Below are 115,343 nucleotides of genomic sequence, written 5' to 3'. Positions count from 1 at the left end.
CAACATCAACTGGCTGCGCCCCAGCTCCAGCGATGATGGTTTGACCGCCCGGTTACTTGCGGCGCTGGTGCACTGCGACACCAGCGGCAAGCTGGCTGATTTCATTGCGGTGCTGCCGGTCAGCACTTCTCGGATTGCGCAACTCTGCACGCATGCCGATGGCGTCGCTGCCTGGGGCGGTGAAAAGGCACTCAAGGCAATTCGTCAGCAGATTCCGAACGGGTGCCGCTGGATCGACTGGGGCCACAGGATCAGTTTTGCTTACCTGTCGCCCGACGCGGCGAGTCCATCAACGCTGGATGCGCTGGTGGATGAGGTGTGCAGCCTCGATCAGCAGGCCTGTTCCAGTCCGCAATGGCTGCTGGTGGACAGCAACGACCCGGCGGTTTTGCTGGACCTGGGCGAACGTCTGTCCGAAGCCTTCACCCGCCGCGCCCCACACTGGCCGGCGCTGGTCCCGACAGACCAGGAGGCCTCGGAGATCACCACCCGCACCGCCATGGCGCGGCTGGAACATTGCTTTGCGCAGCAGACCGGCCAGGTCTGGGCCGGCCCCGGATGGAGAGTCATCTGGGATCACCACCAGACGCTAGCGCCCTCGCCGTTGTTCCGTACGCTGCTGCTTAAACCTGTGCCACAACACATGATTGCAGAGACGCTATTGCCCTGGCGTACGGTCCTGCAAAGCTGCGCGTTGATATGCGCGCCCGAACAAACGCCTGGGCTGGTGCGCACGCTGGTCAACGCCGGCGTCACGCGAATCGCTCCGTGCGGACTGATTCATGACGGCTACCCCGGGGAACCCCATGACGGCGTCTACGCGCTGTCACGCTTCAGTCGCCGCCTCTCGGTGAGTCTGGCGCCTGAGGCCGTGCCCGGGCGCGCAACGCTCGACGCACTCCCCCCCGCTCCCGACCTGCGTCATGACCCGATCATGGACAAAAACGCGTTCATGACCCAGCCGATCAACGCCACGGCACAGTTGTATTTCCGCTCCGGGGGAAGCAGCGGCACGCCTGCCCTCGCCGGGTTCAGCTATCTCGATTTTCAACGGCAGATGCGCGCTGCAGCTGACGGCCTGTTCGCCGCCGGTCTCGAGCCGTCAACAGACCGGGTGATGAACCTGTTTTACGGCGGCAGCCTGTACGGAGGCTTCTCCAGCTTCACCAAGGTTCTGGAACAGATGGGCGTTACACATTTCCCCATGGGTGCGCCGCACCATGATGACTTCAGCGAAATTGCCCGACTGATCGTGGATCACCGTGTCACCGTACTGATCGGCATGCCGAGTACGTTGCATCGCCTGTTTTCCAACGAACAAAGCCGGCTTCGCGCGTACGCCGGCATCAGCAAAGTGTTCCTCGGCGGCGAGCATCCCGGTCAGGCCAGCCTGCGCCTGATGGAAAGCTGCGGGGTCTCGACGATTCGTTCGGCGATGTATGGCTCGGTCGACGCCGGCCCGCTGGGACATGCCTGCGCGGCGACGGCGAACGGCGTGTTTCATTTGATGTGCGAAACCCAGCATCTGGAAATCGTGGATATCGATCACGACGTGCCGGTGCAGGCCAATGAAACAGGCCGGCTGCTGTTTACCTCCAGGGCCCGACAGGGCCAGACCGTGCGCCGGTATGACGTTGGAGACACCGGGCGCTGGGTTCCGGGAATCTGCCCTTGCGGGCTCGACACGCCCCGATTCGAATTGTTGCAGCGCCACGGCAAGTTGATACGGATGGGCACGGAATTCATTTCCCCTTTGGCGCTGCAGGACAGCGTCGGTCTACCTGTTCAACTGGTCCTGGACCACGCTCCCGATGGCAGGGAGCGGCTGAAGGTTTCAGCGAACCTGAAGGCCGAGACGGTTTATGAAAAGTTAATGACCCATGAAGCACTGGCCGATGCCGTGAACGCCGCGCTGATAACGGTGGAGGTTCATGAGTGTGCCGAATCCGGATTCACAAGAAACAATCACAGCGGAAAAACACCGTTGGTTATCGACAACAGACAATAAACCTATCGCTTGTTTTTTAATCCGCAAGACGCCTGATAAAAAAGAGAACCCAGTGAACACAACTTATTCGCTTGAACATCTTGTGCCTTACATTCGGCAACACTCAAACTTCTACCGCACTCACCTGCAACACTTATCGGCAACAGCTATAACTTTGAAAAATTTGCCGTTGACCAACGTGGCCGACTATTGGGCTGACAGTAACGATCTGAATAAATGGCCAGTGCTGACGGGGCAGATCAATGATGCACTGGTATTCAAAACCGGAGGATCAACCAGCCACGGCAAACTGTCGGTTTACACCTCGGATGAATGGCAAACGCTGGTGAGCACGTTCGGGGAGAGTATTTCCACGCAATTGGAAAACGGAGATCGCATCGCCAACCTGTTCTTTTGCGGCGATCTCTACGCCAGCTTTGTGTTCATCCACGACTCCCTGGCGCACGTCAAACGTCCAATCTGCGAGTTTCCGTTTACCGGCGAAGTCAGCATGGACGTCCTGGCCGATGCGCTTGATCAGCACCGGATCAACGTGCTGGTCGGCGTACCGGCGCAGTTGTTGCGTTTTGCGGCGTACCTGACCCAGCATCGGCGAGTGATGTGCGGGGTTGAAACGTTGCTGTACGGCGGCGAAAGTCTGTTCGGTCCGCAATTGGCACTCCTCACCCAGGTTTTTCCCAACGTGCGCATCGCCTCCATCGGCTACGCCAGCGTCGATGCGGGCCTGATCGGGGCCACCAGCCGCGATTGCGCCCTGGGCGAGCATCGGGTGTTTGAACCCCAGACCTTGCTGGAAATCGTCGATGAGCTCACCGGTGAAGTCATCGACGAATGCGACCGCACCGGATTACTGGTGGTGACCAACCTGACACGCCGGCTCATGCCACTGCTGCGTTATCCGGTGGGCGACCGCGCCTGCTGGCGTGAGCCTGAAACAACCCCGAGGCGCAAATTCGCCCTCAAGGGACGCAGCGCTCATAGTCAGCGGGTTCGGGTAGGGTCGATGTCTTTGTTGATCGACGAAATACAGGAGATCGTCCAGTGCGTCGCTGATACAGACCAGTGGCAATTGCGCATCGAACATGATGGCTACAAGGACATCGTGAGTGTGAAATGGGTGCCTGACGCTGAAACCGTGGCCACTACTTCGATGTGCCAGACGCTGCATGAAGCGCTTGCCGCTCACTACCCCGCGCTCGAGCATCTGAATCGCGAAGGGCAACTGGAATTGCGCGTGCTGTCCTGCACCGTCACCGAACTGAAGCTTCACCCTCGTTCGGGCAAGCAGATGCGGGTTCTGGACTTGCGCACCTACGACGCGCCATCGCCGGAGACTGCGTGATGTCTCATCTGATTTTTCGACGCTTGCGCCCTTCCGACGCCCGCGCTGTGAGCCAGCTGTTTCGCGAGGTCTACGGCGATCACTACGTTCAGCCGGATGTTTACCTGCCGCACATGATCAGGCAGCACAATGCCGACGGTCGCTGGAAATCGATACTGGCGGTGGACGACGCAAGGGTTCTGGGGCATGCCGCGTTGTTTCATGAAGCGTCCCCGAACATTCCGGAACTCGCTCTCAGCGTGGTGCATCCTGCCGCGCAGGGGCAGAGCATCGCCACCCGTCTGGGCCGGGAGTTACTGTTGCAGTCCGGGCAGCTGGGCTTCAAAAGCGTCTTGATCAAACAAGTGACCCACCATCCCTACACGCAACGCATGGCCGCAAGCATTGGCTTCCACAGCACCGGGCTGCTTCCCGACTACGTGCCTTCACCCTTCGCCGAGCCGTATCCGGAAACTATTGTGATCGGATGCTACCTGGTCGAAGGGCACACACGTCCACTCCCCGACATTCCCTGGCCCGAGCGCTATCGGGGATTCATCCAGCACCTGTGTTCGATTTTCGGGACTCATCCAGAAACGGCAGCGCGACCTTCGTTGCCCATGCAGATCAGGCAACACCATCGCCGCTTCGATATCGTCATTCACCGCTTGAGCACTCGTCTGCTCGAACAGATCCGCCAGTTACCCGTTCACTGGATGATCTCGGCCCAGCTTGCGTTGTCGCGGCACATCGCCGAGGACCTGCGCAGCATGGCGATTCTTGGCTTTACCTTCACCGGGTTGATGCCCGCACCCGGCAGTCATGGATGGTTAGCGCTGTTTCATCGAGGGGCGCAGCCTCGGTCCCTCAACCTGCAGTGCCCGTACATGCAACAGTTGCACGACGACTTGCAGTGCAACACCGAATCACTGGACAGCGCTCGCTCAGCCGCTTGAAATTCCCTGTGAAAGTGGTCGACGCCTGGCCCACTCGACAGACTGAGTGGGCCGGCATTACCCGCGTCAAGCCTTGGAGCTGACGCCATTGTCGGTAGGTGCCACCGTTGTACCGTTGCCCTTGCCGTACGTGTGCAGGTTCTGCAGTACGTAAATCGCCGTCTTGTATTCCGGGATCAGACCAGTGGAGTACTTGTCGCCCTTGATGCTGTTGCTCTGGATGGTGTCCAGTTGCGTGGCGAAATACTCCAGCGCATTGAATTTTGCATCCGGGTCTTTCTGCACGCCGAACCGGTCAAACTTGTCGCCGGCATTCATCAGCGTCACCCACGTCAGGTCGGAAATCAGTCCATTGCCGCGCAAAAAGGAACTGAGATTGCCCAATTGTTTGGCGGAGACATTTTCCGGGTCGAAACCTTTGACGTTGCGATGGATTTTCATTGCATCCATTTTCGCCGTACTCAGCGCGTTTGGATTGGTCCCCACCAGTGACAACATCTGCTTGATCCGGGCGCTCTGCTTGATAGGCTTGCCGCCGCCCGTATCCTGGACCAATAAACCTGCCTTGGACGTCCAAGCCCCGGCATAGCCGATAGTCATGACTGAACTCCCGACTGCGTGACCATAAAAAACTCCTTGATAACCGCGATTTAGAGCGGGCAAGTATCGGCGTGGCAACTAGCCATACCAACCAGTTTTTCTCGTTTTTAACAATTTCCCTACATTTACGATACAAAGCACCAAGTGCCCTGATTCATTGGTCGACACCCACTTTCCACAATTGGCCATGCCACTGATCAACCTCATTTGTATCCACATTGACACCTTCATTACCGACCGTCCGTCACCCCGCCCCAATCTTGTACGTTCGTACCTAAAGCTCATCTGCTCCAAGCCGATAGCCCTTCGAAGCGCCGATCTTTTGATCGAAAACCACAATAAAAAAGCTGCACAAGGACCAGTCCCATGCCCGCATTCCGTACCATCCAGACTCGCTATACGCTGTTTCTGGTCCTGTTCATCCTGTTGTTGTTCGCCTTTACAGTCGTCGGCATCAGCCAACTGGTCGCTCCGAAGCTTCGCCACACCGAAGAACAAGTAGCCCTCAACCGCATCGCCGAAGTAGCCGAGCAAATCCAGGGCGAACTGAACAAGGTTCAGGCGCAACAGCGCAGCATTACCCAGACCATTCCTTTACTCGACAGCGCTGCCATCGACACGGTGTTGCCTGGCCTGGTCGATCAGTACGGTGAATTGAAAGTGTTCGGTGGCGGGATCTGGCCGTTGCCCGGCCAGCGTGAGGCAGGACGCAACAAATTCAGCACCTTCTGGCACCGCGACGCCTCGGGCAAGCTGGCGGTCAATACGTTCTGGAACAGTGACGCCGCCCCCAACTATTACGACCAGAGCTGGTACAAGGGCGGCATGCAAACCCCGCGCGGCCAATGCGCCTGGGCTGCCGCCTATAAAGATGACGCCAGCGCCGAGCCGCGGACCAACTGCGCGATGGCTATCCAGAAAAATGGCGCGGCGTACGGCGTCTCGACCATCGACGTGACCCTGGGTTTCTTCAACGACCTGATTGCACGCAAGGAAAAAGACCTCGGCGCAGAAATGCTGATCGTCGAGGCTGACGGCAAGATCATCAGCAACAGCTCGCGGATCAGCGGGCCGATCGTGCTGAAGAACATCAGTGAACTGGCCGGCAACTCGCCCTTTGCCAGCCAGGTTAAGGCCGGCTTGCAAAACCGCGATCAGTCGCAGCGGGGCGAATTCGACAACAACGGAGAAGCCAGCACCTTCTTCATGCGCCCGATCGAAGGCACGCCGTGGTTCCTCGCCACTGCCCTGCCGACCAGGCTGATCACCGCCCAGCGTGACGATGTGCTGAGCACGTTAAGCCTGCTGCAAATCCCGATGGTGATCCTGTTGGTGTTGTTGCAGATCTACGCGATTCGCCAACTGATCCAGCGGATGAAAATCCTCAAGGCCAATATCGACGCACTGTCCGCTGGCGATGCCGACCTGACCAAGCGCATCACCATCCGCGCCGAAGACGAACTGGGTGCCATCGGGCACTCGGTCAACGCCTTCATCGTCTACTTGCAGAACATGATCGGCGAAGTCACACAAGCCACCGGCGCCATGGCATCCAGCCTGGACAACCTGCAACGCACCTCCGCCCACACCAGCCAGATTCTGGTACGTCACGCGTCTGAAACAGATCAGACGGTCACGGCAATCACCGAGATGAGTTCGACCGCCGAAAGCGTCGCGCAGAACGCCGCAGAAACGGCGGCCTTCACCCAGCGCGCCAACGAAAACGCCGACCGTTCACGCGTCGTCGTCGGCGAAGCGTCCAGCAGCGTCATCGCCTTGATCGATGAAGTGGCGAGCGCCACTCATAAAGTCGAAAGCATGCAGGAGGATGCGCAACGCATCACCGAGATTCTCGGGGTGATCGGCGCGATTGCCGGCCAGACCAACTTGCTGGCACTCAACGCCGCGATCGAAGCGGCCCGGGCCGGTGAGCAAGGTCGCGGTTTCGCGGTGGTCGCCGATGAAGTCCGCGCCCTCGCCGCCCGCACGCAGGCGAGCACTTCGCAAATCAATGAAATGCTCAAGCGCCTGACCCAAGGCGTGAGTTCGTCAGTCAGCGCCATGGAAAATACCCAGGCCAGCTGCCAGTCTGCCGCCGATGCCACGGCGCGAGTCAATACTGGCCTGGATGAAATGGCCGGTTCGGTCAGCCACATCAACAGCCTGAGTACCCAGATCGCCACCGCCGCCGAGCAGCAAAGCGCGGTGACCGAAGAGATCAACCGCAGCATGGTGCAGATCCGCCACATGGTGGATGAACTGGTAAAAAGCGGTCAGGCCAGCGAGCTCAATACCCAGCAGCTGCTGCAAGCCAATGCGCGCGTCAGCGCGATCATGGGGCGGTTCAAGGTTCGTTGACCGCGGCTCGATGACACATGCTCCCTGAGGCCAGGGAGCTTGGTCTCGCTAGGATCTATTGTGGTGAGGGGGCTTTGTGGCGAGGGGATTTATCCCCGTTCGGCTGCGCAGCAGTCGTAGTTTTTGGGACTGCTTCGCAGTCCAACGGGGATAAATCCCCTCGCCACAAAAACGCCCTTCGCCACAACAGCCCTCTCACGACAAAGGTTCAGCGCTTGCTGTATTACTTCGAAACAATCTCCGGCCTCGACGTGGTCTAAAACGGTCAAAATGCATCTTTTTGGCCGCCACCCTGAGACGAGATTCCCCATGCGAACCCACCTGCGTCTGGTCGCCCTGAGCGCCCTGTTCATCTCCTCCCTGGCCCAGGCCGCCGATCTGATCCCGATCGAAGTCCACCGTGACGCCAACTGCGGCTGCTGCAAAAAATGGATCAGCCACCTCGAAGCCAATGGCTTCAAGGTTGAAGACCACGTCGAATCCAACATGAGCGAATTCAAGCAACAGCACGGCGTGCCTCCGCGCCTGGCGTCGTGTCACACCGGTCTCATCAACGGTAAATTCGTCGAAGGTCATGTGCCGGCGGATCAAGTCCTGGCCCTGAGCAAACGTGATGACTTGCTGGGTGTTGCGGCGCCTGGCATGCCGATGGGGTCGCCGGGTATGGAAATGGACGGCATGAGCGATGCCTATCAAGTGATCGGCCTGAAAAAAGACGGCACTGATGTGGTGGTGGCGGACTACCCTGCTCATTGATGGGCGGTGCGTACATCGGGCTGTTTTTCGCGGCATTCGGTGCTGCGACCTTATTGCCGTTGCAGTCCGAAGCACTGCTCGTGGGGCTGTTGCTCAGCGGGCAATATTGGCTGTGGTCGCTGCTGGCCGTGGCGACACTGGGTAATGTCCTCGGCTCAGTGGTGAATTGGTGGCTCGGCGGTCGCATTGAACGGTTTCGCGACCGGCGCTGGTTTCCGGTCAGCCCGCGTCATCTGGAGCAAGCCCGAAAACATTATCAACGCTATGGTCACTGGTCGTTGCTGCTGAGTTGGGTGCCGATCATCGGCGATCCGCTGACGCTGGTGGCCGGCGTCATGCGCGAGCCGCTGGGTCGGTTCCTGTTGATCGTGACCCTCGCCAAGGGCGCTCGCTATGGCGTGCTCGCCCTGGCTACGCTGGGCTGGGTCGGTTGAACGATCAGGTGCGGCAATTGCCTGTGTTTAATGTCGCCCTAATCATGCCGATCCAGCATCGGCGGTTTTCCAATGGAGTCCATCTATGTCCCTTGCTCTTTCGCGCTGGTTGCCCGGCCTGTTCCTGACGGCGGCACTGCCTGTTCTGGCTCACGCTGAAGGCCCGGAATACGGGCCGCAACTGCAAGGGTTCGAGTACCCGTATACGGTCAAGCACTTCGCGTTCGAGTCTCAGGGTAAATCCCTTGAAATGGGTTACATGGACGTCGCCGCCCACGGCAAGGCCAACGGCCGCAGCGTGGTCTTGATGCACGGCAAAAACTTCTGCGGCGCCACCTGGGACAGTTCGATCAAAGCCTTGAGCGAAGCCGGTTACCGGGTGATTGCGCCGGACCAGATCGGTTTCTGCACTTCCAGTAAACCCGACAACTATCAATATACGTTCCAGCAACTGGCGACCAATACCCAGCAACTGCTCAAGGCCCTTGGTATCCAGAAGGCCAGCGTGCTCGGGCACTCCACCGGCGGCATGCTCGCCACCCGGTATGCGCTGCAATACCCCGATCAGGTCGAGCAACTGGCGCTGGTCAATCCCATTGGCCTGGAAGACTGGAAAGCCCTTGGCGTACCGTATCGCACCGTCGATCAATGGTATGAACGTGAACTCAAGCTCAACGCCGACGGTATCCGCAATTACGAACGCAACACCTATTACGGGGGTCGCTGGAAGCCTGAATTCGATCGCTGGGTCGATATGCTCGCCGGCCTGAACAAAGGCCCGGGGCACACGCAAGTGGCGTGGAACTCGGCGCTGATCTACGACATGATCTTCACCCAACCGGTGTACTACGAATTCAAGGACCTGAAGATGCCGACGCTGTTGCTGATCGGTACGTCTGACACCACGGCCATCGGCAGTGACATCGCCTCCCCTGAGGTCAAGGCGAAGCTCGGTCACTACGATGTGCTGGGCAAGCAAGTGGCGAAAATGATTCCCCAGTCCACACTGGTCGAATTCCCCGGCATGGGCCATGCGCCGCAGATGGAAGAACCGGCGAAATTCCACCAGGCGTTGCTCGACTGGCTGAACAAAACCAATCCCGTGCGTTGATGAGGTAAGGCTGATGGCTGTGCAGATTGCGGTGATCGATGATTGGCAGGACGTGGCCCGTGACGTGGTCGACTGGTCCGCGCTGGACAGCATCGGTGAAGTGAGTTTTGTCCATGACTATCCCGCCGACAACGCAACCCTGGCGGAACGCCTGGGCGCGTTCGAAGTGATCTGCGTGATGCGCGAGCGCACCCGGTTCGATGAAGACCTGCTGCGCCAGTTACCAAAACTCAAGCTGCTGGTCACCGGCGGTATGCGCAACGCCGCGCTGGACCTAAAGGCCGCTGCAGCACTGGGCATCCAGGTCAGTGGCACCGACAGCTACAAACACGCCGCGCCGGAACTGACCTGGGCGCTGATCATGGCCGCTACCCGCAATCTGGTGGGCGAAGCCAATGCCTTGCGCGCCGGCAAATGGCAGCAAGGCCTGGGCGGCGACCTGCAGGGCAAGACACTGGCGATCCTCGGCCTTGGCAGTATCGGCCAGCGTGTCGCCCAGTTCGGCCAGGTGTTCGGGATGCGGGTGATCGCATGGAGCGAAAACCTCACGGCCGAACGGGCGGCTGAAGTGGGCGTGACCTATGTCAGCAAGCAGGAACTGTTCGAGCAGGCCGACGTGCTGTCGGTCCATCTGGTGCTCAGTGATCGCAGCCGGGGATTGGTCGACGCCCAGGCGCTGGACTGGATGAAGCCTTCGGCGCTGCTGGTCAACACCGCCCGCGGGCCGATTGTCGATGAGGCTGCGCTGATCAAGGCGTTGCAGAAGAATCGGTTGGCGGGCGCGGCGCTGGATGTGTTCGAGGTGGAACCGCTTCCGGTCAATCATCCGTTTAGAACGCTGGACAATGTGCTGGCAAGTCCGCATGTCGGGTACGTCAGTCGGCAGAACTACCAGATGTTCTTTTCGCAGATGATCGAGGATATTCAGGCGTGGTCGGCGGCTGAGCCGATTCGAATACTGGCCTGATACCGCGCCATCGTTCTTCGCGGGCAAGCTCGCTCCCACAGGATTTTCGCGATCCTGTGGGAGCGGGCTCGCCCGCGATGAGGCCCTAAAAGCCAACACATCTCGCACTGCAATGGTGCAATCCACTTCTCACCACGCCCATTTACGTGACTGCCCAGTCCCGTTTTGACCCACCCCCAAAAATAAACCTGCACTTCGTCGGTGCGTTTCCCCCTCAAAGCGCTGTGCCATTAACCTCTTCCCACCGATTGTCGAACAATTTCGCCACTTGACCTGCCCCGCTCTAGGATCTGGCCTAGACTCATTTTCGCGAGGTAAAACCGGTCAGTCATCTGGCGGTAAGAAACTCGAAACTTTTGGTCCTGACCGGGGGTCAGGTTAAAGGTAGGGCCACAGCGACTGGTGCATTCCTTGCAACGGCCCCTCCACCCTTATCTGCATTAGCGCATGGGGCAGCATTGCTCACCGATGCGAAGCGCGTTTGCGCCCGGCCACAGGATTTGGCCACGAACACCGTTTGTGCCGGACCTGGAATTAGATCAACAACACGGGAGATTCATATGATTAGTGCGGCTTTAGATATTCAGGGAGAGCGTGCTCATCAGCAGGTCGGCGAATCGAGCGCCGTGAATGCTCCGAGCGCTCAATCGATCAGCGTACCGGGTACCAAGACGCTGACACCGGCTGCCAGTCAGAATCCGAATAGAAAGAAAGTGTTGTTCGTCACCTCTGAGATTGCCGATCTGGTCAAGACTGGCGGCTTGGGTGATGTGTCCGCAGCGCTGCCCCGGGCAATGGCTCAACTGCACGATGTGCGGGTGCTGATCCCCGGTTACCCGCAAGTACTGCACAGCGAAAACCCGATTCACATCATCGGTGAACTGGGTGGGCACGCCGCACTGCCGCCCTGCAAGATCGGCCGCATGGACATGCCGGACGGTCTGGTCATTTACGTGTTGATCTGCCCCGAACTCTACGAGCGCGAAGGTTCGCCTTACGGCGCCAACAACGGCCGCGACTGGCCGGACAACCACATCCGCTTCGCCCGACTGGGCCTTGCCGCCGCCGACATTGCCGCCAATCTTGCACAAATTCACTGGTGCCCGGATCTGGTGCATGCCCATGACTGGCCGGCTGGTCTGGCACCTGCCTACATGCACTGGCGCGGACAGCGCACCCCGACGCTGTTCACCATTCATAACCTGGCCTACCAGGGTGTCACCAGCCTTGGCTCGTGCCCGGAACTCGGTATTCCCAATCATGCCCTGCAACAGGAAGGCATGGAGTTCTACGGCAAGATGTCGTTCCTCAAGGCCGGCATGGCCTACTCGAGTCACATCACCACCGTCAGCGCCACCTACGCTCAGGAAATCACCACGCCGGCCTTCGGCTGTGGTCTCGACGGCTTTCTGGCCGCCAAGACCCAGCAAGGTCTGCTCAGCGGGATTCCAAACGGCATTGATGAAAGCTGGGATGCCGCCACCGACACGCACCTGTTCCGCCCGTTCAGCATCGGCGACTGGGAAGGCAAAGCGGTCAACGCTGCCCATGTCCGTGAACTGTTCGGCCTGGAAGATTCCGAAGGCCCGCTTTTCGCCGTGGTCTCGCGTCTGGTCTATCAGAAAGGTCTGGACCTGACCGAAGCGGTTTCCGAATACATCGTCAACAACGGTGGCCAGATCGCAATCATCGGTCGTGGCGAGCCTGAAGAAGAACAAGCCATGCGTGAACTGGCCCTGCGTTTCCCGGGTCAGGTCGGCGTGCGCATCGGCTTCAATGAAACCGATGCCCGTCGCATGTTCGCCGGCAGTGATTTCCTGTTGATGCCTTCCCGCTACGAGCCTTGCGGCCTGAGCCAGATGTACGCCCAGCGCTTCGGTTCGTTGCCGGTGGCCCGCAATACCGGCGGTCTGGCCGACACCATTGAAAACGGCGTGACCGGTTTCCTGTTCGACGAATCCACGGTCGAGAGTTACCAGGAAGCCCTGAGCCGTGCGTTCAAGGTGTTTGCCTTCCCCGGCCTGCTCAACGCCATGCGTTGCCGCGCCATGGCCGCGCCTTTCAACTGGTGCAAGGCGGTAGAACCCTACGCCGAACTCTACGAACAACTTGTCGCCAAAGCCTTGGGTAAATCGGGCAAACAGTAAAAAGAGGTTTTCAAAGATGCCGTTACGGACCCTTGAGACCTGGCCCCACGGCGCAATTATGCTGGACGCAGAACACACGCGTTTTGCCTTGTGGGCGCCAGATGCGTTTTACGTCAGTGTCGAACTGGAAGATGGACAATCCTTGCCACTACTGCCTCAGGCAGATGGCTGGTTCGTGATCAAGACCCGCTGCCCGGCGGGTATGCGTTACCGCTACAACATTGATGGCGAGCTGGAGGTGCCGGACCCGGCCTCCCGCGCGCAGGCTGGCGATATCGGCGACCACAGCGTGGTCGTCGATCCCCTGGCCTATCAATGGCAAAACAGCACCTGGACCGGCCGCCCCTGGAACGAGGCCGTCATCTACGAATTGCACGTCGGTGCGCTCGGCGGTTTCAGTGACGTCGAACAGCACCTGGCGCGCCTCGTAGACCTGGGCATCACCGCGATCGAACTGATGCCGCTGGCGCAATTCCCCGGTGATCGCAATTGGGGCTATGACGGGGTTCTGCCCTACGCGCCCCAGGCCTCCTATGGCACTCCCGAACAACTCAAACACTTGATCGACACGGCCCACGGCCATGGCCTGGCGGTGATTCTCGACGTGGTCTACAACCACTTCGGGCCGGACGGCAATTACCTGCATCACTACGCCAAGGGCTTCTTTCGCGAAGACAAGCACACACCGTGGGGCGCGGCCATCGACTTCCGCCGGCGCGAGGTGCGCGACTTCTTCATCGACAACGCGCTGATGTGGTTGCTGGAATACCGCTTCGATGGCCTGCGCCTGGATGCCGTGCACGCCATTGAGAGCCCGGATTTTCTCCAGGAGCTGGCGCAACGGGTTCGGCAACAGACCGATCCGGCGCGGCATGTCTGGCTGACGGTCGAGAACGAACACAACCAGGCCAGCCTGCTGGAGGAAGGCTTTGATGCGCAGTGGAACGATGACGGCCACAACGCCTTGCACGTTTTGCTGACTGGCGAAACCGACGCCTATTACGCCGACTACGCCGACAAGCCCACGGAAAAACTGGCGCGCTGCCTGAGCCAGGGTTTCGTCTTCCAGGGCCATGTGACCCGCCACGGTACAACCCGGGGCGAGCCCAGCGGCCACTTGCCGCCCAGCGCTTTCGTGCTGTTCCTGCAGAACCATGACCAGATTGGCAACCGTGCCTTCGGCGAACGGCTGCACCAACTGGCGCACCTCGACGCCCTGAAAGCGGCGACGGCGCTGTTGCTGCTGTCACCGATGATCCCGCTGATGTTCATGGGCGACGAGTTTGCGGCCGAGGAACCGTTCCTGTTTTTCACCAGCCACCACGGCGAGCTGGCGGAGCTGGTGCGCGAAGGACGACGTAACGAATTTGCAGCCTTCAGCGCGTTTACTGATCCGCATAAACGCGAACAGATCCCCGATCCGAATGCGCAGCAAACCTTTGAAGCATCGCGGCCGAAACTGACCGCCACCCGGCAATCGGCCATGCAGGGCCTGTATCACCAACTGTTGCGGATTCGTCATGACCACATCATTCCGCATTTGCCGGGGGCTCAGGCCCTGGGCGCCGATGTGTTGGCCGAAGGTGCTGTGACGGCGCGCTGGCTGCTGGGCAATGGCCGACAGCTGCGTATTGACCTGAACCTCAGCGACACGCCAGTGGTCCACTCCCCACAGGCCGACGCCAGGTTGTTGTTCGAAACGCCACCTCAGTCCGCCGGCCTGTTGGAACAGGGCACCCTTGCCCCGTATTGCGCGCTAGTCAGCCTCACGGCCGCAGCCCCCTTGCTACCCCCGGATGGAGAGCGCCAATGAGTGATGCGCAACTTGAAATACTGGCCAGCCGTGCCGGTTTGGCAGTCGACTGGATCGACGCCAACGGCCGCCCGCAGAAAGTCGCCCCCTCGGTATTGCGCAATGTCCTGATCGGACTCGGCCACCCGGCCAGCACCGCACAGGAAATCGATGCCAGCCTCCTGCAATTGCAGGAGGTGCAACAGACCCGGCACCTGCCGCCGCTGATCACCGCCGATTTCGGCGTCAGCCTCGATTTGGCGCATTTCTTCGAGCCGGAAACGCCGTGCGAGATCCACCTTGAAGATGGCTCACGGCTCAACCTGAAACTCGATGCCGAGGCGATGCTGCCGGGCCTGGTTCCGGTCGGTTATCAGCACGTCAGCATCGACGGGCAATCCTTTACCCTGGCCGTGGCACCGACGCGCTGCTACAGCGTCGGCGACGCCGTCGACAGTCCGATTCCGCGTACCTGGGGCCTCAGTGTGCAGTTGTACTCGCTGCGTCGTCCCGGCGATGGCGGGTTCGGCGATACACAGGCGCTGGAAGACCTCGCCCGCGTGGCCGGGGAGCGCGGTGCCGAGGCGTTGGCGATCAGTCCGCTGCATGCGATGTTCGGCAGCGATACACAGCGCTACAGCCCGTACTCACCGTCCAGCCGTTTGTTCCTCAACAGCCTTTATGCCGCGCCGGGCGCGATTCTCGGCGAGCGCGCGTGGCGTGCCGCGATAGACGCCACCGGCCTGGCCGCCGAACTGCAACAGCTGGAAGAGCAGCCACTGATTAACTGGCCCGTGGCCGCCGAAGCCAAGCATCGCTTGCTGCAAGCCTTGTACGAAGGCTTCGTCCAGGGCGAACACCCGTTGCATGCAGACTTCAGCAGCTTCCGCCACGCAGCGGGCGAAGCCCTGGAAAACCACTGTCGTTTCGAAGCCATTCAAGAAGCCCGCGCCGCCAAGGGTGAAGCCCTCGACTGGCGCGAATGGCCGGAGCAATGGCGCGACCCGCGCAGTGCCGCCCTCGCCGAATTCGCCGAAGAAAACGCCGGCCGCATCGGCTTCTTCGCCTTCTGCCAATGGCTGATCGCTCGCTGCCTGGAACGCGCGCAAACTGCGGCTCGCAGCGCAGGGATGAGCATCGGGCTGATCGCTGATCTGGCCGTCGGTGCTGACGGCGGTGGCAGTCAGGCCTGGAGTCGCCAGGACGAGTTGCTCGCCTCGCTGACCGTGGGCGCACCGCCAGACATTCTTAACCGCACCGGCCAAGGCTGGGGCATTTCCGCGTTTTCCCCTGAAGGTTTGGTGCGTAACGGCTTTCGCGCATTCATCGAAATGCTCCGGGCCAATTTTGCCCACGCCGGCGGCTTGCGCATCGACCACGTCATGGGCCTGCAACGGCTATGGGTCATTCCCAATGGCTCGTCACCCGCCGATGGCGCCTACCTCTATTACCCGGTGGATGACCTGCTGCGTTTGCTCAGCCTTGAATCCCATCGCCATCAGGCAATCGTCCTTGGCGAAGACCTCGGGACGGTGGAGGAAGGCCTGCGGGAAAAACTTATTGCGCGTTCGATCCTCGGCATGCGGGTGATGCTGTTTGAACAGGACAACGCGCACTTCAAATCGATTCTCGATTGGCCGGACAACGCTCTCGCGACCACCAGCACCCATGACCTGCCGACGCTCAATGGCTGGTGGCATGGCCGCGATATCGACTGGAACGCCCGACTGGGCCTGGTTGACGCCACGGGTGAAATCGAATGGCGCCACCACCGGGAACGCGAGCGTGAAGGCCTGCGTCGTGTATTGACCGAGGACCCGCAGAACTTTCGCGAAGAGTCCCATGAAACCGATCAGGTGCTGGACGCGGCGGTGCGTTTCCTCGGTCATACCCGGGCACCGCTGGTGTTGCTGCCGCTGGAGGATGCCCTGGGCATCGAACAGCAGGCCAACCTGCCCGGCACCATCGACACGCACCCGAACTGGTCGCGGCGCCTGCCCGGCGTCAGCGAAGCCTTGCTCGACGACCCGGACGCCGCCCGGCGTCTGGAACTGCTCGCCTGTGCGCGACTTCAGGCTGGCGAGCGTGACCAATGAATCTCCCGTTAATCCAACCGCTGCCACTTCGCGCAACCCTGCGCCTGCAATTTCATAAAGGCTTCACCCTGGATCAAGCGGTGCCGCTGGTGCCGTACTTTGCCAGCCTCGGCATCAGCCACGTCTATGCCTCGCCACTGCTCGCCGCCCGCGCCGGTTCCATGCATGGCTACGACGTGGTGGACCCGACCACGGTCAACCCCGAACTGGGGGGCGAAACCGCCTTGCGCCGATTGGTCGGTGCCTTGCGCGAACACAAGATGGGGCTGATCCTCGACATCGTCTCCAACCACATGGCCGTCGGTGGCAGTGATAACCCGTGGTGGCTGGACTTGCTGGAATGGGGACGCCTGAGCCCTTACGGCGAGTTCTTCGACATTCAATGGCACTCGCCCGACCCGCTGATGGAAGGCCAGTTGCTGTTGCCGTTCCTCGGCAGCGACTACGGCGTCGCGTTGCAGGACGGCACCCTGCCCTTGCGCTTCGATGCACAGCGCGGCGCATTTTATGTCGAGCACTACGAGCATCATTTCCCTATCTGCCCGTCGAGCTACGGCGAACTGCTGCGAGCCGACGACGAACAGCTGAAGTTTCTCGCCGACCGCTTCACTGCCTTGAGCTACCAGACCGATGCTCACAGCCTGGCGCAACCGCTGAAGGCAGAGCTGCGTGAACTGGCCAGTGACCCAGCGCTCCTGAAGTGCATCGAGCAGAATCTCACCGCCTACGATTCCCTGACGCCTGAGGGTTTCCAACGCCTGCACCACTTGCTTGAGCGCCAGAGTTATCGCCTGGCCAGTTGGCGCACGGCGGCGGATGACATCAATTGGCGGCGGTTCTTCGACATCAACGAACTGGGCGGCTTGCGCGTCGAACGCCCGGCCGTGTTCGAAGCGACCCATGCGAAGATCTTCGAGCTGGTATCTGAAGGCCTGGTCGACGGTCTGCGCATCGACCACATCGACGGCCTCGCCGACCCGCGTGGTTACTGCCGTAAGTTGCGGCGCCGGGTCGACACGCTGTCGCCGGATCGGCACCTGCCGATTTATGTCGAGAAGATCCTCGGCGAAGGCGAAACCCTGCACCGCGACTGGTCGGTTGACGGCACTACCGGTTACGAATTCATGAACCAGCTGTCGTTGCTGCAACACGATCCCGACGGCGCGCAGACCTTGGGTGAGTTGTGGAATCGCTACAGCGAGCGGCCCGCCGACTTCCGTCAGGAAGCCCAGCTGGCGCGTCAGCAGATTCTCAACGGCTCATTGGCCGGAGATTTCGAGAGCGTCGCCAAAGCGCTGCTGCAGGTGGCGCGGGACGACTTGATGACCCGCGACCTGACCCTGGGTGCAATTCGGCGAGCTTTGCAGGAACTGATTGTGCATTTCCCGGTGTACCGCACCTACGTCAGCCCGCGTGGCCGCTCTGCCGAAGACGATGTGTTTTTCCAGCAAGCCATGGACGGTGCCCGACAAACCCTCGGCGAGGCCGATTGGCCTGTGCTCGATTGCCTGGCCGGGTGGCTCGGCGGTGAACCGTGGCGCAAACGCCCGGTGGGTCGCCAGCGCAAGATACTCAAGCACGCCTGCGTACGCTTCCAGCAACTGACCTCACCCGCCGCCGCCAAGGCTGTGGAAGACACCGCGTTCTATCGCTCGGTCGTGTTGCTGTCGCGTAATGACGTGGGGTTCAGCACCGAACAATTCAGCGCCCCCGTGGCAGACTTCCATGCCGCGTGTCTCAATCGCCTGGAACAGTTTCCGGACAACTTGCTGGCCACCGCCACTCACGACCACAAACGCGGCGAAGACACTCGCGCCCGATTGGCGGTGTTGAGCGAACGCAGTGCCTGGTACGCCGAGCAAGTGCCGCTGTGGAGAACTCTCGCCCGGCCCCTGCGAGACGACGATCAGATGCCCTCGGCAGGAGATGAGCTGATCCTGTATCAGGCGCTGCTCGGCAGTTGGCCGCTCGAGCTGGACAGCAACGATCAATCGGCGCTGGAGAACTACACTCAACGTATGTGGCAATGGCAACAAAAAGCCTTGCGTGAAGCCAAGTTGCAGAGCAGCTGGAGTGCGCCGAACGAGGCTTACGAACACGCCGTCCAGCAATTCCTCCAACGTCTGCTGCTCAGCCCCGAAGGTGAGCTGCTGCGCGCTGCCCTGGGCAAAGCCGCCAAGACCATTGCCATCCCCGGCGCCCTCAATGGGTTGGCGCAAACCTTGCTGCGCATGACCGTACCGGGGATCCCGGACCTCTACCAGGGCAACGAGTACTGGGACTTCTCGCTGGTGGACCCGGACAACCGCCGGCCGGTGGATTACGCCAGCCGCCAACAGGCGATGCAGGTGTCGTTGAACCTGCCTGACCTGTTGGCCCACTGGCATGACGGACGCATCAAGCAAACCCTGATCAGGCAGGTGTTGAACCTGCGGGCCGAGCATGCGGATCTGTTTCGGCAAGGGACTTATCAAGCCCTCGAAGTCGTTGGCAGCCAGGCACACCGGGTGCTGGCCTTTGCTCGCGAACATGAGGGAACACGGGCCATCGTGATCGTCCCGATACGTTGCGCCCCACTGCTGGAAAACAGTGCCGAACCCCGAATTGACGCGCTGCGGTGGGGCGATACACGGGTCAAATTACCGTTCACCGCCTCTGAGGAAAATCTGAAGGGACTTTTTTCAAGCACCGCAGTCACACACCACAGGGAGCTGAACATCAGCGCCGCGCTGGGGGATTTCCCGGTCAATCTCTTTATTCAAACGTTTACCCAAGCTTGAGTTCAGTTCAGGAGTAATGCGATGAGTACCGACGACAAACGCGTTCGCGAATTTGCCTATCAAATCTGGGAGTCGGAAGGGAAGCCCGAAGGCCAGGAAGAGCGTCACTGGGAGATGGCTCGCAAGCTGGCTGAAGCGGAAGCCCTGGCGCCCAGCAAATCGCCAAAGGCCACTGGCAGCAAAACGGCGGGCACCAAATCCCCCGCCGCCAAAGCTGGCAATGGCAAGGTTGCGGAGGCAAAAGCCAAGGCCAAGCCTGCTGCGGCTTCCAAGGTGATTCCGCCAGGCGAAAAAGCGGCGGAGAAGAAGCCTAAAGCAGCGCGAAAACCGCCTGCGATCTGACGCTTCACTATCGCTTCCTGATTGACCTCGTGGCCAGCCCCCTGGCCACTGTGGGTGCGTTCGCCCGAAATAAAGAGCCATTGTGGGAGCGAACTGTGGCGAGCGGATTTATCCCCGTTCGGCTGCGAAGCAGTCGCCAATCCGTACAACTCAGCTGTTTGAACGGACGCTGGGGGCCGCTTCGCAGCCCAACGGGGATAAATCCCCTCACCACAGGTCGCTCCCACAGGGTTTTGTGGTGTTGCCATCATTTGTTACCCCTTTTTTGCAGGAGCATCTATGACCAGTCCAAAGAAAGCCGCGCCAGAACCTAACGCCGAGGCGTCGCGAATCCGTGAAGGCCTGCCCTTCCCGCTGGGCGCGACATGGGACGGTCTGGGGGTCAACTTTGCCTTGTTTTCCGCCAACGCCACCAAGGTCGAACTGTGCATCTTCGACGATGCCGGCGAGGTTGAACTCGAGCGGATCGAACTGCCGGAATACACCGACGAGATCTACCACGGCTACTTGCCCGACGCCCATCCGGGGCTGATCTACGGCTACCGTGTCTACGGTGCGTACGACCCGGCCAACGGCCATCGCTTCAACCACAACAAACTGCTGATCGACCCCTATGCCAAGCAATTGGTCGGCGAGTTGAAATGGTCTGAAGCGCTGTTCGGCTACACCATCGGCCACCCGGACGCCGACCTGAGTTTCGATGAACGCGACAGCGCGCCTTTCGTGCCCAAGTGCAAAGTCATCGACCCGGCTCACACCTGGGGCCACGATCACCGGGTCAGCGTGCCGTGGGACAAGACGATCATTTATGAGACTCATGTACGCGGCATCAGCATGCGTCACCCTTCCGTTCCCGAGAATCTGCGTGGCACCTTCGGCGGGTTGATGGTCGATGACGTGCTGGAACACATTCGCAAACTCGGCGTGTCGTCGGTGGAGTTGCTGCCGATCCACGCCTTCGTCAACGACCAGCACCTGCTGCACAAGGGCATGACCAATTACTGGGGCTACAACAGCATCGCGTTCTTCGCCCCGGACCCGCGCTACCTGGCCAGCGGCAAGATCGCCGAGTTCAAGGAGATGGTCGCGCACCTGCACGAAGCCAATCTGGAAGTGATCCTCGACGTGGTCTACAACCACACCGCCGAGGGCAACGAGCAAGGCCCGACCCTGTCCATGCGCGGCATCGACAACGCCTCGTATTACCGCTTGATGCCCGATGACAAGCGCTACTACATCAACGATTCCGGCACCGGCAACACCCTCGACCTGAGTCACCCGTGCGTGCTGCAAATGGTCACCGACTCCTTGCGCTACTGGGCCACGGAAATGCATGTGGACGGTTTCCGTTTCGACCTGGCGACGATTCTCGGCCGCTACCACGAGGGCTTCGACGAACGTCACAGCTTCCTCGTCGCCTGTCGTCAGGACCCTGTGCTGCGCCAGGTGAAAATGATCGCCGAGCCATGGGATTGCGGCCCTGGTGGTTATCAGGTCGGTGGTTTCCCGCCGGGCTGGGTCGAGTGGAACGACAAATTCCGCGACACCGTGCGTGCGTTCTGGAAAGGCGATGACGGCCAACTGGCGGACTTCGCCAGCCGCATGACTGCGTCCGGCGAGATGTTCAATCAGCGCGGCCGACGTCCGTATGCCTCGTTGAATTTCATCACGGCGCATGACGGATTCACCCTCAATGACCTGGTGTCGTACAACGACAAGCACAACGAAGCCAACGACGAGAACAATCAGGACGGCAGTAACAACAACCTGTCCTGGAACCACGGCGTCGAAGGCCCGACCGACGATCCGGAAATCAATGAACTGCGTCAGCGGCAAATGCGCAACTTCTTCGCCACGCTCCTGCTGTCCCAGGGCACACCAATGCTGGTGGCCGGCGACGAGTTCGCCCGTACCCAGGACGGCAATAACAACGCCTATTGCCAGGACAGCGAGATCGGCTGGGTCAACTGGGACCTGAGCGAAGACGGCAAGGCGCTGCTCAAGTTCGTCAAACGCCTGATCAAGTTGCGCCTGGCTTATCCGATCCTGCGTCGCGGACGCTTCCTGGTGGGCAATTACAACGAAGACATCGGCGTCAAGGACGTGACCTGGCTCGCCCCGGACGGCAGCGAAATGTCCACCGAACAATGGGAAGAGGCCCATGGCCGCTGCCTTGGCATGCTGCTCGATGGTCGCGCCCAGGAAACCGGTATCCGCCGCAAGGGTGGTGACGCGACCCTGTTGCTGGTGGTCAACGCGCACCATGACATCGTCAACTTCACCTTGCCGGAAGTGCCTGATGGCTTTCACTGGACGTGCATGATCGACACCAATCAGCCGAAGATTCGCGGGCAGGAGCTTTTCGAGTTCGGTCACGAATATTCCGTCACCGGGCGCTCCCTGCTGCTGTTCGAATTGCAGCATGAGGAAGAAGAGTGAAATGGACCTTCAGGCGTTTCTCTCCCGCCAGTCACCGGACTACGCCGACACTCAGGCGCTAGGCCGGTGCCTGCGGGCGCTGGTGGAGGCTGGACTCGATCAGCTTCCGCTGCCGGGCAGCGGCCAGACGCTGGAGCGATTCCAGCGGCTGGCCGAGGTCGGTGGCCATGACCTCGGGTTATGCAAGTTATACGAAGGCCATACCGATGCGCTGGCGATCATCCAGCAACTCGGTGGCTCGCCAACCCCGGGCAGCACGTGGGGCATGTGGGCGGCCGAACCGCCACAAGCGCGGGTGCGCGTGCGTGCGCAGGGGCATATGGTCGCGCTGGACGGACGCAAAGCCTGGTGCTCGGGCGCGGCGGTGTTGAGTCATGCGTTGCTGACGGCATGGGATGATCACGACCGCCAGCAATTGGTCGCGGTGGCCCTGGATCAACCCGGCGTGACCGTTACCGATCAGGGTTGGCAAGCGGTCGGCATGGGTGCCACCGGTAGCGTCGAGGTGCTGTTCGAAGGCGCCGAAGCACAAGCCATCGGCCACCCCGGCGACTACCTGCAACGCCCCGGTTTCTGGCAAGGCGGCATCGGCATTGCCGCCTGCTGGTACGGCGCGGCACAGAGCATCGCCGAACGCTTGCGCGCCCATTGCGCCCAACGTGAAGAACCCCATGCCCTCGCCCATCTGGGCGCCGTCGACAGTGCGCTGCACGCCGCTGCCGATGTGTTGCGGGTCAGCGCATTGATGATCGACACCGCACCGCTGGACGACGCCGAACTGCTGGCCCGGCGCGCCCGGGCGGTGGTGGAACACGCCGCTGAACAGGTTATGTTGCACGTCGGTCACGCCCTCGGCGCGGGTCCCTATTGCAAGGATCGCCAGTTCGCCCGACTGATCGCCGACCTGCCGGTTTTCCTGCGCCAAAGCCACGCTGAGCGGGATCTTGCCGCGCTCGGCAAACACGTCATCAACGGAACATGGATGTTATGAAAACCAACCCCATCGTCGGTCAGGGCACGCCCCTCCATGTGTGGCAGACCTCCAGTCACCTGGCGCAACTGCCGGCAATCGACATTCTTGACCTGGTACCACAAGGCGCCCGCGCGGTGATCATTGCCCCGCACCCGGACGACGAAGTGCTGGGCTGCGGCGGTTTTCTGCAATTGCTCGCCGCCGCCGGCCGCCCCTTGCAACTGATCTCCGTCACCGATGGCAGCGCCAGCCACCCCGGCTCCGAGCGCTGGCCCGTGGAGCGCTTGAGCGCAGTCCGGCCTCAGGAATCGGTCGAAGCCTTGCGTCGTCTCGGCCTGCCGCTGCACAGCCTGAAGTGGCTGCGCGGCGGTTTTCAGGACAGCCAGGTCGCGGATCGAGAAATCGAATTGAGCGAATTCATCGAGCGTCATTTGCGCCCAACCGACGTGGTGTTCACCACGTGGCGCGAAGACGGCCATTGCGATCACGAAGCCGTGGGCCGGGCCAGCGCCGCCGCCGCGAAACGCGCGGGTGCGACCGTGCATGAACTGCCCGTGTGGACCTGGCACTGGGCAGCGCCCGAAGACAGTCTGGTTCCGTGGCACCGCGCACGAAAGATCCTCCTGACCCCGCCTCTGGTGGCGCGCAAACGCCACGCGATCCACGCCTTTGCCAGTCAGTTGGAAGGTGATCCGCACATCGGCTTGCCGCCGGTGCTGGCACCCTATGTGCTGGAACGACTGCTGCAACCGTTCGAAGTGGTGTTTCTATGAGCGTCGAGGACCGCTATTTCGACGGCATGTTTGCCGGTAATGATGATCCCTGGTCCTTTCGCCAGCGTTGGTATGAACAGCGCAAACGCGCGATCACCCTCGCCGCTCTGCCCCGCCCGCATTACCGGTCGATCTTCGAGCCCGGCTGTGCCAACGGCGAGTTGAGCTTTGAGCTGGCCAGCCGTTGCGATCGCCTCCTGTGTTGCGACACCGCTGCCGCTGCCGTCACGCTGGCCCGCACCCGTCTCGGTCCGTTCGACCACGCCGAAGTCCGCCAGAGCCGCTTGCCTGCCGATTGGCCGGAGGAAAAATTCGACCTGATCGTGCTCAGCGAGATCGGCTATTACCTCGACGCCGACGACTTGAAACGCCTGATCGAACAGGCCGGACAATCGCTGACCGCCGACGGCCAGCTCCTGGCCTGCCACTGGCGACCACCCATCGACGGTTGCCCGTTGAATGCCCGGCAAGTCCATGACTCGCTCCACGAACATTTGCATTTGCCGCGCCTGGTCCTGCATCAGGAAGCGGATTTCCTGCTGGAACTCTGGAGTCGTGAGCCACGCTCCGTGGCGGCTCTGGAGGGCTTGCGATGATTGGCATTCTGATCCCCGCGCATAACGAAGAAGACTTGCTCGCAGATTGCCTTGAGGCAGCCCTGCTCGCCGCGCAACACGAAATGCTGGGTGGTGAAACCGTCGAGGTACTGGTGGTGCTCGACAGTTGCACCGACCGGTCCCTGGAGATCGTCAGCACCTACCCGGTCCACAGTTTGCAGATCGAGGCGCGTAACGTCGGCCAGGCCCGCGCCGCCGGTGCACGGTTTCTGCTGGATCGCGGGGTGCGCTGGATTTCCTGTTCCGATGCCGACAGCCGGGTGGCGCAGGATTGGCTGGTGGCGCAACTGGCTCTCGACGTAGACGCCGTGTGCGGCACGGTCACGGTGGATGCGTGGCACGAGTCGTTCGATGAATCGGCACAGATTCGCTATCACCAGCATTATCAGGCCCGCGACGGCCATCGGCACATTCATGGTGCCAATCTGGGCATCAGTGCCGACGCTTATCAACGGGCCGGAGGTTTTGAACCGCTGGCCTGTGACGAGGATGTGCAACTGGTGCGACAACTTGAACGTTGTGGCGCAAACATCGCCTGGAGTCATCGCCCGCAAGTGCTGACCAGTGCTCGGCTGGACAGTCGGGCGCGTGGTGGTTTCGGCGATTATTTGCGAGACCTGACACAGGTTGGGTAAAAAAAACCGTCGCAGATGACACGATCACGCGACGAATAGTCAGACTTGAGCAATACTCTGCTCGCGGCAATCCAGGGTACGGAGCGCTGCACATTGCTATCAAACTAAACAAGGACGTAGCCCGATGAAATCCGTTTCCATCATCGAAGGCAGCCCATCCGCGCAGATCTGGAACAGCGCCCGGCAGCTGGACAACATCCCCGTCATCAACACCGAGACCCTGGTCCCCGCCGGCGCACGCGCCGTGGTGATCGCGCCGCATCCCGGCGATGAAGTGGTCACCTGCGGCGGTTTGCTGCAGCTGCTGTCCACCCTCGGTCATCCCCTGCAAATCATCTCGATCACCGATGGCAGCGCCAGCCATCCGGGCTCGCAACAATGGTCAGAGAAGCGTCTGAGTGTGTTTCGCGGCCAGGAAAGCGTCGAAGCCTTGCGCCGGCTAGGATTGCCGATGCACAGCCTGAAGTGGATTCGCGGCGGCTTCACCGACAACGCCCTGGTCGAGCGTGAGGCGCAACTGACCCAATTCATCGCCCGTTATCTGCGCCCCGGCGACGTGGTGTTCAGCACCTGGCGCGAAGACGGCACCAGCGATCATGATGCCGTCGGCCGCGCCAGCGCCAATGCGGCAAGCATGGTCGGGGCAACGTTCAACGAATCACCGGTCTGGGCCTGGCACTGGCCGACACGGGATCAAGGACTGTTTCCCTGGCATCGTGCACGCAAATTGCGCCTCGACACCTGGACCGTCGCCCGTAAAAGCCACGCCACCCACGCCTACGCCAGCCAGCTCGACGGCGAACCGGCCATCGGCATCGCACCGCTGCTGCCCCGGGTGATTCTGGAGCGTATGCGGTTGCCGTACGAAGTCGTTTTCGTCTGACTGCCCACTCCCTGTAGCAGCTGTGGAGCCTGCCTTGTGGCGAGGGGATTTAGCGAAACGTCGCACCGCCCCGTTGGGCTGCGAAGCGGCCCCCAGCATTCCGCCCTTCATACCGCACTTGCAGAATTCACGACTGCTTCGCAGCCGAACGGGGCGGTGTGACGTTTCGCTAAATCCCCTCGCCACAAGGCAAGCTCGACAGCTGCTACATTTTATGTGGGAAGGCTACTGGCGACGAATCACTCTGAACTGCCCGCCGCTGAATCAGTCGCATAACTAAGCAGCCCAGATTCAGAGGAGTGAACGTGACCAGCGATTCCGAGCAGCGAGCCGTCGAATCAGTGCCGTTGAACGCGCCCACGGCGATTCATCGATTGCGGGTGCTGACGGTCAACACCCACAAGGGGTTTACCGCCCTCAACCGGCGTTTCATCCTTCCGGAGCTGCGTGAAGCGGTACGCAGTACCTCGGCCGATCTCGTCTTCCTGCAAGAAGTGGTCGGTGAGCACGATCGGCACTCTTCCCGTTACAACGATTGGCCACAGACCTCGCAATACGAGTTCCTGGCCGACAGTATGTGGAGCGATTTCGCCTACGGTCGCAACGCCGTTTACCCCGACGGCCACCACGGCAACGCCCTGTTGTCGAAATACCCGATTCGCGAACACCGCAATCTCGACGTCTCCATCACCGGCCCCGAACGGCGTGGTTTGCTGCATTGCATACTGGACGTGCCGGGGCACGCAGAAGTCCACGCGATCTGCGTGCATCTAAGCCTGCTGGAAAGTCATCGCCAGTTGCAGCTGCAGCTGCTCTGCCAACTGCTCGAATCCCTGCCCGACGATGCGCCGGTGATCATCGCGGGGGACTTCAACGACTGGCAGCTGCAGGGCAACGCCGCTCTCGCCCGTCGCGATTACCTGCACGAAGCTTTCGAGCGCCACAACGGCCGCCCGGCGAAAACCTACCCGGCGCGCTTCCCGCTGCTGCGCCTGGACCGGGTCTACCTGCGCAACGCCAGCAGCCACAACCCGCGCATTCTCGGCAACAAACCCTGGACGCATCTGTCGGACCATTTACCGTTGGCCGTCGAAGTGCATCTCTAAGCGGTCAGCGACCGTGGCGATAACGGCTGGCGCCGGGACTGTCGGGTCATTTTGCGTTCATTTCCGTGCCGCAATACTGACAGAATCGAGACCCCGCTTGCGCTCGACACTCTGCCTTGACCTTCGCCTTAGCTGACCGTTAGCCCGCTATCCAAAGGCTCTGGCACGTGGGGTTTTTGACGATTTTTCGAACAAACAAGAACTTAGATGCGCGGCAAAAATCAGTCACTTGCGAGCACTGAAATAACGATACCACTTATCGGCCATTTTCTTGACGCGATGTCAAGGGTCTTCTTAGCTACACGTTACTACCCCCGGAAATATCACCAGGGGCAAACCCCCAAGACACCCGCGAAATCGGGCGGCCAGCGGCTTGCCTCAATCCATTCGGTCGCCCCTCATTCGGGGTAGGAGAGACGCCAAAGCGAGATACGGCATGCGATTGCAAGGTAGACCCCCATGAAAACTTCATTCACCCAACAAGAGATCAAAGTTACCTTTTGCACTGTCTCGAGTTCGCTGTTGCTGTGTTCGTCCATGGAGGTGCAGGCAGGCCCCGCAGAGGATGAAACCGCCCCCTGGTATCGCCAGGATATTCCGGCAATGACCTTGCCCACGATCAACATCACCGCCCCCTACCCCGGCTACTTCAGCGCTGCTTCCGATACACGAAGTTCACGCCTGACCATCGAAGACGCCGCGCCTTCGACCTGGGATCAACTGTACGGGCAGGCTTCGCGACAAGCGCAGACCGATGTGATGACGCAGGGTTATGCCAGCCCTGGCAATTCCGAATTCAAAGGCCCGGCGATCCTGACCCTGCAAAGCGGTAGCGGCCATACCCAGCGGGTTGGACTGATCGGCGGGACGACTCAGATACAAGGCAACAGCACCGGGCTGCTGACCAGTCGCGCCCTCGCCGATCCGGCCACTGACACCCTCAACCTTCAAGGCGAGAGCCTCGGCGCCTACTGGAGCCTGACCGGGCCCCAAGGCTGGCACGTGGATTTGTCGGCCAGCGGCGGCCGGGTCAACGGTTTCAGCCGTAACGACCAGGGCGCGCGGATGGCGACCGAAGGCAGTGCGGTGACGTTGTCGGTGGAAGGTGGTTTTCCGATTGGCGTGAGCGAGAACTGGGTGGTTGAACCGCAAGCGCAGTTGATTAATCAACGCATCACCCTGGATACGCCTTATGCCGGTTCAGGCAATGCGTCGTCCAGCGACCTGACGTCCTGGAGCGGTCGCGTCGGCGCACGGTTGAAAGGTAGTTACGACATCAATGGCCTGGGGGTCGAACCCTATGTGCGGACCAACTTGTGGCACACCGTGTACACCGGCAATACCGTGACCCTCGATCAGGTCGACAAGATCAGCAGCAGTCGTAATTCATCGACGGTCGAAGTGGGGTTGGGGCTGGTGGCCAGAGTCACGCCCGCGGTGAGTTTCTACGTCAGTGCCGATTACAGCAGTGATGTGGATGACAATGATTTGAACGGGTTGATCGGGAGCCTAGGTGTGCGGATGCGGTGGTGAGGGCAAAATTCAAGAAATGCATTGTTTGAGCTGACACCATCGCGAGCAGGCTCGCTCCCACATTGGTTTTGTGTACGACATAAATCCAATGTGGGAGCGAGCCTGCTCGCGATGGGAGCGACTCGGTTCTAAATCAACCCTCAGGACTCAGGATCAACACCGCCAGCGGTGGCAGGTTCAACACCAGCGAAAGCGCCTGCCCATGGCTCGGCTCTTCTTCGGTAAACGCCCCGCCACTGTTGCCGTAGTTGGACCCGGCATACATCGCGGCGTCGCTGTTGATCGTCTCGCTCCAGCGCCCGGCGAACGGTACGCCAATGCGATAGGCCTCACGGGGCACCGGCGTGAAGTTCGCCACCACCAACACCGGCCGCCCTTCCTTGCTCCAGCGCAAGAACGCGTAGACGCTGTTGATCGCATCATCGCCGATCAACCACTGGAAGCCTTGCGGCGCGTCGTCCTGGTCATGCATCGCCGGCTCTTCGCGGTACAGCCGGTTGAGGTCGCCAACCAGTTTCTGCACACCCTTGTGTTCCGAGTATTGCAGCAGGTACCAGTCCAGTTGCTGATCGTGATTCCACTCGCGCCACTGGCCGAATTCGCAGCCCATGAACAACAGTTTTTTGCCCGGATGCGCCCACATGAAGCTCAAATAGGCCCGCAGGTTGGCAAATTTCTGCCAACGATCGCCCGGCATCTTGTCGATCAGCGAGTGCTTGCCGTGCACCACTTCATCATGGGAAATCGGCAGGATGAATCGCTCGGACCAGGCATACACCAGGCCGAAACTCAGCTCGTTGTGGTGATGCGCGCGGTACACCGGGTCCTGCTGAATGTAATGCAGCGAATCGTGCATCCAGCCCATGTTCCACTTGTAGTCGAAACCCAGTCCGCCCTGTTGCGTGCCTTGGCTGACCCCCGGCCACGCCGTGGATTCCTCGGCAATCACCAGCGCACCCGGCGCCTCCAAGTCAACCACGTCGTTGAGGTGGCGCAGGAAGTCGATGGCTTCCAGGTTCTCGCGTCCGCCGTGGCGGTTTGGCACCCATTCGCCGGCCTTGCGCGAGTAATCGCGATAAAGCATCGACGCCACGGCATCGACCCGCAGGCCATCGACGTGGAAATGCTTGAGCCAGTGCAGCGCTGAAGCGAGCATGTAGCCGTGCACCTCGGTGCGGCCCAGGTTGTAGATCAGCGTGTCCCAGTCCTGATGAAACCCTTCCTGCGGATTGCCGTATTCGTACAACGCAGTGCCATCGAATTGCGCTAGGCCGTGGGTATCGGTAGGGAAATGCGCTGGCACCCAATCGAGGATCACGCCGATTTCCGCCTGGTGACAGGCGTTGACGAAGGCTGCGAAATCTTCCGGCGAACCGTAACGGGCGCTCGGGGCGAATTGCGACAGCAGCTGATAACCCCAGGAACCGCCGAACGGGTGCTCCATGATCGGCATCAGTTCGATGTGGGTGAACCCCAGCTCTTTGACATACGGAATCAACCGCTCGGCCAGTTCGTGCCAGGTGTACTGGCGCGCCACTTCACCCAGATCGTCCAGCTCACACTGCCACGAACCGGCGTGCAATTCATAGATCGACAGCGGCGCGCTGCGCAGATGCCGGTCGGCACGGGATTCCATCCAGCCCTGATCCTGCCAATCGATGTTCAGCGGTGCAGCGACTTTGGATGCAGTGTCCGGCGGCAACGAGGTGGCCAGGGCCATCGGGTCGGCCTTGAGCGGCAGAATGCCGTGGGCGCCAAGGATTTCGTATTTATAGGTTTCGCCTGCCTGCAGGCGCGGGATGAATACTTCCCAGACACCGGTCGGATGGCGCAAGCGCATCGGGTGCCGACGACCGTCCCAATTGTTGAAGTCGCCCACGACCGACACCCGTTTGGCGTTCGGCGCCCACACAGCGAACCGCACGCCGTCGACACCGTCGACCGACTTCAGCTGCGCACCGAGGCAGGCGCTGAGGTCGCGATGATTGCCCTCGGCGAACAGGTACAAGTCCATTTCGCCGAGCAACGGGCCAAAGCTGTAAGGGTCTTCAGACACCTGTTCGCCGCCGGCCCAGCGGGTGCGCAGCAGATAGGGCTGCGCCCGATCAAAATGGCCGACAAACAGCCCCGGCGTCTGGGTCGCCTCAAGATTGCCGAGCTCTTCCCCGGAGTCCCTGGCCAGCACCTGCACGCTCAATGCGTCCGGCAGATAAGCCCGAATGAATTGCCCACCGGCACCATCGCCGTGGGGGCCGAGGATTGCAAAAGGGTCGTGGTGTTCGGCGCGAACCAGCGCGTCGATGTCCCGCGATCCGGGCAGCAACGCCTCTTTAGCGTGACCCTGTTCCTTGTTCGAGAAACTCATGACTACTCTCCACCAAGATCGGAAAAGGGTTTAAGCCCACTCAATAATCCATACAAACCATGCAACGGCACCGGCAACCACGTGGGGCGATTTTCAGCCTCATACGCCACCTCGTAGGCCGCTTTCTCCAGACCGAACAACGCCAGCGCGGCGTCCTCGCCTTCCGGATCTTGCCACGCATGAGCAAGACTAGCTGCCGCCAGCCGATAAGCGTCGACAAATGCCCTTTTTGCTTCATTCAGATAACGGTCGGCTACCCGTTGCCGTGCCGCTTGGGCATCGGCGGTGTTGTCTACGTTGTGTACGTTGATCGCCATCGCCGCGGCGTAATCGAAGGAACGCAACACGCCGCTGACATCTTTGTACGGGCTGTGCTTGCCGCGTCGCTCACTCAGCGGACGTGCCGGCTCACCTTCGAAGTCGATCAGGTAAGCATCACCCTTGATCACCAGCACCTGCCCCAGGTGCAAGTCGCCGTGTACGCGAATGCGCAAACCACCGACGGCTTTTTTGCCCAAGTCCTGGACGTGGCTGAGGATCGCTTTTTTGTTGTCCAGTAAACGAGTGACCAGCGCTTTGTCTGCCGGGTTCAGTTCGTTTTGATGCTGTTTGAGCAGCTTGAGTGCGTGCTCCAGTTGCGCAGCGACGTCCTTGGCCGAGGCCAGTGCGTCTTTCTGAGTGGTGACCTGCGGGGCGAAGTCCGGGTCATCGGTCGAGGCCGCCAGCACCTGGTGCATTTCACCCAGCCGCTGGCCGAGCATGCCGGCAAAGTCTTTCAGTTCACCCAGCGCGTTGTAGTGCTGTTCCTGCTCGGACATGGCGTCAGCCAATTCGTCGCGCAGTGCCCGTTCGAGGTTGTTCTGGGTCCATTCCCAGGCGTCGCCCTGATTGCTCAAATAGCCTTGAGCGATCATCAACAGATTGTCTTCGCCTTTTGCGTCGCGGCGAACCACCGAACCCAGCAGCGGCGATATGTTGCTGAAACCGGCGTTGGTCAGGTACGCGCTCATTTCCAGTTCCGGGTGCACGCCAGACGCAACCTTGCGGATCAGCTTCAGCACCAGGCTGCTGCCGATCACCACCGAACTGTTGGACTGTTCGGCGGACAGGTAGCGCACTTCCGATTCGGCCGTCAGGCCCAGTTTGACCAGCTCGGCGGTCGGCTCGAAACGAATTTCGCCACCGTCCGACGGCAACACAATGTTTTCCTGCATGCCTTGCAGCACCGTGCGGATGAAGTTTTCCAGGCTGAAGGCATCGGTGATCAAACCAACCTGTGGGCCACGTCGCACCCGGGACAGCGCCAGTTGCTGCGGCAGTGCCGGCCCGACATGATCATCGGCAATGAAGCCGAACGGCAGCTGGTAACGGCTGGTCTGGCCGCCGCTGGTGACTTCGATTTCACTCAAAAGCACCGGATGCTGCGCATCACCGAAGCGCACGCCGTACGCCAGGTTGACCTTTTCGATGGCCGCATCCTTGCCGGCAAACCAGCGGCGGTTTTGCAACCAGTTCGGCAGGATGCCCTGCTCCAGCGTCTCGCGGGACGGCGCTTCAAGCAGTTCTTCCATGCGTTTTTTCAACACCAGAGTGGTGAAGTCCGGCAGGCTTTGCGCCGGTTCTACGTGCCAGCTAGGCATTTGATTCTCCGCAGCGAGTCCGAACCAATAGAAGCCGTACGGCGCCAGTGTCAGAAGGAAATTCAACTGGCCGATGGGTGGGAAGGCGTTACCGCCGAGCATCTCCACCGGCACCATGCCGACGTAAGCGGACAAGTCCAGTTCCGCCGCTTGCGCACTGCGCGAAACGTTGGCGACACACAGGATGGTTTCGTATTTGCCATCCGGCCCGGTGTATTCGCGGGTGTAGGCCAGAATCCGCCGATTGCTCGGCGACAGCATTTTCAGCGTGCCACGACCGAAGGCCTTGGATTGCTTGCGCACGGCGAGCATGCGGCGGGTCCAGTTCAGCAGCGAATGAGGATCACCGGCCTGGGTTTCGACGTTGACCGACAGGTAACCGTATTGCGGGTCCATGATCGGTGGCAGCACCAGGCTCGCCGGGTCGGCGCGTGAGAAACCGCCGTTACGGTCGATTGACCACTGCATCGGCGTGCGCACGCCGTCGCGGTCGCCGAGGTAAATGTTGTCGCCCATGCCGATTTCATCGCCGTAATACATCGTCGGTGTGCCGGGCATCGACAGCAGCAAGCTGTTGAGCAGCTCCACGCGACGACGATCGCGCTCCATCAAGGGTGCGAGGCGGCGGCGAATGCCCAGGTTGATCCGCGCCCGACGGTCGGCCGCGTAGTAATTCCACAGGTAATCGCGCTCCTTGTCGGTGACCATTTCCAGGGTCAGCTCATCGTGGTTGCGCAGGAAAATCGCCCACTGACAGTTGGCCGGGATCTCCGGGGTCTGACGCAGGATGTCGGTGATCGGGAAGCGATCTTCCTGGGCTAGCGCCATGTACATGCGCGGCATCAACGGGAAGTGAAAAGCCATGTGGCATTCGTCGCCGTTGAGGCCTTTCTTGTCGGTGTCACCGAAATACAGCTGCGTGTCTTCCGGCCATTGATTGGCCTCGGCCAGCAGCATGCGGTCCGGGTAGTTGGCGTCGATCTCGGCACGGATCTGCTTGAGGACGTCGTGGGTCTCGGGCAGGTTTTCGTTGTTGGTGCCGTCACGCTCGATCAGGTACGGAATTGCGTCCAGCCGCAGGCCGTCGATGCCCATGTCGAGCCAGTAGCGCATCACCGACAGCACCGCTTTCATGACTTGCGGGTTGTCGAAGTTGAGGTCCGGCTGGTGCGAATAGAACCGGTGCCAGAAGTACTGGCCGGCGACCGGGTCCCAGGTCCAGTTGGACTTCTCGGTGTCGAGAAAGATGATGCGGGTGCCGTCGTATTTGTGGTCGTCATCGGACCATACGTAGAAGTCCCGCGCCGCTGAACCAGGCTTGGCTTTGCGCGCGCGCTGGAACCAGGCGTGCTGGTCGGAGGTGTGGTTGATGACCAGCTCGGTAATCACCCGCAGGCCGCGTTTGTGGGCCTCGGAGATAAAACGCTTGGCGTCGGCCATGGTGCCGTAATCGGGGTGGACGCCACGGTACTCGGCAATGTCGTAACCATCGTCGCGCCGGGGCGACGGATAGAAGGGCAAGAGCCAGATGGTGTTGACGCCGAGGTCGGCAATGTAATCGAGTTTGGCGATAAGACCGGGAAAGTCGCCGATCCCGTCATTGTTGGAGTCGAAAAAAGATTTGACGTGAACCTGGTAGATCACCGCGTCCTTGTACCAGAGCGGGTCCTTGATAAAGGTGGCTGCCTTGGGTTTCTTCGCCATTTGAAACTCCTGTTGAATTCGAAATAGCCACCACCGAGCCAGTCGCTTTGGAATGAGGCTTTGTGGCGAGGGGATTTATCCCCGTTCGGCTGCGAAGCAGTCGCATACTTTTGATCTGGCTGATGCGGTGTCTGGGCGGATTGGGGGCTGCTTCGCAGCCCAACGGGGCGGTGCGACGTTTCGCTAAATCCCCTCGCCACAAAAGCCCCCTCTCACCACTGTCAGGAGGTTGTGATTCGCCAGATGCCGAACGGTTGATGCGCCGGGTCGATCCGCATGAACTGGTACTTGCCGTGCCAGGTCCAGCGATGGCCGCTCATCAAGTCTTCGCCCTGGGTGCTGGCGTCGTCGGGCAAGCCCATTTCCCACAGCGGCAATTCGAAGTTGGCTTCCTGGACGTTATGCGGATCGAGGCTGACAGCCACCAGAATAAAGTTGCTGCCATCCGCGCTGCGCTTGCCGAAATACAGAATGTTGTCGTTCCACGCGTTGTAGACCTTCAAGCCCAGGTGCGTGTGCAGCGCCGGGTTCTGTCGACGGATGCGGTTGAGCTGGGCGATCTCGGCAATGATGTTGCCCGGCGCGTTGAAGTCCCGCGGACGGATCTCGTACTTCTCGGAGTTGAGGTATTCCTCCTTGCCCGGCACCGGCGCGGCTTCACACAGTTCGAAGCCCGAATACATGCCCCACAGACCGGAGCCCATGGTCGCCAGCGCGGCACGGATCAGAAAACCGGCGCGGCCGGATTCATGCAGGAACGCCGGATTGATGTCCGGTGTGTTGACGAAGAAATTCGGCCGGTAGCATTCGCGCCACGGAGACTCGTTGAGCTCGGTGAAATAGGTCGCCAGTTCCGTTTTGGTATTGCGCCAGGTGAAGTAGGTGTAGCTCTGGGTGTAACCGACCTTGCCCAGCCGCGCCATCATGGCCGGCGTGGTGAAGGCTTCCGCGAGGAAGATCACCTCGGGGTACAACGCCCGCACATCGGCGATCAGCCATTGCCAGAACGGCAGCGGCTTGGTGTGGGGATTATCGACGCGAAAGATCTTCACGCCCTCTTCGACCCAACCCACCACGATGTCCCTTAGCTCGACCCACAGACTCGGAATCGCATCGCTGGCATAGAAATCGACGTTGACGATGTCCTGGTATTTTTTCGGCGGGTTCTCGGCGTATTTGATCGTGCCGTCGGGGCGCCAGTTGAACCAGCCCGGATGCTGTTTGAGCCACGGGTGATCCTGGGAACACTGGATCGCGAAATCGAGGGCAATTTCCAGCCCGTGATCTGCCGCGGCTGCAACCAGGCGGCGGAAGTCTTCACGGGTACCGAGTTCGGAATGAATCGCCTCGTGCCCGCCCTCTTCACTGCCGATGGCATATGGGCTGCCCGGATCGTCGGGACCGGCCGTCAATGAGTTATTCGGGCCTTTGCGGAAGCTGCGGCCGATCGGATGGATCGGCGGGAAGTACAGCACATCGAAACCCATGTCCTGAATCATCGCCAGTCGCGAGTGCACATCGTTAAACGTGCCGTGACGGGCCGGATCGTCGGTGATCGAGCGCGGAAACAACTCGTACCAACTGGCGAACTGGGACAGCTCCCGTTCGACGTCCAGCGGAAATTCGGGGCTGAGGCTCAAATAAGCGCGGTGATCGGCCTGGGCCATCAGCTCGGCACTACGTTGGTGCAAAAACAGCGCGACCTGCTCGGCTTCGAGCAGGCCGGACAGTTCATGATGCAACGCGGCCAGTTCTTCGCTCAGTGGCCCTTCTGCTCGTTCGGCCGCCTGTTGCACCTGGTTGCGCCCTTCCTGCAACTCCAGGCTGATGGGCACGCCGGCGACGTGTTTTTTCTCGATCTCATACAGAAAGCTCGCGTATTGATCGATCCAGGCTTCGATACAAAAGACGTAGCGGCCCTGCTCCTCAACACGGAACTGGCCTTGCCAGCCGTTATTGCCGAGTTCAGCCATGGACTGGCTCTGCCAGGCCTCGTCACCGTCGGCACGCCAGCGGATGCGCACGGCCAGTTTGTCGTGACCGTCGGCGAAAACCTTGGCGGTCACCACCACGTCTTGCCCCACCACGGCTTTGACGGCGAACTGCCCGCCATCCAGGGTCGGCATGACGTTTTCAATAGCGATGCGCGGCAGCAGCAGTGCCTGCGACAGCGGCATATGAGGGTTGTAGTTCAACTCAGTCGGTTTTTCAGCAGTCATCGAGCATCTCTCCTTAACGCCCCATGGACGCTCATGTGTCTGGTCGTCGTTCACGCAGAACCGTCGGTCCCGAAATGAACTCACTTAGGTTCCGAGCGACAAGCGCGTGGAAAAGTTCACGCCCATTTGCCGGGAATCAAATCCCTCGCGCGACGGTCAACCAACTTAAGCACGAGTTACGCCATGTGCCACTGGAGGCTTCAACGATGAGTATTCCAATCCCGGCTGAAACACCTGATCCGAACATCGACCAACCGACCATTCCGCCGACCGAGCCGCCACCTGTGCCTGAGCAAGAACCGCCCGGCACCACACCGCCTCCCAGAGAAGATCCACCGGACACCATGCCGCCGGTGATCGTTGCGCCTGAGTAAGATCGTTCCTGCGCTCTGCGTGGGAATGCATCCCGGGGACGCTCTGCGTCCCTTCATTCTCTACGGTCGCTCCTGCTCGTCTTTATCCCGGTCGAGCATCTTCACGACCCTCGGCATCACACTGAGAATCCCCAACGCCAACAACGTACTCAGCACCGCCGTCGCCTCTCGACCCAACCCGGCCGAAACACCGATGGCGGCGGTCATCCACAACCCGGCGGCGGTGGTCAGGCCTTTTACATGGCCTTCATCGCCTTCCTGGTTTTTGAGGATGGTGCCGGCGCCCAGGAAACCGATCCCGGCTATCACGCCTTGCACCACCCGGCTCATGGCATCGGCCTGGGAGCCGGACATCTGCGGCACCAGCACAAACAGCGCCGCACCGAGGGCCACCAGCATGTGCGTGCGAACCCCGGCAGCCTTGCCCTTTTGCTCGCGCTCGAAACCGAGAATGCCGCCCAGAATCGCGGCCATCAGCAATCTCACGGTGATCCGCGTCAGTTGTGACGCATCGCCGATGTCGGCGAACTCCGCTTGCAGCGTTACCCAGACCTCATGCCACCAGGCGTTCATGGTGCAATCCTTGTGATTGATTGTTATTGGAGGATGGACCGCGCCGACCATTAATCAGTTGCACAGAACGATGACCGCTGGATGCGCCCTAAGAGTTTAGAACCCGCTCAAAAAAGGACACTGCCATGACTGTGCGCATCGAAAACCAGACCTGCTTTTTCCTCACCGAGAATGGCGAAGAAATTCGCCTGTGCCCTGATGTCACGATCATCACCGATTCGGAAAAGGCCATGTCGGCGGTGGAGCTCAACGGCCAGCGCGTCTACATCACCGAAGCAGAAGCCGACGCATTGACCGTAGCAGGCGCAGTGGACGGTCGTAAGCATTTGAAGGCCACCGACAGTGATTCGGTGATTTGAATGATGCGGATCAACAACCTCCGCAAGCGCCTGATATAGGCGCTTGTGCCCCGCTGTGACAGGGTGCATCAAGTTGTCGCAGGTAGCGGATCAGCCCCCATCTGATCCGCTTTTTATTGCAATACCTGAGTCTGTTATGCAAACAGATCGCTGGTCATAGTGCTCATGCCTGATGGAGGCTGATGAGCGAAAGACCATGAGCGAAAAAATCCCCGTCCGAATCGTAGAAAGCGTCCCTTTAGTACAGAGCTATGAGCCTTCGCGTCCGAAGACGAAGGCCAAGTCCAGCGACAATCTGATCCACACCCGAAGCTTTACCGGCCTGTTCCGCAATTTGCGCCTGAGCGGTGCCGGATTTCTGTTTTTGCTGTTCTTCGGCACCGTGTGGCTGAACTGGGGCGACCGTCAGGCGGTGCTCTGGGACCTTTCCGAAAGCAAATTCCACATCTTCGGCGCGACCTTCTGGCCTCAGGACTTCATCTTGCTCTCGGCGCTGCTGATCATCGCCGCGTTCGGGTTGTTCGCGATCACCGTCTTCGCCGGCCGGGTCTGGTGCGGTTACACCTGCCCGCAGAGTTCCTGGACCTGGATCTTCATGTGGTGCGAGAAGATCACCGAAGGTGAACGCAACCAGCGGATCAAACTGCAAGCTGCGCCATGGGGGCTGAACAAACTGATCCGCCGCTCGGCCAAGCACACCCTGTGGCTGGCCATCAGCCTGCTCACCGGGCTGACGTTCGTTGGCTACTTCACGCCGATCCGGCCGCTGGCCGAAGAGCTGCTGACCCTGCAAATGGGCGGTGTCAGCCTGTTCTGGGTGCTGTTCTTCACCGGCGCGACTTACATCAATGCCGGCTGGCTGCGTGAGGCGGTGTGCATGCACATGTGTCCGTATGCGCGGTTCCAGAGCGTGATGTTCGACAAAGACACCCTGACCATTTCCTACGATGCGGCCCGTGGTGAAAACCGTGGCCCGCGTAAACGTGAGGTGAAACCGGCTGAAGTGGGTCTGGGGGATTGCATCGATTGTCAGGTGTGCGTGCAGGTGTGCCCGACCGGGATCGACATTCGCGACGGTTTGCAAATGGAATGCATCGGCTGCGCAGCCTGTATCGATGCCTGCGATTCGATCATGGACAAAATGGGTTATGCCCGTGGCCTTATCAGCTATACCTCGGAGCATGAGTTGCAAGGTGGCAAGACTCACCTGCTGCGGCCGCGACTGATCGGTTACACCGCAGTGCTGCTGGTGATGATCGGCGCCCTCGCCCTCGCCCTGGTCGAACGGCCGATGGTGTCGCTGGACGTGAGCAAGGACCGTGGCCTGTTCCGCGAGAACAGTCAGGGGCAGATCGAAAACATCTACAGCCTGAAGGTCATCAACAAGACCCAGCTGCGTCAGGATTACCAACTGAGCCTGGTGGATGGCGAAGGCTTCCAGCTGCAAGGCAAGACCGAACTGAGCCTGGCGCCGGGTGAAATTGTGGATGTGCCGGTGTCGGTGGCGATGCTGGCGGACAGGCCGAGCAGCAGCTCGCAGACGATCAGTTTCAAGATTGTCGACAGTGATGAGCCGGACATCTACAGCGTGGCCAACAGCCGGTTTGTTGCACCGATGAACCGTTGAGTCTTTAAGATGGCAAGCGGTCAGAAAGCCACCCCTCACCCTGACCCTCTCCCCAGAGGGGCGAGGGGACTGGTTGGGGGATATTCAAGGCTTACGGCGACCTGAAAAATCTGCGTTGAATCCATAATCGACTGGGTGTTTCAGGTCGCCGTAATTCGCTGGACTCCTCGGTCAGTCCCCTCGCCCCTCTGGGGAGAGGGCTAGGGTGAGGGTTCGATCCCCCTGACACATCACACAACAACCTGGCGACAAGGCCCCCCGATGAAACGCTACGAAAAATTCGCCGACGACATCGCTGAACTGATCCGCTCCGGCGTCCTCGGCCCCGGCCAGCGCGTACCGTCGGTGCGCTACGCCAGCCAGACCTACGGGGTCAGCCCGTCCACCGTGTTCCAGGCCTATTACCTGCTCGAACGCCGTGGCCTGATCCGCGCCCGGCCGCGCTCCGGCTACTTCGTCAACACGCACGCACCGAGCCCGTTCTCGGAGCCGGTGATCAGTAGTCAGGTCAACGAGTCCACCGAAGTCGACGTCAGCGAACTGGTGTTCTCGGTCCTCGACTCGATCAAGGACCCGACCACCGTCCCTTTCGGCTCGGCCTTCCCCAGCCCGACCCTGTTCCCGTTGCAGCGCCTGTCCCGCTCCCTGGCCAGCGCCGCCCGGGACATGGACCCGCGCATGGTCGTCACCGACATGTCGCCGGGCAACCCGCAACTGCGTCGGCAGATTGCCCTGCGTTACATGGTCGGCGGGCTGATGCTGCCGATGGAAGAACTGCTGATCACCAACGGCGCGCTGGAAGCTCTGAACCTGTGCCTGCAAGCGGTCACCGAACCCGGCGACCTGGTGGCCATTGAAGCGCCGGCATTCTATGCCTGCCTGCAAATCCTGGAGCGGCTGAAGCTCAAGGCCGTCGAGATCCCGGTGCACCCGCGTGACGGCATCGACTTGGGCGTGCTCGCGCAAACCCTGGAACGTCACCCGATCAAGGCATGCTGGTGCATGACCAGTTTCCAGAACCCGATGGGCGCCACCATGCCCGAGGCGAAGAAGCAGGAGCTGGTCGAGTTGTTACGCAGCCATCAGGTGCCGCTGATCGAGGACGACGTCTACGCCGAACTCTATTACGGCCAACAGGCACCGAAACCGGCCAAGGCCTTTGATACCGAAGGGCTGGTGATGCATTGCGGTTCCTTCGCCAAAAGCCTGGCACCGGGCTACCGCATCGGCTGGGTCGCCGCCGGGCGTTACGCACAGAAAATAGAGCGCCTGAAACTCATGACCTCGCTGTGTGCCTCGATGCCGGCCCAGGCCGCCATCGCCGACTACCTGCAACACGGCGGCTACGACCGGCACCTGCGCAAACTGCGCTACGCCCTGGAAGAACAACAAAGCGCCATGCTTGCTGCCATCGCCCGCTACTTCCCGGCACAGACACGCGTCAGCCAACCGGCCGGGGGCTACTTTTTATGGCTGGAACTGCCGCCGCAGATGGATTCGTTGAAGCTGTTTCAGATGGCCTTGGCGCAAGGCATCAGCATCGCGCCGGGGCCGATCTTTTCACCGACGCAGCGGTTCAGGAATTGTATTCGGCTGAATTACGGCAGCCCGTGGACCGAGGATTCGGAAAAGGCGATGGAGACGTTGGGGCGGATAGTGCGGTCGTTCTGACGATTCTGTGTTGTTTGATAGATTGCTATCGCGAGCAGGCTCGCCCCCACAGTGGATTGATGTGAACACATTATTTCTGAACACCACCACACCCTGTGGGAGCGAGCCTGCTCGCGATGAGACCAGATCCGCCAACAAGAATCTTTGGGCTTAGCGCCCACCACCCAGATCAACAAAAGTCCCGGTCGCATAAGAAGCCTTGTCCGACAGCAACCAGATAATCGCCTCAGCCACTTCATCCGGTCGCCCGCCCCGGGCCATCGGAATGGCCGATTCGAGCTTGCTGACCCGATCCGGATCACCGCTCAGTGCATGGAAGTCGGTGTAGATAAACCCCGGCCGCACCGCGTTGACCCGAATCCCTTCGCCCGCCACTTCCTTGGACAGGCCGATGGTGAAGCTGTCCAACGCGCCTTTTGATGCGGCGTAATCCACGTATTCGTTGGGTGAGCCCAGGCGCGAGGCCACCGACGATACGTTGACGATACTGCCGCCCTGCCCGCCATGTTTGGGCGACATGCGCAGGATCGCGTGCTTGGCGCAGAGGATCGGCGCGAGCACGTTGGTCTTGAGGATTTTGAGAATGCGGAATTCGGACATTTCGTCGACGCGGGATTTATGTCCGACGGTGCCAGCGTTGTTCACCAGCGCCGTGACCCGGCCCAGTTCGGTGTCTACCCGGTGGAACAGACTGATCACTTCGTCTTCAATGCTGACGTCGGCGCGCACCGCAATGGCTTGAGCACCCAATGCGCGCACTTGCTCAAGCACGCTTTGCGCGGCCGATTCGTCGGACTGATAGTTGATACAGATCCGATAGCCAAGCCCTGCAGCCAACAGCGCGGTTGCCGCGCCGATGCCACGGCCGCCGCCGGTGATGACGATGACTTTGTCCATGCTGGATTTCCCCCTTCACGCGTAAGCAGTCGGGGCCAAGAATAACCGCCATTGCCGGGTTTTGCATGGACTCACATCAACTGATCCCGCAAACCCGGTAGGCAATGGAGACTCTGTAGTAGCTGTTGAGCCTGCGAGGCTGCGTTCGGCGACGCAGTCGTTGTAAAACCTGCGCATGAGGTCTTACTGAAACACCGCACCGCCTGATTTCACGACAGCTTCGCTGCCGGACGCAGCCTCGCAGGCTCGACAGCTGCTACAGGCATAACGTCGACTGTCACTCGTTCCCCACGAACAATGTCCGCCATGAAACGTTCCGCCGGCAGCGGGTGCCCGAGCAGGTAGCCCTGCAATGAATCGCACCCCAGTTTGGTCAGGAAGTCTTGCTGGACCCCGGTCTCCACACCTTCGGCCACAATACGCAAGCCCAATGCCTGACCCAGGGCGACGATGGCCGAAACGATGGCGGCGTCGTCGCTGTCGTGTTCCAGATCGCGGACGAAACCGCGGTCGATCTTCAGTTCGTTGGCCGGCAGGCGCTTGAGGTACATCAAGCTTGAATAGCCGGTGCCGAAGTCATCGATGGACAGGTCAACGCCCATTTCCGACAGTTCCTGAAGCACCGTCATGCTCGCATCGGCATCGCTCATGGCGGTGGTTTCGGTGATTTCCAGGGTCAGGCTATTGGCCGGCAGCTTATGCGTGGCCAGGGCTTTGGACACGCTCTTGACCAGGCCCGCATGGCAGAACTGCAACGCCGAGAGATTCACCGCAATGCGCCAGTCGGTGTAACCGAGCACGTACCACTCGCGCATCTGGCGGCAAGCTTCGTTCAGCACCCATTCACCAATGGGAATGATCAGCCCGGTCCGTTCCGCCAGGTCGATAAACTTGTCTGGCAGCAGCATGCCCTGGGTCGGATGCTCCCAACGCAGCAGCGCCTCGGCACCCACCGGGCGGCCATTGCTGGCGTCGAACTTGGGCTGGTAATAGAGACTGAACTGCTGCTGTTCGAGGGCGTTGCGCAAATCCTGCAACAGTTGCAGCTGTTTGCGCGCGTTGCTGTTCATCGAGGCGTCGAAGAAGCTGTAGCCGTTTTTCCCGGCGCCCTTGGCGTGGTACATCGCTGCGTCGGCGTTCATCAGCAATTCCTGGGCGGTCTGGCCGTTACCCGGGTACAGCGCGATGCCGAGGCTGGCGGAAATCTGCAGGTCTTGTTCGGCGACCCGGAACGAACTGCCGATCAACCCGACCTGACGCGACGCGACGTTCAACGCGTCATTTGGCTCGCTGAGCCGCACCAGCAACACGAACTCATCGCCGCCGATTCGCGCCAGGGTGTCCTGACTGCGCATGTCCTCGCGCAGCCGCAAACCGACCTCGCGCAACAATTGATCGCCCATGTGATGGCCGAAAGCATCATTGACCGGTTTGAAACCGTCCAGGTCGATGAACATCAACGCGAAACAACCGCCCTGCTCCTGAACCTTGGACATGGCCTGCTCGATGCGGTCGGCCAGCAACATGCGATTGGGCAAACCGGTCAGGGTGTCGTGCAGCGCCAGTTGAGTCAGTTCGCGGTTGGCTTCCGTCAGCGAGCGCGCCAGGTCGGCGGTGCGGGCCTCAAGACGCGCATCGAGCACCGAGGTCAACAAAGCGATGCTCAATACCGCGAGCGTGGTGATCAGCACCAGGTTGTCGAGACCCTTGCCGTTCAAGCCGCTGATGGCGGCGCCACAGAAACTGCCGTCCGGGAAGCGCGCCGCAGCCATGGCCGTGTAGTGCATGCCGACGATGGCGAGGCCCATGATTACCGCAGCACCGGCGCGAAACAGGCCCACATACGGCGTGTGCTGACGCAGGCGGAAGGCAATCCACAATGCTGCGCCCGAGGCGCCGACGGCTATGAGCAGCGACGCACCAAACAGCGTCGGGTCGTAATCGATGCCCGGCTGCATGCGCATGGCGGCCATGCCGGTGTAATGCATGGCACTGATCCCGGCCCCCATGATCAACGCGCCGAATCCCAGTTGCCAGGACGGCAGCCGGGGTTGGCTGACCAGCCACAGGGCAAAGCCGCAGGACAGGATCGCGGTCAGCAGCGAGAGCGACGTGAGAGTGAAGTCGTAACCCAGGTCGATGGGCAATGTGAACGCGAGCATGCCGATAAAGTGCATCGACCAGACGCCGACACCCATGGCAAAGGCGCCGCCCGCTGTCCATAGAAACACGGCACGGCCTTTGGCGGTCGCGATGCGCTCGGTCAGGTCGAGCGCGGTATAGGAGGCGAGAATCGCTACGCAGAGCGAAATGATGACCAGCGTGGGTGAATAGCTACCGATGAGCATGTGACTTCTCGCGATCGCTCTCCCGTACTGCTTCCGTTCTCGGGAGGGCAAATTCGGCGATTGTACTGATTGCGCAAAAGAACGCACTGACAAAAGTAATCAGATGGCCATCAAACCGATGAAACGCTTGTTTGATCACTGCAAAGACTCAAGTTGGCGCCCCTGTGGCGAGGGAGCTTGCTCCCGCTGGATGGCGAAGCCGTCCCAAATAGGCGAAGACGTGTTCAGTCAGTAAGAATGCGTCAGCCGGTTTGCGTCTGCTGCGCAGCCGAACGGGAGCAAGCTCCCTCGCCACAAGGTTGCGCTATTTGTTTTCGCTCACTTGAAGTGCGCCGTCCCAGCCACCGCCCAGTGCCGCAATCAGCTGCACACTGGCAATCAACCGGCTCTGCAACAGGCTCAACACGCTGCGTTCGTTATTCAACGCGGTGGCCTGGACCACCACCACACCCAGGTAAGCAATCACCCCGGCCTTGTATTGGTTTTGCGTCAACCGAAGGGATTCGCGTGCCGCATCCAGTGCTTCCTGGCGCACGCCGGCTTCGTCTTCCAGCACTTTGAGCTGCACCAGATAGTTTTCCACCTCGCGGAAACCATCGAGCACGGTCTGGCGGTACTTGGCCACGGTTTCGTCGTAGGCCGCTTCACTGCGATCAACCTCGGCAGAACGCTGCCCGCCATCGAACAGGGTCATGGCCAGTTGCGGCCCAACCGACCAGAAGCGGTTCGGCACGCTGATCCAGTTGGCATAGGTGCTGCTGCTGTAACCACCGTTCAGGCTCAGGGTCAGGTCTGGATAATACGCTGCCTTGGCCACGCCGATGTTGGCGTTGGCCGCCATCACCGAACGCTCGGCGGAAGCGATGTCCGGGCGACGTTCAAGCAACTGCGACGGCAGACCCAGCGGTATTTCGGGCAACGCCGGAATGTCCTTGGTTTCAGCCAGGCTGAATTCGGCGGGCGGCAGCCCGATCAGCACGGCGATGGCGTTCTCGAACTGGGCGCGCTGCCAGATCAGGTCGACCATGTCCGCCTGGGTGCTTTTGAGCTGCGTCTGGGCCTGGGCCACCGCGTCCTTGCCCGAGACCCCGGCGCGGTACTGGTTTTCGGTCATTTTAAGCGAGCGCTGATAGGCCTCGACGGTCGCTTCCAGCAGGCGCTTCTGTTCGTCGATCACCCGCAATTGCAGGTAGTTCTGCACCAGTTCTGATTGTTGGCTCAAGCGCATCGCCGCCAGATCGGCATAACTGGCCTCGGCGTTGGCGGTGTCGGCTTCCAGGCCTCGGCGCAACTTGCCCCAAATGTCCGCTTCCCAACTGACACCGGCCTGCGCAGTGTAGGTGTCGCGAATGCCGCTGGAGGAACTGGTCAGGCTCGAACTGCTGCTGCCGGTGCCTTGGCTGGAGCGGTTTTTCCCGACGGTCAGATCCACCGTCGGAAAAAACGCGCCCCGGGCGCTGCGTACCAAGGCTTGGGCTTGGCGGTACTGGGCTTCGGACTGGGCGACGGTCTGGTTGGAACTGTTGAGTTTCTCGATCAGGCCATTGAGCTGCTGATCGCCATACAACTCCCACCAGGCGCCACGGGCCAGGGAATCGCTCGGGCTGGCCTGACGCCAACCGGCGGCTTCCTTGTATTGCACCGGCGCGGCGGCTGGCGGGCGCTGGTAGTCCGGGCCGACAGCGCAAGCGCTGAGCATCGCCACGCACAGCGCCAGGCTCAGCAAACGCGAGCCCCGGGCCGCAGCCAGCGGAGTGGCCAGATTGATAAGCGAACGGTCAGTCATAGCGGAGTTTCCAGAGCAGCATCGGTACGCACTCCACGCCATTTGTTGAAGCGATGGCGCAGTTTGTCGAGATAGAGGTAAACCACCGGGGTGGTGTAAAGGGTCAGCACCTGGCTGAAGATCAATCCGCCGATGATGGTCAGGCCCAGCGGCTGACGCATTTCCGCACCTTCGGCGCGGCTCAGCAACAACGGCAACGCGCCCAGGATGGCCGCCAGGGTGGTCATCAGAATCGGCCGCAGACGTTGCAGGCAGGCGCTGCGAATCGACTCCAGCGGTTCCAGGCCCTGATGGCGCTCCAGTTGCAGCGCCAGGTCGATCATCAGAATGGCGTTTTTCTTCACCACGCCGATCAGCAGGAATAACCCGAGCAAGGAAATCAGGCTGAACTCACCGCCCAGCGCATAGATCGACAGCAGCGCACCAACGCCGGCCGACGGCAACGTCGAGAGAATGGTCAACGGATGGATGTAGCTTTCATACAGCACACCCAACACCAGATACACCGCCACCAGCGCGCCGAGAATCATCCACGGCTGGCTCTTCTGCGTGGCGGCGAAGGCATCGGCGGTGCCGGCCATTTTCGCAATCACGCTTTCCGGCAGTCCGACCTTGGCGATGGCCCGCTCGATCGCCGCCGTGCCCTGCTCCACCGTGACCCCGTCGGCCATGTCGAAAGACAGGCTCTCGGAGGCGAACTGGCCCTCATGGCTGACCCGGTCGTCTTCCAGACTGTTTTCGTAATGCGCAATGGTCGACAGCGGAATTCGCGCGCCGTCTGCGGTAATCACCTGCACCTGCTTGAGGGTGATCGGGTCCTGGGCGTATTTCGGGTTGACCTCCATCACCACTTGATACTGGTTGAGACTGTCGTAAATCGTCGAAATCTGCCGCTGGCTGTAGGCGTTGTTCAGCACCGAGGTCACCATGTCCATGTCGACCCCCAGGCGCTTGGCCTGATCGCGATCGACGATCAGGGTCACCTGTTGTGCGCCCCGACCTTCACGGGCATCGATAGCCGTCAGCTCCGGCAAGGCTTTCAACGCGGTGACGACTTTGGGGTACCACTCGCGCAAATCACCGAGGTCGCCGCTTTGCAGGATGTAGGAATACTGCGACGTGGTCTGTTCGCGGCCGCCGCCGAATTGCAGGTCCTGATCCGCCATCAGCATCAACTGCGCGCCAGCGACCTTGGGCATCTCCTTGCGCAGGCGCTCGATGACTTTCTGTGCGGATATATTGCGTTCCTTGATCGGCTTCAAGCGCACCAGCATGAAGGCGTTGTTGGTACCGTTTGTGCCACCAATGAAACCGGCGACGCTTTCCACGGCTTCATCCTTGAGCACTGCGCGGCGGAAGATTTCCATTTTCGGCTGCATGACACTGAACGACAGACCGTCGTCGCCCCGCACAAAACCGATCAGTTGACCGGTGTCCTGCTGCGGCATAAATGTTTTAGGAACAACAACATACAGCGCAATGTTAACGCCGACCGTCACGATCAAGCTGAGCAAGGTCAATCGGCGGTGACGTAATACCCAATCCAGGCTGGTGGCGTATTTGCCGACCATCCACTCATTGGCCCGCTGGCTCCAGCGCTGCAAGCGGTTCTCCTGGCCCGGCGTATGCGGCTTCAGCCAGCGGGCGCAGAGCATCGGTGTCAGCGTCAGCGAGACCACCAGCGACACCACGATGGACGCCGCCAAGGTGATGGAAAACTCGCGGAACAGGCTTTCGACAATCCCGCCCATGAACAGGATCGACAGGAACACCGCCACCAGCGAGACGTTCATTGACAGCAAGGTAAAGCCGACTTCCTCAGCCCCCAGGTAGGCGGCCTTCATCGGCGGCACGCCCTCATCGATGTGCCGGGAAATGTTCTCCAGCACCACGATGGCGTCGTCCACCACCAGCCCGGTGGCCAGGATCAGCGCCATCAGCGACAGATTGTTGAGGGAGAACCCGTAGAGGTACATCACCGCAAACGTGCCGACCAGCGACACCGGCACCGCCAGCGTCGGAATCAGCGAGGCGCGGAAGTTACCGAGAAACAGGAACACCACCAGAATCACCAGCGCCACGGCGATCAGCAGGGTCATCTCCGCTTCATGCAGCGTGGCCTTGATCACCGGAGAACGGTCCATCGCCAGGTTCAGCTTGACGCTGGCCGGCAGCACCGCCTGCAACGCCGGCAGCTGCGCCTTGATTTCGTTGACCGTCTCGATAATGTTGGCACCGGCCTGGCGGTTGATCACCAGCAGCACCGCCGCATCATTGTTGAAGAAGCCGCTGTTGTAGCGGTCCTCGACGCCATCGCTGACCTTGGCCACATCCTTCAGGCGCAACGCAGCGCCGTCCGCGTAGTGGATGATCAGCGACTCGTAATCCTTGGCTTTTTCCAGTTGATCGTTGGCCTGGACCTGCCACAGCCGCTGACCGTCTTCGACCGAGCCTTTTGGCCGGCGCACGTTGGCGTTGGCGATGGTGTTGCGCACATCGTCCAGGGCCACGCCGTACTGGTTGAGCGCCTGGGGCTCGAGCTCGATGCGCACCGCCGGCAAGGAGCTGCCGCCGATCTGCACTTCGCCGACGCCCTGCACCTGGGACAGGCTCTGGGACAGGATCGTTGAGGCCAAGTCGTAGAGCTGGCCTTTTTCCAGCACGTCGGAGGTCAGCGACAGCACCATGATCGGCGCCTGGGACGGGTTGACCTTCTTGTAGGTCGGCATGCTGCGCATCCCGCTCGGCAGCAGGTTGCGCGAGGCGTTGATCGCCGCTTGCACTTCCCGGGCAGCGCCGTTGATGTCGCGGTCCAGGTCGAACTGCAAAATCACCCGGGTCGAGCCCTGGCTGGAACGGCTGCTCATGGTGTTGACGCCGGCGATGGCGCCGAACGAGCGCTCCAGCGGCGTGGCCACGGTCGAGGCCATCACTTCAGGGCTGGCGCCGGGCAGACTGGCCTGGACCACAATCACCGGGAAATCCATCTGCGGCAACGGCGACACCGGCAGCAGGCCGAAGCTCACGCCGCCCAGCAGCATGATCGCCAGGCTCAGCAGCATCGTTGCGACCGGGCGCTTGATGAAAGGTCCGGACAGGTTCATGGCTGCTCGACCGCTTCCGCGGCTTCAGACTTGCGGCCCCAGCGCCGACCGAGACGGTCGAAATACAGGTAAATCACCGGCGTGGTGAACAGCGTCAGCACCTGGCTCACCAGCAAACCGCCGACCATCACCAGGCCCAGTGGCTGGCGCAATTCCGCACCGGAGCCGGTGGCCAGCATCAACGGCACTGCACCAAACAAGGCGGCCAGCGTGGTCATCAGAATCGGTCTGAAGCGTAGCAACGCCGCCTGATAGATCGCTGTTTCCGGGTCCATGCCCTGGTTGCGTTCAGCGTCGAGGGCGAAGTCGATCATCATGATCGCGTTCTTTTTCACGATGCCGATCAGCAAAATGATGCCGATGATCGCGATCATCCCCAGGTCATTGCCGCTCAACAGCAAGGCAAGCAAGGCGCCGACCGCTGCCGAGGGCAAGGTCGAGAGAATGGTGATCGGATGGATGTAACTCTCGTAGAGCACGCCAAGCACGATGTACATGGTCACCACCGCCGCCAGAATCAGCAGCAAGGTGCTCGACAACGAGGCCTGGAACGCTTCGGCGGCGCCCTGGAACTGGGTCTGCACGCCGATCGGCATGCCGATGTCTTTCTGCACCTGATCGATGATTTCCACCGCATGCCCCAGCGCCACGCCGGGCGCCAGGTTGAACGACATCATCACCGCCGGGAACTGGCCGATGTGGGTGATCGCCAGTTGTGCCTGACGCTCCTCGATGTGCGCCAGGCTGGACAGGCGCACTTGCCCGCCGTCGGTGGTCTTGACGTGAATCTGGTTCAACGCATCCGGACCGATCTTCTCCCCGGACTGCGATTGCAACACCACGCGGTACTGGCTGGCCTGGGTGTAAATGGTCGAAATCTGCCGCTGGCCGAAAGCGTCGTATAGCGCATCGGTGATGTTCGACACAGACACGCCAACCCGCGACGCGGCATCGCGGTCGATCACCAGATAAACCTGTAAGCCCTTGTCCTGCAGATCGCTGGCGACGTCGGTCAATTCCGGACGTTGCACCAGTGCGTCTACCAGACGACCGCTCCACAGGCTGAGCAACTCGGAATCCGGCGACGACATGCTGAACTGGTATTGCGTGCGGCTGACGCGATCTTCGATGGTCAGGTCCTGCACCGGCTGCATGAACAGGCGAATGCCCACCAGCTTGTCCAGTTCCGGTTGCAGACGGGCGATCACCTCGGTGGCGCTCAGGTCGCGGTTGCTGTGGGACTTAAGGTTGATCAGCAGGCGACCGCTGTTCAGTGTCGAGTTGTCACCGTCGACACCGATATAGGACGACAGGCTTTCCACCGCCGGATCGGCCAGGATCACCTTGGCCAGTTCCTGCTGACGCTCGCTCATCGCCGCAAAGGAAATCGACTGCGGCGCCTCGGAAATGCCCTGGATAACCCCCGTGTCCTGCACCGGAAAAAAGCCCTTGGGCACGACCATGTACAGGAACACCGTCAACGCCAAGGTGCCGATGGCCACGAGCAATGTCAGCGGTTGATGCTTGAGAACCCACGTTAACTTGCGTCCGTAAGCCGCGATCATCCAATCAATTGTTGCGCCACTGGCGCGATAGAACCGGCCCTGTTCTTCTTCCTTGGGTTCACGCTTGAGCAACCGTGCGCACATCATCGGCGTCAGGGTCAGCGATACGACCAGGGAAATCAGGATCGCCACCGCCAGGGTGATGGCGAATTCGCGGAACAAGCGCCCCACCACGTCGGCCATGAACAGCAGCGGAATCAGTACTGCGATCAACGACAGGGTCAGGGAAATCAGGGTGAAGCCGATCTGCTTGGCGCCCTTGAGCGCGGCATTGAGGGGACTGTCCCCTTCTTCGATAAACCGGGAAATGTTCTCCAGCATCACGATCGCATCGTCCACCACGAAACCGGTGGCGATGGTCAGGGCCATCAGGGTCAGGTTGTTGACCGAGAACCCGGCGAGGTACATCACGCCAAAGGTGCCGATCAGCGACAACGGCACAGCCACCGACGGAATGATCGTGGCACTGGCGCGACGCAGGAACAGGAACGTGACCATCACCACCAGCGCAATGGCGATCAGCAATTCGTGTTGCACGTCGGTAACGGAGGCGCGGATGGTCTGGGTGCGGTCGGTGAGGACCGTGACGTCGAGGCCGGCCGGCAGGTTGTCGGTGATGCTCGGCAGCAAGGCCTTGATCCGGTCGACCACTTCGATGACGTTGGCCCCGGGCTGACGCTGAATATTCAGCAGCACCGCCTGGTTTTCATTGGCCCACGCTGCCAGGCGTTCGTTCTCGGCGCCGTCGACAATCTCCGCCACATCCTTGAGGCGCAATGGTGCGCCGTTGGCGTAGGCCAGGATCAGGTTGGCGTAGTCTTTGGGCGAGGTCAGTTGATCGTTGGCATCGAGCATCGACACCCGGGTCGGGCCGTCGAAGTTGCCTTTCGGCTGGTTGACGTTTGATGCGCCGATCAGGGTGCGCACATCCGACAGGTTCAAGCCATTGGCCGCCAGGGCTTCGGGATTGACCTTGATCCGCACCGCCTGACGCTGGCCGCCGGCGATGCTGACCATGCCGACGCCGCTGATCTGGGCGATTTTCTGCGCCATGCGTGTGTCGACCAGGTCATTGAGCTTGGGCAACAGCATGGTTTTGGAGGTGATGGCCAGGGTCAACACCGGGGTGTCCGCCGGGTTGACCTTGTTGTACACCGGCGGCGCCGGCAGGTCCTTGGGCAGCAGATTGGTCGCGGCATTGATCGCGGCCTGAACCTGCTGCTCGGCGACGTCCATGTTGATGTCGAGGCTGAAACGCAGGGTCAGCACCGAAGCGCCGCCGGAGCTGGTCGACGCCATCTGGGTCAGGCCGGGCATCTGCCCGAACTGACGCTCCAGCGGCGCAGTCACGGCACTGGTCATGACATCAGGGCTGGCGCCGGGATACAGCGTCATGACGCGAATGGTCGGGTAATCGACCTGAGGCAATGCTGACACCGGCAGCAACCGATAGGCGATCACGCCGGCCAGGATAATGGCCAGCATGCTCAGCGTGGTGGCGACCGGGCGAAGGATGAACAGCCGCGAGATGTTCATGCGCCGCCCTTTTTCGCCTTGTCGGCGGTGGCCGGCTCAGTCGAGCTGGCCGCCGATTTGCCTTGCAGGTGGCCGGTCGGGGTGGTCGGTACGTCCTTGGTGTCGTTGACCACTTCCACTTCGCTGCCTTCCTTCAGGCGGTCGGTGCCCTCCAGGACCACACGATCCCCGGGGGCCAGGCCTTCGGTGACCACGGTGTTTTCACCGTCGCTGGCGCCGACTTTCAACTGACGGATCTTGACTTTCTTGTCGCCGTCCAGGGCGTAGACGAAGGTGCCATTGGTGCCGAACTGAATCGCCGCCGAAGGTGCGAGCACCACGTCTTTGAGGGTGTCGGCCAGCAGGTGCACGTTGACGAACTGGTTGGGGAACAGCGATTGATCACGGTTCTCGTACCGCGCCTTGAATTTCAGGGTGCCGGTGGTGACGTCGATCTGGTTGTCCAGGCTCTGCAATACGCCGGTAGCCTGCAACTTGGTGTCACCACGGTCCCAGGCTTCGGCGGGCAGTTTGGCGCCGGTCCGGTAGCGCGCCAGCACGACGTCGAGACTGTTTTCCGGCAAGGTAAAGGCCACGCTGATCGGCTGGGTCTGGGTGATGATCGCCAACGCCGTGGTGTCGTTGGCCGCCACCAGGTTGCCGACGTCCAGCTGCCGCAGGCCCACACGGCCGGCAATCGGCGCGCGGATCCTGGTGAATTCGAGATTGAGCTTGGCGTCGTTGACCGCCGCCTGATTGGTCTTGACCGTGCCCTGGTACTGCCCGACCAGCGCTTCGGCGGTGTCCAGGGTTTGCTTGGCGATGCTGTCTTCCTTGAACAGACCGCGATAACGCTCGACATCGACCTGAGCGTTTTTCAACTGTGCCTGGTTCTGCAGCAGCGTGCCTTCGGCCTGGAGCAAGGCGTTCTGGTAAGGACGCGGGTCGATTTCAGCCAGCAGGTCGCCGGCCTTGACCATCTGCCCTTCTTCGAAAGAGATCTTCATCAGTTCGCCGCCAACCCGGCTGCGCACATTGATGGTGTTCAGAGCGGTGACAGTGCCCAGCGCCTTGTAGTACAGCGGGAAATCACCCTTGACCGCCGGCGCTACGCGCACCGGGATCGGCCCGGTCGCCCCGCCGAAGCCCGGACGCATTCCGCCCGACTTGCCGGTGTGCCCGGCCACGGCTTTCGGCGCAGCGCCGTCCTTCTGGGCAGTGCCGGCGGGCCAGAATTTCCAGCACAGGCCAGCGATGACCAACAGGACAAGCAGGCCGAACAGCCAGCGACGAGGATGACGGGAAGTGGAGGATTGCATGGAATGATCAACCATTGGGCGCGTGAACTTCTTTCTACAGGAGGCTGAACGATAAGCACTGGTGGGTATTAAGCAAAGCGCCTTTACCGGCAATTTACCTTCGGCTTACGTAACAGGAGGTTTGTCTAAGACACTGAAGCACAAATGAAAACGGCCTGGACAGAGGGGGCGTTCTCAGTTAATTACCCCGCCGCGCCGGGTCTGCTGTTGTGCAGGGCAAGGCGCGAGAAGCGTGGTTTGGTCATTCCAAATAACCTTCGAGCAACGCAGCCCTGCACAACAGCAGGCCCGGCCCTTCGGGTTGTGCCTTAAAGCGGGCCAGCCTGCGTTGCAGGCCTTGGAAAGGGAACAACCATTCCCAGCGGCCTGCGCCTTGCCTGGCCCGCTTTAAGGCGACAACGCGGCGGGGAAATTAACTGAGAACGCCCCCTCAGGCCGTTAACAATTGTAATGCTTTACTTATTTCAGAACGGCAAGTGCCGCTTCGTAGTTCGGCTCTTCAGCGATTTCCTTGACCAGTTCGCTGTGCAGAACGTTGTCGTTTTCGTCCAGTACCACGACGGCACGGGCAGTCAGGCCTTTAAGTGGGCCGTCAGCGATGGCGACGCCGTAGTTCTCGATGAACTCGGCACCGCGCAGGGTCGACAGGTTCTGTACGTTGTCCAGGCCTTCGGCGCCGCAGAAGCGTGCTTGAGCAAACGGCAGGTCAGCGGAGATGCACAGCACCACGGTGTTGGCGATGTCGTTGGCCTGGGCGTTGAACTTGCGTACCGAAGTCGCGCAGGTCGGGGTGTCGACGCTTGGGAAGATGTTCAGCACTTTGCGCTTGCCGGCGAAGTTCGCCAGGGTCACGTCGGACAGATTGCCGGCAACCAGGGAAAAGGCTGGCGCCTTGGAACCGGCTTGTGGCAGTTGGCCGTTGACTTGAACCGGGGAGCCTTTAAGAGTGACTTGAGCCATGAACGGAGTCCTTCTGACGTTGTTGTGGAGAATTTTGAAGAGGCCGAAGTTAACCACGAAATGGTCCGACGACCTATGCCCGGATACAAATTGTGAAGTGTCGCCCCCCTGAATTGGATACAACTCTCCCAAACGACACAAAAACCTGTGGGAGTGAGCCTGCTCCCACAGGGTCCGATGGGTGCAGAAGATATACAGCGTACCGCCCTCCCCAGCCTCCACCCGGCGTTCATGACGAAAGGCAGCCATCGTCGCTACATTTCACCCATCGCCTGTCGATTCATGACTCGGCCATTCGACTAACACTCGAATCACCCACAATCCAGCGGAGACAAGACCATGCGATTGATGATCATTGTGAAAGCCAGCCCGGACTCCGAGGCCGGTGTGATGCCCACCGAGGAACTGATGACCGCGATGGGCAATTACAACGAACAACTGACCAAGGCCGGCATCCTCATCGACTGCGACGGGCTGCAACCGAGCAGCAAAGGTGCGCGGGTGCGTTTCTCGGGCGAAAAACGCACGGTCATCGACGGCCCGTTCGCTGAAACCAAAGAGCTGATCGCCGGTTACTGGATTTGGGAGGTCAAGTCGAAAGAGGAAGCGATCGAGTGGGTCAAGCGCTGCCCCAATCCGATGCCGGGTACCGACGCGGAGATTGAGATTCGCCCTATATATGGGGCGGAAGATTTCGGCGAGGAGTTCACCCCGCAACTGCGCGAGCAGGAAGAGCGGATACGTGAGCAGATGAAAAATCGCTGAATATGTTCATAAGGTCAAAAGTCGCAGCCTCGTTTCACTCGATAGCTCCTACAGGAATCGCGTTCCAACTGTAGGAGCTGTCGAGTGAAACGAGGCTGCGATCTTTTGATCTTCACGCCTTTCGTCCCAAACCCCTGATTCGTATTAACTTTTTAGTACACACATAAACACCGAAAACTTGTACAAAAACCCACTGATCCCCTCCTTCGACTGGCGAACCCGACGTTAGCTGCTAACTTCAACAGACGTGTCCTACAGGCTTGATAGGAAAGAGCTTACGCAGTAACGGCCGCCAAGTGCCGAGTCGTCCAATGAGCCACGAAGGAACGGGGGAGTCATGTCGATAAAAGCAGGAACACGCGCCGTGTTGTTGGCGGCATGGTTTGCGCCTGTCGTTTGTGCCCAGGCGGACAACGCCGATACGGCGAACAAAAGTAACAACCCGCTGAACCTGGCACCCGGTGCCAACCTTCAGGACTACTACACGCCCAGGCTTTACGACACCAATGCACACACCAACGATCTGCTGATGCGCGGCACGCTGCCGATTGCCCCCGGCGACTTCATCGGTGTGCCGCAATTGCTGCGCGCCACCGCGCCTATCAGCACCCGCCCGGACCCGAACGGCGGCTACAGCACCGGTGAAGGTGATCTGAACGTCTTCGATATCTTCTTGCTCAAGACCGACGGAGTACAGCTGGGCATCGGCCCGCTAATCACCGCCCCCACCGCCGATCAGGACGAACTGGGGACCGGTAAATGGCAAGCCGGCCTCGCCGCCGTGGCGATTGATGCTTCGCCACGCGGTCTGCTCGGTGCACTGGTGCAGTATCAAAGCTCCTTTGCCGGCGACCATGACCGAGACCATGTCGAAACCGCGACGCTGCAGCCCTTCATCATTCATAACCTGGACAAGGGCTGGTACCTGCGCTCGACCGCTATCTGGACCTTCGACCTGAAGAACGACACCCATTACATCCCGCTCGGCCTGGGTGGCGGCAAGGTCTGGAAATCCGGGAGCAATATCCTCAACGCCTTCATCGAACCGCAGTGGACCGTAGAGCGCAAAGGCGATGGCCTGCCGCAGTTCACGCTGTTCGCCGGGCTCAATGTCACGTTCGGTAAATAAGGATTTTCGTATGCACGGTGTACTGCGCATAGCCGGCTATAGCCTGATGACCATGTTCGTCAGTTGCGGTGTTGGCGCACAGGACGTTGAGACGCGGATCGGCAAGATTGCGATGGAAGGCGAGCTGCCGGCCCATGATTCGATCCCCAAGCTCTATGCCGAACTGGATTTCCAACAAGCGACCCAAAGTTATCTGTGGGCATTGCCGCTTGTGTCCTACGCCCAGTGGCAGGAGGAGTTTCGTGACAAACTCGGCGCCCGGAACGGCGACCTGATGGTACTCGACAGTTACGAAGACAAGCTGGGCGTCATCACTGCCAATGCGACCACACCGTACATCCTTGGCTTCGTCGACCTGAATGAAACCGGTCCGCTGGTGATCGAACTGCCGCCCGGCCCCACAGCGGGCGGCGTCGGTGATTTCTGGCAACGCTCGATCATCGACATGGGCCAGACCGGCCCCGACAAAGGCAAGGGTGGCAAATACCTGGTCCTGCCACCCGGCGCCGAGCCTCCGGCCGATGCGGGCAAGTATTACCTGGCCAAATCGGAAACCATGAACGTGCTGGTGGGGTTTCGTGTGCTGGATCCGGACCCGGCCAAAGGCAAGGCGTTGGTCGAGCAGTTCAAGATGTACCCGTACGCCCAACGCACCACGCCGGCCAAAACCAGACTGCTCTCCCCCGACGGCAAAGCCTGGTCCGGCACTCAGCCGCGTGGCCTGGCCTACTGGGAGCGCTTGCACCAGATCATCCAGAAAGAGCCGGTCAACGAACGTGATCGTTTCTACATGGCCATGCTCGCCAGCCTTGGCATCGAGAAGGACAAACCCTTCAACCCCAACGACAACCAGCGCAAGGCACTGGAGCAAGGCGCACAAGTCGGCGAACTGATCGCCAAGGCCAACACCTTCGCCAAGCGTTTCCCGGATGCCCAGTACTGGAAGGACCGGCAATGGGACACGGTACTCAACATCGCAGAGCCGTCGCAGCGCGTCGCTTATTACGACCAATTGTGGGAACGCAGTGCCTGGTTCTATGAAGCAGTCACCAACACCAAAGGCATGGTTTCCAAAACCCCGGGGCTGGGCCAGACCTACCTCGGTGCCTACACCGACGCCAAAGGCAACTGGCTCGACGGCGGCAAAAGCTATCGCCTGCACGTCGGCGCCAACCCGCCGGCCAAGCAGTTCTGGTCGATGACGGTGTACGACATCGACAACCGCTGCCTGATCGACAACCCGCAGCGCAAGGCCGACCTGTCGTCCCGTCAGGACCTGAAGAAAAATCCCGACGGTTCCGTGGACTTGTACTTCGGCCCGACCGCGCCCGCAGGCTTTGAGAACAACTGGGTGCAAACCGTGCCGGGCAAACACTGGTTCAGCTATTTCCGCCTGTACGCGCCCACCGAAGCCTATTTCGACAAAAGCTGGAAACTCGACGACATCACGGCCGTGGAATGACGCCCAGGATTAAGAAGGAAGTTTTATGAATAATCGTCTGTTGCTCACCGCTCTCTCCCTCACCCTGAGCACCAGCGCGTGGGCCGACTTCACCGCCACACCCGAAGAAGCCCGCGGCATCGCCAGGGAGGCGTATCTGTACGGCTTCCCGGTGGTGGAAATGTACAAAACCCTCTACACCCAGGCCGTGGACAAAAAGAGCGCGAACTTCAAGGCGCCGTTCAACCGGATCGGCAACACCGCCAAAGCCTTCACGGCCAAGGACACCGCGTTCGTCACACCCAACGCGGACACGCCTTATTCGTTTGTCTGGATGGACCTGCGCGCCGAACCGGTGGTGCTGACCTTGCCGCGCATCGACGAGCACCGTTATTACTCCGTGCAATTGATCGACGCCTATACGCAGAATTTCGCGTACCTGGGCACCCGCAGCACGGGCAACAACGGCGGGCATTTCATGATCGCCGGCCCCGACTGGCAAGGTCAGCAACCGGTGAACATCGACCGTCTGCTGCGCAGCGAAACCAACATCGCCTACGCCCTGTATCGCACGCAGCTGTTCGATGAAAAGGACCTGGCCAAGGTCAAGAAGATCCAGAAAGGCTACAAGGTCGAAACGCTGAGCCACTACGTCAAACAGAAGGCCCCGCCAAAAGCGCCGAAGATCTCCTGGCCGAAACCGACACCGACCATGAGCGACACCCCTGACCTGTTCCGCTACCTGAACTTCATGCTGGCCTTCGCTCCGGCGCAAGACGCGGAAAAGGACCTGCTCGCGCGCTTCAAGACAATCGGCATCGAAGCCGGCAAGCCTTTCAAGCTGCACGAACTCACCTCGGAACAGCGTCAGGCACTTGAAGACGGAATCCGCGATGCAAAAGCCGAATTCGCCCAGTTCAAAAAAGACAAGGTCGATACCCATGAGGTCAGCAGCGGCGACCTCTTCGGCACACGCGATCACCTCAAGGGCAATTACCTGTACCGCTACGCCGGCGCCAACATGGGGATTTTCGGCAACTCGGCCGAAGAGGCGAACTACATCGGCTATTTCGTCGACAAGGACAACCAGCCAGTCGACGCTTCGAAACGCAATTACACCCTGCATTTCGACAAAGGCGCCCTGCCCCCGGCCGATGCGTTCTGGTCGCTGACGATGTACGACGGCAGGAACAAACTGCTGGTGGCCAACCCGCTCAATCGCTACCTGATCAACTCGCGGATGCTGCCCGATCTCAAGCTCGATGCCGACGGGGGCCTGACCCTTTATGTGCAAAACAAGGCACCGGAAAAGGCCTTGCAGAGCAACTGGCTGCCCGCGCCTGAAGGCCCGTTCTATGGGGTGTTGCGCCTCTACCTGCCAAAACCGGAAGTCGCCAGCGGCCAGTGGAAAATGCCGCTGCTAACGCCCGTAAATCCACCAAAGCAGTCGGAGTGACCCATGGTCAGGGCTTTTGCAGTACGTCCTTTATTGGCCTTGTGCATGATCAGTGGCAGCCCGCTGCTGATGGCGGCGGAAGGCGGTGGCGGTCGACCGATGACCGGCCTGCAAGTGTTTTCCAACGCCGGGATCGTGCCACCGGAGCCCGGCTGGGTAATGTCGTTGAGCAGTTTCTGGTACGACGGTGAACTCAAGGGCAACGTCCAGGTGCCAATCGTGGGTGCCCTGAGTACTGGCCTGGACCTGAAAGTGTCGTACACCATGGCCAACTTCACCCATGTCTGGGATACCGGAAAGAGCGCCTGGAACTACGCGTCGGCCATCGGCGTTCCGGTCCAATACACCGACATTACCGCGAGCATCACCGGCCCGCGCGGCCGGACCTTGGGTACCGAAGACAACGCCACGCAGTTTGCCGACTTGCTGGTGACGCCCATCGCCGCCGGCTACCACTTCGACGAGGTCAACCACCTCTCGTTGTCCCTGCCGATCTACGTGCCGACTGGCGCCTACAACGATGATCGCCTGGCCAACGCCGGACAGAACAACTACACCTTCATGCCCACCGTGGCCTTCACCCACCTCGACGGCAAGGGCGGCGAGTTCACGTTGTCCGGGGGACTGGAGTTCTACACCGAAAACCACGCCACGGATTACAAGAACGGCGATCTCTTCACGCTCGATGCCCTGTGGACCCATGGCTTCGGCAACGGCTGGAACGCGGGTGTCGCGGCGGGTTATATCCAGCAGCTCACCGACGACAGCGGATCGGGCGCCAACAGCGGTTTTCGCGGGCGCTCGGTGGGCGCCGGGCCGACATTCGGCTGGCAGGGCAAGTTCGCCGATGCCCAGGCCAACATCAACGCCCGCTGGATCCCCGAGTTCGACACCAAGAACCGCCCCGAAGGCAACGGTTTCAGTGTCAACCTGACCCTGGCGTTTTTCTGAGGAGTGACCAGGGATGGCCATCGATTCCAGATTGACTCTATGCAGCGTGTTGTTCAGCGGCTTCGCCTGCGCCAGCGGCGACTTGCCCGCCCTCGGCTGGAATTTCCGTTTGTCGTTCATTCCCGTCATTCCGACTTTCATGTTTTGAGCATGCCTTTGAGAAAGGGAACATTCCATGACCGCACTCAATGACCTCAACGCCCTGCAAGCCAGCATCGCCGAAGCGGTGCTCGGTCAGGACCAAGTGATCCGGCAGATTCTCCTCGGCTTGCTGGCCAACGGGCACTTGTTGCTCGAAAGCCTTCCGGGGCTGGCCAAGACCCGCACGGTCAAGGCGCTGGCCAAACACCTGGACGCGAAGATGAGCCGCATCCAGTTCACCCCCGATTTACTGCCGTCGGACATCACCGGCGCCGAAGTGCTGCACCAGATCGACGGCAAGAACGAAATCCAGTTCCAGCCCGGCCCGCTGTTCGGCAACCTGATTCTGGCGGATGAAATCAACCGTGCGCCGGCCAAGGTTCAGGCGGCATTGCTGGAGGCGATGGAAGAACGCCAGATCACCGTGGCCGGCAACAGCCACGTGCTGCCGGAGCTGTTCATTGTGGTGGCGACGCAAAACCCGATCGAACAGGAAGGCACCTACCCGCTGCCAGAAGCGCAGATGGACCGGTTCCTGATGAAGGTGTTGCTCGATTACCCGAGTGCCGAGAACGAGAGCCAGGTGCTGCGGTTGTTGCGCGAAGAAGAATTCGCGTTGGGCGCCAAGACAGCTGCGGTGCAGGGATTCGCGCTGTCTCAAGACGTGATCTTCGCGGCGCGTCGCGAAGTCAGCGCCATTCACGTGTCCCCGGCCATCGACCGTTACCTGATCGACCTGATCAATGCCACCCGCCATCCCGCTGACTACGACGCCGATCTGGGTCGCTGGATCGCCATCGGCGCCAGTCCTCGGGGCGGTATCGGCCTGGACCGTTGCGCCCGGGCCGATGCCTGGCTGCAGGGGCAGGATTTCGTCTCGCCCGATAACGTCCGCGCCGTGGTGCATCCGGTATTGCGTCATCGGTTACAGCTGAGCTATGACGCGGTGGCGGACGGTGTGACGGCCGATCAAGTGCTTGACCGCCTGCTCGACAAAGTGGCGATTCCCGCATGAATGTCGACGGTCTGGTCTATGTCTCTCTGGCGCAGTTGATGGCCCTGGAGTTCAAGGCCCGTGACCTGAGTTTTGTGGCGCGGCAGCCCCAAGGCAGCATCCTCGCCGGCAACCATGCTTCGCGCCTGCGCGGCCGTGGTCTGAACTTTGATGAGCTGCGCCGTTATCAACCGGGGGACGATCTGCGGCATCTGGACTGGCGCGCCTCGCTGCGCACCGGCAAACCGGTGGTGCGCACCTTTACTGAAGAGCGCGACCGCCCGGCCTTGATCCTGGTGGATCAGCGCATGTCGATGTTCTTCGGCTCGCAACGCAGTTTCAAATCGGCCATCGCCGCGGAGCTGGGCGCACTGGCGGCGTGGATGGTGTTCAACGCCGGGGATCGGGTCGGCGGCCTGGTGTTCAACGACCAACGCATCGACCGCATCGCCCCGCTGCGCAGCCGTAAACGCATTGAAGCGTTGTGCAGCCGGATTGCCGAGCAGAACCAGCAACTCAACGCCGCCAACCCGGACGCTGAAGGCGAAGACCAGCTCGACAAGGTGTTGCAGCAGTGCCTGGCAGTGGCCGGGCACGATCATCTGATTTGCATCATCAGCGACTTTGCCGGCGCCGGTGAGCGCACCCTGCAGTTGATGCGCCAATTGGCCGCCCACAACGATGTGGTGGCCATGCAGGTGTACGACCCGTTGGCGCTGAACCTGCCGAAAAACGGGCGCTTGCTGATTACCCAGGGCCAGTTGCAGGTGGAACTGGCCGTCGAGCAACGCAGCGTTCATCAGCCATTGGGGGACTTTCTCAGCGGTCGGCTCAAGGATGTCGCCACCCTGCTGCGGCGCAGTCAGGTGCCGCTGATGATGTTCAGCACCGCAACCGATGCCCAGGAACAATTGCGCACCGAACTCGGCAGAGGTCGGCGATGAACCCGAACATTCCCAGTATCGAGCAGCTTAAGGAGATCGGTTTGCCGGCACCGGTGAGCTATGCGCCACAGACGTGGGGCTGGTGGGTGTTGCTTGGAGTGTTGGTGATTGCTGTTTTGCTGGTGGGTGCGCGGCGGTATTGGCAATGGCGGCGGGATCGTTATCGGCGTGAGGCGTTGGTGCGGTTGGTTGAATTGCGAAGCCATAGTGATCAATTGAGCGCCCTGCGAGAGCTCCCTGAACTGCTCAAACGCGTGGCCCTGTCGCTCCCTAATCCTGTAGGAGCGAGCGGTGCGGCGCTTGGGGGTGAGGATTGGCAGGCGTTTCTGGCGCGGCACAGTTCGCAGCCGTTGCCCGCCGATTTCAGCCAGCAACTGGCGCAACTGGCCTATGCCCCCGATGCGGTATTGCTGGCCATGCCCGGCGATAAACGCCAGCAACTGTTCGATACTTGCAAACACTGGGTGGAGCATCATCATGTGGCAGCTTGATTACCCCTGGCTGCTGATCCTTTTGCCGCTGCCGTGGCTGGGCTACCGCTACCTGCCCGATTACCGTGAAGCCCGCAGCGCCGTGCGCGTACCGTTTTTCGGCGCGATGAGCCGCGCGGTCGGTCAGGCACCGAGCCAGGCCGGAACCCGCAGTAATCGCTGGCAGCTGGCCCTGAATCTGCTGGTGTGGGCGCTGGTGCTGCTGGCCGCCGCGCGCCCGGTGTTCGTCGAAAAACCGATCGAGCGCCAACAACCGGTGCGCGACCTGATGCTGGCCATCGACATTTCCCAATCCATGGAAACCACCGATTTCACCGACGCCAATGGCCAGAAGATCAATCGTCTGGCGGCGGTCAAGGAAGTGGTGCATGGCTTTATCGACAAACGCAAAGAAGATCGCCTGGGCCTGATCGTGTTCGGCAGCGGCGCGTATCCCCAGGCGCCGCTGACGCTGGATCACGTCAGCCTGTCGCTGTTGCTCGACGACACCGGCATCGGCATGGCCGGCCCGAACACCGCGATTGGCGATGCGATTGGCCTGAGCCTCAAGCTGCTCGATCAGGCCCACGAGCAAGAGAAAGTGCTGATCCTGCTCACCGATGGCAATGACACCAGCAGCGCGATCACCCCGGATCACGCGGCGACCATGGCCGCCGCCAAAGGCGTGGTGATTCACACCATCGGCATCGGTGACCCGACCGCGGAAGGCGAAGCCAAGGTCAACCTGCTGGGCTTGCAGCAGATCGCCGACACCACCGGCGGCAAGTTCTTCCGCGCTGAAGACCGCACGGCACTGGATCAGGTCTACAGCACGCTCGACACGCTCACTCCGCATCAGGTGAAAACCCTCAGCCATCAGCCGAAAAAGGACCTGTTCTGGTGGCCGCTAGGCGCCGCAATCGGTGTGCTTGCGCTCTACCATCTGGGCGCCCTGCTCCGTCCGCACCTGACACTCGCGCGTCAGCGGCAGGAGGCTTGAGATGGAGATCAATCTCAGTGACTTCCATTTCCTGCGTCCACTGTGGCTGTTGCTGGTGCCCTTCGCCGCGTTGCTGCCGATGCTTTGGCGGCGCAGTCGCGACCTGCAACGGCGCTTGCGCAGCAACATCGCCGAGCACCTGCTGCCGCATCTGCTGATCACGCCGCAGGATCAACAGCGCTTTCGGCCGGTGCATCTGGTGTGCGCGGTGTTGATTCTGGGCGCCATCGCGGCCGCCGGCCCGACCTGGGAACAGGACCGCCCGAACTTCCTGGAAAACCGTGCGCCGCTGATCATCGCCATCGACCTCTCGCCTTCGATGGACGCCAGCGACGTACAACCGAGTCGGCTGGAAGCGGCCAAACACAAGCTGCACGACCTGATCCAGCGCCGCGCCGGTGCCCGCAGTGGCTTGATCGCCTACGCCGGCAGCGCGCATCTGGTGTTGCCGCCAACCGATGACCCGGCGCTGCTCGACACCTTCATCCAGGCGTTGAGCACCGACCTGATCGCTAAACAGGGGAAAAACGTCGGTGCAGTCATCGAACAAGCCAAACGCCTGCTGGTCGCCGAGAAAACCCCGGGAACGCTGCTGTTGATCACCGACGGCGCCGACACTTCGCAACTCACCGGGCTGGACCAGCAACTCGACGACAGTGCACTGCAAGTGTTGATACTGGCGGTCGGCAGCGAGGACGGCGGGATCATCCGCGACGCCAATGGCCAGCCGCGCACCGACAGAAACGGTCGCCCGGCGCTCGGCAGCTTCGACCAGGCGGCGCTCAAACAGCTGGCTTCCGCGGTGGATGCGCCGTTGGGCAGCCTGACCCTCAATGACGACGATCTGCAATGGGTCGAGTTGCACGCCCAGCAGCATTTCCAGAGTGCCAGCGATGAACAGCGCGAATTGCACTGGAAAGACGCCGGTTACTGGCTGTGCTGGCCATTGCTGCTGCTCGCCTTCCTCAGCGTGCGCAAGGGCTGGAGCCTGAACTGGATGGCCAGTTTGTTACTGGCGTTGGGCATCGGCTTTCAACCGGCTCCGGCCGAGGCCAACGCGTTGACCGACGCATTTTTCACCCCCGACCAACAAGGTCGCTGGGCCTTCGAACACGAGCACTTCCCCCAGGCCGCCGCGCATTTCGTCGACCCGTACTGGAAAGGCATCGCCGCCTACAACGCGGCCGATTTCGACCTGGCGCTGGCCAGTTTTGCCCGACTGGAAACGCCGCAGGCGTATTTCTATCTGGGCAATATTTACGTGCGGCGATTCAAGTTTGATCAGGCCATTGCGGCGTATCAGCAAGCGTTGAAATTGCAACCGCAGTTCCCGCAAGCCGCAGCCAATCTGGCGCTGGCGATTGCCTTGCAGAAGGACACGGAAAGCGCAGAGCAGAATGCGCCCGAGGTCAAACCGGACGAAATCAAAATGGACAAGGCACCGGGCAAGGGGCAGAGCAAAGCGGTCGCGACCGAGCAGGCGGCTTCGGATGAGCAGTGGTTGCAGAACCTGAGCACTTCGCCGGCCAAATTTTTGAAGCAGAAATTCAGTTTGCAGGATCAGGCGGGGGTTAATCCATGAACCGAGTCGCGGCCATCGCGAGCAGGCTCACTCCTACAGGGGATTTGTGGTATGCGCAGATTCAGTGTAGGAGTGAGCCTGCTCGCGATGGCGTCCACCCAATCACCACAAAACTCACAGCCCTGCTCCTCTGCCTGTTCACCACAGCAACCCTCGCCGCCGAACCCGACCTACGCGTCCAGACCCGCCTGCAACCCACCGACTCCGTCATGGTCGGCGGCATCCTCGAACTGCAACTCGATGTCCTCACCGACAGCTGGTTCACCGACGCCCCCACCCTGCCCGACCTGAAGCTGCCGGGGGCGCTGGTGTTGCCACCGGACGGTCATGCCGAGCACATCAACCAGACGCTGGACGGCAAATCCTTCAACGGCATGCGTTACAGCTACCGGATCACACCCAATCTGGCCCAGGGCTTCGACATCCCGCCGCTGACCGTTCGCGCCACGCCTGGCCAGGCCAGCACCTCGCTGAGCGCCCAAAGCCAGCCACTGCACTTCACCGCCGTGCAACCGCCGGGGTTCCAACCCGGTGAACCGGTGCTCGTCGCGCAAGGGCTGCGCTTCACGCAAAAAGTCGTGAACTCGGCAACGCCGCTGAAAGTCGGCGACAGCATCACCCGGCAACTGACCTTGCAGGCCGACGATGCCATGGCCATGTCGCTGCCGACGCCGTCGATGGGTGATGTGAACGGTCTGAGCCGTTACCCCAAGAGCCCGCAAATCAGCAACCTGGACGACGGCCGTGGCAACTTCAACGGCGGCCAGCGCATCGACACCGTGACTTACCGCATCGACACCGAAGGCCGCCACAACCTGCCCGCCATCGAGCTGAAATGGTGGGACGCCAGCAGCCGACAAACCCGCACGGCCCAAGTCCCGGCCGTGAGCTTCGACGCCGCGGTTAACGGCGCTTACAAGCCCCTATTCTCGATCACCGAAGACCTGAAAAAACTCGGCCAGCAAAGTCGAGTGCATCTCTCCCGGCACTGGCTCGTGCTGTCTGCGCTGCTGCTGGTCGTGGTGTTGCTTGGCTGGTTCGGCCGTCCGTTTGTCCTGCGTGCCTACCTTGCTGTGCAAGCCCGACGCCGTGCGCGGCACGCCGCCTGGCTGCAATCCGCTGACTACGCCTGGCGGCAGATCCCTGCGCAAATCGATGGTAAACCGGCACACCTGAGCGCCCTTTACCTGTGGGCCAGACGCAGCCGCCTGGGCCTGAAACTGAGCAACCTCGGCTCCGGTCTGCAAGACGTATTGCGTGCCTGTTACAGCCAGCAATCAAACGAAGATCAAGCGCTGCGCCAGCTGAAGAGTTCCTTGTCTACGCTGCATAGTCAGGCCAGAAACAAACCGTCCCCTGCTGCTCACGCATTACGCCCACTCAACCCCGTACACGAGAAGGACTTCCCATGACGAACCCGATATCGATCCGCCAACGCCACGGGCTGAAGCTGCTGTTTGCATTGGTCTTGAGCATGCCGCTGCTGGCCCTGGCAGCCGAACCCTTGCCCTCGTGGAACGACGGGCCATCGAAGAAAAACATCATCGAGTTCGTCCAGGCCGTCACCGATCAATCCAGCAAGGACTTCGTCAAACCCGAGGATCGCATCGCGGTGTTCGACAATGACGGGACCTTGTGGAGCGAACAGCCGATGTACTTCGAGTTGCTGTTTGCGCTGGAAGAGGTCAAGCGCACTGCACCGCAGCACCCGGAGTGGAAAACCACCCAGCCCTTCAAAGCCGTGCTGGAAAATGATCACCAGGCCCTGGCCGCCACGGGCATGGACGGCATCATGAAAATCTTCGGGGCTACCCACACCGGCATGACCACCGAAGCCTTCGATGACTACGCAAAGACCTGGCTGAGCCAGGCCAAACACCCAAAAACCGGCAAGCCGTACACCGAGATGATCTTCCAGCCAATGCTGGAAATGCTCGACTACCTGCGCGGTCAGGACTTCAAGACCTACATCGTTTCCGGGGGGGACACCGGGTTCATGCGTGCCTATGCCGAGAAGGTCTACGGCATTCCACCCGAGCAAGTAATCGGCACCACCTTTGTCACCGCGTTCGAGTTCAAGGACGGCAAAGCCTCGATCGTGCGTACGCCAAAACTCGCCCACAACGACGACGGTCCGGGCAAGCCGGAAAGCATTGATGCGGTGATCGGGCGCCGGCCGATTCTCGCGTTCGGCAACTCCGACGGCGACCTGCAAATGCTGCAGTGGACCGCCGCCGGCCCGGGCAAACGACTCATGGGGCTGGTGCATCACACCGACGCCAAACGCGAATGGGCCTATGACCGTCAATCGCAGATCGGGCGCCTGGACAAGGCCCTGGACGAAGCAAAAACCCGTGGCTGGACTATCGTGGATATGGCGTCCGAATGGCGCCGGGTCTATCCGTTCGATGCCGCCGCTCCCGAGCAAGTGCAATGAAAAAAGCGTTACGCAGGACTGCAATAAACGTTTGTCGCGCTTGAGCGACGCAAGTGAGCAAAAGGAGCAAGTCAGATGACTCGCATACACAAGTGGCTACCGAAACTCGCCCTGGTGGCAGCCTCGGTCATGGCGATTTCGGCAACGGCCGGGGCCGCTGAAAAACCCAACATTCTGGTGATCTTCGGCGATGACATCGGCCAGACCAACATCAGCGCCTATTCGATGGGCGTGGTTGGCTACAAGACGCCTAACATCGACCGTATTGCCAAGGAAGGCATGATGTTCACCGACTATTACGCGGAGAACAGCTGCACGGCCGGACGCTCCTCCTTCATTACCGGGCAGACGCCGCTGCGGACCGGCCTGTCCAAGGTCGGCGTACCGGGCGCACCGGTCGGCCTGCAAAAACGCGACGTCACCATCGCGCAGGCGCTCAAGTCCCAAGGCTATGCGACCGGCCAGTTCGGCAAGAACCACTTGGGCGACAAGGATGAATACCTGCCGACCAACCACGGTTTCGACGAGTTCTTCGGCAACCTTTACCACCTCAACGCCGAAGAAGAACCCGAGCGTCCATACTGGCCCAAGGACGACCCCGAGTTTGTCAAAGCCATGTCACCCCGTGGCGTGATCCACAGCTACGCCGACGGCAAGATCGAAGACACTGGCGCACTCACCGTTAAACGCATGGAAACCATCGACGACGAAACCACAGCCGCCGCGCAAGCCTTTATCGAGAAACAGGCCAAGGCGGACAAGCCGTTCTTCGTCTGGATGAACACCACCCGCATGCACTTGTTCACCCACGTGCGCGACTCGATGAAGGGCCAGAGCGGCATGCCCGGCAACGACTATGCGGACGGCATGCTTGAGCACGACGGCGACGTCGGCAAACTGCTGAAGACACTCGATGACCTGAAAATCACCGACAACACCATCGTCGTCTATACCACCGACAACGGCCCGAACCAGTTCTCCTGGCCGGATGCGGCGACCACGCCGTTCCGCAACGAGAAGAACTCCAACTGGGAAGGCGCCTACCGCGTACCGGCGATGATTCGCTGGCCAGGCAAGATCAAAGCGGGCGAAGTGTCCAACGAAATGTTCTCAGGCCTGGATTGGTTCCCGACCTTGCTGGCTGCGGTGGGTGAACCCGACGTTAAAAACAAGCTGCTCAAAGGCTGGGCGCCAACTTCCGGCGGCAACAACTTCAAGGTGCACCTGGACGGCTACAACCAACTGCCTTACCTGACTGGCCAACAGCCAAAAAGCGAACGCAAGGAGTTCTACTACTTCAATGATGACGGTGTGCTGGTTTCCATGCGTTACGACAACTGGAAAGCGGTGTTCTGCGAGCAACGCGCACCTGGCGGCTTTAAAGTCTGGAGCGAACCGTTCGTATGCCTGCGCGTACCGAAAATCTTCAACCTGCGGATGGACCCGTATGAAAGGGCCGACGTGGTTTCCGACCAATACTACGATTGGACCACCAAGAACGTTTACCTGACTGAGATTGCAGTCATGAAGTCGGCGGCGTTCCTGCAGACGTTCATCGAGTATCCGCCAAGCCAGAAACCGGCGAGCTTCAGCGTTGACCAGATCCGTGCTGCGGTGGATGCGAAGATCGCGGAAAAAATGAAAACCCAGCCTGCACAGTAAGACCGTTTGACCGCCGCTCGCCTTGACCGGCGAGCGGCCCTATTCTCGGCTTGAGACCGCGTCGAACCCATCGCGAGCAAGCTCGCTCCCACAGTAGATCTGCGGCGCGATACAAATCCCTGTGGGAGCGAGCTTGCTCGCGATGGGGCCGGCACAGTCGCAGTATTTTCCAAATTGGAACAAGGCAATCCGCAATGTCCTCACGTGTCGCCAGCAAGTCGTCGGCCATAAACGCTACTCATACCACCACGTCCCCGGCGCTGCTCATCCCCGCCCTGTTGCTGTTCATTTCCGGCGCCGCCGCGCTGGTGTATCAGGTGCTGTGGATCAAGCAGTTGTCGCTGGTGGTCGGCGTCGAGGTGTATGCGATCACCACCGGGATCAGCGCGTTTTTTGCCGGGCTGGCCGTGGGCGGCTTGCTGTTCGGGCGGTGGGCGGATCGCTTGCAGCGGCCGGTGTTGCTGTACGCCGGGCTGGAAGTGCTGGTGGCCGTGTTGGGTGTCGGCGCGACCTTCGCCATGAGCCTCGCCGCCAGCCCGTTCGCCTGGCTGGAGCAGCAAATCGGTGTGCTGGCTTGGGTATTGCCGTTTGCGCTGGTCGGTATTCCGGCGCTGCTGATGGGCGGTACGTTGCCGGTGCTGGTTCGCTCATTGGCCGCTGACCCTCAGCAATCGGGCAAGGCTGGTGGCCAACTCTATGCCGCGAACACTGCCGGGGCGATTGTCGGCACGTTGCTCGCCGCGTTCGTGCTGATCGCCACCCTCGGCGTGCGTGGCAGTGCCTTGGCGGCGGCGATGCTCAACCTGCTGGCCGCAGCGGGTGCGCTGTGGTTTCAACGCCAGCGCGTGGCCCTGATCGATACCCCGGTGAAACATTCGGCGGAGAAAGCCCCGGATCGACTGGCGCTGTGGCTGTACTCCATCGCCGGCGGTGTGGCGCTGGGTTACGAAGTGGTCTGGTCGCAGTCCATCGTGCAATTCATGAGCACCCGCACCTATGCCTTTGCCGTGGTACTGGCGACGTACCTCACCGGGCTGTTCCTGGGCAGCGCTTTGCTGGCGCGCCGGGTCGAGCGCATTCGTGATCCTTGGGGCGTGTTCGGCTTGCTGATTGCCGGTGCCGGCCTGATTGCACTGCTGGAAGTCGCCTTTCTCGGACGCTGGCTCGTGTTTTTGCAATCCCAGGCCGAAACCCTGGCGCTCGCCATGGGCGGCAGTGAACTGCTGGGCATGAGCGCACGGTTTGCCGTGGCAGCGTTGAGCATCGTGTTTGTGCCGACGCTGCTATTGGGCGCTGCATTTCCATTGGCCTTGCGCCTGAGCGTTGGCCGTGAGCGGGTCGGTCGGGACGTCGGCGCCGTGGTTGCGTTCAACACGTTGGGCGGGATTATCGGGGTGATGCTCTGCGGCTTCCTGCTGATCCCATTGCTTGGGCTGGTACGCACGTTGGGTCTGCTGGCAATTGTCGCCGCCGGGATCGGCTATTGCGCGGTGCGCAAGGGTCATCACGTCAAGAAGGGACGGCGTCAGGCCGTGATTGCCATCGGCCTGTTGTCGATTGTGGTGGCGGTCTTTACCCCGGTGAGCAAGCTCGCCAACCTGCTGCCCGGCGCCCGCAACGGTACGCTGGCGTTCTACGAAGAAGGACGCGGCGGGACCGTGGCCGTGGTCACCCAGGGCAAGGGCAAAAAAACCTTCCAGCGGTTGTACATCCAGGGCGTTTCCAACACCGGTGACGCCATGCCATCGCTGCGCTACATGCGCATCCAGGCCCTGTTGCCGCTGCTGATCCATAACGGTGAACCCCGCTCGGCGCTGGTCATCGGTTTTGGCACGGGCATCACGGCTGGCGCCCTGACCCGCTATCCCGGGCTTGAACATCGCGTCGTCGCGGAACTGCTGCCTTCGGTGGTGAAAGCCGCGCCGCTGTTCAAGGGTAACTTCAATGCCGCGGCCGATCCGACGGTCGATGTGCGTCTGCGCGATGGTCGTCAGGAACTGTTGCGCAGCCCGCAGCTGTACGACCTGATCACCCTCGAACCGCCACCGCCCTCCGCTGCTGGCGTGGTGAATCTGTATTCACGCGACTTCTACCAGTTGGCCGCCAACCGGCTTGAGAAAAAAGGCCTGGTCGCCCAATGGCTGCCGTTGCCGACCCAGAACATCGACGATTCACGCTCGCTGGTGCGCAGCTTCCTCGATGTGTTCCCCTACGCAACGCTGTGGACCAGCGAATTCCACGAAATGCTGCTGGTGGGCTCGATGGAACCGATCGAACTGGATGTCGGGAAGATCAGCCAGCGCTTCCAGCAGGACACCGTACGCAGCACCCTGCAGGACGTCGGCATCGGCTCGGCCGCCGCCTTATTGGCGACCTGGGTGACCGATCGCGCCGGGCTGGAACGATTCGCTGCCGATGCGCTGCCTGTGACCGACGATCAACCGCGCATTGAATACGCACCGTGGGTGCGCGCCAAGGAAATCAGTCGCGTGTTGCCGGCCATGCTCGACTTGCATCAGCCACCGGTTCTGGTGAATGCCGACGCCGGGTTTACCGAACGGATGAACGCTCACCAGCAGCGGCTGATGCAGTTCTATCGGTCGAGTCTGCATGCCTATGACGGTGATCGGGATGCGTGGGCCAGGGACATTCGGGAAGTAATGCGCGGGGATGGCGGTAATCCGTATTTCCGATGGTTTGTTGGAGATTGAGTGTCAGGCCTGAGGAATTCTCTACTCTGTCCGGTCCCATCGCCAGCAGGCTGGCTCCCACAGTTGACCGCGTTCTAATGTGGGAGCCAGCCTGCTGGCGATCTGGCCATCAGCTTCAATGCATCACTTGGACTTGAGCTTCAGATACGACTGATGCAAATCCGACGCCCAACCATCTATCACGCCTTTCACATCATCGGCCTTCATCACCTGAGCCTCGTTTTCCAGCGGCTTGCCGGTGCCCTTGCGCACGACCTGGGCCAAAACGTGATTGTTGCCGCCATCAAGGAACACCGCTTCGGTGGCCAGGTCAGTCTCCTGGTCACGAATGCCGCTGGCCGTGCTGACCGCCGCAGCCACCAGTGCAATCGGGATCACTTCGTAAGGTTTGAGCCCTTCTGTCTTGCTGCTCACCGCCGTAATCGCCGCACGCACCACAATCACGCCGGGGCCGGGACCTGCGGCCAGAGGCAAGGATTTCCCCACTTCGCGCTTCAGCGCCTGGTCGTAGTAACTGGTGATGCCGTTGAGGGTGGCTTGCGGGATTTTTACCGTCGGTTGCGGCTTCGGATAGAGCTGGGTCGGCTCAATGTAGACACTGGTGTATTTGTTGATGTCGAGCTTGGGATCGACCCAGCGCATCACCGTCGCGCCCGATGGCGACTTGGCTTCCTTGAGCTGGCTGTAGTCCTTGAGGAAACCTGAATACTGGTCCGGCTCGACGACTTTGCTGGCGCAACCCACCACCCCGATCGAGGCGATGCACAACGTGCCCATCATTAACGCTAGCTTCATGCTGTAACTCCTGTCAGAAGGCCGACAACGGTATTGCATAGGGGAATTACAGGTATAGACAATGCACAGCGGTTCGTAATCAAAAAGCACAATATTCATCTATCGCCCGCGCTCGCTCACAACCGTCATTTGACAGACACAGATCATCCGGCAAAGCTGCACCGAGCTTTAACGCGCGCCTGACGGCAAACGCACCTGGACTACGGAAGTCGCAATGCCGAACCATAAAAATAAAGCAGCAGCCCCGAACCCTGATTCGCCACCGACCTTGATCAACCGTTATCTGTTTCCCGTCACCATCGGCGTATTGCTGGTGGCTGTTGCAGCGATAGGCTGGTTTCTATTCAGCAGCACGCCCGCGCCGCTCAAAACCCCGCCCGTCAGCACTCCGACGGTCCAGCCGGCCAAACCGCAACCCGTCGCCGTGGCACCGGCGAAGATGGTCGACGAGCAACAATGCCAGGGCTGCCACGGCGAACAGATGAAGGACTGGCAAGGCTCCCATCACCAATTGGCGATGCAGGAGGCCAGCGCCGAGACGATGCGGGGCGACTTCAATAACGTCACGTTCAAGGCGGAAAACGAAACCACCCGTTTCTCGCGCAAGGACGACGGGTTCTGGGTCACCACGCCCGGCATTGATGGCAAGAATGCCGACTTCAAAGTGGCCTACACCTTTGGCATCGCGCCGTTGCAGCAGTACCTGATCGAAGTCGGCGAAGGTCGCTTGCAAGCGCTGGGCGTGGCCTGGGATACCGAGAAAAATCGCTGGTTCCACCTCTATCCGGGCCAGGGCGTCAACTTCAAGAACCCGCTGCACTGGAGCAAGCCGAGCCAGAACGCCAATTTCATGTGCGTCGAGTGCCACACCACCGGTTACAAGCGCAATTTCGACGCTGCAAAAAACACCTTCAACAGTCAATGGAACAGCCTTGGCGTCGGTTGTCAGGCGTGCCACGGTCCTGCGTCCAGTCACCTGGAATGGACGGCAAACAAAGGCGATCTGATTCACGCCGGTTTTGCCGTCGATCTCAAGGACAAGGACGCCACCGTCGAGATCGAAACCTGTGCCCGCTGCCATTCGCGCCGTGCCCCGCTGGGCGACGGCTTCACCGTTGGCAAGCGCTTGATGGACGACTACCTGCCCAGCCCCCTGACCCGCGAACTGTATGCGCTGGACGGCAAGATCAAGGATGAAGTGTTCGAGCACGGCTCCTTCGCCCAAAGCAAAATGTTCGACAAGGGCGTGCGTTGCAGCAATTGCCACAACCCCCACAGCACCGAACTCAAGGCCCCCGGCAATGGCGTTTGCCTGCAATGCCACAACACCGCCGGCAAGACCTCGGTGGCGGGCGTCGATGGCAAAGGTTTGCAAGCGAAGAGCTACGATTCCATTGAACACACCCGCCACACCCCGGGCCAACCCGGCTCCCAATGCGTGGATTGCCACATGCCCGGCAAGTTCTACATGGGCAACGACTTCCGGCATGACCACAGCTTCAGCATTCCCAACCCGGAGCGGGCGAAAAAGCTCGGCACGCCGGACGCCTGCCTGACCTGTCACCAGGGCAAGGCCGGCGACAAGGTCACCGAGCAATTCAAGCTGTGGAACACCGCCACCGCCCACGTCGCGCAAGCGCCACGCTATGACGAAAGCCTGTGGCTGATTCGCAACGGCCAGCCTGGCGCCGCGCAGGCCTTGTACGAGCAGCTGCAGCGCAGCAACCTGCCAGCGATCCAGCGTGCGACCCTGCTGGCCGAATCGCCGCTGTACCCGAGCGAGCAGGCGCTGAAACTCGCGACCAAGGACTTGAGTAACCCGGCACCGCAAGTGCGTGAAAGCGCCGTGCGGGCGATCAGCGCGTTCCTGCCGCCACCGGAGCGTGCGCCGCTGCTGACGCCGTTGCTGGGCGACCCGGTGAAGGCTGTGCGGATCGTCGCGGCCCGGGACCTGCTGAGCGTGGCGCGCAATGGATTGGGCACCGCCCAGGCGAACTGGAATGCGGCGATTGCCGAGTACGAAGCGGTGCAGATCAGCCTGGCCGAGCGCGCCGAGGCCAACCTCAACCTGGCGATGCTTCATCAGGCCAGTGGTCGCAACGACGAGGTCGAACCGTTGCTGCGCACTGCGCTCAAGCGTGATCCGGATTTCTACCCGGCGCTGGTAACGCTGGTGCAATGGCTGGAAGCCAATGGACGCGCGCAAGAGGCGCAGACGTTATTGGCACAAGGCCTGAAAAAACACCCGGACGCCGCCCTGTTGCAACACACCCAAGGCTTGTCGCTGGTGCGCGCGGGCCAATCAGCCCAAGCCATGCCGGCCCTGCGCAAAGCCGCGCAGCTGGAGCCGCAGAACGCCCAATACGGCTACGTACTGGCTGTGGCGTTGCACGACAGCGGCAAGGTCGATGAGGCTTGCAAAGAGCTGGAGAGGTTGTTGAAAGTGCAGCCGGCCAATCGTAATGCGCGGTTGGCGCTGATCCAGTACTACCTGGATAACGGACAGGAACCGAAGGCGCAGGTGTTGTTGCAAGGCTGGAAAAAAATGAACATGGGCGATCCGGCGTTGAAATAACGCTTGGTAGCAACTGCCCTGTGGTGAGGGGATTTATCCCCGTTCGGCTGCGAAGCAGTCGCAAAAATCTATGTTGCAGCCGAAATTTTCAGGGCCGCTTCGCAGCCCAACGGGGATAAATCCCCTCACCACAGGGCAGCTGCTACAGGGACCGTGGAATTACCAGGAGGAGCCGCTCTTGAGCGCCAACTCCCGCCGGCTGTTCGCGCGCATCGCCTTGATCAGCGACACTGTGCCCACCAGGATGATCACGCCGGCGAACAGGAAGTCGATGGTGTACAGCTGGAAGTCTTTCACCGGCCCCACCAGCAACACCCGAATCGCGCCGATACTCACCAACGTGGCGAGAAAATCGATCCCCGGTTCATCGCGGTAAAACACATGCAGCAGCGGCAGGCACAGCACCAGTAGCAACAGCAGCACGATCACCTTGAACGAGCCTTTGCGCTCGACGCTGAACGCGCACTCGTGGGCGCCATAGGCCTTGTAGTCCTCGTCACGGATCATGGAGTTGCGTTCGTTGATGTAGTCGACGCGGTTGTACTTCTGAATCGGCGTGAAGGTGTTCGACATCTCCATCAGCGTGGTGATGTTTTTGAACCTCAGGTCGATGCGCTCGTTGCCCTTGAGGTAATACAGCACCGGTTTGTAGCCATAGCGGTAGGTATCGAAGGGAAAATCCGTGGCCCGGCCCTGCACCTCGATGGGCCTTGGTTCGAGTTCGGCATAGGCGCTTTTGCTGGCGGAGGCGAGGTTGCGGCTCAGCGGCTGGACCTTGACCTGCTCAAGGAGAATCGGCGTGACGCCGAACGACCACTGCAACGGTTCCAGGCGCAGACGCAGTTCGTTGCGGCCCAGGTCATAGCGGTTGAAGGTGCGTTCGGACACCACCACGGCACCGCTGAGCATGAATTCGCCGCGCACCGTGTTGGTGATGCGCAGCGTCAGTTGATCCTTACCCAACGCAGCGGCATCGCTGGCCGGTGGCGTGCCGCACCAGGCCGTACTGTCGAAGGCACCGCCCAAGTGGCCGTCACGGTTTTCCTTGAACACATAAAAATAACTGGCCCACAGCGCCACTATCAGCAGCAGCGCAATCAGCCCCAAAACCTTCTTGCCCACACCCACGACTCGACTCCTTTCCCTGTTTCTTCCATGCAGCCGAAAGCCCGCTGGCGCGGGTCTTCGGTTATGTCAGTGATTAGTTAGCAGCGTATTTGTCTTGCAGCGCCTGCAGGCGCTCGGTCTGCTGCGGAGTCAGGCCGCTGGCGTCAAACAACAGCGTGCCGTCGGCACCCACCAATTTGATGATTTCCAGGCTGAACAACGCTTCTGCGGGCGCATCAAGCTTGCCCCAGTCGCTGAACTGGTTCGGCGTAATTTCCCAGGTTGGCGACTCGCCCGGCTCTATACCACCAGGAATCGGCAATTCGACTGTGCCGACAAACCATGGCGTGGCACGGCCCGGGCTAGCCACGGTGCCTTTAAAACCAACACGAGCCACGGAGTACGTCGTGCCATTCTTGACCTTCGCCACCACTACCGGTTGACCGTGCGGCGCCGCAACATTCTTGTTCTTCTCGGTGAAATAAAATTCCGACTTGAGAATCTGGAACTTGGCCATCTCGACCTTGGCTTTCTCCGCCATCTGCTGGATATCCTGCAGCTGCTTGATCTCGGCCAGGGCTTGTTGTTTTTCTTTGAGGGCTCGCTCGGTGCGAAGGTTGGCGGCGATGACGGCGACGTCTTCAGCGGTTTTACCGTTGAGCGTTGTGCGCACGTTGTTTTTGGCTTGCTCGGCCGTGATCTGGCCAGTCAGAGCCTCGCCGATATTACTGAAGGTAATGAGTTTCAGGTCTTTAAGGAGTTTGGCTTTCTTGTCTTGTGGCATGTCTGCCGTGACCTTGTCCAGCGATGCCGTGAGACTCTCGTCACTGGTGCCGTCCAGTTTCGGACCACCGCAACCCGCCAACATCAACGTAACCAATCCGACCGCAAAAATCCTGCGCATACCCGACTCCTTTTTGAGAATGCGCGGACTTTATCAAAATGCCATCATCGACCCAAGCGAAACCCTCAACGCCTTCTGAATAACGGCCGCGGTTCAATCACTGAGCGCCCATAAAGCACACTCATCCCGGCCAATCCTTTCAGCGCGTCCTCAGCGGATTTGTCTTCGCGCACCGCAAAGCTGTCGAAACCGCATTGGCGCATGTGACTGAGTTGATCGCGCAGCACATCGCCGATCGCGCGCAACTCTCCCGTCCAGCCCAATCGAGTGCGCAGCAGATACGCCTGGCTGTAACCGCGACCGTCGCGAAAGCTCGGGAAATCCAGGGCAATCAGCGGCAATGAACCGAACCATGGTTTGAGGCTTTCCACCTCGTCATCCGGCCCCAGCCAGACAGCGTATTGTGCCGGCGCTTGAAGCCAGCGACTCAGCGGCAATATCAGCGACCCGACCGGTAACTCACCCTCCAGCTCCCGGACCAGCACCCACGGATCGTCAGCCACTACCCGCGCCCTACCCTCCTCCAGTCGCAGCATGTTGTTCATGCTGAAACCTCCAGCATCTTCGGATACACCTGTTCCTTGAACGGCTCAAGACCGATGCGCTGCAAGGTGTCGACGAACAGCTCTTCGCTCTCGCGGTAACTGACGAACGTGGCGATGATCCGCTCGATCACCCCGGGCACCTCGGCCGCGCTGAACGATGGGCCGATGACCTTGCCCAAGGCGCTGTTCTTGCCCTGGCTGCCACCGAGAGTGATCTGGTACCACTCGCTGCCGTTTTTATCGACCCCCAGAATGCCGATGTTGCCGATGTGGTGGTGACCGCAGGCGTTCATGCAGCCGGAGATGTTCAGGCTGATGTCGCCCAGGTCGTGGAGGTAATCCAGGTCCTCGAAACGGCCTTGAATCGCCTGGGCAATCGGGATCGATTTGGCGTTGGCCAGCGCGCAGAAATCGCCGCCGGGGCAAGCGATGATGTCGGTCAGCAAACCGATGTTGGCGCAGCCCAGGCCCTGCTCGCAGGCCAGACACCACAGCGTGTAGAGATCAGCCTTGGGCACGTCCGGTAGCACGATGTTCTGTTCATGGGCGATACGAATCTCGCCGAACCCGAACTGCTCGGACCACTCGGCCACGGCCATCATTTGCGCAGTCGTCACATCCCCGGGCGGCGAATCGAAACCCGGTTTGGTCGACAGCACCACGCTGGTGTAACCGGCGATCTTATGCGGCTGAACGTTGCGGCTGACCCAACGCGCGAACGCCGGGTTCTCAGCCAGACGGGTGCCGAAATCCAGGTCTGTGTCGGACAGCGAACGGTAATCCGGGGACACGAAGGCACTGGCGACACGCTCATATTCGACGTCGGTCAACTGCGCCGGACCGTCCTTGAGGTACTGCCATTCTTCTTCCACTTCCTTGGCGAACGCTTCGATGCCCAAGGCCTTGACCAGTATCTTGATCCGCGCCTTGTACTTGTTGTCGCGTCGACCGTGGCGGTTGTAGACCCGCAGCACCGCCTCGACGTAGGACAGTAAATGCTGCCACGGCAAGCCTTCGCGGATCTGCAGGCCGAGAATCGGCGTGCGCCCCAGCCCGCCACCGACAATGACCCGCAACAACATCTGCCCATGGTCATCGCGATAAAGATAGAGGCCGATGTCATGCATCATGATCGCGGCGCGGTCCTGCTCCGCCGAGCAGATGGCGATCTTGAACTTGCGCGGCAGGTACAGGAATTCCGGGTTGATGGTCGACCACTGGCGCAGGATCTCGGCCAACGGTCGCGGGTCCATCAGCTCGTCCGCGGCCACACCGGCAAAGGCTTCGGTGGTGATGTTGCGCACGCAATTGCCGGAGGTCTGGATCGCGTGCATCTCGACCTGGGCAAGCCGTTCGAGAATGTCCGGCACCTGCGCCAGTTCGATCCAGTTGAACTGCATGTTCTGCCGGGTGGTGAAGTGGCCATAGCCGCGATCGTAGTCCCGGGCGATGCTCGCCAGCGTGCGCATTTGCCGGGCGCTCAGGGTCCCGTAAGGGATCGCCACACGCAGCATGTACGCGTGCTTTTGCATGTACAGGCCGTTCTGCAAACGCAACGGCAGGAACTCCTCTTCGCTCAACTCGCCCGTCATGAAACGCTCGACCTGATCGCGAAACTGCGCAACGCGTTCGAAGACCAGGGCCCGGTCATAGTCATCGTACTGATACATGTGGCTACCTCATCAGGGTGGATCGGGCTCTACGCCTGATGCCGGTCAATGCAAGACCTGTGGGAGCGAGCCTGCTCGCGATAGCGCACTGACAGGAAACACATGTGTTGAATGTGCCTCCGTCATCGCGAGCAGGCTCGCTCCCACAGGGTCTGCGTTTTACCGGATCGGGCTCTTTGGCTCGTTTGAGGTGTCGACTATGAACCTGCGGCGCAGCGCGTTACAGATTCACCTGAGCGCTAAAAAACCGTATCAGACTGCGTCAGATCACCGCATACCGGCCCCGCATCTGATCCGCATAAACTCGGTTTTTCTGAGTCTGTTTTGTTTCCGGCAGGGTTTCTACAGTTGACGGCATGCCAGTCCGGGTGGCCTGGCAAGACTTTGCAACCGTGGAAGCATTGACCATGAGCACAGCAACAATCGGACAGGCCTATAACTACAAGGTCGTCCGCCAATTTGTCGTGGCGACCATCGTATGGGGCGTCGTGGGGATGGCGATGGGGGTATGGATCGCCTCGCAACTGGTGTGGCCCGAGATGAACCTCGACCTGCCGTGGACCACCTTCGGCCGTTTGCGCCCGCTGCACACCAGCCTGGTGATTTTCGGCTTTGCCGGCAGCGCGCAATTCGCCGCCAGCTACTACGCGGTGCAGCGCACGTGTCAGGTGCGCCTGTACTCCGACACACTCGCCGCGTTCACTTTCTGGGGCTGGCAATCGGTGATTGTGGTGATGCTGATCACCCTGCCGCTGGGCTACACCACCACCAAGGAATACGCCGAGATCGAGTTCTCCGGCGCGGTGTGGATGACCGTGGTGTGGGTTGCCTACGCCATCGTGTTCTTCACCACCGTGGTGCAACGCAAAACCAAACATATCTACGTCGGCAACTGGTTCTTCGGCGCGTTCATCGTGGTGATCGCGATGCTGCACGTGGTCAATCACCTGTCGATTCCGGTGGACTGGTTCAAGTCCTACCCGGTGTATTCCGGGGCCACCGACGCCATGGTGCAGTGGTGGTACGGGCATAACGCGGTGGGGTTTTTCCTGACCACCGGGTTCCTCGGGATGATGTATTACTTCGTACCAAAACAAGTCGGGCGGCCGGTGTATTCGTATCGTCTGTCGATCGTGCATTTCTGGGCGCTGATCACCCTGTACATCTGGGCTGGCCCGCACCACTTGCATTACACCGCGTTGCCGGACTGGGCGCAGTCACTGGGCATGGCAATGTCGCTGATCCTGCTGGCGCCAAGCTGGGGCGGGATGATCAACGGCATGATGACGCTCTCGGGCGCCTGGCATAAATTGCGCACCGACCCGATCCTGCGCTTTCTGGTGCTGTCGCTGGCCTTCTACGGGATGTCGACGTTCGAAGGGCCGATGATGGCGATCAAAACCGTCAACGCCCTCTCCCACTACACCGACTGGACCATCGGCCACGTCCACGCCGGCGCACTCGGTTGGGTAGCGATGATCACGTTTGGCGCCATCTACCACATGGTCCCGAAAGTCTTTGGCCGCGAACAGATGTTCAGCACGCCGCTGATCAACCTGCACTTTTGGCTGGCGACCATCGGCACGGTGTTGTACATCGCCTCGATGTGGGTCAACGGCATCACCCAAGGGTTGATGTGGCGCGCAATCAACGACGACGGCACGCTGACCTATTCGTTCGTCGAGGCATTGCAGGCCAGCCATCCGGGGTTCGTGGTGCGCTTCGCCGGCGGCGTGTTCTTCCTCAGCGGGATGTTGCTGATGGCGTACAACACCTGGCGCACGGTGCGGGTCTCGGACGTGGCGATGGCCGAACGTGAAGCGCAGATTGCGTGAGGTTTGAGATGACCGAGATTGTGCTGAATCTGTTTGGGGTCGTGGGGTTTTGGCTGGTGATCGAGTATTGCTTGAAACACCAGACGGCCGAGAGCCTGGAGGAAGCCAGCCTGATGCCGTTTGCCGATGACCCCGAGGTGGCGCGGCGGGTGGAGTTGGCGACGGGCAAGTCAGTGAAGGCGGTGGCGCCGGAAGAAACGAAACCGGGGTGGGGGGATTTGGAGGTTTGAGGGGAGTCAGCTAAGGCTACCCGTCACCCTAACCCTCTCCCCACGGGGTAGAGGGGACTGACCGAGGTATCTTTCGAGATACATCGACCTGAAATATCGAGTTGAACTCAGGTTCTGAAAACGATGGAGTTCTGCTCCCTTTCACCCTCTCCCCTCTGGGGCGGTCCGACGTTTCGGGAGGGCTGGGGTGAGGGATGGATCTCGATCTTAACCACGTTCCCGGGGGATCAAACTCTGCAACTGCTGCGCCAAAAAGTTCGCATCGAACGCAAACGTATCCGGGTCCTTCAACCCGTTGGTCTTGCGCCATTGCCAGCTCGTCGACGGTGGCAGGCATACCAGCGAAATGCTGCCATAGCGCGCTGCCGTCAACCCCATCACCGCCAACGAAATCTGACCACCGGCGCCCATCACATCCGGCACGAACTCCACCGGTTTGCCGGCAATGACAATGCCCAGTTTCTCGGTCTTGAACGTCGAGGTCTCGACCGGAACACTCGGCCCTGAAGCGACATAAGACTCGCGACTCACCTCCAGCAGGTTCGGCGCCTGGACCGGCTCCAGCCATTGCTGGATCTGATCGAACAGTTCACCGATGCGCGTCGTCCACACGGCTGATTGCGACTCAAACACTTGCTTCTTGTGGGCTTCGCTTTCTGCGTAGTGGCGAAGCATTTCGCCCAGTTGCTGTACGTCGTCCATTGCGGTGTTCCTTTGGTTGAAGCGGTGCTGCGGAAATCAATCATGGCAGAAGCCAGTCACGGGCGTATGACAAAGCTGACGTGTGATCGCCCTTTAATGATGGATGAATACGACCAACGGTTACTTTTCCAGGGGTTTAGCGCCTTTTACCTGTCAGATCTGACAGTAGCTGACGCGCACATGTTGTTGTTTGATGGTCTCGCAGTCGAGATAAGGATCAATCAGGCAACCAGGGACCGCAGTTCATGAGCAACCAACTGTTAGCGATAGACAGAGTAATTATTCCGCTGTGGACGACGCCAGTCATTCATCCCGACGATCCCGAGGGAGGTGTCGGGCTAGTCCTGGTGACACCTGCCGGTGTTCGAGTGTTGGTCGACCCCTGGCTCAACATGAGTGAATTCGATACTGCAGAGTTGTTGCTTAATGACCTGCCCACGGCCGTCGGCTCCAAAATCATTCAGCCGGGTGAGGAAAACAAAAGATTTACGCTGAATCTGCCGGGCGGGTTCCTGCAAAACGGTATCAACCGGGTTCGTTTGAGCGTCAAACGTGTCAGTCAGGAACCGGAAACATCGCCAGACCTGATCTTTCTCTTTAACACCCCTCGCCCTGGCGGTGAAGCTACCGGATCCGGGGACAATCCCAACCTTGTAATGACGCTTCCTGCGGATGTAATCGACAAGGGGCTGGATGCCAATCGTGCGACGCAAGGGGTAGACGTCACACTCGAATATCCTTACATGCGTGCGCACGACAAAATCACTCTCGATTGTGATGGCCATACTGCCCTGCATACAGTGACGGCTGCACAAGTCGCCGCCGGCACAGTGGTGTTGAGGCTTTTTGCAGACGCGTTCAAAAATGATAATCCCCGATTTGCAATGCGCTTCAGGGTCGTGGATCAAATCGGAAATTCATCCGGCCCGCAGGCAATCTGGTCGCGCACGACGTACATCGATGTGCATATCAAACGACCGGTTCTGGATCTGATTCCACCCAAAGTCCCGGAAGCGTTCGCAAGCAACGGGACAGTCCTGACGTTTGATGACATGTACTCGGCCGAGCATGCCAGGGTACAGGTCGCCTATACCGGCTCGCTCACCGGGCACACTGTCAAAGTGTATTGGGTTGGCCGAAACAATACCTATGGCAGTGAAATTCAAACGATCGGGCAACCTGGCCAAACCCTGACATTCCTGATCCACCGTCTGGATGTCATCGACTGTATTGGCAGCGGAGCGGAGGTGTATTACACGGTTGAATATCCCGGTATTGCTGAGCCACTCAAGTCGCGTCCACTGGACCTGACCGTTACACCCCAGAGATTTCATCTGCCTGAACCCACATTGTCGGCAGATAAACGAACTGCAACCGTGAGCTATGTCGGCATGACCAGCAGCTATTCGGTACGCATTGCCTGGCACGGGAAAGTCACTCGTTATGGACCCGATACACCTATCACCAACACCTCTCAGATGAGGCTGTCCATTGATCCTGCCTGGATTACCGAAAGTGCAGGACTTGCGGTACGTATCAATTACACGATTCTTCGCACCGGTAGTGGTGAGCGCTTGATGTTTTCGTGGATCTTGCGCTTACAAGTCGAATAACAAATACAACAGCAAAAAACATCTAAGTATTCAGCGCCATCAAGGACGACATTATGAATCGCCACGTCTGGTCATTATTTTTCGCAGGATTGTTAATAAGTCATCACTCATCATCGTTTGCAGATACGTTAAACAACACCGCAGCAGAAGGCCGAAAAACAATCACACTGCAACGCTGTGCAAAATACATAGAAACCGCCGAATGGTTTCTACGGGACTACAAATGGTCCATCGCAATAACACCAACTCCCTGCGCAAGAGAAACACAGCCAGAGCAAACACCTTATCTGTGGGACGAACTCACACGAGATTATTCCAATAGCAGATACTGGAAAAACACCCATGGGCTACGCCACCAACTGATTTGCCATCTGGAAATTGCGCGGGATAAACCGCAGTGGATTCTGGAACCTTGGCGACCTGATGTGGGTTACCAATTAACGTTGGCTGCCGGTTGCAATCATGTAACTCCGCTACCTGAAAAAGCACCGTAATGCTTTTCGAAACATCCAGAATATTAAAACGACAAACATGCAGATAGTCATTGAAACCCCAACACGTCGGCCCCTGTTGATGAAGGAACCTTATCGTGAAAAACTCATTCCTTATTGTATTCATCGCATTGATCATGGGTTGTTCACCCACCCGCACAACTTTACCGAATGACGTCGACGTCCTTGACAACCCTGCCGCCCGGAATGGTGCGGCGGTAGCGGCCCAGCTAACAACGCTTTACGGAAGGAAGTTCCCCAATTGCAACAAGGTTGACTCTCAACCGGCGTTCCTGTGTTCTGGCATAACGCTCCGGGTTACCGTGAAAGATCCAGCGGGGCAGTACAAAGTATGGGACCCCAGCCCTACCTCAGTAAAAAGCGGCGGAGTTTCGCTCTCTTTCCTCAGGGCTGACGTAAACTTCGGACGACTCGCGTGGGGTTATGGTAATGGCTACATCCTTTACCCTGTTCTTGAAAAACCGCCTGGCAAAGATCAATTGCAATACTTGTGTTCCTACCCAATGGACGCTTGGAGTTGGCATAGAAGTGCAACGGAAGTTTGCGGGCCGTCTGCCATTTACCCCGCACAAAGTAAACGCTGTCAGGACGCCGGTGTAACGACTGCCGCACAAGCGGTGGCCGTGTGGAGCCTGCCCGGGGGCAATCCAAATTTGCGCCAATGTGGCTTCGATGTTTCGGATGATCGCAATATGTTGGCAGGACCTGCGTTCTACCAGTCGTTACTGGCGAAATCCATGCTGGGCACTACGGGTTTTAATGGACATAACGAAATCATCATTAGTACCTGGCCTGCGGGCCGTGCCAATACATTGCCTATCATGGCGTTCTTTTTCATTGGTGGCGGCTCCAACCAAGGATTGACAGACGCGCAATACAATCAACGAGACTTCTACAACTCAACCATCCCAAAGATTGTAATTCCCATTATTCGCCTGACTCCGCCCGCCAGTGCAACGGGTACAGCCACCTTCACCTACGTCGCTTCCGATCAGGCGATTGCTCAATGACCACGATAAGAAACAAGACCAACAAGGAACAGAACCTCAAACGGATAACATTATGAAACGAATCATAATAGCGCTCTTTGTCGCGTCCGCTCTGGGATGCGCATATGTCGAAAGTCCCACTCAAGACATTACCGCGTCCAGTACATTGCATGCGGCCATGACAGGGCAAGAAGTCGCCAACCTGCTAACGACACTTTATAACCGGGTCGACCCCAACTGTAATAACTCCCCCACCGCACCAGCGTTTTTATGTTCGGGCGTGGTACTCAGAGTCACGGACAAAAAGCCTGGCGAAACACATCATGTATGGAATCCGAGCCCGACGTCAGTTAAAAACGGTGGTATTTCGTTTTCCTACTTCAGAGTAGATTCAAAATACGGACGACTCGCTTGGGGAAAAAACAATGGTTTCATGTTGTACCCCATCTTCGGTGCGCCGTGGGACAAGGTCGATCTCGATTTTCTTTGCTCTTTCCCCATCGATGGCTGGACCTGGAACCGAACCACACCCTGCGGTCCGCACGCATCGTTTCCTTCTCAAAGCCAGCGTTGCCGTAGTGCAGGCGTCACCACAGCAGAACAATGGAAGGCCGTTTGGGACAGCTCACCCACCAATCAACATATTCGCCAATGCGGTTTTGATGTTTCGGAGGCAACAGGTAAACCTGCTGCAAATGCGTTTTATCAATCCGTTCGGGCAAGAGGAATGTTAGGTACAGCAGGATTTAACGAACAAAATGAAATCGTCATCAAGACCTGGCCACAAAATATGCAGGATACACTGCCTCTAATGGCCTTCTTTTTTATCGCCGGCGGGGATAACGCCGGCCTTTCAGAAGCTCGAGGCAACCAGAAGGATTTTTATGACTCCACGACCGCAAAAATCTGGGTGCCAGTCATAAGGCTCACTCCGCCTTCGACGATTTCCGGCAATGCAAGGTTTCAATACGTAGCTTCGGATCAACTGATCTTACCTTGAGCGCCCCCCCCAAGCGCCTGCCCCTGAAGCAGGGCCTTCAGGGCAAACGGGATATAAACCACCCAATAAACTGGCACCATTGGCCCAAAACGACGGACACTCTCCCCACTTGGAAAAATCGGAGAGTCACATGCGCACCATCGGCCTTATCGGCGGCATGAGCTGGGAGTCCAGCGCCGAGTATTACCGCCTCATCAACCAACAGGTTCGCGACCGGCTCGGGCCGTTGCGTTCGGCAAAATTGCTCATGTACAGCGTCGACTTCGGCCCTGTCGAACAGGCCCAGCATGCCGGGCGCTGGGACGATGCGGCGGCGATACTGGTGGATGCGGCGCGGCGACTGGAGGCCGGCGGCGCCGAGTGCGTGGTGCTGTGTACCAACACAATGCACAAGGTGGCCGGGCAGATTCAGGCCGCGATCAACATTCCGTTTTTGCACATCGCCGACCCGACTGGGCAAGCCGCCGTGGAGGCCGGTGCACTGAAAGTCGGTTTGCTCGGGACTGCCTTCACCATGGAACAGGATTTTCTCAAGGATCGCCTGAGTGCGATGGGTTTGACGGTGCTGGTGCCGGACGCCGAAGAACGCAACGCCGTGCACCGGATCATCTATGACGAGTTGTGCGTCGGAGTGATCAGTGAGGCGTCGCGCAAGGTGTATCAGCAGGTCATCGAGTCGCTGACGGCACGAGGCGCTCAGGCGATTATTCTCGGCTGCACCGAAATCGGCATGTTGATCAAACCCGAGCACAGCGCCCTGCCCTTGCTCGACACCACCGAACTGCATGCGCAGGCGGCGGTGGCGTTCACGTTGGGCGACTGAGTCAGTCCGACCTTGGCGTGCGACGCAGGCGCGCCATGCTCAAGGTATCGACCAACCGGCCGTCCCGCACAGCGTAGTCGCGGAACAGGCCTTCGGTCTCAAAGCCGAACTTGCGGTAGAGACTGATGGCCGCTTCGTTGTCGGCGTAGACCGAAAGCTCGACCCGTTGCAGGTTCATCCAGTTGTCGGCGACGTCCAGCGCCGCCGCCAGCAGTTTTGAACCCACGCCTTTGCCCTGCCACGCCACCGCGACTGCCATGCCGAGATTGCCGGCATGGCTGCGGCGGATCCGCGAGAACTGCTCCAGGCCGATGTTGCCGATGACCGCGCCCTGATGCAGCGCCACCAGTTTCACCAGTCGCTCGTTATCCGATGCCAGGCGCTGGCGCCAGATCTCCGTGGATTGAAACGGCATTTGCAGCACCTGACGGGTGATAGCCGGGTCGTTGTAGAGCGCGGTGACGCCGTCGATGTGGGATTCGCTGAAGCGTTCGAGGGTGATGGCAGGTTCGGTGGCAGGCATGGGTGACTCATCCTTGATGCAGACATGGCCGCTTACTCTACAACGCCATCTCCCGGAATGGCGATGCCCAATAGTGTGGGAGAACCGTGTGGGAGCGAGCCTGCTCGCGATGGCGGCTGACGCTCAAACATTGAGGTGACTGATACACCGTCATCGCCAGCAGGCTAGCTCCCACAGTTTGGATCGGGGTTAACCTTCGAACCAGTCTCGGCGCTCGTTGAAGGTGTTGTGGATCAGCTCGACGATCATCTGCACTTCGGCCTGCCCCGTGGACCCGGCATTGACCGCCATCCACACCTGGCGCTGCATCGGTTGATCGAACAACCCCGATAGCGCAATGAGCCCGCGGTCGAACCGGCTCATGTAATGGGGCAACAAACCGATGCAGGCGCTGCAACGGATCATCTCCAGCATCAGCTCATAAGAATGCAACTGCACCACGCCGGCCAGGCGCTGATCGACCACCGCGTTCCACGGCCGAAAACTCTCGACCTGACGATCAGGCTGCCATTGCACCAACATGAAATCGGCCAGGTCATCAAGGTTGTCGGGCCGGGCCGCAACCCGTGAATAACGCTTGGCGATGTGTGGCAGGTAATCCAGTCGTGCCAGACGCTGGGGCGCGCTGATGGCGAAGCTCGGCCCCGGCAGGGGTGAGTCGGTGCCGGCCAGCCACAACACCACGTCGGCACTGATCGCCTGCAACGACAGTTCGCTGTCGAGGGAGATGATATCCAGGCGCACGCTGGCATTGCGTCGCAACAGCGAGACCAGATCGCGGCCCAGGATGTCGTGCAAAATCGACTCGGCTACGGCCAGCCTGATCAGCGGCTGTTCGATCACCGACATGTCGTGCTCATGGGCCAGGGCGATCAATTGCGCCTGAAGCTGCAACCCTTCACGGCTCAAGGACAGGCCATTGTCCTGATGATTGAACAGCGAACACTGCAATTGCGTTTCAAGCTGCGCCAGGTGCTTACGCAACTGGGTTGATTTGATATTGAGACTGCGGGCCGCCTGCATGAAACAACCGCAACGGGCACTGACCCGGAAAGACTGCGCCAGCACCGGATCGATACCGGCTGCGCGGGTGGATTCCATGAATGACATCAATGACTCCTTGTCGATCTATCCTTGAAAACCTCATCCTGCGCAGCGTTTATGAACCTGACGTGACACCCGGTGCGGAAAATCGATTCAGCCGCTGGGGCTTTGCCGAAAACTTACCGCCAGGCGATTCCAGCTGTTGATGGTGGTGACGGCGATGGTCAAATCGACCATTTCACCTTCGTTGAACTGCTCCCGGGCCAAGGCGTAGACGTCATCCGGCACATGGCTTTCGGAGAGCAAGGTCACCGCTTCAGTCCAGGCCAGCGCGGCGCGTTCGCGAGGGTTGAAGAAGCCGCTGTCGCGCCACACCACGATCGAATACAAACGCCGGTCGGTCTCGCCAAGGCGCCGCGCGTCCACCGAGTGCATGTCGGTGCAGAAGGCGCAGCCATTGAGTTGCGAAGCGCGGATCTTGATCAAGTGCAGCAAGGCGGGCTCGATACTGAGGTTGCTGGTCAAGGCCTCCATGGCAATCATCGCTTTCATCGCCTTGGGCGATGCGCTGTAGTAATCCAGGCGGGAACTCATGGGTGCGGTCTCTGGGATCGAATAGAGATCTCCAAGGTAGGCGCTGATGCGCGGACGTTACAGATCCAATTCAGCGAAAAAGCCGTGGACCATTCGCCAGCAGACCAATCCGCAGTTTTTCGCCCACGCAACTTCTGCGCAGCCACTCATGCGGGTAATCTGGCGCGACGCACACGCGCCTCAATCGCCCCAGGAGCCTCGCCGGTATGGAACTTCATGTTGTCATCAACGGCCGCAAGGACCTGGCAGGCCAGTTGTACAACCAACTGCGCGGCGCCATTGAATCCGGTCGTCTGGCAGCCGGCACGCAGCTGCCGCCCAGCCGCTTGCTGGCCGAACAGCTGGGCATCTCGCGCAAGACCATTTCCGACACCTATGCACAACTGACCTATGAGAACTTCCTCACCGGGGTGATCGGCAAAGGCACGTTCGTCAATGCCCGCACAGCCAAAGCTGCGCCCAAGCAAAGCCATTCGCAGCTGGCGAGCTTTGAGGTGATCGAGTCCTGGCGCACGCTGCCGGTGTTTCTGCGTCACCCGACCCTAGAAGGCTCGTTACGCTACGATTTCATCGGAGGCGCGACCAGCAAAGGCCAGTTCCCTCAGGACGATTGGCGGCGCTGCACCTCCCACGCGTTGCGCCAGATCGCCGCCTCGAAGGGCTTCTACAGCCTGCCCGAAGGCCTGCCGGCGCTGCGTAACGCGATTGCCCGGCACATCTCGTTTTCTCGCGGGGTCAATTGCCAGGACGAAGACGTGGTGGTGTGCAACGGCGCGCAACAAGCGCTCGACTTGATCTCCCGGGTGCTGACGCGTCCGGGCAGCATTGTCGCCATGGAAGACCCCGGCTACCCGCCGGCTCGCCTGTTGTTTGGCACCCACGGGGCCACGGTGATTGGTGTGCCGGTGGATGCCGAAGGAATTGTGGTGGACAAGATCCCCTTGGGCACCCGGCTGATTTATGTCACGCCGTCTCACCAGTTTCCGCTGGGCATGCCTATGAGCCAGGCGCGCCGGGTTGCACTGCTGGAACGGGCCTACGAGTTGGGTGCGATCATCATCGAGGACGATTACGACAGCGAATTTCGCTACGAAGGCCGTCCTGCCGATTCACTGCAGAGCATGGATGAGCGCGGCATCGTCGCCTATGTCGGGACCTTTTCAAAAACCATGCTGCCGGAGCTGCGGCTCGGCTATGCGGTGTTGCCACCGGCGATTCTTGAGGCTGTGATCCGCGCCAAACAGCTTACTGACCTGCACACCTCCACCCTGCCTCAATGGGCGCTGGCCAAATTCATCGCCGAAGGCTGCCTGCTCAAGCACATCCGGCGCTGCCATACGATCTATGCCGGGCGCCGCGAGCGGATCCTGACGCGCATGGCGGGCGACCTTTCACCCTGGCTGGAACCGGTGCCCACCACGGCCGGCTTCCACATGGTGGTTATGTGCAAAGTGCCTATCGATATTCCATTGGTGATCGAACTGGCGAGAAAAGTCGAAGTCGGGCTCTACGCGATCGACAGCTTTTTCTACCAGCAAACGCCGCGGGCCGGGCTTTTCCTGGGCTTTGGCGCCATCGAGACCCTGGACATCGACATCGCTCTGGACCGGCTGCGCGACATTTTGCAGCAGGTTGCCTGATCGATTGGTCTGCGGCTTTATCCGGCGATTGGCTATTGGCGGTCCCAAGGTGCAGGCCTATCCTGCATAAGCGTTATCCCTCAGTGAGCAGGATTCGTCCGGCCTGATTCAGGAGTGTGAGCAATGTCCAACGAAGTGATCAATACCGTAAAGGTGCAGGCCGCTGCCGGCCGCTCGGAAGAACTGGGTAAGCAACTGCAAAAGATTGTCGACACCCTGCGTCAGCAACCGGGCTGTGATTCCTATATGGTCGACCGCTGCCCCGAGGACAGCAACCGCTGGACCGTCAGCGCCCGCTGGCAATCGGAAGCGGCCATGCAATCGCATTTCAACTGCCCTGAAGTACAAGGCTTCATTGGCCTGATCGACAGCCAATTGGCCAACTCCGTCGACTTCAACAGCTTCCCGATCCGCTGAACCCCTGTTGCAGCTGCCATGTGGTGAGGGGATTTATCCCCGTTCGGCTGCGAAGCAGTCGTAAAACCTGAACGCACGGTCTTTCTGATGCACCGCGTTGTTTGGATTGACGACTGCTTCGCAGCCGATCGGGGATAAATCCCCTCGCCACAGGGCGCTGCTCGGCAGCTGCTACAAAAATTGCGACGCTGGATTGGTCCCCTCACCTTCACGAATATTGGCTGTTTGATTGACCCCACCTGCGGACTATCGTTGGTTCTGACAACTAACCACTGCAGGTAAAGAACCATGAAAGCTTTGCGTTTCCTTGCTGCTCCGCTAGCCGTCCTCGCCCTGGCCGTTTCGGCAACTGCCATCGCTCACGAGGGCCCCTCCGAGAAAGTCACGGTTTTGCAGGATGAAGCGCTGAAAAACGTGCCCGGCAAAAAAGCCATGATGATCGAGGTCGACTACAAACCCGGCCAGTCCTCGATTGCTCATAAGCATGAAGGCACGGCCATGGCGTATGTGCTTTCAGGCTCGGTCACGTCTCAAGTGAAGGGTGAAAAATCGATCACCTACAAGGCCGGTCAGTACTGGTACGAACCGGCCGGTTCGGAACATTTGGTCTCGAAAAACGCCAGTGCAACCCAGCCTGCCAAACTGTTGGTGTTCATGGTCTTGTCGCCGGACGAGAAAGTATTGATCCCCCTGGAAAACTGATAGCTGAACGGATAGCCATAAATAAAACGGCCCGAATTAACTTTTCGGGCCTTTTTATTTCCCGATGCAATTACCGGGCATGTTTTAAACCCAATTAAACTATTGGCCACCTGACAAGTGCGGTGATTGGCTATTTCATTCAGCTGCGACAGGTTTAGTCTGGACCCACGCCGGACTGATCCGACTCTATAACTTCCCGACTCAAGTTGTTTCACTGGAGAAACACCATGAAACTTGCGCTTGTCAGTACATTAACAATGACCGTTTTATTGACCGGCTGCTCGGTTCCCACTGCGCCCGAAGCCGTGTCTTCGCTGGATGGTATCTTCACCGAACCGGTGGGCCGCAGCAGTGCCACGCAGGTTCCCAACGGCAGCCAGGTTTCGTTGGGTATCGTCTATAGCCGCAACACCCAGACTAACCGCGCGTACTTGCAGGAATACCAGGCCAACGCCGGCACCGGTTTCGGCCAGAGCCTGCTGGTGCAGTCGATCCACGACGCCTACGTCGCCACCTCCCGGCCGGACCATGCGGTCGATTGGGTCAAGGCCTCCCTGCAACGCCAGTTCGGCTCGGTGACCGTGTATCCGGACATGCAAAGCCTTAAAGCGGCGAAGCCCGACGTGATCGCCATTATCGACACTCGCAGCCAATTGATGACGTCGCGCAGTTCGGATATCGAGGCGAATGTCAGTGCGCAGTTCTATGACACGAACTTCAATTACATTGGCACTGCGCAAGGGCATGATGCGAGAGCATTGAGTCCGGTATGGGCGGATTACAAACGCAGTGAAGAGATCGTGGCGGATATTAATGAACAACAGAATGTGCAAGTTCGGGCATTGCAGAAGTTTGACCAGTCGCTCAGTAATTTATTGACCAGGCCGACAGATAAAGTGTCGATGATCGATAATTCAACAAGCACTAAGTTGTATTGAGGCGAATGCCCTCATCGCGAGCAGGCTCACTCCCACATTGGAATGCATTTCAAATGTAGGAGTGAGCCTGCTCGCGATGAGGTCCGGCCAGGCAACACAAAAACTTTCAGACAAAAAAAAGCCCCGCACTTCTCAATGCGGGGCTTTTTCATTCAACGCCTGATCAGGCAGCCGGTTCCAGCTCGGCAGCCGCAGTGACAGGTGCAGGCACTACCGCTTGCCCGCTCAACGCCAGGTCCAGCAGTTCACGGTTGGCCACCGCGTACATGGCGTAGTCAGTGCCGCTGGCGGCACGGATTTCCACCAGCATGGCGCGCCAGCGTTCGATCATGCCTTCGTGCTGTTCCATCCACAGCGCCAGGCGTGTTTCCACGTCCTGAGTGCCGTCGCCCTGTTGCAGGACGGAGATGGTGATCGCACGTTGCTGCCAGTCGACGTCATCGCGGAACGCTTCACGGGCCAGGGCTTGCCAGTTGTTTTCAACCGGCAGAGCGCTGATCTGTTGCAGGTACCAGGTGATGTCCAGCGCGCTGCCCACGGCGAAGTAAGCCTTGGCCACGTCCGCAGGGTTCTGGCCGGTCACGTCGGAGGCTTCGATGATCGGCAGCAGCGTGTACAGGTGCGAAGTGCCAGCCACCATGCGCGCGAGCAACTCCGGCACACCGGCTTCGACGTACGCTTCATAGCGGGTCTGCCAGTTCTCGTGGATCTCGCCACTCAGCAGCTCGTCGAGCTTGAGACCCAGCTCCTTCAGGTGCGGACCGAAATGCGCGACGTCACGGGCAGCATTCTGCTCGTTGCGGCGGGCACGCAGGAACCAGCGCGTAGCGCGACGGCCCAGGCGCATCAGCTCGTCCATCAGCTCCAGTTGCACGTCTGCGGAAACCTGATAGTCCAGGGCTTCGATCTGACGGAACCAGTGCGGGAGATGGAAGATGTCACGCACGATCACATAAGCGCCGGCCACGTTCGCCGGGCTCATGCCGGTCGACTCTTTGAGTCGTTGAACAAAGGTGATGCCCATGTGGTTCACCAGATCGTTGGCGATCTGGGTGCTGACGATTTCGCGCTTCAGACGGTGACGGCGCATGGCTGCGGAGAACTTGCTCACCAGGCTCGGCGGGAAAGCGGTTTCCATGTCGCGCGTCAGGTAGTCGTCGTCCGGCACCTGGGAGTTGAGCAGCGCTTCCTTGAGATCGATCTTGCTGTAGGAGATCAGCACCGACAGCTCGGCACGGGTCAGGCCGTGGCCTTCTGCGAGGCGTTCGTTGATCGCCTCTTCAGCCGGCAGGAACTCGATGGCACGATCCAGCTTGCCGCGGCCTTCCAGATCGTTCATCAGCCGCTTGTATTCGGCAATCCGCACGAAAGCACGGCGGGCCGCCAGGGACAGGGCCTGAGTCTGCTTGTAGTTGTTGCCCAGTACCAGGTTGCCGACTTCGTCGGTCATGCTCGCCAGCAACTCATTGCGTTGCTTGGCAGTCATGTCACCGGCCTGAACCACTTCGTTCAGCAGGATCTTGATGTTCACTTCGTGGTCGGAGCAGTCCACACCACCGGCGTTGTCGATGAAGTCGGTGTTGGAGCCGCCGCCATTGAGGCCGAATTCGACACGACCCAGTTGGGTCATGCCGAGGTTACCGCCCTCGCCCACAACTTTGCAGCGCAGTTCGTTGCCGTTCACGCGCAGTGCATCGTTGGCCTTGTCGCCGACATCGGCGTGGCTTTCGCTGCTGGCTTTGACGTAAGTGCCGATACCGCCGTTCCACAACAGGTCTACCGGTGCCTTGAGCAAGGCATTCAGCAGTTCGGTCGGGGTCAGCTTGTCGGCCTGAATGTCGAAACGCTCTTTCATCTGCGGGGAAATCGCGATGCTTTTCGCGCTACGGGAGAAGATCCCGCCGCCTTCGGACATGATGCTGGTGTCGTAATCCGACCAAGCCGAACGCGGCAGGTCGAACAGGCGCTGACGCTCGGCGAAGCTGTTCGCAGGCTCCGGGTTCGGGTCGATGAAGATGTGCAGGTGGTTGAACGCGGCAACCAGTTGCAGCGTCTCGGACATCAACAGGCCGTTACCGAATACGTCACCGGCCATGTCGCCGACACCGACCACGGTGATGCTGTCTTTCTGGACATTGATGCCGCGCTCGCGGAAGTGACGTTGTACGCCCACCCACGCGCCCTTGGCGGTGATGCCCATCTTCTTGTGGTCGTAACCGGCCGAGCCGCCCGATGCGAAGGCATCGCCGAGCCAGAAGCCGTAGTCGATGGCGATACCGTTGGCGATGTCGGAGAAGGTTGCAGTGCCCTTGTCCGCAGCGACCACCAGGTACGGGTCATCATCGTCATGACGCACGACGTTGGCCGGCGGAACCAGCGCGCCGTCTTTCAGGTTGTCGGTGATGTCCAACAGGCCCGAGATGAAGATGCGGTAGCAGGCGATGCCCTCGGCCGCGATCTCGTCACGGCTGCCGCCCAGTGGCAAGCGGCGCGGCAGGAAGCCGCCCTTGGCGCCCACTGGCACGATGACCGAGTTCTTCACTTGCTGGGCTTTTACCAGGCCCAGGACTTCGGTGCGGAAGTCTTCTTCACGGTCAGACCAGCGCAGACCACCGCGAGCAACGTTGCCGAAGCGCAGGTGCACGCCTTCAACGCGCGGCGAGTAAACGAAGATTTCGAACTTCGGTACAGGCTTCGGCAGCTCTGGAATCTGGTGCGGGTTGAACTTGAAGCTGAAGTAGGACTTGTTCTTGCCGTTCGCGTCGGTCTGGTAGAAGTTGGTACGCAACGTGGCCTTGATCAGGTCCAGGTAGCGACGCAGGATGCGGTCTTCGTTCAGCACCTGGACTTCGTCCAGCGCGGCGATGATCGCGTGTTCCAGGCGTTGCTGCTTGTCTTCCAGATCGTCGCCGGTCAGCTTGCGCGCCAGGTAGAAACGGGTCTTGAACAACCGGGTCAACTCGCGAGCGATGTCGGTGTGGTTGTTCAGGGTGCTGGCGATGTAACCCAGGTCGAAGCCCAGGCGAATCTGCTTCATGTAACGGGCGTAGGCACGCAGCAGCGCAACGTCGCGCCATGGCAGGCCGGCGGTCAGCACCAAACGGTTGAACGCATCGTTCTCGGCATCGCCGCGCACGATGTGGACGAAGGCGTCCTGCAAGGTGTCGTTGAGTTGCTGGATGTCGAGTTCCAGGCCTTCGGCGGCGGTGAACGCGAAGTCATGAATCCAGAATTCGCGGCCATTGTTGTGACGCAGGCGGTACGGGAATTCACCCAGTACGCGCAGACCGAGGTTTTCCAGGATCGGCAACACGTCGGACAGCGCCAGCGGCGTGTCGGCGTGATACAGCTTGCAGTGCAGCTCGCGCTGACCGGAGACCTGACCCAGTGGCTGATAGAAGCTCATCACCAACGGGTTTTTTTCGTTCAGGCTCAGCAGGTGCTGCATGTCGACCACGGCCGAGTGGGCAGCGAAACGCTCGCGGTAACCGGCCGGGAAGCCTTTCGGGAAGTCTGCCAGCACGTTGGTGCCGTGGGCTTCGCCGAAGCTTTCGACGATCAGGCTGGCGTAGTCGTCCTGCCAGCTGCGGCAGGCCTGGATCACTTCGTTTTCCAGTTGCAGCGGGTCGATATCGAGACGGTTCTTCGGATCGACGCGCAGAATCAGTTGCACGCGAGCCAGCACGGATTCGGAGAAGAAGGTCCAGAACTCGCAATCCGAGGCTTTCAGGCGATCCATCAGCACTTGCTGGATCTTCTGGCGCACTTCGGTGGAGTAGATGTCACGCGGCACGTAGGCCAGGCAGTAGCAGAAACGGCCGTACGGGTCTTTGCGCAGGAACACGCGAATCTTGTTGCGTTCCTGGATCTGCACGATCGACATCACGGTGCTGAACAGCTCGTCCACCGGGGTCTGGAACAGATCATCGCGTGGCAGCACTTCAACCACCTGCGCCAGTTCCTTGCCCAGGTGAGCCTTGGGCTGGAAGCCGGAACGGCGTTCGATTTCCTCGACCTTGCGGCGGATGTACGGAATGACCCGCACGCTCTCGCCATACACCGAAGAGGTGTACAGGCCCATGAAACGGCATTCCTTGATGACTTTGCCGTCGGCGTCGATTTCACGGATCGACACGTAATCCGGGTAGGCCGGACGGTGTACACGGCTCGGGTGTGCCGCCTTGGCGAACGACAACAGGGTCGGTTCGCGCAGGTAATTCACGGCGTAGTCTTCGATGCGCAGGTCATCGTAGGTCAGGCCGGTGCGCAGCAGTTTGGTCAGGCCCAGGAACGAATCCTGGTCGTAGACGATGTGGCCGCCGTCGACTTCATCGCGAACCACGAATTCTTCATAGCCCAGGAACGTGAAGTGGTTGCCCACCAGCCATTCCAGGAAGCTTTTGATTTCGGCTTTTTCTTCTGGATCAACCGCGAACCGGCTGCTGTCCAGGTTGGTCAGGATTTCCTGGACCTTGGCTTTCATCGGTTCAAAATCGGTGACCGCAACGCGGACTTCACCGAGAACCTGCTCCAGCTCTTTGGTCAGGACATTCAGTTCGGCCGCGTTGGCGCAACGGTCGATTTCCAGGTACATCAGCGATTCTTGCAGAATGCCTTCGCCCTGGGTGCCCTTCGGCAGGATTTCCAGCAGCTCGCCCTTGCTGCCGCGACGCACGCTCAGCACAGTGGTTTGCAGGGTATGAATGCTGTAGCCGCGACGGTTCAGCTCGGTACGCACCGAATCCACCAGGAATGGCAGGTCGTGGTGCAGCACTTCGACCGCGGTGTGGGTCGACTGCCAGCCGTGGCGTTCGTAATCCGGGTTGTAGACGCGAACTTGCGGTTGCGCGTGATCGAAGCGCTCAAGCAGGCGCCACGCAGAAAGGGTGCAGCCGGCGAGGTCGGACAACCGACGCTGGGTCAGCTCGTCCAGGGAAATGATGCCGAAGAATTGTTCAGCGAACAGCGCCACTTGTGGCAGTGCCTGTTCACTGATGTGCTGGGCCAGTGCCGCTTGCAGTTGGTGCTGGAAGTCGGCTTTGCTGGCTGCGGTGAAGAACGCCATCTGTGGTACTCCGCTTGGGCTTGTTATTGATGGAAGCGTCGCGTGCAAAACCCCTTTCGGGGCGATCCGTCACCCTGTTCCTGGTTCTCGGGCAGAGGAAACAGGATGACAGGTGGGTGAAGCTGGACGAGACACTCAGGTCACATTCACCTTCCATGAAGGGTTATCGGCAAAAACGCCTGTGCGATGAATTGCACAATGTCTTTACGGATATCCATTCGATGCGCAGCTTAACGAGTGCGGCAAGGCCTGTGCTTGCGGCGCTGCGACATATTCGGTCATCGGTACGCAGCTCGCGTCATGTGCCTCGAACAACACTAGCAGCCGTGCAGGAAAACGGGCGTTTTATCCCCGGGTTTACGGCTTTTGCGTACCCGAAATGACCAGCAACACGCTGAGCGTTCACGACACATCCTCTGACACTCAGACGAGCAGAAATTCCCGAGGGCTGGCAGAATCGCCTTTTATTGCGTTCACAACGCTCGCCGAGCCAGGATTTCCCCATGCAAATGACCACCCCACTCTTGATCGTCAACCCGTGCGATGACGAAGAAGACAACATGGCCATGCTCTGCTGCCACAGCGAACAGGGCGACATGTTCCTGATGACCCGCTACCCGGACGAAGACGAGCTGGAAATCACCCTTGATGGCGAGCCTTCGACGCTGGACGGCGTGAAAGTCACCTTGAGCCCTACCCGCTTGCTGATTGAAATCGCGGCGGCGGATGCGGATGCGTTGAATGGGGATGATTCGCTGGAGATCATTCACAGCACCGATGCGAGTGATCTGGCTGAAGTTGAATTGACCTTGCAGAACATCCTCAAGGGGACCGGCACCTATATCAGCAAGATTTGAAGGTGCCTTGACCGGCCTCATCGCGAGCAGGCTCGCTCCCACAATTGACCGCGTTCTTTCAGATACATGCGGTCCACTGTGTGAGCGAGCCTGCTCGCGATGAGGCCCGAAAGAACACCTCCAGCCCTGGAACCTCACAAATCTCCAACAATTTCACCCACCTATTCCCACACTTTGCACAAAATGCCGTTAGTCGCCGCCCCCCGCGATGGATTAAAGTAACGCCCCCAGCCCTGGCGTTATTCGAACGTCTTCGGTCACCCTTTCCAGGAACAGTCATCGATGGAACATCGTGAAGCGCTGCTAGCGCTGCGAACCTTTCTTTCAACGCAGATTCTCGGCCAGGAAAAACTCATCGAGCGCTTGCTCATCGCCTTGCTCGCCGACGGCCACATGCTGGTCGAGGGCGCCCCGGGGCTGGCCAAGACCAAGGCCATCAAAGAACTCGCCGAAGGCATCGAAGCCCAGTTCCACCGCATCCAGTTCACCCCCGACCTGCTGCCGGCCGACATTACCGGCACGGAAATCTATCGCCCGGAAACCGGCAGTTTCGTGTTCCAGCAAGGCCCGATCTTCCATAACCTGGTGCTGGCGGACGAAATCAACCGCGCCCCTGCCAAAGTTCAATCAGCCCTACTCGAAGCCATGGCCGAGCGCCAGGTCAGTGTCGGGCGCAGCACTTACGAGCTATCGCCCCTGTTTCTGGTGATGGCCACGCAAAACCCGATCGAGCAGGAAGGCACTTATCCGCTGCCCGAGGCCCAGCTCGACCGCTTCCTGATGCACGTCAAAATCGGCTTCCCGGACGCCGCTGTTGAACGCCGGATCCTGCAACAGGCCCGCGGCGAAGCCCTGAATGGCGAAACCAAGCCAGAGCGCCGGGTCAGCCAGCAGGCGATTTTTGCCGCACGCAAGGAAATCCTCGGCCTGTACATGGCCGACGCCGTGGAGGAATACCTGGTGCAACTGGTCATGGCCACGCGCACCCCGGCCAAATTCGATCCGGAGATGGCCGAGTGGATCGCCTACGGCGCCAGTCCTCGCGGTTCGATTGCCCTAGACCGTTGTGCCCGGGCTCACGCCTGGCTGGCCGGTCGCGACTTCGTCAGCCCGGAAGACATTCAGGCGGTGCTGTTTGACGTGTTGCGCCATCGCATCATTCTTTCCTTTGAAGCCGAAGCCGCTGGCATCGATCAGGACCGGGTGGTCCAGCGGATTCTCGACGTCGTAGCCGTCGCTTGACCCCGATGAACGCCCTCCTGCCGCCCGAGCCGGGCATCCGCGTCAGCCTCGCCGAGCTGATCGAGATGCGCCATCGCGTGCGTGAAGTGCAGCTGTTTTCCACGCCGAGCCAGCGCAGCCCGTTGATCGGACTGCACCACTCCAAGCTGCGTGGCCGTGGCGTGGACTTCGATCAGGTGCGGGTCTATCAGGCTGGCGACGACGTGCGCACCATCGACTGGCGCGTCACCGCCCGCACCCAGGAGCCTCACACCAAACTGTTCCACGAAGAACGCGAGCGGCCGATTTTCATCATGGTCGAGCAAAGCCGCCGGCTGTTTTTCGGCTCCGGGTTGATGTTCAAATCGGTGCTCGCCGCGCAAGCAGCGAGTCTGATCGGCTGGGCGGCCTTGGGCCATAACGACCGGGTCGGCGGGCTTGTGTTCGGCGACAACGAGCACTACGAGATCAAGCCCCGGCGCAGCAAACAGAGCCTGCTGCAACTGCTGAACCGCCTGGTGCGGGTCAATCAGTCGCTGCACACCGAAAGCGAGCAGAACCGCGACTCCCTCAACCTCGCACTGCGTCGTGCGCGGGAAGTGCTGCGCCCCGGCAGTCTGGTGATCGTGATCTGTGATGAGCGTGCGTTGACCGAGGGTTCCGAACAGCAACTGAGTTTGTTGTCGCGCCATTGCGATCTATTGCTGCTGCCATTGTCCGATCCGCTGGACCACGCCCTGCCCGCCGCCGGGCTGCTTCGCTTCGCCGAACGGGGCGCGCAACTGGAGCTCGACACGCTGAATTTCGACCTGCGCCAGACCTACCGCGCCCAGGCCGAAGCACGGATCGCCCGCTGGGAACTGCTAGCGCAAAAGCTGCGCGTTCTGCTGATGCCGCTGAGCACACAGAGCGAGATGGTCGAGCAACTCCGTGAATACCTGAACCCACAGAAACCGGGGAAAGGTCGATGAGCAGCCTTGATCAACTGCAACCGCTGATCTCCCCGCCGCCCATCGAGTTCTGGCCACCCGCGCCCGGCTGGTGGCTGCTGCTGTTATTGCTGCCACTGATCGGTTTCGGGCTGTGGAAGGCACGGCGATTCATTCCGGACAAACGCCCTGTCGTGCGCGCCGAACAACCGCTGGACCCGGTGCGTATCGCCGCACTCGCCGAACTGGCGCGGATGCCAAAACCCTACGACGGCGCACCGGCCGGCGCCTGGTTGCAGCAACTCAATGGCTTGCTCAAACGCCTGTGCCGTAACCATTACCCTTACAGCCAGAGCCATACCCTCAACGGACGCAAATGGCTGGCGTTCCTCGACAACCGCTGCCCGGCCGCCGGCCTGACCCGCTGGATGGTGCTGGTCGAAGGCGCCTACAAACCCGAATGCAAACTCGACGACAAGGCCATCGCCGGCCTCACGCAGGCCGTCGACACCTGGATTCGCAAACATGTTTGAGTTCGCCTGGCCGTGGATCTTTGCCCTGCTGCCGCTGCCCTGGTTGATGCGCGTGCTGCTGCCAGTGGCCGACAGTGGCGAACCGGCGCTCAAAGTCAGTTTTCTCAATGACCTCGAAGGCCTGGCCCGCCGCCGTGCCCGGGCCAACCTGCCGGCGTGGCGCCAGCAAGCACCGTTCATTCTGTTGTGGCTGTTGCTGCTGATGGCGGCGGCGCGCCCGCAATGGCTGGGTGATCCGCTACCCATTGCCGCCAGTGGTCGCGATCTGCTGGTGGCGGTGGACGTGTCCGGTTCCATGGATTTCCCCGACATGCAGTGGCAGGACGAAGACGTCAGTCGACTGTCGCTGGTTCAGCATTTGCTCGGTGACTTCCTTGAAAGTCGCGACGGCGATCGCGTCGGCCTGATCCTGTTTGGCAGTCAGGCTTACCTGCAAGCGCCCCTGACGTTCGACCGGCACACCGTGCGCGTCTGGCTCGACGAAGCGCGCATCGGCATTGCCGGCAAAAACACCGCAATCGGCGATGCCATCGGCTTGGCACTCAAGCGGCTGCGCATGCGTCCGGCCCAGAGCCGCGTGCTGATCCTGGTGACGGACGGCGCTAACAACGGCGGTGAAATCGACCCGCTCACGGCGGCGCGGCTGGCGGCGAAAGAAGGCGTGAAAATCTACCCGATCGGCATTGGCGCCGACCCGGAGCAAAGTGGCACCTTGGGCTTCCTTGGGATCAATCCGAGCCTGGACCTCGACGAACCGGCCTTGAAAGCCATCGCCCAAGCCACCGGCGGTCAATACTTCCGCGCTCACGATGGCAAAGAACTGCAGACGATCAAGGACACCCTCGACACACTCGAGCCCGTGACTCAGCAACCGACCCAGGCCCGTCCGGCGCAGGCGTTGTATCACTGGCCTCTGGCGATGGCGCTGCTGCTGAGCATGTTGCTGGTGGTGCGCGAGCGTTGGCCGGATAACCCGTTGCAACGACTGTTTACCAAGGATCTGTTTTTGCAGACGCAACTGCCTGACTGGCGCCAGCGACTCAAACGCCTGCGTCTGCGGAGGCGTCGATGAGTGCGCTGTGGCCGTACTGGTTCCGCCCCTGGTGGCTGCTGTTATTGCCGCTGCTGGGCTGGCTGCTCTGGCAACTCTGGCATCGGCAAAAGCGCGCCGGGCGCTGGCAGATGATCCTGCCGCCGGCCTTTCACGCCGCGTTGTTGAGTGGTGGCAGCGGTCGCGACAGCAAATTGCCGTGGGTCGTCCTCGGCGTGGCGTGGGTGCTGACCGTCCTGGCTTTATTGGGTCCGAGCTGGCAGCGCGTCGAACAAATCAGTCAGAAACCCGCCGACCCGCTGGTGGTCGTGCTGGAGTTGACCCCGGAAATGCTCGCCACCGACGTTGCGCCGAACCGGCTCGAACAGGCCCGACGCAAACTGCTGGACCTGCTGCAAATCCGCAGCGACGCCCAGACGGCAATCGTCGTTTACGCCGGCAGCGCCCACACTTTGGTGCCACTGTCTGACGACCTCTCGACCAGCCGTAATCTGCTGGACGCGCTCAAGCCTTCGCTGATGCCCGAGGCCGGCCATCGCGCCGATCTGGCGGTGACCAAGGCCCTGGCGTTGCTGAATCAAGGCGATTTGGGCGAAGGCCGGATCCTGTTGATCGGTTCAACCCTGACGGAGCTGGAACGCGAAGGCATTCGCCAGGCGCTGGAGAGAAAATCGACGCAGTTCCTGATGCTCGGAATCGGCACCGCTGAAGGCGCGCCGGTCGCGCAGGAAGACGGCAGTTTTCTCAAGGACGATCAGGGCGCGATTCTGGTACCGCACCTGGACAGCCCGAGCCTGAAAGCCTTTGCCAATGACCTTGGTGGTCGTTATCGCCCGGCGCGTCTGGACGATGCCGACCTGCGCGGGCTCGGCTTGCTCGACGGCCCTCGCACACTGCGCAACGATGGCCAAACCTTGCGCCTCGACAGCTGGGCCGATCAGGGTTACTGGTTGCTGCTGCCGCTTTTGCTGCTGGCGGCGTGCGCCGGTCGTCGTGGCTGGCTGTTCTGTCTGCCGCTGCTGTTTCTGCTGCCGCAACCGAGCTATGCCTTCGACTTCGAAGACTTGTGGCTGCGCCCCGATCAACGGGGCCTGCACTTGCTCCGTCAGGGCCATCCGGCGAAGGCTTCGCAGCACTTTGAAGATCCGCAGTGGCAAGGCGTGGCGCTCTATGAGGCCGGCGACTACAGCGGCGCCGCCCAGCGGTTCGCACAAGGTAACGACGCGCACGCCCACTACAATCGTGGCAACGCACTGGCCAAAAGCGGTGAGCTGGAGGCGGCGCTGGACGCCTACGATCAGGCACTGGAGCGGCAACCGGATTTGCGTCCGGCACAGACCAACAAGGCGCTGGTAGAAAGTCTGCTCAAGCAGAAAAACGCCCCGCCACCGGTTGAGCCGCAGAAATCCGCCGATGACGACGCCCAGACCACCGCGCAAGAGCCGCCACCGGGTGCCGCCACGGAGCCGGCGGACATTGACCACCCCAATTCCGACGCCGAGCAGACCACACCGGACGCCGGGCAGCAGGCGACGACGCCGCCGAAACCGGGCGCCAATGAAGTCCCGGGCAGCGAACTGGGGGACGAACAAACCACCACGCCACCGATGCGGCCGGCCAGTGACAATATCGATGGCGAACAGCGTCAGGCGCTGGAGCAATGGCTGCGCAAGATCCCGGATGACCCGGGTGAATTGCTCAGGCGCAAATTCTGGTACGAACAGCAACAACATCAGGATCAGGAAAAAACTCGATGACCCGCTTCACCCTTTTCATGCTCGCCCTGCTGCTCTGTACCGCTCAGGCCCAGGCGGCAGCGCTGGTCGCCAGTGTGGATCGCAGTCGCCTGAACTCCGGCGAGACGGTCGAATTGACCCTGGAATCCAGTGACGTGACGCAGTTCGGCAAGCCTGACCTGACGCCGCTGGAGCCGCTGTTCGAAGTGCGCGGCACCCGCCAGGTCAACCAACTGACGACCCTGAACGGCGACAACCGCGCCACCACGCGCTGGATCATCACTCTGCTGCCGAAGGAAAACGGCAGCGTGACGATTCCACCGTTGCAGCTGGGCGATGTCCAGAGCCAGCCAATTACTGTGCAAGTGATCGAAAGCGAAACCCAGGACACCGCGAAAAAACTGGCCCCGGTGTTCATTGACGCAAGCCTCGACCAGACCAGTGTGTACGTGCAGGCCCAGGCCATCCTGACGTTGCGCATCTACCATTCCGTGTCGCTGTACGACGACAGCAGCCTGACTCCGTTGCAAATTCCCGATGCGCGGATCGAACAACTCGGCGAGACGCGCACGTACGAGAAAGTCATCAACAACCTGCGTCATGGCGTGATCGAAATGCGCTATGCGATCTACCCGCAACACAGTGGCGAATTGACCATTGCGGCGCAGGTATTCAGTGCCACGCTGGTGGACGCTCAACCCACCCAGGACGCCGCTGCCCAAGTGCCGAAATCCGGAAAACTGATGCGCGTGAGCTCCACCCCGATTCTGCTGACGGTCAAGGCCAAGCCCATTACCTACCCAACCGACCTGCCCTGGTTGCCGGCCCGCAACCTGAGCCTGAGCGAAAGCTGGAACCCGGAGCCGGACCAAGCGCAGGTGGGTGATTCGCTGACCCGCAGCCTGACCTTGAAAGCCGAAGGCCTGGCCAGCTCACAACTGCCGCCGCTGCCCGCCACCGACGTCAATGGCCTGCGACGCTACCCGGATCAACCGGTGCTGAGCAATCAAAGCACCGAGCGCGGCTTGATCGGCAGTCGTGAAGATCGCGAAGCGCTGGTGCCGGGCCGCAGTGGCGCAATCGAGCTGCCGGCAGTGGAAGTGGTCTGGTGGAACACTTTCGAGGATCACCTCGAACACAGCAGCCTGCCGGCCCGAACCCTGCAAGTGGCGAGTAATCCGAGCCTGGTGGTCGACACACCGGCTGGCACGCCGCCGGTCATGTCCGCAGCCGACAGCGAAACCCTTTGGCGCTGGAAACTCAGCACCCTGATCCTGGCCTGCACCACTTTGCTGGGTTTTGGCCTCTGGTGGCGTGGCCGTTGGCAACCGGCCGTGCTGCGTGCCGCGCAGACCGGCCCGAGCCCGCGCACCGTCCTCGACGAACTCAAGCGCGCCTGCCAGGTCAACGACTCCCACGCCACCCGCCAGGCCCTCGATGCCTGGGCCCGGCAGCAACCGGAAACCCTCGCCGACATGGCCGCCCGCTTCGTGCCGCTGTCCGACGCGCTGGACGGCCTGAACGGCGCGCTCTACAGCGAAACCGGCCAGCACTGGCAAGGCGAAGAACTGTGGCGGGCAATCAAGGCGATCCCGATTGCCGAACGGGTTCAGGATCCGGTGGGTGACAGTGGCCTGCCGCCGCTTTACCCGAAGTAAGACCGCGTCATCGTTCATCGTCGGATCGCCGCCCGGAGCCGGCTCGCTCCCACAGGGGATCTGCGGTGTACACAAATCCAATGTGGGAGCGAGCCTGCTCGCGATGACGGCCTAAAAATCACCACACACATCAAGCCAGGGCAAAAATAACGGCCCTGACGCGCCCGAACGACAGTTTGCCAGTAAACTCTCTCCCCTTTCGCCGCCATCACTTTCCACGCGGCCATTACCTTATTTCCTACGGAGTTCGCCTTGCGTCTGTTTCACACCTCCGACTGGCACCTTGGGCAGAACCTGCACGGCCAGGAACGCGATTTCGAGCACGCCTGCTTTCTTGAATGGCTGTTGCGCCAGCTGAAGCTGGACCAGCCAGATGTACTGTTGATCGCCGGCGATATCTTCGACACGGTCAATCCGCCGGTCAAAGCCCAGGAACGCCTCTACGAATTCATCGTCAGCGCCCACGAGCAGCAACCGTTGCTGACCATCGTGATCATCGCCGGCAACCACGACTCCGGCTCGCGGATCGAACTGCCTGCACCGTTGATGCGCCGTTTGCGCACCCATGCGCTCGGGCGCGTGCTGTGGCTGGATGACGGTCAACTGGATGCCGAACGGCTGTTGCTGCCATTGCCGGATGCCAGCGGTGAAATTGCTGGCTGGTGCCTGGCGCTGCCGTTTTTGCGACCTGCCGAAGTCACCGGCGCGCAATTGGGGGACAACTACCTGCGCGGCATCGGTCAGGTTCACGAATGGCTGATCGAAGCGGCCAATGCCAAACGCAAGCCGGGCCAGGCGCTGATTGCCATCAGCCATGCGCACATGGCCGGCGGTTCCGTTTCGGAAGACTCCGAGCGCAGTCTGATCATCGGCAATGCCGAAGCCCTGCCCGCCAGTCTGTTCGGGCCGAGCATCAGCTATGTCGCGCTGGGGCATTTGCACAAGCCGCAGAAGGTCAACGGTGAAGAACGCATCCGCTACAGCGGCTCGCCGATTCCGTTGTCGTTCTCGGAAATCGGTTATCAGCATCAGATTCTCGACGTCACGCTCGATGGCGAAACCCTGGTCAGCGTCGAACCGAAACTGATTCCCCGCGCGGTCAACCTGCAACGCATCGGCCCGGCACCCCTGGCCGAAATCCTCTTGCAACTGGCCGACCTGCCGAACATCGATTTGCTCGCCGATATCCAGCGCCAGCCGTGGCTGGAAGTTCGCGTGCGGCTCGACGAACCGCAACCCGATCTGCGTCATCAAGTAGAAACCGCCCTGCAAGGCAAAGCCGTGCGCCTGGTGCGCATCGCCGCCGAGTACGCCGGCAATGGCAGTCGCGAGGGTGTCGATGACGGCACGACTTTGATAGAACTGGACCAGCTCACGCCCCAGGAATTGTTCAGCCGCGCCTGGCAGGACAGCTATGGCAGCGAGGTCGATGAGCAGACGCTGAAGGACTTTGCCGAGTTGCTGCAGGACGTGCAGATGGAGAGCGAACAACCATGAAGATCCTCGCGATCCGCCTGAAAAACCTCGCCTCCCTGGCCGGGCCTTTTGAAATCGACTTCACCGCTGAACCGCTGGCGAGCGCCGGCCTGTTTGCGATCACCGGGCCGACCGGTGCCGGTAAAAGCACCTTGCTCGATGCTTTGTGCCTCGCCCTGTTTGGCGCCGTGCCCCGGCTGAGCAACGCCCAGGCCTCCGCCAAAGCGCCGGACGCCGATGGCGAAATCAGCACCGGCGACCCGCGCACCTTGCTGCGTCGCGGCACCGGCGAAGGCTATGCCGAAGTGGATTTCGTCGGCATCGATGGCCGTCGTTACCGTGCGCGCTGGGAAGCCAATCGCGCCCGGGAAAAGGCCGGCGGCAAGCTGCAAATCAGTCGTCAGAGTCTGCGCGACATCGATCAGGATCAACTGCTGGCCAGTCAGAAAGTCGAGTTCAAAACCCAGCTCGAAGCCGTGCTGGGCCTGAACTTCGAACAGTTCACCCGCGCCGTGCTGCTGGCCCAGAGCGAGTTCAGCGCCTTTCTAAAGGCCAACGACAACGAACGCAGCGAATTGCTGGAGAAGCTCACCGACACGGCGCTTTACACCCGGCTCGGTCGCCGTGCTTTCGACAAAGCCAAAGACGCCCGCGACGCGCACAAGTTGTTGCAGGATCAGGCCACGGGCGTTACGCCGCTGTCACCCGAAGCGCGGGCCGAGCTTGATGAGCGTTTCAATGCGGCGCAACAGCAACTCAAGACCCAGCAAGCGCAGCTCAAACAGCTTGAATTGCAGCACACCTGGCTCAAAGACCTGCGTCAATTACAGGAAGAACAACAGAGCGCCACCGAGCAACTGACCAGCGCCCGGCAGCACTGGGAAAGCCTGGCCGGCGAGCGGTTGAAGCTGACGCGCCTGGAACAACTGGCCCCGCAACGGCACCAGTTCGCCCGCAAGACCGAACTCACCGCCCAGCTCACCCCACTGGCGGCGCAGATTCAGCAACATACCCAGCAGCAAGCCGAGTTGAATGAGCGTCAGGCACAACTCGAACAGAGTTTGAGCGCTGCGCAGACCGCGCTGGTTGAAGCCCAAAGCCAACACACCACCAGTGCACCACTGCTGCGACAAGCCTTTGAAGAGCAAAGCACCCTCGCCCGGCTGGTCAAAGAAGCCAGTGCAAGTGCGGACCTCAAGCAACAAGCGGAACTGGTCTGCACTCAAGGGCAGAACACGATTCAAGGCTTGCTCGAGCAACAAAAGCAGGTGGCTGCACGTCTGGAGCGGATTGCCGGGGAGCTTGAGCAAAGCACGCCTCTGGCGCCATTGAGCGAGGCCTGGAACGCCTACCGGGATCGTCTGCAACAGCTGATGCTGATCGGCAACCGCTTGAACAAAGGCCAGGCTGAACTGGCTTCCCTTGAGCAAAGCGCTGCCCGCGCAGGCGAAGAACTGGCCGCGCAAAAACAGAATCTGGAAGTGCTCTACAAAGAAGCCGGCGCCGAACCCGAGGCCGTGGCCGAGCAGATCCAGTTGCTTGGCACTCTGTTGCAGGACAACCGTAAACAACTGCGAGCGTTCGAAGAGCTGACACGGCTGTGGGCCAGCCAGCTGGAGATCGACAAGCGCGGTGCAGAACTTCAGCAACGCCAGCTCAGCGCTCAGCAGGAACGTGATCGCCTGACTCAGGATGGCGTGAAAACCAAGAACGACCTGGTCGTCGCCGAACAGACCCTGAGCGTCACTCGCGAACTGCTGGAGCGTCAGCGTCTGGCCCGCAGCGCCAGCGTCGAAGAGCTGCGCGCACAGTTGCAGGACGATCAACCGTGCCCGGTCTGCGGCAGCCCCGACCATCCCTATCATCAGCCCGAAGCCTTGCTGCAAAGCCTCGGTCGCCACGATGAAAGCGAGCAGGCCAACGCGCAAAAAGCGGTTGACCTGCTGAAAGAAAAACTCACCGATTTACGCGGCGAAGTCGGCGGTTTGATTGCTCAGCAAAAAGAACTGTTGCAGCAACAGGACCAACTCGCCACCCAGCAACAAGGCCTGACGCCGAGCCTCGAAGCGCATCCGCTGTCCACGCAATTGCTGGCCCAGGATGCGAGCAAACGCGACAACTGGCTGGTGCAACAAAATAGCCAGTTGAACCAGAGCATCACCCAGGATGAACATCGGCAAACCGCCCTGCTCACGCTGCAACAGGACGCCGCGCGCCTTCAGCAGCAACTGCGCAGTGCCGAAGCCGCGAGCCAGCAAGCGACTCAGCACCTGAGCAATCAACAGCGTGAGCTGAGCAGCGATCGCCAGCGTCTGGACGAAGAGTTGAGCGCTTTCAGCACCCTGCTCCCGGCCGAGACGCTTGAAGCGTTGCGCAACGAACCGGCCGCGACGTTCATGCAACTTGACCGGCAGATCGCCCAGCGTCTGGAGCAACTCGACCAGCAACGCGATGAGCTCGGCGAACAGCAGCAGCGGCAGCAGACGCTGGAAAAAGAACAGGACCGTCAACTGGCCCGCGTCCAGGCATTGGAAGCGGCCCAGCAACAGTTCAACGTCCTTGCCGAGCAGCAACAAGCTTGCCAGCAACAATTGACGCAATTGCTTGGCGAGCACAGCAGCGCCGAACACTGGCAGCAGCAACTGGATCAAGCCGTCGAACAGGCGCGTACTGCTCAGGCAACGGCCCATCAGGAACTGCAAACCGTGCGCACGCGGTTAGTCGAACTGGCTGCCGAGCTCAACGCCAGACAAGAGCGCCTGCTGGCTCTTGAAACGGAAGACCGCGAACTGAGCGCGAAGATCGCCGACTGGCGCGCCCTGCATCCGGAGCTGGATGACGGCGGGCTGGAAGCCCTGTTGAGTGTCGACGATCAGCAAGTCAGCGAACTACGCCAGCAATTGCAGCAAAGCGAAAAAGCCATCGAACAGGCCAGCGTGCGATTGCAGGAGCGCGATCAGCGTCTGCTCAATCATCAGGCGCAACACAACGGCAACCTCGACGCCGAGCAACTCGCCACGGCCCTGACAGACCTGCAAAACCTGTTCACCGCCAGCGAACACCGTTGCGCCGAACTGCGTGCCGAACAGGCCGAGGATCAGCGCCGGCAGAACGCCAACCAGGCCCTGGCGCAGCAGATCGCCGACGCCTACAGCGAGTACCAGCGCTGGGCCCGTTTGAATGCGCTGATCGGTTCGGCCACCGGCGACACGTTCCGCAAGATCGCTCAGGCCTACAACCTCGACTTGCTGGTGCATCACGCCAACGTGCAGTTGCGGCAACTGGTGCGGCGCTATCGCCTGAAGCGCGGCGGCAGCATGCTCGGGTTGTTGGTGATGGACACCGAGATGGGCGACGAGCTGCGTTCGGTGCATTCGTTGTCGGGCGGTGAGACGTTCCTGGTGTCGCTGGCCTTGGCGCTCGGTCTGGCGTCGATGGCCTCCAGCACACTGAAAATCGAATCGCTGTTCATCGACGAAGGCTTCGGCAGCCTCGATCCGGAATCCCTGCAACTGGCCATGGATGCGCTGGATGGCCTGCAAGCACAAGGCCGCAAGGTCGCGGTGATTTCCCACGTGCAGGAAATGCATGAGCGCATTCCGGTGCAGATTCAGGTCCATCGTCAGGGCAATGGCCTGAGTACTTTGGAGGTGAAATGAATACGCTGTATTCGTTCCGCCGTTGCCCTTACGCCATGCGAGCGCGCATGGCCCTGCGCTATTCGGGCGTTGCGGTGCAGATCGTCGAGGTCAGCCTGAAGGCCAAACCCGCCGAGATGCTCGCCCTGTCGCCCAAGGGTACGGTCCCGGTGCTGAGCGTCGACGGTCAGGTCGTCGATGAAAGCCTGGCGATCATGCGTTGGGCCTTGGCGCAGAACGATCCGCAGGATTGGCTGCTCAAGGATGATCCCGCCGCACACAGGCAAATCGCCGTGCTCATTGAAGAGAACGATCAGGCGTTCAAGGTGCATCTGAATCGCTACAAGTACGCCGAGCGTTACCCTGAGCAGCCGATGGAAACCTATCGCGCTGCAGGTGAGGAGTTCTTGCGCAAGCTGGATGAATTGCTGGAGGGACGCGACTATTTGCAGACCGGGCATCCGAGCCTGGCGGATGTGGCGTTGATGCCGTTCATACGGCAATTCGCCCATGTCGATCGCGAGTGGTTCGGGCAGACGCCTTATGTGCGGTTGCAGGTTTGGTTGCAGCGGTTTTTGGAATCAGAGCTGTTTGTAGGCGTGATGCAGAAGTAACGCTTAACCCCTGTGGCGAGGGAGCTTGTCGGAACGCCGCACCGTCCCGCTCGGGTGCGAAGCAGCCCCCTTCAATCTTTCTGACACACCGAGTCGCCCGGTTTACGACTGCTGCGCAGCCGAGCGGGACGGTGCGGCGTTCCGACAAGCTCCCTCGCCACAAACGATTCAGTGGCTGCTCGCTTTCAGGCGAACACTTCACACATTTCCAGTACCGAGCAATCAACCTGAAACGGCCCGAAAAAATCGTCTTGGCGTTTCATCGGCGGATTGCCTGCCAGCAGTCCCAAGGCTTTCGCCGTTTCAATGTCTCGCGCGAGGTTGTGATTGGCTTCGATGGACCGCGCAACCGAACCTGCCGAGCCCTGCCCTATCCCCAACAGTGAAGCGCCGTTGGTCATGAACGCCAGAAAAGCGATGACCCAGAGTTTGCCCCCTTTCATGCCCCTGCCGCTCCCGCCAAGTCTTCGTGATCGACCACCACGTTTTGCGCGCGGTGTTCGAACTGGATGGCGGGATAAGCGACCTGAACGGGTGCTTCGAAGGTGTGCTGCGAGTGCGCGGAAATGCTGACGACCAATACCAGGGCCACGTAAAGACCTATGGCCAGGTAGGCGCCGTATTTGGCAGAAGTGATGATTGAGCTGGCCATGGTGTTCTCCGTGGGCATGTTTCAGAGCCCACAGAATCGATCAAAAAAGCTGTGACAACCACTCAGGGTTTTCCATAGTAACCATCAGCTTCATTAATCATTAAGCCAGTCTATTTCAGTCTTCAATAAAACTCATCAAGCGCTCGCGGGCCGCATCCGGCTCGTCTGTAACGGGCTGGGCAGCCGAAAGAATGGGGGTGGAATAGAGAAACAGAAGAACCACTGCCAGACGCATCGCCATGCTGTCGATCCTTGTTATTAGAAAAGGAGTCAAAAACTCAGCGTCAAATCTAAACGCGTGGCCATGTGATATCAAGCGCTTGATTGATGGCAATGTGATGCTGTCGTAAACGCGTTATGCAGGAGCGACATCACTCAGGTTTCTCGAAGCTGGTTCAGCCCGATCGACGCAAGTGACTTCGCTCCTGCATAAAAGGTGCAAGGCTTGAATTTCAGGCTTGGGTCTTGTGATCCAGTGCCGCGTAGAAGTTGGCACTCTGTTGCAGATATTTCTGGGTGTAGCTCTGGGCGTGAGATTTTTTGTCGGTGATTTCAACGTTGGCGCTGGCTGGCAGAGCCACGGTGGCAGAGATGGCGGATGCGGCGATGATGGAGAAGAGATTGAAGTTCATGGCGGTATTCCTCGTATTCAGTTGGCTTGCTTGCCCGGTTGGGCCGTGGAGCAAACTTAACCTTCGAGGTTGGCGCCTTGAAATCTTTTGTAGCATTAGCAGATATCAGTCTCATTAATACAAGGATGCAGGCCCCAGCAACCGGGGCCTGCGGCTTATTGACGCACCAGGAACTTGAGATCGCTCGGGGCATCCATCGGCAGTTTCTGCACGGTTTTACCCAGCAGACCGCTCTGGGCATCGCGTTCGATCACCACAATCTGGTTGCTTTTCTGGTTGGCAATCAGCAAAAACTTGCCACTCGGATCGAGGCTGAACTCGCGGGGGTGATCACCTTCCACCGAACGCCGTTGCAGCTCCTTGAGGTGGCCAGTCGCAGGATCAATGGCAAACACCAGCAACTGATTGGCAGTGCCACGGTTGCTGACGTAGAGGAATTTGCCATCGCCCGATGCGTGCAGCGCAGCGGCAGCCTTGTCTGAGACAGGTTGACCCGCCGCCAGATCCACCATCTGCGTTTGCTCAAGCTTGCCGTTCTGGTAATCGAACACCGCGACCTGCGCGCTCATTTCCATGGTCAGCCAGGCGTGTTTGCCATCGGCGCTGAACAGCAAATGACGCGGTCCGCTGCCAGCTGGCAACTGCACGGACGCCGGGGTGGCGGCAACCAGCGGCAGCACCGGGTTCGCCTTGGGATCGAAGCGGTAGACAAAGACCTTGTCGGCGCCCAGGTCGTTGGAGAACACAAACTGGCCGTCCGGGGACGAAACCGTCGAATGCACATGCGCCGACATCTGCCGCTCAGGATTGACCCTGCTCGACGGATGACTGCTCATCTGCACTACGTTTTTGAGCTTGCCGTCGGCAGCCACAGGCAACACCGCCAGCGTGCCACCCGGGTCTTCAACCACCGAATAATTGCTGACAAACAAATGACTGGCATCACCGCTGAGGCTTGAATGCGTCGGCTCGTTGCCCAGGCTCTGTACCTGATTGATCAGGCTCAGTGCATGGGTCTTGGGGTCGATCGCATAACTGCTGACGCGCCCGACCGGATCTTTCTGACCGGGGCCATTTTCGTTGACCACAAACAGGTGGAGCTGATCCTTTGAAACGGTCAGCCAGGATGGATTTTCACTGGTGACCACTTGCAGCGGCTTTGGGTTGATGTGGCCGGTGGCGCTGTCGAAGTTCAGTCGATAAATCCCCTCGCTCTGCCCCGCCGTGTAGGAACCGACCAGCAATTGATAGTCGTCGGCCGATGCAGCCTCAATACCCATCGCGCCGATGCTGCCGGCCATCAACAGTGGCCAGAGCTTATGCATCCAGATTCCCTTCTTCTTCGTCGTCATCACCGCGGAACGCGGTCATGCACACCAAGCGGTGCTCGCCGGAATCACCGGTGATCAGCCAGCTTTGCAGAGTCGGGTCGAAGGTCGCGGCCTCGACCTCGGCCGGGGTGAATTCCCAGTGTTTGGACACGCGGCCGTCGAGGCATTCGATGTGCAGATTGTCGTCTTCATCGAGGGAGAATTCGAACGCGTGCAGCCCGTCGATTTCCACCATATCGCAGTGTTCGAGGGTGGCGAGCAAGGTGTCGGTTGGGGCAGTCATGGCAGTCAATCTTTGAATGGGAAAGACGCAATGATAGCTCAATGTGGCAGCGCCTTAGCGCCGACCACAAATCTCGATCACAACCCCGAACAAATGTGGGAGCGAGCCTGCTCGCGATGGCGGTGTGTCAGTCGATATCTTTTTGACTGATACACCGCCATCGCGAGCAGGCT

The 115,343-nt window shown here is 60.3% G+C and carries 89 protein-coding genes and 2 pseudogenes (1 of these 91 running past the window's edge); 63 read left to right on the top strand and 28 right to left on the bottom strand.

The window, feature by feature from the left end; genetic code table 11:
* The 3 genes in view from ACRC4F_RS10280 to ACRC4F_RS10270 are tightly spaced (at most 52 nt apart) and all read left to right on the top strand, a layout consistent with a single transcriptional unit that may run on beyond the window.
* Positions 1 to 2,008, top strand: partial view of an acyl-CoA reductase gene (locus tag ACRC4F_RS10280; RefSeq protein WP_438659212.1) — the 3' portion only. 395 nt of this gene lie to the left of the window's left edge; only the last 2,008 of its 2,403 coding nucleotides appear in the window; the start codon falls outside the window, past its left edge; the stop codon is at positions 2,006 to 2,008.
* A 52-nt stretch (positions 2,009 to 2,060) separates the two neighbouring features.
* Complete coding sequence (locus ACRC4F_RS10275) at positions 2,061 to 3,350, top strand: phenylacetate--CoA ligase family protein (protein ID WP_438659211.1); 1,290 nt, start codon at positions 2,061 to 2,063, stop codon at positions 3,348 to 3,350.
* Complete coding sequence (locus ACRC4F_RS10270; RefSeq protein WP_438659210.1) at positions 3,350 to 4,285, top strand: GNAT family N-acetyltransferase; 936 nt, start codon at positions 3,350 to 3,352, stop codon at positions 4,283 to 4,285. Before ACRC4F_RS10275 ends, ACRC4F_RS10270 begins: the two co-directional genes overlap by 1 nt.
* Positions 4,286 to 4,351: 66 nt before the next feature.
* Here the strand turns inward: ACRC4F_RS10270 and ACRC4F_RS10265 are convergent, their stop codons facing one another.
* Entirely contained in the window at positions 4,352 to 4,885 is a 534-nt protein-coding gene (locus ACRC4F_RS10265) for a hypothetical protein (RefSeq protein ID WP_438659209.1), read from the bottom strand.
* 366 nt (positions 4,886 to 5,251) lie between these two features.
* On the opposite strand from ACRC4F_RS10265, the pseudogene ACRC4F_RS10260 reads away from it, so the two are divergent.
* The 19 genes and pseudogenes from ACRC4F_RS10260 to ACRC4F_RS10170 form a co-directional block, all read left to right on the top strand.
* Positions 5,252 to 6,382, top strand: a pseudogene (locus tag ACRC4F_RS10260) (HAMP domain-containing protein); the annotation flags it as partial.
* Positions 6,383 to 6,718: 336 nt separating this feature from the next.
* Positions 6,719 to 7,243 (top strand): annotated as a pseudogene (locus ACRC4F_RS10255) (methyl-accepting chemotaxis protein); the annotation flags it as partial.
* A gap of 309 nt (positions 7,244 to 7,552) precedes the next feature.
* On the top strand, positions 7,553 to 7,999 hold the full coding sequence (locus ACRC4F_RS10250) for a DUF411 domain-containing protein (protein WP_403097981.1): 447 nt from the start codon (positions 7,553 to 7,555) through the stop codon (positions 7,997 to 7,999).
* Positions 7,999 to 8,433, top strand: a complete 435-nt coding sequence (locus tag ACRC4F_RS10245) for a YqaA family protein (RefSeq protein ID WP_438659208.1) — start codon at positions 7,999 to 8,001, stop codon at positions 8,431 to 8,433. Before ACRC4F_RS10250 ends, ACRC4F_RS10245 begins: the two co-directional genes overlap by 1 nt.
* Positions 8,434 to 8,518: 85 nt before the next feature.
* Entirely contained in the window at positions 8,519 to 9,544 is a 1,026-nt protein-coding gene (locus ACRC4F_RS10240) for an alpha/beta fold hydrolase (RefSeq protein WP_438659207.1), read from the top strand.
* A gap of 13 nt (positions 9,545 to 9,557) precedes the next feature.
* The gene (locus ACRC4F_RS10235) at positions 9,558 to 10,511 is read left to right on the top strand and encodes a D-2-hydroxyacid dehydrogenase family protein (RefSeq protein ID WP_438659206.1); all 954 of its coding nucleotides are present in this window, start codon (positions 9,558 to 9,560) and stop codon (positions 10,509 to 10,511) included.
* 560 nt (positions 10,512 to 11,071) lie between these two features.
* Positions 11,072 to 12,658 carry a glycogen synthase GlgA gene (glgA, locus tag ACRC4F_RS10230; protein WP_438659205.1) on the top strand — a complete coding sequence of 529 codons (1,587 nt, stop codon included), beginning with the start codon at positions 11,072 to 11,074 and terminating at the stop codon, positions 12,656 to 12,658.
* A 16-nt stretch (positions 12,659 to 12,674) separates the two neighbouring features.
* Positions 12,675 to 14,471 carry a malto-oligosyltrehalose trehalohydrolase gene (gene treZ / locus ACRC4F_RS10225; RefSeq protein WP_438659204.1) on the top strand — a complete coding sequence of 599 codons (1,797 nt, stop codon included), beginning with the start codon at positions 12,675 to 12,677 and terminating at the stop codon, positions 14,469 to 14,471.
* Positions 14,468 to 16,546 (top strand): 4-alpha-glucanotransferase, encoded by a 2,079-nt coding sequence (gene malQ, locus ACRC4F_RS10220; protein ID WP_438659203.1) that lies wholly within the window; start codon positions 14,468 to 14,470, stop codon positions 16,544 to 16,546. The genes treZ and malQ overlap by 4 nt, the downstream gene beginning before the upstream one ends.
* The gene (locus ACRC4F_RS10215; RefSeq protein WP_438659202.1) at positions 16,543 to 19,326 is read left to right on the top strand and encodes a malto-oligosyltrehalose synthase; all 2,784 of its coding nucleotides are present in this window, start codon (positions 16,543 to 16,545) and stop codon (positions 19,324 to 19,326) included. Before malQ ends, ACRC4F_RS10215 begins: the two co-directional genes overlap by 4 nt.
* Positions 19,327 to 19,347: 21 nt before the next feature.
* Positions 19,348 to 19,668, top strand: coding sequence for a DUF2934 domain-containing protein (locus ACRC4F_RS10210; protein ID WP_438659201.1), 321 nt, complete (start codon positions 19,348 to 19,350; stop codon positions 19,666 to 19,668).
* 279 nt (positions 19,669 to 19,947) lie between these two features.
* Entirely contained in the window at positions 19,948 to 22,107 is a 2,160-nt protein-coding gene (gene glgX, locus ACRC4F_RS10205) for a glycogen debranching protein GlgX (protein ID WP_438659200.1), read from the top strand.
* Between the two features lies 1 nt (position 22,108).
* Positions 22,109 to 23,098, top strand: a complete 990-nt coding sequence (locus ACRC4F_RS10200; protein WP_438659282.1) for an acyl-CoA dehydrogenase — start codon at positions 22,109 to 22,111, stop codon at positions 23,096 to 23,098.
* Positions 23,095 to 23,853, top strand: coding sequence for a PIG-L deacetylase family protein (locus ACRC4F_RS10195; RefSeq protein WP_438659199.1), 759 nt, complete (start codon positions 23,095 to 23,097; stop codon positions 23,851 to 23,853). The genes ACRC4F_RS10200 and ACRC4F_RS10195 overlap by 4 nt, the downstream gene beginning before the upstream one ends.
* Positions 23,850 to 24,449, top strand: coding sequence for an SAM-dependent methyltransferase (locus tag ACRC4F_RS10190; protein ID WP_438659198.1), 600 nt, complete (start codon positions 23,850 to 23,852; stop codon positions 24,447 to 24,449). Before ACRC4F_RS10195 ends, ACRC4F_RS10190 begins: the two co-directional genes overlap by 4 nt.
* On the top strand, positions 24,446 to 25,105 hold the full coding sequence (locus ACRC4F_RS10185; protein ID WP_438659197.1) for a glycosyltransferase: 660 nt from the start codon (positions 24,446 to 24,448) through the stop codon (positions 25,103 to 25,105). The genes ACRC4F_RS10190 and ACRC4F_RS10185 overlap by 4 nt, the downstream gene beginning before the upstream one ends.
* A 124-nt stretch (positions 25,106 to 25,229) precedes the next feature.
* Entirely contained in the window at positions 25,230 to 25,988 is a 759-nt protein-coding gene (locus tag ACRC4F_RS10180) for a PIG-L deacetylase family protein (protein WP_438659196.1), read from the top strand.
* 305 nt (positions 25,989 to 26,293) lie between these two features.
* The gene (locus ACRC4F_RS10175) at positions 26,294 to 27,094 is read left to right on the top strand and encodes an endonuclease/exonuclease/phosphatase family protein (RefSeq protein WP_438659195.1); all 801 of its coding nucleotides are present in this window, start codon (positions 26,294 to 26,296) and stop codon (positions 27,092 to 27,094) included.
* Between the two features lie 459 nt (positions 27,095 to 27,553).
* Positions 27,554 to 28,627, top strand: coding sequence for an autotransporter domain-containing protein (locus ACRC4F_RS10170; protein WP_438659194.1), 1,074 nt, complete (start codon positions 27,554 to 27,556; stop codon positions 28,625 to 28,627).
* A 133-nt stretch (positions 28,628 to 28,760) separates the two neighbouring features.
* Here ACRC4F_RS10170 and glgB read toward each other — a convergent pair whose 3' ends face one another.
* From glgB to ACRC4F_RS10155, 3 genes are all read right to left on the bottom strand, one after another.
* Entirely contained in the window at positions 28,761 to 30,992 is a 2,232-nt protein-coding gene (gene glgB / locus ACRC4F_RS10165; protein ID WP_438659193.1) for a 1,4-alpha-glucan branching protein GlgB, read from the bottom strand.
* A gap of 2 nt (positions 30,993 to 30,994) precedes the next feature.
* Positions 30,995 to 34,336, bottom strand: a complete 3,342-nt coding sequence (treS, locus tag ACRC4F_RS10160) for a maltose alpha-D-glucosyltransferase (RefSeq protein ID WP_438659192.1) — start codon at positions 34,334 to 34,336, stop codon at positions 30,995 to 30,997.
* A 221-nt stretch (positions 34,337 to 34,557) separates the two neighbouring features.
* Positions 34,558 to 36,555, bottom strand: coding sequence for an alpha-1,4-glucan--maltose-1-phosphate maltosyltransferase (locus ACRC4F_RS10155; RefSeq protein WP_438659191.1), 1,998 nt, complete (start codon positions 36,553 to 36,555; stop codon positions 34,558 to 34,560).
* A 206-nt stretch (positions 36,556 to 36,761) separates the two neighbouring features.
* Here ACRC4F_RS10155 and ACRC4F_RS10150 point away from each other — a divergent pair, with 206 nt between their 5' ends.
* On the top strand, positions 36,762 to 36,929 hold the full coding sequence (locus ACRC4F_RS10150) for a hypothetical protein (protein WP_438659190.1): 168 nt from the start codon (positions 36,762 to 36,764) through the stop codon (positions 36,927 to 36,929).
* A 60-nt stretch (positions 36,930 to 36,989) separates the two neighbouring features.
* Here ACRC4F_RS10150 and ACRC4F_RS10145 read toward each other — a convergent pair whose 3' ends face one another.
* Positions 36,990 to 37,502, bottom strand: coding sequence for an MgtC/SapB family protein (locus ACRC4F_RS10145; RefSeq protein WP_438659189.1), 513 nt, complete (start codon positions 37,500 to 37,502; stop codon positions 36,990 to 36,992).
* A gap of 125 nt (positions 37,503 to 37,627) precedes the next feature.
* Between ACRC4F_RS10145 and ACRC4F_RS10140 the strand changes: the two genes are divergently transcribed.
* The 3 genes from ACRC4F_RS10140 to mapR all read left to right on the top strand — a co-directional run bounded on the left by ACRC4F_RS10140 (position 37,628) and on the right by mapR (position 41,159).
* Positions 37,628 to 37,861, top strand: coding sequence for a DUF3203 family protein (locus ACRC4F_RS10140; RefSeq protein ID WP_094467598.1), 234 nt, complete (start codon positions 37,628 to 37,630; stop codon positions 37,859 to 37,861).
* A 196-nt stretch (positions 37,862 to 38,057) separates the two neighbouring features.
* Positions 38,058 to 39,488, top strand: coding sequence for a cytochrome c oxidase accessory protein CcoG (gene ccoG, locus ACRC4F_RS10135; protein WP_438659188.1), 1,431 nt, complete (start codon positions 38,058 to 38,060; stop codon positions 39,486 to 39,488).
* A 261-nt stretch (positions 39,489 to 39,749) separates the two neighbouring features.
* On the top strand, positions 39,750 to 41,159 hold the full coding sequence (gene mapR, locus ACRC4F_RS10130; protein ID WP_438659187.1) for a GntR family transcriptional regulator MpaR: 1,410 nt from the start codon (positions 39,750 to 39,752) through the stop codon (positions 41,157 to 41,159).
* A gap of 150 nt (positions 41,160 to 41,309) precedes the next feature.
* On the opposite strand, the gene ACRC4F_RS10125 is transcribed toward mapR, so the two are convergent.
* The 7 genes from ACRC4F_RS10125 to tpx all read right to left on the bottom strand — a co-directional run bounded on the left by ACRC4F_RS10125 (position 41,310) and on the right by tpx (position 54,653).
* Complete coding sequence (locus tag ACRC4F_RS10125; protein WP_438659186.1) at positions 41,310 to 42,056, bottom strand: SDR family oxidoreductase; 747 nt, start codon at positions 42,054 to 42,056, stop codon at positions 41,310 to 41,312.
* Positions 42,057 to 42,265: 209 nt separating this feature from the next.
* Positions 42,266 to 44,404, bottom strand: coding sequence for a putative bifunctional diguanylate cyclase/phosphodiesterase (locus tag ACRC4F_RS10120; RefSeq protein WP_438659185.1), 2,139 nt, complete (start codon positions 44,402 to 44,404; stop codon positions 42,266 to 42,268).
* A gap of 304 nt (positions 44,405 to 44,708) precedes the next feature.
* Complete coding sequence (locus ACRC4F_RS10115; protein ID WP_438659184.1) at positions 44,709 to 46,190, bottom strand: efflux transporter outer membrane subunit; 1,482 nt, start codon at positions 46,188 to 46,190, stop codon at positions 44,709 to 44,711.
* The gene (locus tag ACRC4F_RS10110) at positions 46,187 to 49,294 is read right to left on the bottom strand and encodes an efflux RND transporter permease subunit (RefSeq protein WP_438659183.1); all 3,108 of its coding nucleotides are present in this window, start codon (positions 49,292 to 49,294) and stop codon (positions 46,187 to 46,189) included. Before ACRC4F_RS10110 ends, ACRC4F_RS10115 begins: the two co-directional genes overlap by 4 nt.
* Positions 49,291 to 52,395, bottom strand: a complete 3,105-nt coding sequence (locus ACRC4F_RS10105) for an MdtB/MuxB family multidrug efflux RND transporter permease subunit (protein ID WP_438659182.1) — start codon at positions 52,393 to 52,395, stop codon at positions 49,291 to 49,293. The genes ACRC4F_RS10110 and ACRC4F_RS10105 overlap by 4 nt, the downstream gene beginning before the upstream one ends.
* Positions 52,392 to 53,708, bottom strand: coding sequence for an MdtA/MuxA family multidrug efflux RND transporter periplasmic adaptor subunit (locus ACRC4F_RS10100; RefSeq protein WP_438659181.1), 1,317 nt, complete (start codon positions 53,706 to 53,708; stop codon positions 52,392 to 52,394). Before ACRC4F_RS10100 ends, ACRC4F_RS10105 begins: the two co-directional genes overlap by 4 nt.
* A 444-nt stretch (positions 53,709 to 54,152) precedes the next feature.
* Positions 54,153 to 54,653: a thiol peroxidase gene (tpx, locus tag ACRC4F_RS10095; RefSeq protein ID WP_438659180.1), complete on the bottom strand. Its 501-nt coding sequence runs from the start codon at positions 54,651 to 54,653 to the stop codon at positions 54,153 to 54,155.
* 339 nt (positions 54,654 to 54,992) lie between these two features.
* Here tpx and ACRC4F_RS10090 point away from each other — a divergent pair, with 339 nt between their 5' ends.
* The 15 genes from ACRC4F_RS10090 (at position 54,993) to ACRC4F_RS10020 (ending at position 72,336) form a co-directional block, all read left to right on the top strand.
* A complete protein-coding gene (locus ACRC4F_RS10090; RefSeq protein WP_438659179.1) occupies positions 54,993 to 55,418 on the top strand; it encodes a YciI family protein in 426 nt (141 codons plus the stop codon).
* 337 nt (positions 55,419 to 55,755) lie between these two features.
* Complete coding sequence (locus tag ACRC4F_RS10085; RefSeq protein ID WP_438659178.1) at positions 55,756 to 56,547, top strand: hypothetical protein; 792 nt, start codon at positions 55,756 to 55,758, stop codon at positions 56,545 to 56,547.
* Positions 56,548 to 56,557: 10 nt separating this feature from the next.
* The gene (locus ACRC4F_RS10080) at positions 56,558 to 58,009 is read left to right on the top strand and encodes a DUF1254 domain-containing protein (protein WP_438659177.1); all 1,452 of its coding nucleotides are present in this window, start codon (positions 56,558 to 56,560) and stop codon (positions 58,007 to 58,009) included.
* Between the two features lie 25 nt (positions 58,010 to 58,034).
* Positions 58,035 to 59,444, top strand: a complete 1,410-nt coding sequence (locus tag ACRC4F_RS10075) for a DUF1254 domain-containing protein (protein ID WP_438659176.1) — start codon at positions 58,035 to 58,037, stop codon at positions 59,442 to 59,444.
* A 3-nt stretch (positions 59,445 to 59,447) separates the two neighbouring features.
* Positions 59,448 to 60,395, top strand: a complete 948-nt coding sequence (locus tag ACRC4F_RS10070) for a SphA family protein (RefSeq protein WP_438659175.1) — start codon at positions 59,448 to 59,450, stop codon at positions 60,393 to 60,395.
* Between the two features lie 13 nt (positions 60,396 to 60,408).
* On the top strand, positions 60,409 to 60,543 hold the full coding sequence (locus tag ACRC4F_RS10065; protein WP_438659174.1) for a hypothetical protein: 135 nt from the start codon (positions 60,409 to 60,411) through the stop codon (positions 60,541 to 60,543).
* Between the two features lie 27 nt (positions 60,544 to 60,570).
* Complete coding sequence (locus ACRC4F_RS10060; RefSeq protein WP_438659173.1) at positions 60,571 to 61,551, top strand: AAA family ATPase; 981 nt, start codon at positions 60,571 to 60,573, stop codon at positions 61,549 to 61,551.
* On the top strand, positions 61,548 to 62,474 hold the full coding sequence (locus ACRC4F_RS10055) for a DUF58 domain-containing protein (protein ID WP_438659172.1): 927 nt from the start codon (positions 61,548 to 61,550) through the stop codon (positions 62,472 to 62,474). The genes ACRC4F_RS10060 and ACRC4F_RS10055 overlap by 4 nt, the downstream gene beginning before the upstream one ends.
* Entirely contained in the window at positions 62,471 to 62,965 is a 495-nt protein-coding gene (locus ACRC4F_RS10050; RefSeq protein WP_438659171.1) for a DUF4381 domain-containing protein, read from the top strand. The genes ACRC4F_RS10055 and ACRC4F_RS10050 overlap by 4 nt, the downstream gene beginning before the upstream one ends.
* On the top strand, positions 62,952 to 63,944 hold the full coding sequence (locus ACRC4F_RS10045) for a vWA domain-containing protein (protein ID WP_438659170.1): 993 nt from the start codon (positions 62,952 to 62,954) through the stop codon (positions 63,942 to 63,944). Before ACRC4F_RS10050 ends, ACRC4F_RS10045 begins: the two co-directional genes overlap by 14 nt.
* A gap of 1 nt (position 63,945) precedes the next feature.
* Complete coding sequence (locus tag ACRC4F_RS10040) at positions 63,946 to 65,526, top strand: VWA domain-containing protein (protein ID WP_438659169.1); 1,581 nt, start codon at positions 63,946 to 63,948, stop codon at positions 65,524 to 65,526.
* Complete coding sequence (locus ACRC4F_RS10035; RefSeq protein WP_438659168.1) at positions 65,523 to 66,938, top strand: hypothetical protein; 1,416 nt, start codon at positions 65,523 to 65,525, stop codon at positions 66,936 to 66,938. Before ACRC4F_RS10040 ends, ACRC4F_RS10035 begins: the two co-directional genes overlap by 4 nt.
* Positions 66,935 to 67,963: an HAD family hydrolase gene (locus tag ACRC4F_RS10030; RefSeq protein ID WP_438659167.1), complete on the top strand. Its 1,029-nt coding sequence runs from the start codon at positions 66,935 to 66,937 to the stop codon at positions 67,961 to 67,963. Before ACRC4F_RS10035 ends, ACRC4F_RS10030 begins: the two co-directional genes overlap by 4 nt.
* 75 nt (positions 67,964 to 68,038) lie before the next feature.
* Positions 68,039 to 69,625, top strand: coding sequence for an arylsulfatase (locus ACRC4F_RS10025; RefSeq protein WP_438659166.1), 1,587 nt, complete (start codon positions 68,039 to 68,041; stop codon positions 69,623 to 69,625).
* 194 nt (positions 69,626 to 69,819) lie between these two features.
* Complete coding sequence (locus tag ACRC4F_RS10020; protein WP_438659165.1) at positions 69,820 to 72,336, top strand: fused MFS/spermidine synthase; 2,517 nt, start codon at positions 69,820 to 69,822, stop codon at positions 72,334 to 72,336.
* A gap of 123 nt (positions 72,337 to 72,459) precedes the next feature.
* On the opposite strand, the gene ACRC4F_RS10015 is transcribed toward ACRC4F_RS10020, so the two are convergent.
* Positions 72,460 to 73,131, bottom strand: a complete 672-nt coding sequence (locus ACRC4F_RS10015) for a DUF3313 domain-containing protein (RefSeq protein ID WP_438659164.1) — start codon at positions 73,129 to 73,131, stop codon at positions 72,460 to 72,462.
* A gap of 214 nt (positions 73,132 to 73,345) precedes the next feature.
* Between ACRC4F_RS10015 and ACRC4F_RS10010 the strand changes: the two genes are divergently transcribed.
* Positions 73,346 to 75,706 carry a tetratricopeptide repeat protein gene (locus tag ACRC4F_RS10010; RefSeq protein ID WP_438659163.1) on the top strand — a complete coding sequence of 787 codons (2,361 nt, stop codon included), beginning with the start codon at positions 73,346 to 73,348 and terminating at the stop codon, positions 75,704 to 75,706.
* A 159-nt stretch (positions 75,707 to 75,865) separates the two neighbouring features.
* On the opposite strand, the gene ACRC4F_RS10005 is transcribed toward ACRC4F_RS10010, so the two are convergent.
* The 4 genes from ACRC4F_RS10005 to ACRC4F_RS09990 form a co-directional block, all read right to left on the bottom strand.
* Positions 75,866 to 76,834, bottom strand: a complete 969-nt coding sequence (locus ACRC4F_RS10005) for a hypothetical protein (RefSeq protein WP_438659162.1) — start codon at positions 76,832 to 76,834, stop codon at positions 75,866 to 75,868.
* A 73-nt stretch (positions 76,835 to 76,907) separates the two neighbouring features.
* Positions 76,908 to 77,717: a DUF6694 family lipoprotein gene (locus ACRC4F_RS10000; RefSeq protein WP_438659161.1), complete on the bottom strand. Its 810-nt coding sequence runs from the start codon at positions 77,715 to 77,717 to the stop codon at positions 76,908 to 76,910.
* A 65-nt stretch (positions 77,718 to 77,782) separates the two neighbouring features.
* Complete coding sequence (locus ACRC4F_RS09995) at positions 77,783 to 78,262, bottom strand: DUF934 domain-containing protein (RefSeq protein WP_438659160.1); 480 nt, start codon at positions 78,260 to 78,262, stop codon at positions 77,783 to 77,785.
* A complete protein-coding gene (locus tag ACRC4F_RS09990) occupies positions 78,259 to 79,932 on the bottom strand; it encodes a nitrite/sulfite reductase (protein WP_438659159.1) in 1,674 nt (557 codons plus the stop codon). Before ACRC4F_RS09990 ends, ACRC4F_RS09995 begins: the two co-directional genes overlap by 4 nt.
* A 407-nt stretch (positions 79,933 to 80,339) precedes the next feature.
* On the opposite strand from ACRC4F_RS09990, the gene ccoN reads away from it, so the two are divergent.
* Together ccoN and ACRC4F_RS09980 are read left to right on the top strand one after the other, a co-directional pair.
* Positions 80,340 to 81,767: a cytochrome-c oxidase, cbb3-type subunit I gene (ccoN, locus tag ACRC4F_RS09985; RefSeq protein WP_438659158.1), complete on the top strand. Its 1,428-nt coding sequence runs from the start codon at positions 80,340 to 80,342 to the stop codon at positions 81,765 to 81,767.
* Between the two features lie 8 nt (positions 81,768 to 81,775).
* Complete coding sequence (locus ACRC4F_RS09980) at positions 81,776 to 81,997, top strand: cbb3-type cytochrome c oxidase subunit 3 (protein WP_438659157.1); 222 nt, start codon at positions 81,776 to 81,778, stop codon at positions 81,995 to 81,997.
* A gap of 207 nt (positions 81,998 to 82,204) precedes the next feature.
* Here the strand turns inward: ACRC4F_RS09980 and ACRC4F_RS09975 are convergent, their stop codons facing one another.
* The gene (locus tag ACRC4F_RS09975) at positions 82,205 to 82,699 is read right to left on the bottom strand and encodes a hypothetical protein (RefSeq protein WP_438659156.1); all 495 of its coding nucleotides are present in this window, start codon (positions 82,697 to 82,699) and stop codon (positions 82,205 to 82,207) included.
* Between the two features lie 245 nt (positions 82,700 to 82,944).
* Here ACRC4F_RS09975 and ACRC4F_RS09970 point away from each other — a divergent pair, with 245 nt between their 5' ends.
* From ACRC4F_RS09970 to ACRC4F_RS09950, 5 genes are all read left to right on the top strand, one after another.
* Entirely contained in the window at positions 82,945 to 84,312 is a 1,368-nt protein-coding gene (locus tag ACRC4F_RS09970; protein ID WP_438659155.1) for a hypothetical protein, read from the top strand.
* A 53-nt stretch (positions 84,313 to 84,365) separates the two neighbouring features.
* Complete coding sequence (locus ACRC4F_RS09965; RefSeq protein WP_438659154.1) at positions 84,366 to 84,806, top strand: DUF2599 domain-containing protein; 441 nt, start codon at positions 84,366 to 84,368, stop codon at positions 84,804 to 84,806.
* A gap of 95 nt (positions 84,807 to 84,901) precedes the next feature.
* Positions 84,902 to 85,834, top strand: coding sequence for a halovibrin HvnC (locus ACRC4F_RS09960; protein WP_438659153.1), 933 nt, complete (start codon positions 84,902 to 84,904; stop codon positions 85,832 to 85,834).
* Between the two features lie 52 nt (positions 85,835 to 85,886).
* Positions 85,887 to 86,813 (top strand): halovibrin HvnC, encoded by a 927-nt coding sequence (locus tag ACRC4F_RS09955; protein WP_438659152.1) that lies wholly within the window; start codon positions 85,887 to 85,889, stop codon positions 86,811 to 86,813.
* Between the two features lie 130 nt (positions 86,814 to 86,943).
* Positions 86,944 to 87,636 (top strand): aspartate/glutamate racemase family protein, encoded by a 693-nt coding sequence (locus ACRC4F_RS09950; RefSeq protein WP_438659151.1) that lies wholly within the window; start codon positions 86,944 to 86,946, stop codon positions 87,634 to 87,636.
* A 1-nt stretch (position 87,637) separates the two neighbouring features.
* On the opposite strand, the gene ACRC4F_RS09945 is transcribed toward ACRC4F_RS09950, so the two are convergent.
* From ACRC4F_RS09945 to ACRC4F_RS09935, 3 genes are all read right to left on the bottom strand, one after another.
* A complete protein-coding gene (locus ACRC4F_RS09945; protein WP_438659150.1) occupies positions 87,638 to 88,159 on the bottom strand; it encodes a GNAT family N-acetyltransferase in 522 nt (173 codons plus the stop codon).
* A gap of 189 nt (positions 88,160 to 88,348) precedes the next feature.
* On the bottom strand, positions 88,349 to 89,269 hold the full coding sequence (locus ACRC4F_RS09940) for a LysR family transcriptional regulator (protein WP_438659149.1): 921 nt from the start codon (positions 89,267 to 89,269) through the stop codon (positions 88,349 to 88,351).
* Between the two features lie 87 nt (positions 89,270 to 89,356).
* Positions 89,357 to 89,797 (bottom strand): carboxymuconolactone decarboxylase family protein, encoded by a 441-nt coding sequence (locus ACRC4F_RS09935; protein WP_438659148.1) that lies wholly within the window; start codon positions 89,795 to 89,797, stop codon positions 89,357 to 89,359.
* Positions 89,798 to 90,003: 206 nt separating this feature from the next.
* On the opposite strand from ACRC4F_RS09935, the gene ACRC4F_RS09930 reads away from it, so the two are divergent.
* From ACRC4F_RS09930 to ACRC4F_RS09915, 4 genes are all read left to right on the top strand, one after another.
* Positions 90,004 to 91,437, top strand: coding sequence for a PLP-dependent aminotransferase family protein (locus ACRC4F_RS09930; protein WP_438659147.1), 1,434 nt, complete (start codon positions 90,004 to 90,006; stop codon positions 91,435 to 91,437).
* A gap of 123 nt (positions 91,438 to 91,560) precedes the next feature.
* The gene (locus ACRC4F_RS09925) at positions 91,561 to 91,854 is read left to right on the top strand and encodes an antibiotic biosynthesis monooxygenase family protein (RefSeq protein WP_438659146.1); all 294 of its coding nucleotides are present in this window, start codon (positions 91,561 to 91,563) and stop codon (positions 91,852 to 91,854) included.
* A gap of 288 nt (positions 91,855 to 92,142) precedes the next feature.
* The gene (locus ACRC4F_RS09920; RefSeq protein WP_438659145.1) at positions 92,143 to 92,556 is read left to right on the top strand and encodes a cupin domain-containing protein; all 414 of its coding nucleotides are present in this window, start codon (positions 92,143 to 92,145) and stop codon (positions 92,554 to 92,556) included.
* Positions 92,557 to 92,783: 227 nt separating this feature from the next.
* On the top strand, positions 92,784 to 93,494 hold the full coding sequence (locus ACRC4F_RS09915; protein WP_438659144.1) for an ATPase: 711 nt from the start codon (positions 92,784 to 92,786) through the stop codon (positions 93,492 to 93,494).
* 163 nt (positions 93,495 to 93,657) lie between these two features.
* Here ACRC4F_RS09915 and ACRC4F_RS09910 read toward each other — a convergent pair whose 3' ends face one another.
* Positions 93,658 to 98,559, bottom strand: a complete 4,902-nt coding sequence (locus ACRC4F_RS09910) for an NAD-glutamate dehydrogenase (protein ID WP_438659143.1) — start codon at positions 98,557 to 98,559, stop codon at positions 93,658 to 93,660.
* 503 nt (positions 98,560 to 99,062) lie between these two features.
* Between ACRC4F_RS09910 and ACRC4F_RS09905 the strand changes: the two genes are divergently transcribed.
* From ACRC4F_RS09905 to ACRC4F_RS09860, 10 genes are all read left to right on the top strand, one after another.
* Positions 99,063 to 99,416 (top strand): hypothetical protein, encoded by a 354-nt coding sequence (locus ACRC4F_RS09905; RefSeq protein WP_438659142.1) that lies wholly within the window; start codon positions 99,063 to 99,065, stop codon positions 99,414 to 99,416.
* A gap of 282 nt (positions 99,417 to 99,698) precedes the next feature.
* The gene (locus tag ACRC4F_RS09900) at positions 99,699 to 100,658 is read left to right on the top strand and encodes an AAA family ATPase (protein ID WP_003218556.1); all 960 of its coding nucleotides are present in this window, start codon (positions 99,699 to 99,701) and stop codon (positions 100,656 to 100,658) included.
* Between the two features lie 5 nt (positions 100,659 to 100,663).
* Positions 100,664 to 101,608: a DUF58 domain-containing protein gene (locus tag ACRC4F_RS09895; protein WP_438659141.1), complete on the top strand. Its 945-nt coding sequence runs from the start codon at positions 100,664 to 100,666 to the stop codon at positions 101,606 to 101,608.
* Complete coding sequence (locus ACRC4F_RS09890; protein ID WP_438659140.1) at positions 101,605 to 102,099, top strand: DUF4381 domain-containing protein; 495 nt, start codon at positions 101,605 to 101,607, stop codon at positions 102,097 to 102,099. The genes ACRC4F_RS09895 and ACRC4F_RS09890 overlap by 4 nt, the downstream gene beginning before the upstream one ends.
* Positions 102,092 to 103,171: a vWA domain-containing protein gene (locus ACRC4F_RS09885; protein ID WP_438659139.1), complete on the top strand. Its 1,080-nt coding sequence runs from the start codon at positions 102,092 to 102,094 to the stop codon at positions 103,169 to 103,171. The genes ACRC4F_RS09890 and ACRC4F_RS09885 overlap by 8 nt, the downstream gene beginning before the upstream one ends.
* Positions 103,168 to 104,907, top strand: a complete 1,740-nt coding sequence (locus ACRC4F_RS09880) for a tetratricopeptide repeat protein (RefSeq protein WP_438659138.1) — start codon at positions 103,168 to 103,170, stop codon at positions 104,905 to 104,907. Before ACRC4F_RS09885 ends, ACRC4F_RS09880 begins: the two co-directional genes overlap by 4 nt.
* A complete protein-coding gene (locus tag ACRC4F_RS09875; RefSeq protein WP_438659137.1) occupies positions 104,904 to 106,544 on the top strand; it encodes a BatD family protein in 1,641 nt (546 codons plus the stop codon). Before ACRC4F_RS09880 ends, ACRC4F_RS09875 begins: the two co-directional genes overlap by 4 nt.
* Positions 106,545 to 106,796: 252 nt before the next feature.
* The gene (locus ACRC4F_RS09870) at positions 106,797 to 108,041 is read left to right on the top strand and encodes an exonuclease SbcCD subunit D C-terminal domain-containing protein (protein WP_438659136.1); all 1,245 of its coding nucleotides are present in this window, start codon (positions 106,797 to 106,799) and stop codon (positions 108,039 to 108,041) included.
* Positions 108,038 to 111,679: an AAA family ATPase gene (locus ACRC4F_RS09865; protein ID WP_438659135.1), complete on the top strand. Its 3,642-nt coding sequence runs from the start codon at positions 108,038 to 108,040 to the stop codon at positions 111,677 to 111,679. The genes ACRC4F_RS09870 and ACRC4F_RS09865 overlap by 4 nt, the downstream gene beginning before the upstream one ends.
* Positions 111,676 to 112,272: a glutathione S-transferase gene (locus tag ACRC4F_RS09860; protein WP_438659134.1), complete on the top strand. Its 597-nt coding sequence runs from the start codon at positions 111,676 to 111,678 to the stop codon at positions 112,270 to 112,272. Before ACRC4F_RS09865 ends, ACRC4F_RS09860 begins: the two co-directional genes overlap by 4 nt.
* A gap of 185 nt (positions 112,273 to 112,457) precedes the next feature.
* Here ACRC4F_RS09860 and ACRC4F_RS09855 read toward each other — a convergent pair whose 3' ends face one another.
* From ACRC4F_RS09855 to ACRC4F_RS09830, 6 genes are all read right to left on the bottom strand, one after another.
* On the bottom strand, positions 112,458 to 112,715 hold the full coding sequence (locus tag ACRC4F_RS09855) for a hypothetical protein (protein WP_438659133.1): 258 nt from the start codon (positions 112,713 to 112,715) through the stop codon (positions 112,458 to 112,460).
* The gene (locus ACRC4F_RS09850; protein ID WP_438659132.1) at positions 112,712 to 112,924 is read right to left on the bottom strand and encodes a hypothetical protein; all 213 of its coding nucleotides are present in this window, start codon (positions 112,922 to 112,924) and stop codon (positions 112,712 to 112,714) included. Before ACRC4F_RS09850 ends, ACRC4F_RS09855 begins: the two co-directional genes overlap by 4 nt.
* Before the next feature lie 115 nt (positions 112,925 to 113,039).
* A complete protein-coding gene (locus ACRC4F_RS09845) occupies positions 113,040 to 113,165 on the bottom strand; it encodes a hypothetical protein (RefSeq protein WP_438659131.1) in 126 nt (41 codons plus the stop codon).
* 211 nt (positions 113,166 to 113,376) lie between these two features.
* The gene (locus ACRC4F_RS09840) at positions 113,377 to 113,556 is read right to left on the bottom strand and encodes a hypothetical protein (protein ID WP_438659130.1); all 180 of its coding nucleotides are present in this window, start codon (positions 113,554 to 113,556) and stop codon (positions 113,377 to 113,379) included.
* Positions 113,557 to 113,711: 155 nt separating this feature from the next.
* Positions 113,712 to 114,881 carry a lactonase family protein gene (locus ACRC4F_RS09835; protein WP_438659129.1) on the bottom strand — a complete coding sequence of 390 codons (1,170 nt, stop codon included), beginning with the start codon at positions 114,879 to 114,881 and terminating at the stop codon, positions 113,712 to 113,714.
* Entirely contained in the window at positions 114,874 to 115,170 is a 297-nt protein-coding gene (locus ACRC4F_RS09830) for a DUF5629 family protein (protein WP_438659128.1), read from the bottom strand. The genes ACRC4F_RS09835 and ACRC4F_RS09830 overlap by 8 nt, the downstream gene beginning before the upstream one ends.
* Positions 115,171 to 115,343 lie beyond the last annotated feature (173 nt).

The organism is Pseudomonas sp., from assembly GCF_051660785.1.
Classification (GTDB): domain Bacteria; phylum Pseudomonadota; class Gammaproteobacteria; order Pseudomonadales; family Pseudomonadaceae; genus Aquipseudomonas.
The sequence above is the reverse complement of the archived record's forward strand: the minus strand, read 5'-3'. Positions and strand labels throughout refer to the sequence as shown.

Bases quoted from the DNA above. Each gene is read 5' to 3' on its own strand.
- ACRC4F_RS10270 (WP_438659210.1), top strand. From the start codon at position 3,350: ATGTCTCATCTGATTTTTCGACGCTTGCGCCCTTCCGACGCCCGCGCT.
- ACRC4F_RS10265 (WP_438659209.1), bottom strand. From the start codon at position 4,885: ATGACTATCGGCTATGCCGGGGCTTGGACGTCCAAGGCAGGTTTATTG.
- ACRC4F_RS10250 (WP_403097981.1), top strand. From the start codon at position 7,553: ATGCGAACCCACCTGCGTCTGGTCGCCCTGAGCGCCCTGTTCATCTCC.
- ACRC4F_RS10245 (WP_438659208.1), top strand. From the start codon at position 7,999: ATGGGCGGTGCGTACATCGGGCTGTTTTTCGCGGCATTCGGTGCTGCG.
- ACRC4F_RS10240 (WP_438659207.1), top strand. From the start codon at position 8,519: ATGTCCCTTGCTCTTTCGCGCTGGTTGCCCGGCCTGTTCCTGACGGCG.
- ACRC4F_RS10235 (WP_438659206.1), top strand. From the start codon at position 9,558: ATGGCTGTGCAGATTGCGGTGATCGATGATTGGCAGGACGTGGCCCGT.
- glgA (WP_438659205.1), top strand. From the start codon at position 11,072: ATGATTAGTGCGGCTTTAGATATTCAGGGAGAGCGTGCTCATCAGCAG.
- treZ (WP_438659204.1), top strand. From the start codon at position 12,675: ATGCCGTTACGGACCCTTGAGACCTGGCCCCACGGCGCAATTATGCTG.
- malQ (WP_438659203.1), top strand. From the start codon at position 14,468: ATGAGTGATGCGCAACTTGAAATACTGGCCAGCCGTGCCGGTTTGGCA.
- ACRC4F_RS10215 (WP_438659202.1), top strand. From the start codon at position 16,543: ATGAATCTCCCGTTAATCCAACCGCTGCCACTTCGCGCAACCCTGCGC.
- ACRC4F_RS10210 (WP_438659201.1), top strand. From the start codon at position 19,348: ATGAGTACCGACGACAAACGCGTTCGCGAATTTGCCTATCAAATCTGG.
- glgX (WP_438659200.1), top strand. From the start codon at position 19,948: ATGACCAGTCCAAAGAAAGCCGCGCCAGAACCTAACGCCGAGGCGTCG.
- ACRC4F_RS10200 (WP_438659282.1), top strand. From the start codon at position 22,109: ATGGACCTTCAGGCGTTTCTCTCCCGCCAGTCACCGGACTACGCCGAC.
- ACRC4F_RS10195 (WP_438659199.1), top strand. From the start codon at position 23,095: ATGAAAACCAACCCCATCGTCGGTCAGGGCACGCCCCTCCATGTGTGG.
- ACRC4F_RS10190 (WP_438659198.1), top strand. From the start codon at position 23,850: ATGAGCGTCGAGGACCGCTATTTCGACGGCATGTTTGCCGGTAATGAT.
- ACRC4F_RS10185 (WP_438659197.1), top strand. From the start codon at position 24,446: ATGATTGGCATTCTGATCCCCGCGCATAACGAAGAAGACTTGCTCGCA.
- ACRC4F_RS10180 (WP_438659196.1), top strand. From the start codon at position 25,230: ATGAAATCCGTTTCCATCATCGAAGGCAGCCCATCCGCGCAGATCTGG.
- ACRC4F_RS10170 (WP_438659194.1), top strand. From the start codon at position 27,554: ATGAAAACTTCATTCACCCAACAAGAGATCAAAGTTACCTTTTGCACT.
- glgB (WP_438659193.1), bottom strand. From the start codon at position 30,992: ATGAGTTTCTCGAACAAGGAACAGGGTCACGCTAAAGAGGCGTTGCTG.
- treS (WP_438659192.1), bottom strand. From the start codon at position 34,336: ATGGCGAAGAAACCCAAGGCAGCCACCTTTATCAAGGACCCGCTCTGG.
- ACRC4F_RS10155 (WP_438659191.1), bottom strand. From the start codon at position 36,555: ATGACTGCTGAAAAACCGACTGAGTTGAACTACAACCCTCATATGCCG.
- ACRC4F_RS10150 (WP_438659190.1), top strand. From the start codon at position 36,762: ATGAGTATTCCAATCCCGGCTGAAACACCTGATCCGAACATCGACCAA.
- ACRC4F_RS10145 (WP_438659189.1), bottom strand. From the start codon at position 37,502: ATGAACGCCTGGTGGCATGAGGTCTGGGTAACGCTGCAAGCGGAGTTC.
- ACRC4F_RS10140 (WP_094467598.1), top strand. From the start codon at position 37,628: ATGACTGTGCGCATCGAAAACCAGACCTGCTTTTTCCTCACCGAGAAT.
- ccoG (WP_438659188.1), top strand. From the start codon at position 38,058: ATGAGCGAAAAAATCCCCGTCCGAATCGTAGAAAGCGTCCCTTTAGTA.
- mapR (WP_438659187.1), top strand. From the start codon at position 39,750: ATGAAACGCTACGAAAAATTCGCCGACGACATCGCTGAACTGATCCGC.
- ACRC4F_RS10125 (WP_438659186.1), bottom strand. From the start codon at position 42,056: ATGGACAAAGTCATCGTCATCACCGGCGGCGGCCGTGGCATCGGCGCG.
- ACRC4F_RS10120 (WP_438659185.1), bottom strand. From the start codon at position 44,404: ATGCTCATCGGTAGCTATTCACCCACGCTGGTCATCATTTCGCTCTGC.
- ACRC4F_RS10115 (WP_438659184.1), bottom strand. From the start codon at position 46,190: ATGACTGACCGTTCGCTTATCAATCTGGCCACTCCGCTGGCTGCGGCC.
- ACRC4F_RS10110 (WP_438659183.1), bottom strand. From the start codon at position 49,294: ATGAACCTGTCCGGACCTTTCATCAAGCGCCCGGTCGCAACGATGCTG.
- ACRC4F_RS10105 (WP_438659182.1), bottom strand. From the start codon at position 52,395: ATGAACATCTCGCGGCTGTTCATCCTTCGCCCGGTCGCCACCACGCTG.
- ACRC4F_RS10100 (WP_438659181.1), bottom strand. From the start codon at position 53,708: ATGGTTGATCATTCCATGCAATCCTCCACTTCCCGTCATCCTCGTCGC.
- tpx (WP_438659180.1), bottom strand. From the start codon at position 54,653: ATGGCTCAAGTCACTCTTAAAGGCTCCCCGGTTCAAGTCAACGGCCAA.
- ACRC4F_RS10090 (WP_438659179.1), top strand. From the start codon at position 54,993: ATGCGATTGATGATCATTGTGAAAGCCAGCCCGGACTCCGAGGCCGGT.
- ACRC4F_RS10085 (WP_438659178.1), top strand. From the start codon at position 55,756: ATGTCGATAAAAGCAGGAACACGCGCCGTGTTGTTGGCGGCATGGTTT.
- ACRC4F_RS10080 (WP_438659177.1), top strand. From the start codon at position 56,558: ATGCACGGTGTACTGCGCATAGCCGGCTATAGCCTGATGACCATGTTC.
- ACRC4F_RS10075 (WP_438659176.1), top strand. From the start codon at position 58,035: ATGAATAATCGTCTGTTGCTCACCGCTCTCTCCCTCACCCTGAGCACC.
- ACRC4F_RS10070 (WP_438659175.1), top strand. From the start codon at position 59,448: ATGGTCAGGGCTTTTGCAGTACGTCCTTTATTGGCCTTGTGCATGATC.
- ACRC4F_RS10065 (WP_438659174.1), top strand. From the start codon at position 60,409: ATGGCCATCGATTCCAGATTGACTCTATGCAGCGTGTTGTTCAGCGGC.
- ACRC4F_RS10060 (WP_438659173.1), top strand. From the start codon at position 60,571: ATGACCGCACTCAATGACCTCAACGCCCTGCAAGCCAGCATCGCCGAA.
- ACRC4F_RS10055 (WP_438659172.1), top strand. From the start codon at position 61,548: ATGAATGTCGACGGTCTGGTCTATGTCTCTCTGGCGCAGTTGATGGCC.
- ACRC4F_RS10050 (WP_438659171.1), top strand. From the start codon at position 62,471: ATGAACCCGAACATTCCCAGTATCGAGCAGCTTAAGGAGATCGGTTTG.
- ACRC4F_RS10045 (WP_438659170.1), top strand. From the start codon at position 62,952: ATGTGGCAGCTTGATTACCCCTGGCTGCTGATCCTTTTGCCGCTGCCG.
- ACRC4F_RS10040 (WP_438659169.1), top strand. From the start codon at position 63,946: ATGGAGATCAATCTCAGTGACTTCCATTTCCTGCGTCCACTGTGGCTG.
- ACRC4F_RS10035 (WP_438659168.1), top strand. From the start codon at position 65,523: ATGAACCGAGTCGCGGCCATCGCGAGCAGGCTCACTCCTACAGGGGAT.
- ACRC4F_RS10030 (WP_438659167.1), top strand. From the start codon at position 66,935: ATGACGAACCCGATATCGATCCGCCAACGCCACGGGCTGAAGCTGCTG.
- ACRC4F_RS10025 (WP_438659166.1), top strand. From the start codon at position 68,039: ATGACTCGCATACACAAGTGGCTACCGAAACTCGCCCTGGTGGCAGCC.
- ACRC4F_RS10020 (WP_438659165.1), top strand. From the start codon at position 69,820: ATGTCCTCACGTGTCGCCAGCAAGTCGTCGGCCATAAACGCTACTCAT.
- ACRC4F_RS10015 (WP_438659164.1), bottom strand. From the start codon at position 73,131: ATGAAGCTAGCGTTAATGATGGGCACGTTGTGCATCGCCTCGATCGGG.
- ACRC4F_RS10010 (WP_438659163.1), top strand. From the start codon at position 73,346: ATGCCGAACCATAAAAATAAAGCAGCAGCCCCGAACCCTGATTCGCCA.
- ACRC4F_RS10000 (WP_438659161.1), bottom strand. From the start codon at position 77,717: ATGCGCAGGATTTTTGCGGTCGGATTGGTTACGTTGATGTTGGCGGGT.
- ACRC4F_RS09995 (WP_438659160.1), bottom strand. From the start codon at position 78,262: ATGAACAACATGCTGCGACTGGAGGAGGGTAGGGCGCGGGTAGTGGCT.
- ACRC4F_RS09990 (WP_438659159.1), bottom strand. From the start codon at position 79,932: ATGTATCAGTACGATGACTATGACCGGGCCCTGGTCTTCGAACGCGTT.
- ccoN (WP_438659158.1), top strand. From the start codon at position 80,340: ATGAGCACAGCAACAATCGGACAGGCCTATAACTACAAGGTCGTCCGC.
- ACRC4F_RS09980 (WP_438659157.1), top strand. From the start codon at position 81,776: ATGACCGAGATTGTGCTGAATCTGTTTGGGGTCGTGGGGTTTTGGCTG.
- ACRC4F_RS09975 (WP_438659156.1), bottom strand. From the start codon at position 82,699: ATGGACGACGTACAGCAACTGGGCGAAATGCTTCGCCACTACGCAGAA.
- ACRC4F_RS09970 (WP_438659155.1), top strand. From the start codon at position 82,945: ATGAGCAACCAACTGTTAGCGATAGACAGAGTAATTATTCCGCTGTGG.
- ACRC4F_RS09965 (WP_438659154.1), top strand. From the start codon at position 84,366: ATGAATCGCCACGTCTGGTCATTATTTTTCGCAGGATTGTTAATAAGT.
- ACRC4F_RS09955 (WP_438659152.1), top strand. From the start codon at position 85,887: ATGAAACGAATCATAATAGCGCTCTTTGTCGCGTCCGCTCTGGGATGC.
- ACRC4F_RS09950 (WP_438659151.1), top strand. From the start codon at position 86,944: ATGCGCACCATCGGCCTTATCGGCGGCATGAGCTGGGAGTCCAGCGCC.
- ACRC4F_RS09945 (WP_438659150.1), bottom strand. From the start codon at position 88,159: ATGCCTGCCACCGAACCTGCCATCACCCTCGAACGCTTCAGCGAATCC.
- ACRC4F_RS09940 (WP_438659149.1), bottom strand. From the start codon at position 89,269: ATGTCATTCATGGAATCCACCCGCGCAGCCGGTATCGATCCGGTGCTG.
- ACRC4F_RS09935 (WP_438659148.1), bottom strand. From the start codon at position 89,797: ATGAGTTCCCGCCTGGATTACTACAGCGCATCGCCCAAGGCGATGAAA.
- ACRC4F_RS09930 (WP_438659147.1), top strand. From the start codon at position 90,004: ATGGAACTTCATGTTGTCATCAACGGCCGCAAGGACCTGGCAGGCCAG.
- ACRC4F_RS09925 (WP_438659146.1), top strand. From the start codon at position 91,561: ATGTCCAACGAAGTGATCAATACCGTAAAGGTGCAGGCCGCTGCCGGC.
- ACRC4F_RS09920 (WP_438659145.1), top strand. From the start codon at position 92,143: ATGAAAGCTTTGCGTTTCCTTGCTGCTCCGCTAGCCGTCCTCGCCCTG.
- ACRC4F_RS09915 (WP_438659144.1), top strand. From the start codon at position 92,784: ATGAAACTTGCGCTTGTCAGTACATTAACAATGACCGTTTTATTGACC.
- ACRC4F_RS09910 (WP_438659143.1), bottom strand. From the start codon at position 98,559: ATGGCGTTCTTCACCGCAGCCAGCAAAGCCGACTTCCAGCACCAACTG.
- ACRC4F_RS09905 (WP_438659142.1), top strand. From the start codon at position 99,063: ATGCAAATGACCACCCCACTCTTGATCGTCAACCCGTGCGATGACGAA.
- ACRC4F_RS09900 (WP_003218556.1), top strand. From the start codon at position 99,699: ATGGAACATCGTGAAGCGCTGCTAGCGCTGCGAACCTTTCTTTCAACG.
- ACRC4F_RS09895 (WP_438659141.1), top strand. From the start codon at position 100,664: ATGAACGCCCTCCTGCCGCCCGAGCCGGGCATCCGCGTCAGCCTCGCC.
- ACRC4F_RS09890 (WP_438659140.1), top strand. From the start codon at position 101,605: ATGAGCAGCCTTGATCAACTGCAACCGCTGATCTCCCCGCCGCCCATC.
- ACRC4F_RS09885 (WP_438659139.1), top strand. From the start codon at position 102,092: ATGTTTGAGTTCGCCTGGCCGTGGATCTTTGCCCTGCTGCCGCTGCCC.
- ACRC4F_RS09880 (WP_438659138.1), top strand. From the start codon at position 103,168: ATGAGTGCGCTGTGGCCGTACTGGTTCCGCCCCTGGTGGCTGCTGTTA.
- ACRC4F_RS09875 (WP_438659137.1), top strand. From the start codon at position 104,904: ATGACCCGCTTCACCCTTTTCATGCTCGCCCTGCTGCTCTGTACCGCT.
- ACRC4F_RS09865 (WP_438659135.1), top strand. From the start codon at position 108,038: ATGAAGATCCTCGCGATCCGCCTGAAAAACCTCGCCTCCCTGGCCGGG.
- ACRC4F_RS09860 (WP_438659134.1), top strand. From the start codon at position 111,676: ATGAATACGCTGTATTCGTTCCGCCGTTGCCCTTACGCCATGCGAGCG.
- ACRC4F_RS09855 (WP_438659133.1), bottom strand. From the start codon at position 112,715: ATGAAAGGGGGCAAACTCTGGGTCATCGCTTTTCTGGCGTTCATGACC.
- ACRC4F_RS09850 (WP_438659132.1), bottom strand. From the start codon at position 112,924: ATGGCCAGCTCAATCATCACTTCTGCCAAATACGGCGCCTACCTGGCC.
- ACRC4F_RS09845 (WP_438659131.1), bottom strand. From the start codon at position 113,165: ATGGCGATGCGTCTGGCAGTGGTTCTTCTGTTTCTCTATTCCACCCCC.
- ACRC4F_RS09840 (WP_438659130.1), bottom strand. From the start codon at position 113,556: ATGAACTTCAATCTCTTCTCCATCATCGCCGCATCCGCCATCTCTGCC.
- ACRC4F_RS09835 (WP_438659129.1), bottom strand. From the start codon at position 114,881: ATGCATAAGCTCTGGCCACTGTTGATGGCCGGCAGCATCGGCGCGATG.
- ACRC4F_RS09830 (WP_438659128.1), bottom strand. From the start codon at position 115,170: ATGACTGCCCCAACCGACACCTTGCTCGCCACCCTCGAACACTGCGAT.